This is a genomic window from Iodidimonas nitroreducens, assembly GCA_000710935.1.
Classification (GTDB): Bacteria; Pseudomonadota; Alphaproteobacteria; order Sphingomonadales; family Rhodothalassiaceae; genus Iodidimonas; species Iodidimonas nitroreducens.
Map to the genome: position 1 here is coordinate 1 of BAYV01000013.1, position 115,343 is coordinate 115,343.

The window sequence follows — 115,343 nt, forward strand, 5'->3', positions numbered from 1 at the left end:
GCAACGCTTTGGGAATCCCGTTTATGAGTTTACGGCCTAGCCCATGGAAAGCTTAGATTCTATGGTGAATTTCACGTATTAATTATTTTTTATGCGATATCTGATCATATTCGCGGGAAAATATATCTCTGATGTCCTTTTCCGACAGTCCCGCAGCCGCTCAAAGCGGTTTTAACTTTGGCGTGCCGGGATTGATCTGGAAGGCCGGGCCGTCGATCCTTTCATAATCATGGCTGAGCACGGTTGAAACATAATGCCATTGGGCCTTGGCCTCATTTTTGGTCAATTCCAATGAAATCCAGCCGCGATGGCCCGCATCGAAAGCGATCAGTTCGGGATTATGGTTCAAAAACCGGTCTTCCATGATCGCGACCGGGACCGGCAGATATTGCGCAAAGCCGGGCGATGATACAGCCGGGGTCGCCAGTTCCACCGCAATGGGATGGCCCGCCTCATCGGCCAGATCGAAAGCCCAGCTATTATGGCTATCGCCCGCCAGCACAATGGCATTGCTCTTGTTTTTGCGGATTTCGTCGAATAACCGCTCACGCGCGGCGGGATAGCCATCCCACGCATCCAGATTGAGCGGCAGGCCCATTTTGGCAAGACCGGTGAATTGCTGCGCCTGCTGCTCGCTGATTGCCGCCGGTTTTGTGAAATCGGCAACATCCATCAAATCGGGCGCAACGAGCTTACCCATCAATAGTTGCTGGCCCAGAATTTGCCATGGGGCCTTGGCGGCCTGCAATTGATCGGCCAGCCAATTTTCCTGCGTTTTCCCCAGCATCGATCTTTCGGGATTGCCCAAAACATGCTGGCGAAAGGCATCGGCATCGGGCAAAAAGGCGAAGCCTGCGGGCATGTTTTTGGGATCGATTTCTTTGATCGCGGCATAATCGGTGATGGGCTTGGGGTCTTCGCCGGTCATGTCAAAAGGCAGCGGGATCATTTTCACGGCCTGTTCGGGCAGGGCGCTCACCTGTTCCGGGTCCGAAATCATCACCGGATTTTCTGGATCGGTGAAATTGAAAGGGGCACTGCGATAGACCAGATCGCGGCCATAAGAAATCTGCTCATCCCGGCCAATGAGGCGGGTATCGAGCAGGATCAGATCGGCCAGGCCGCCAAAATCATAGGACCGATAGCTGATCAAGGGATCGCCATCGACCGGATCGCGCACCGGCATCCATTCACGCCAGGCCTTGATCGCGGCATCGCGGCGCACGAAAAAATCCCCCTCTCCCTGATCGGGATCATGATTTTCCGCCCCGCCTTTCCAGGTGTCATTGGCTATTTCATGATCATCCCAGATGGCGATCATCGGATGGGCGGCATGAACGGCCTGCAGATCGGGATCGGTTTTATAAAGGGCATGGCGTGTTCGATAATCATCGAGGCTGATCAATTCCCCCAACGGTTTCACATGGCGGCCAAGCTCCAAAGCCCGGGGATCGGCATAGGTGCCATCTTGATATTCATAGAAATAATCGCCCAGATGCAGCACGGCAGCGATGTCCTTTTGCGCCGCTACATCCTTATAAACATTGAAATAGCCTTGGGGATAATTGGCGCAGGAAACGATGGCAAAGCGCAGCTTTTCCACATCCTGGCGCGGCAGGGTGCGGGTATGGCCGATGGGGCTGGTGGTCTGCTTGCTGCGAAAGCGGAAACTATAGCGCCTGCCGGGTGTGAGGCCGGTGGCATCGACCTTCACACAATAATCCCGGTCCTGGTCGGTTTGTGTTTCGCCTGAAGACACGATGGTGGAAAAGCTGTCGTCCGTGGCGATGTCCCATGTCAGTTTGACCGGATCGCCGGTGCTGGCGGCGGGGGTGATCCGGGTCCATAAAATCACCCGATCCGTCAAAGGATCGCCACTGGCCACTCCATGCAAAAAGCGGGGCTGGGGGGCTTCGCCTGCGGCCGTACAGGCGATGGCTCCGGCAGCAGCGCCCATGCTGCCCAGCATATGGCGGCGTGTTATGGTGATATCGCCCATGGTGCATTCCCCTTCAAATCATCCTGTCAGGCCATGATCTTACAGCAGAAGATCTGTTTCAGAAGCCTGAAATCATCGCTTTGATCGTGAGGAATTTCTCATGGGTTTATGACAGCTATGCTATTCAGCCGCCGATCGATCCACTTTGAGCAGTGCCTTTAAATAGGCGCCGGTGTGGCTGGCTTCCACCTCGGCCACGGCCTCGGGCGTGCCTGCGGCCACCAGCTTGCCGCCGCCATCGCCGCCTTCAGGCCCCATATCGATCAGCCAATCAGCGGATTTGATGATCTCCAGATTATGTTCGATCACCACCACACTATTGCCCTGATCCACCAGCGCCTGCAACACTTCGAGCAATTTGCGGACATCTTCGAAATGGAGGCCGGTCGTGGGCTCATCCAGAATATACAGCGTTTTGCCGGTGGCGCGTTTCGATAGTTCCTTTGCCAGCTTCACTCGCTGTGCTTCGCCCCCTGAAAGGGTGGTGGCCGCTTGCCCCACCCGCACATAACCAAGGCCAACCCGTTCGAGCATCAGCATTTTGTCTCGAATGGCGGGCACGGCCTTGAAAAAATCTGCCGCCATTTCAACGGTCATATCCAGAATGTCGGCGATGGAGCGATCTTTGAAGCGGATTTCCAGCGTCTCGCGATTATAGCGTTTTCCCTTGCACTGATCGCAGGTGACATACATATCGGGCAGGAAATGCATTTCGATCTTCAAAACCCCATCGCCCTGACAGGCCTCGCACCGCCCACCCTTGACATTGAAGGAAAAGCGCCCCGCTTTGTAGCCCCGCATCTGGGCTTCCGGCAGCCCGGCAAACCATTCGCGGATGGGGGTGAAGGCGCCGGTATAGGTGGCGGGGTTCGATCGCGGCGTGCGGCCAATGGGGCTTTGATCGATATCGACGATTTTATCGAGATGCTGCAGGCCCTTGATGCTGTCATGGGCGCCGGGCTGGAGCCGGGCATGATTGAGATGCCTCGCCACGGCTTTATAAAGCGTTTCGATGGTGAGAGTTGATTTGCCTGAGCCGGAAACCCCGGTGATGCAACACAGGGTGCCAAGAGGCAGGCTCACATCCACGGATTTCAGATTATTCGCCCGCGCGCCTTTGATGATGAGTGATTTGCCATTGCCCTTGCGCCGTTTTTCGGGGATCGGAATGGCTTTACGGCCGGATAAATAGGCTCCGGTGAGGGACTGTTCGGCGGCCATGATATCTGCCGGGGTGCCGCTGGCGCACACTGTGCCCCCATGCTCACCCGCGCCCGGCCCCATATCGATCACATAATCGGCGCTGAGGATGGCATCTTCATCATGTTCCACCACGATCACCGTATTACCCATATCGCGCAGATTGCGCAGGGTTTGCAGCAGTCGATTATTATCGCGCTGATGCAGGCCGATAGAGGGTTCATCAAGGACATATAAAACCCCGGTCAGCCCCGAGCCGATTTGCGAGGCCAGCCGGATGCGCTGGCTTTCCCCCCCCGACAAGGTGCCCGATGCCCGCGCCAGGGTCAGATATTGCAGTCCCACATTTTTCAAAAAGCCCAGCCGTTCGATGATTTCTTTTAAAATCTTCTCGGCGATGGTGGCGTGTTTCGCGCTCAGGCTTTGGGGCAGGGCGGAAAACCAATCATAAGCGGCGGTGATGCCAAGGGATGTCACCTCGCTGATATGATGCCCGGCAATCTTCACCGCCAAAGCTTCGGGCTTCAGCCGGTGGCCCATACAGCTTTTGCACAAGACGCTCGATTGATAGCGGCTCAATTCCTCGCGCATCCAGGCGCTATCGGTTTCCCGCCAGCGCCGTTCGATATTTTTCAAAACCCCTTCAAAAGGCTTGTTGGTTTGAAAGCGCCGCCGGCCATCGGCAAATTCAATGGCGATGTTCTCGGTGCCCGAGCCATAAAGGATGAGGGATTTTTGGGCATCCGTCAGCTGATCCCAGCGGCTGCGCATGGTAAATCCGGCATGGCGGGCCAGGGCTTCCAGGGTTTGTTTATAATAGGGCGCGGTGGATTTTGCCCAGGGTGCCACGGCCCCATCGGCCAGTGTCAGCGCGGGATCGGGCACGATCAGTTCGGGATCAAAGCGCAATTCCAGACCCAGCCCATCGCAAACCGGGCAGGCGCCATGGGGGCTGTTGAAGCTGAACAGCCGTGGCTCGATTTCGGCAATCGTAAAGCCCGAAACGGGGCAGGCAAAGCGGGCGGAAAAGGTGATCCGCTCTGGCTCGCCTTCCGGTTCATCGCCATCGCGATAGGCATATTCGGCAAAAGCCAGACCATCGGCGAGGTCCAAGGCGGTTTCAAAGCTATCGGCCAAGCGGGTTTCAAGGCCATCGCGCACTACGATGCGATCCACCACCACATCGATATCATGCTTATATTTCTTATCAAGGACGGGGGCATCGGCGATATCATAAAAGTTGCCATCCACCTTCAGACGCTGGAACCCACGCTTTTGCAGATCTTTATATTCTTTTTTATATTCACCTTTGCGACCGCGCACGATAGGCGCCAAAAGATAAAGCCGGGTGCCTTCGGGCAGAGCCATCACCCGATCCACCATTTCCGAGATGGTTTGGGCGGCAATCGGCTCGCCGGTGGTGGGGGAATAGGGGATGCCTACCCGCGCCCATAAAAGCCGCATATAATCGTAGATTTCCGTAACGGTGCCGACGGTGGAACGCGGATTTTTCGATGTTGTTTTCTGCTCGATGGAAATGGCTGGTGATAAGCCCTCGATATGATCGACATCTGGCTTTTGCATCAATTCCAGAAATTGCCGGGCATAGGCCGAAAGGCTTTCCACATAGCGGCGCTGGCCTTCGGCATAAATGGTATCAAAGGCAAGGCTGGATTTGCCCGATCCCGATAGCCCGGTGATCACCGTGAGGCGATCACGCGGAATATCCACATCCACGGATTTCAGATTGTGCTCACGGGCACCGCGAACGGACAGCATTTTCAGCATAAAATCAATATCGCCTGAGGCATGAGTCAAATCAATCCACAGGCAGGTGGGGCAGGGGTGCGGTCAAGTCAAGCCCCTGGCCATCGCTGGCGGGTTTCGCCGTCTTTTGCTGCCAGCTTTCCCTGATCTGATCCGATGTTTGACGGCTGCCATCCGGGCTCCAACCCGGGGGGGCGAAAAGATAGCAAAGCCGCTGGTGCAGGCTTGATGCACCCTTGATGTCCTGAAAAATCCCCAGCCATTCATGAAAGGCCACCTTCAGGGGATTATAGGTGCCCAATTGCTTGATGATGCCATAGCGGCAGGGCTCATCATCATCTTCGCTTACAAAGCTGCCAAACAGGCGATCCCAGATGATCAGCGCTCCGGCAAAATTGGCATCCAGATAGCGTGGATTGGTGGCGTGATGCACACGATGATGGCTGGGGGTGTTGAAAATGGCTTCGAACCAGCGGGGCATCCGGTGAATGGCTTCGGTATGAATCCAGAATTGATAGATCAGATTGATTCCGGAGATGAAGGCGATCATCAAGGGATGAAAGCCCAGGAGGAAAAGCGGCAGGCTGAAAATGAAGGTGAGGGCGGGCACCCCTGTCCATGTCTGGCGGAGCGCCGTGCTCAGATTGTAATGCTGGCTGCTATGATGGATCACATGCGCCGCCCAGAACCAGCGGATGCGGTGGCTGGCCCGATGAAAAACATAATAGGCAAGATCATCAAGGATAAAGGCGGCGATGAAGGCCCACCAGGTAAAGCCGATCTCAAAAAGCCGGGCATGCTCCCAGATATAAAAGCCCACAGCGAGCGCCAGACCGCCAAAAATCAGCCCTGAAATCTGGCTGCCCAGGCCCATCACAAGGCTGGTGGCGGTGTCTTTCGGTTCATAGCGGGTGCGGCCGGTGATTTTGCCAAAGATCATTTCAGCGATGATCAGGATCACGAAAAACGGGATGGCATAGGTGACGGGATTTTCAAGCGTCATGAGCTTTGAACGCGCCGGGCGCGCCTCCCTGTGATTGATTTTGGGGGGTGGCGGCCAGATGGCGCAGGCGATTGAGCCAGACAGTCTGATCCGCATCTTCGGGCCATAGGATCAGGGCGCGCTTCAAGGTAAAATCCCGCAGCCCGATGGCCCAGTCCCCATCCCCTTGGCGGTCGATGCTTAAAAGCGCCGGTCCTTGCAGCCTGCGGGTGACAAAGCCATCCCCCATCGCCACTACCAGCCCCACAGCCGGGCCGCGCAAGGCCATCAGGGCGGTGCGTCCCTTTTGATCGACCACCGCATCCATGATCTCGTCATGCCAATAATCCTGCTGATAGCGGGCCATGGCCGCAGCGGTGGATTGCAGGCGCGCGGGCTGCCATCCCCCCATGAAACGATTGAGGGCAATCAGCAGGAGCACGCCAAGAAGGGCACCAAGGGCAATGAGCGGGTTTTCCATTAGCCTATCTTTATCGGGATCGGGACCCCAGTTTTTTACGATTTTCCATCAGATGCAAGCCGCAATACTGGCAGGGTCGCTGAAGGCGTTCAGCTCAGGCCGATCTCGCCATCGCAGACCATTTGGCGTGCGGCTTCGATATCCGGGGCGAAATAGCGATCAATCTGATAATGGGGCACTTTGGCCCGAATTTTTTGATGAACGGCGGCAAGGGTCGGGGCGGTGGCCAAGGGCAGATGGCAATCAACCCCCTGCGCTGCGGCCAAAAGCTCGATCCCGATGATGGTGGCACAATTTTTGGCGATCTCGATGGTGCGCCGCGCCCCATGGGTGGCCATGGAAACATGATCTTCCTGATTGGCCGATGTGGGGACCGAATCCACGCTGGCGGGATGAGCCATCATGCGATTTTCCGCCACCAGCGCCGCCGCGGTCACCTGCGCGATCATAAAGCCGGAATGAAGGCCGCTATCCGTTACCAGAAAAGCGGGCAGGCCGCTCATTTTCGGATCAACCAGCAAAGCCAGTCGCCGTTCGCTGATCGCACCGATTTCGCACAGGGCATTGGCCAAGGCATCAACGGCGAAAGCCACCGGCTCGGCATGAAAATTACCGCCGGAAATGCAGCTGTCTGCCTGTTCATCAGGATCGCAGAAGATCAAGGGATTATCGGTGACCGCATTGGCCTCGATCAGCAGGCCCCCGCGCACCTGATCGATCACATCAAGGCACGCCCCCATCACCTGCGGCTGGCAGCGCAGGGAATAGGGGTCCTGCACCTTGTCGCACCCCTGATGCGAGGCATGGATGGCACTGCCATCAAGAAGACGACGCAGGATTTCGGCAACACGGATCTGGCCCGGATGCCCACGCACGGCATGAATGCGCGGATCAAAAGGGGCAGTGCTGCCCTTCAGGGCATCCAGCGATAGCGCCCCGCCGATCAGTGCGGCATCAAAAATCCGCTCGGCACGAAACAGCGCATCAAGCCCCAAAGCGGTGGATATCTGGGTGCCATTCAAAAGAGCTATGCCTTCCTTGGGGCCAAGCTCGATTGGCGCAAGGCCAAGCTTGTGCAAGGCCTTTGCGGCGGGAAGGATTTTGCCCCCGATGCTGATCTCACCCACCCCCAGCATGGTGGCTGCCGCCAGATGCGCCAAAGGGGCGAGATCGCCCGAAGCCCCCACCGATCCCTGTGCCGGGATCACCGGCATGGCATCGGCCTTGATCAGGTCAATAAGCCGCTCGATCAGGGGGCGGCGCACGCCGGAATAGCCGCGTGCCAAGGCGGCCATTTTCATAACCATCGCCAGCCGAACGATGTGATGATCCAGTGCCGGGCCGGTTCCGCAGCAATGGGATAACACCAGATTGCGCTGCAAATCCCCCAGCTTTTCGGCGCTGATGCGGCTTTGGGCCAGCAATCCAAAGCCGGTATTCACCCCATAAACGGTTTTCCCCGATTGCAGGATGCGGTCAATGGCGGCGGCGGATTGGTCGATGGCATCCCAGCTTTGGGCATCCAGCACCGGCGCACAGGGCTGAGACCAGATGGCGTGCAGATCATCGTGCTGAAGCTGCCCCGGCATGATGGATAAGGGCGTGATGGATAAGGATGTGGGGGGGAGAGGAGGCATGGGTTCAATCCTTTAGGCCGGGATCAAGAAAAGGCAGATCAAGCTGATATTCGCGGGCGCAGGTGATCGCCGTTTCATAGCCGGCATCGGCATGGCGCATCACGCCGCTGGCTGGATCATTCCACAAAACACGTTGCAATCGCTTGTCGGCCTGCGGGGTTCCATCACACAGGATCACCATCCCCGCATGTTGGGAAAAGCCCATGCCCACGCCGCCGCCATGATGGAGCGAGACCCATGTGGCGCCCGAAGCAGTATTCAAAAGGGCATTGAGCAAGGGCCAATCAGAGACCGCATCCGAACCATCGCGCATGGCTTCGGTTTCGCGATTGGGGCTGGCCACCGAGCCGGAATCGAGATGATCGCGACCGATCACCACGGGGGCTTTCAATTCGCCATTGCGCACCATTTCATTGAAGGCAAGGCCCAAACGATGCCGCTGGCCAAGCCCCACCCAGCAGATGCGGGCGGGCAGCCCTTGGGGGGCGATGCGCGCGGCCGCCATATCCAGCCAGCGATGGAGATGGGGATCATCGGGGATCAGGTCCTTCACCTTTTGATCGGTGCGGGCGATATCGTCTGCATCGCCCGAAAGCGCTACCCAGCGAAAAGGCCCGATGCCCCGGCAGAAAAGCGGGCGGATATAAGCGGGTACGAAACCCGGAAAATCAAAGGCGCGATCAACGCCTTCCTCTAGCGCGATCTGGCGGATATTATTGCCATAATCAAATGTGGGGATGCCCTGATCATGAAAGGCGAGCAGCGATCTGACATGGCTGGCGATGCTTTTGCGGGCGGCTTTGGCCACGGCTTTGGGATCGGTTTCGCGCATTCTGATCCATTGATCGGCGCTCATGCCCTGCGGCAGATAGCCATTGGCGGGATCATGGGCCGATGTTTGATCGGTCACCGCATCGGGCCTGATCTTTCGGCGCAACAGCTCGGGCAGGATATCCGCCGCATTACCCAAAAGCCCGATTGAAACCGGGCGGGATGTGCTTTTGGCTTTGGCCAGCAGATCGAGGGCGTCATCAAGGCTATCGCTGTGGCAATCCAGATAGCCGGTTTGCAGGCGTTTTTCGATGCGATCGGCCTGACATTCAATGGCAAGGCAGCTAGCCCCCGCCATGGTGGAAGCCATTGGTTGGGCACCGCCCATGCCGCCCAATCCGGCGGTTAAAATCCAGCGCCCGGCCCAGCTTCCGTGATAATGCTGGCGGGCCAGTTCCATGAAGGTTTCATAGGTGCCCTGAACGATCCCCTGACTGCCGATATAAATCCACGATCCGGCGGTCATCTGGCCATACATCATCAGGCCCAATCGATCGAGATGATTGAAATGATCCCATGTTGCCCAATGGGGCACCAGATTGGAATTGGCGATCAGCACCCGGGGGGCATCGGCATGGGTTTTGAACACCCCCACCGGCTTTCCCGATTGCACCAGCAGGGTTTCATCATCCTCCAGCCGTTTCAGTACGGAAATGATCTGATCATAGGCATCCCAATTCCGGGCCGCCCGCCCGATGCCGCCATACACCACAAGCTGTTCGGGATGTTCCGCCACATCGGGATCAAGATTGTTCATCAACATGCGCAAGGGGGCTTCGGTCTGCCAGCTTTTGGCCGATAAGGTTGTGCCCCTTGGGGCGCGAATGATTTTGCTGTTCGACAGGCGCTGAAAGCTAGGCATGGGGCTGATCCTTTAGGGGCGTTCGGCCTATCCTGTCTGTACCTGTATAGATTTTCAAGAGTTTTATAAATTGGGGTAGGGTCACAAATGCTTTAGCGGCGCATCATGGAAAGGTTCAGGGGCCCATTACGGCTTGAAGCGGCCGGTGATATCATAGCGCGATCCGGCATGGATAAGATCGACACAGGAGGCCACCATGCCCCCTGTCCATGTGCGGCGGCGGATCAGCAGGCAGGGCTCATTGGGGGCAAGAGCCAAAAGCAGGCGCAGATCATCGCTGGCCGGGATCGCACTGATGCGATGCTCCACTTCCTGCAAAGGAGCAACATCGACCAGATAGCGATAAGAGGTCATTTTTTCGAGATCGAGGCTCAGATAATCAGGGGCGATCTGCGGCTGTACATAGCGATCTTCCAGTAAGATCGGCTGATCATTTTGCAGATGCAGGATTTCGGCATGAAACAAGGGGCTGCCCACGGCCATGCGAAAGCGTGCGGCAATTGTCTCGCTGGCGGGCTCTTTTATCTGGCGCAACACCCTGGCATGATGCTGATTGCCGCCTTCGGAGAGTTCATCGGCAATATCGCGGATGGTGAGCAGGGTGCCATGGGTCCGGCGTTCGGCAACAAAGGTGCCTAGGCCGGGAACGCGTGTGACAAATCCGGCTTCGCTCAATTCCTTCAAGGCCCGGTTCGCGGTCATCCGCGAAACCCCAAGGGATTGCACCAGTTCGCTTTCCGAAGGGGCGCGATCATTGGCTTTCAGGCGGCCATCCTCGATCATCGACAGCACATGCGCCTTGACCATTTTATAAAGCGGTTGCGCGGAGGGCAGGGCTTTTTTCGCAATCATCGGGCCATTCCTGATGGCAGGTGGCACAGGATGAACCGGTATCGATAGGCTGAAGATTTTGTCATGCCCCCCTCATTCTTTTTCTGATGGTTTTACCAAACCGATCCCGATGCCATTTGATTGGCTTTAAAAACCCATCAGATGGCTTCCCCCCGCAGCACCATAGCATGAAGGGGGCTTGCGCCAATCCAATAACTCAATTCCGCCGGGTGGCCGATGGTCCAGATCGCCAGATCAGCGCTGAAGCCTTCGCGCAGCATCCCGGTTTCATGCTGAAGGCCAAGGGCCCGGGCGGCCTGTCGGGTCATTCCGGCCAGGGCATCGGCGGGGCTAAGCTGAAACAGTGTTGTGGCCATGTTCAGGGTGATCAGGGGTGACAGCAGCGGCGAGGAACCGGGATTGCAATCCGATGCGATGGCCATCGGCACGCCATGGCGCTTCAACGCAGCAATGGGCGGCAGGCGGGTTTCGCGCAGGGTATAAAAGGCCCCGGGCAGCAAAACCGCCACCGTGCCAGCCTCGGCCAAAGCTTTGGCATCCTCATCCTTGAGATATTCCAGATGATCGGCTGAAAGCGCCCCATGGCGGGCAGCAAGGGCGGCACCGCCCTGATGGCTTAATTGTTCGGCATGCAGCCTGACCGCCAGACCATGGGCGCGGGCACGGCGAAAAAGCCGATCAATCTGCCCCGGGGAAAAGCCGATGCTTTCGCAAAAACCATCCACCGCATCGGCAAGCTGCTCGGCGGCGATCAGGGGGATCATCTCGTCACACAGCCAATCGATATAGCTGTCATGATCGCCATCATGATCCGGCGGCAGGGCATGGGCCCCCAGAAAGCTGCGGCTGACCCGTATCGGGCGGGCATTTTGGATGCGATCCATTACCCGCAGCATTTTCAGTTCGTTTTCGCGATCAAGCCCATAGCCGGATTTGATCTCGATAGTGCCCAAACCTTCGGCCTGCATCAGATCGAGCCTTTGAAGCGCTGATGCCAAAAGTGTTTCCTCAGTGGCCGAACGGGTGGCGCGCACGGTGGCGGCAATGCCACCCCCTTGTTTGGCAATTTCGGCATAGGGGATGCCCTTGAGCCTGAGATTAAATTCCGCAACCCGGTTGCCGCCAAAAATGAGATGGGTGTGGCAATCGATCAGCGCCGGGGTGATCCAGCGCCCATCACAGGCGATGATCTGGCGGGCCAGCTTTTCCGGACTTTGGGGAAGATTTTTGCGCGGCCCGAGCCAACGGATTCTGCTCCCCTCGATCGCAATGGCGGCATCGGGGATGATCGCAAAATCATCTGCCTCTTCGGCACCTGTTTCACGGATGCGCGCCGGGTCCATGCTGGCGAGATGACAGTGATGATAAAGTCTGTCCCACATCGGAAAGGGATGCACCTTCTCTGTTTCACGATAATAATCTATACAGCTTGGGTGAAACAGGCGGATGATGCAAGCATCGAAAGGGGATAAGGGGATGATGTCGGATCAATCGGAATGCCGGTCATGGCGGTCTGTGGCGTCTTTATTGGGGGATGATCCCCATGCCTCCATCGCCCTATTAGGGCTGCCTTTGGGGGAAAAATCCCTCACCCCCGGGCGCTGCGATCTGGCGCCATCGGTGGTGCGGAAAGCGCTTTTGCGGCTATCCACCTATGATCTGGAGCGTGATCTTTCCCTTGATCATCTGAAGATATTGGATGGCGGCGATCTGATGCTGAAGGCGATGAGCCCGGCTGAGGCCTATCAACCCATCGCCGACAGGCTGGCCGAACTGGCGCATAAGCGCGATCTGACGCTCGTGCTCGGCGGCAATAATGCCATCACCCGGCCAGCCCTTGCGGGATTGGCAAAAGCCCGGGGTTTGGGTCTTGATCGGGTGGGGCTGTTGACATTGGATGCCCATTTCGATCTGCGCGATACCGATTGCGGCCTCAATAATGGCAATCCGGTGCAGGGTTTGCTTGATGATGGGCTGCCCGGTAACCAGATCGCTCAGATCGGCCTGCAGCCTTTTGCCAATACCAAACGCATGGCCGATAAGGCGCGGCAGGCAGGCATTGCTGTGTATCCCATGGCCCGGGTGATGGAGCGGGGGTTGGCGGCCTCTATCGATGCGGCTTTGGCCGGATTGCAAGAGCGGGTGGACGTGATTTATGTGGATTTCGACATTGATGTGATCGCCCGCCATGAAGCCCCCGGTGCCCCCGGTGCCCGCCCGGGCGGGGTATCGGCCCATGATTTTTTCGCCGCCGCCTGCCAGATTGCCCGGCATCCCAAAGTGGCGATGGTGGATCTGTGCGAATTTGATCCTGCCCTTGATATGAGCGACATCACAGCCCTGGTGGCGGCCCGCTGGATGGCGGAAATTCTGATGGGCTATGGCTTGCGACACAGAATGGTTACGGATTGTTAAATTATTCGATGAGGGGGGTTGATTATATCAGCCAAATATAGTCATCATCCCGTTAGCAGAGAATAAAATCACTTTATTCGCAACTCTGCAAAAACCCAATGGGGCTGCCAAAAAGAGGGGTCATTCATGACATTTCCTGGATTCTTGAAACGGGCGCTGATCGCAGCGTCTTTTTGTTTTGGGGGGGCGGCGCTGGCTGTTGAGATGCCAGCCGTCGATATCCCTTATGAAAGTTTTACGCTTGAAAATGGCCTGCGGGTCGTTGTGCATGAAGATAGAAAAGCGCCGGTTGTGGCGGTTTCTGTCTGGTATCATGTGGGTTCAAAGAATGAACCGGTTGGAAAAACCGGCTTTGCCCATTTGTTCGAACATCTGATGTTCAATGGCTCTGAAAATTATGACGGCGAATTCTTCGAGCCATTGCAAGAAGTGGGGGTGACCGATATCAATGGCACCACATGGCTTGATCGCACCAATTATTTCGAAACGGTGCCAACGCCTGCGCTGGAGCGGGCTTTGTTTCTGGAATCGGATCGCATGGGCCATCTGCTCGGCGCGGTGACACAGGAAAAGCTCGATAATCAGCGCGGTGTGGTGCAAAATGAAAAGCGCCAAGGCGAAAATCAGCCCTATGGGCGGGCCTTTGAAGCTTTGCAAAAAGGCGTGTTTCCAGTTGGCCATCCCTATCATCATTCCACCATCGGATCGATGGCAGATCTCGATGCGGCCTCTTTGGATGATGTGAAGGAATGGTTCAAAACCTATTATGGCCCGAATAATTCCGTGCTGGTTTTGGCGGGCGATATTAATGTGGCTCAGGCCCGCGATCTGGTGACCCGGTATTTCGGCGATATTCCCGCCGGGCCGCCTTTGAGCCAGGCCAAGGCCGCAATTCCTGAACTCAACTCGAATGTCCGCGAAGTGATGGAAGATCGTGTGCCTCAGGCCCGTGTCTATCGGGTGTGGGCGGTGCCGGGGCGGACCACGCAATCTGCTGCCGTACTCGATGTGGCGGCGGAAATTCTGGGCGGCGGCAAAACCTCGCGCCTTTACCGCGATCTTGCCTATGATCGCCAGATTGCCACCAATATTCAGGTGGGTTTGTTTCCCTTTGAATTATCGAGCCTGTTTTTCATTCAGGCGGATGTGAAAGATGGCGAATCTGTTGCCGAAGTCAGCAGCCGCATCGATCAGGTGGTTGCCGATTTTCTGGCTAAAGGTCCGACCAAGGCTGAATTGGAGCGGGCCCAGATCGGCCTCATCGGTGAAGATGTGCGGGCCTTGGAAAAGGTTGGCGGTTTTGGCGGCAAGGCTGTGACTTTGGCTGAAGGCGCGCTTTATGCCGGCGATCCGGGCTTTTACAAAACCCGGCTGCAGCGCATTGCCGGGGCTTCGATCAATGATGTCAAAACGCAATCCGCCCAATGGCTGTCGCGTCATCATTATCAGCTTGAAGTCACCCCCTTTGGTGAATTTACGGCAGCAGCCGGTGGAATCGATCGCACGGGAGGATTGCCGGGTGTGGATGAAAGCCCCGAGCTTGATTTCCCCGCCATCGAAACCGCAACCCTTTCCAATGGGATCGAAGTGGTTCTGGCCAATCGCGCCACAGTTCCTATCGTCAATATATCGGTGATGTTTGATGCCGGGTTTGCGGCGGATCGGGGCCTGAAGCTGGGCAGTGCGTCTCTGACCCTTGAAATGCTTGATGAAGGCACGAAAAAGCGCTCGGCGCTCAAGATCGCGGAAGAACTGGAATCATTGGGTGCCCAATTAAATACCGGCTCCAATCTCGATGTTTCAACCGTGGCGCTCAATGCCCTCAAAACGGAATTGGCGGGTTCGGTGGATATTCTGGCCGATGTGGTGCGCAATCCGGCTTTTTCCGCGACCGAACTGGAACGCTTGCGTCAGCAAAGGCTGGCCCGGATCCGGCAGGAAGAAAGCCAGCCGGTGTCTATCGCTTTGCGGCAATTGCCTCCGATCCTTTATGGTGATGATCATGCCTATGGTATTCCCTTCACCGGGTCTGGCACGCTTCAATCGGTGGCATCGATCAGCCGTGATGATCTGATCGCCTATCACCAAAGCTGGTTGCGGCCCGATAATGCCAGGATTTTCGTTGTGGGGGATAGCACCATGGCGGACATCAAGCCCATTCTGGAAAAAGCCTTTGGCGATTGGAAAGCCACAGGGGCCAAGGCGCCTGAAAAAGCCATCGATCAGGTGGATTTGCCAAAAACCGGCAAGATCATCATCGTTGATCGCCCGGGTTCGCCGCAATCTCTGATCCTTGCGGGCCATCTGGCACCCGCAACCGGGGCTGAAAACAATATCGCCATCACCACGATGAACGATATTCTGGGCGGCCAATTCACAGCGCGGGTGAATATGAACCTGCGGGAAGAAAAAGGCTGGGCCTATGGCGCCTATACCTTCATGCAGGATGCCCGTGGGCAGCGGCCTTTCTTTGTTTATGCGCCAGTGCAAACCGATAAAACGGCGCTGTCCATGGCGGAACTGGTGGTGGAATTAAAAGCCATCACCGGCGATAAGCCTGCGACCGAGGATGAACTGGTGATGGCGGTGCGCAATAATGTGCGCAGCCTGCCCGGTCAGTTTGAAACCGCGCGGGATGTTTTGGGGGCGATGCTTGCCAATGCCCGTTTTGGTCGGGCGCTTGATTATGAGGAAAGCCTCAAGCAGCGCTATGAACAGCTTGATCTTGCGGCAATCGAGCAAGCCGCCAATCAGGTTCTGCACCCTGATCAACTGGTGTGGATGGTGATTGGGGATCGGGCTAAGATCGAGGATGAAATCCGTGCCCTTGATTTGGGTGAGGTGATCGTCCAAGGCGGCCAGAACTAAATAGCGCGATGCTGAAAAAATGGGCCCCCGGTCTCCTTATCAAGGGTGCCGGGGGTTTTTGTTATGGGATCAGAAAGAATAGCCGATGGGTTTTTATGCAACATATCTTTTGCCGCATCTGATCGAACGTGCCTGTGGCGCCCCGCAGATCAAGGCGCAAAGGCAAAGGCTGATCCCGCAGGCCTCAGGCCGGGTGGCCGAAATCGGTTTGGGAACCGGCCATAATCTGCCCTTTTATGATGCGCAAAAAGTGGATCATCTCATCGGGGTTGACCCTGCGGGGGCGATGCTGGGCCGGGCCAAAAAACGCGCAGCAGGGCTTGGTTTTCCCATTGAAATCATGGCCTTGGATGGCGAAAATCTGCCTTTTGATGCGGCCAGCCTTGATAGTATCGTGGTCACCTACAGCTTATGCACCATTCCCGATCCGGCCCGCGCCATCCGGGAAATGCGCCGGGTTTTAAAGCCTGATGGCAGGCTTTATTTTGCCGAACATGGCCGCGCGCCGGATGATGCGGTTTCGCGCTGGCAGCAACGGCTCGATCATTGGCTGTGGCCAAATATTGCGGGGGGCTGCCATCTCAGTCGGCGACCCGATCTGCTTTTGCGTACGGCAGGCTTTGAATTTGATTGGCTCGATCGCGGCTATTTGGCCGGTATCCCCCGCATTCTGGGCTATCATTTTTGCGGTGTTGCGCGGCCCTGAGGCCCCTCACCTTACCGCAGATCTATCCTTTTTGAAGATTATGACCGATCTTGACAGATTGGGTCTGGACGCTGTGCCCGCTGCTCGTGCAGGGTGGCGCCTTCCCGCGATGGCAGCGAACCTGACCATTTCATTTCAGATGATTGCAGATGAGGCGACGCCTGATGACGATCACTATTCGGACCGTTGAACCCGGCAAGGCGCTGAAAGATTTCATAGAATTTCCAGAAACATTGTATCGCGGCGATCCGGGCTGGGTGAGCCCTTTGCGGATGGAGGTCCGAAAACGTTTGTCGCCAGATAAGAACCCATTTTTCGCTCATGCCGATGTGGCCTTGTTCACCGCATGGTCTGATGGCCGCATGGTGGGGCGCTGTTCGGCGCAGATCGATCATGAACATTTGCGCGTGTATCAAGATGAAACGGGCTTTTTCGGTTTTTTCGATACGATCGATGATCCGGCTGTGGCCCAGGCACTTTTAAAGGCGGCGGGGGATTGGTGCGCGGCGCGTGGGATGCGGCAGATGCGGGGGCCTTTTAGCCTTGGTATCAATGAAGACATTGGCGTTATGAGCGAAGGTTTTGATGCCCATTCGGTGATGCTCACCCCCTATCATCGCCCCTATCAGGCGGGTTTGATCGAGGCTTGCGGCTTTTCTCAGGTAAAAGAGATCATCAATTGGCGCTATCTGTGCCATGATTTGGCCCCCCGGGCGCAAAAAGGCTATGATATCATCAAGGATCTGCCCGAAGTGCGGATCAGGCAGATCGATAAAAGCCGCCTTGATGACGAAATGGCCATCGTGCGCAGTGTGTTCAATGATGCCTGGAGCGATAATTGGGGCTATGTGCCCTGGACCGATGCGGAATTTGCCAAGGCCGTCGAAGAATTTCGGATGATTTTGGAGCCTCGGCTTGCCCTGATCACCGAGGTGGATGGCGTGCCCATGGGGATTGCCATTTGCCTGCCCAATTTGAATGAGGCCATCGCCGGTTTCGATGGGCGGCTGGGGCCGATCAATCTGTTGAAGCTGGTGTGGCGGATCAAAAGAAATCAATGCGTGACCGCGAAATTGCCCCTGATGGGCATCCGCAAGGAAATTCAGCGCAAGCGCCGCTATGGGGGGCTGGCGATTGCGATGTGCGTGCGCATTGCCATGGCTTTGGACGAATTGAAATTTGAAGAAGTGGAACTGGGCTGGACGCTTGAGAACAATCACCCCATCAATGCGGTGATCACCCGCATGGGGGCCACCCCCTATAAGCGCCACCGCATTTATCAAAAGGCGCTTTAGCCGCCAATTCCCTCTCTGCCCTTATTTGGCACGATCATTGCTTCTACTTGGCTGTCATGATGCAGTCGCAAAGGTCGTGAGCGATGATCGAGCAGAGAAAAACCATTAGAATTGATGCCTTTGGCCGGGATTTAGGGCCATCGGGCCTTGCTGGTGATCGGCAAGCCCGGTTCGGCAGAACTTGCCGTGCTCATATCCAAAATCTGGCTGCATCCCTTTTGGTGCGGAGGGTTGGCTGATGTCTTTGGGGGCCATTGTTTCGTCATCCTTGAGCGGCTTGTTTGCAAGCCAGGAAGCCCTGCGGGTAACCGGCACCAATATCGCCAATGTCAATACCCCCAATTATGCGCGGGAGCGGGTGACCGTTGCCGCCGATATTCAAAATGATCGCTCGGTTGGGGTAGAGGTCGAGGCTATCGAGCGGGTGGTCAATCGCTTTTTGGAAACCGCAAGTTTGGGGGCGCGATCTGATACCGGGCGGACGGAAGCCATCAATACAATTCATGATCGCCTGCAATCTTCTTTGGGGCGGCCGGATTCAGCGAATACGCTCACCGGGCGGATGAACGCGGTATTTGCGGCCTTGGGCGATCTGGCGCAGGCCCCTGCCGACACCGTGGTGCGCCAGCAATTCCTGTCAGAATTACAAGGTTATAGCGGCGAAATTTCGCGGATTTCAGATACGATCCAAAGCCTGCGCGAGGATGCCAGCATCGAGATTGAATCGCGGATGGGCGCCATCAATGATGCAATCCGTCAGGTGCATGAGCTTAATCAGCAGATTGCCCAACAAAAGTCATTCGGGGGGCAAACCGGCGGGCTGGAGAATGTCCGGCAATCCGCCCTGGATGTGATTGCGGAAAATATCGATATCCGAACCATTGAAAACAGTGATGGATCGGTGGATGTGAGCACCACCACCGGGGCCCAATTGATTAACAGGGCCAGCTTTTTCCAGCTTGATTATACCAATCCCGGCGGGGTGAGCGCGGCCAGCACCTTTCCGCCGATCACCTTGCAATTTTATGATCAGCGCCTGGGGGAATTGTCTGGCCCCACGCGACCAATCAATGGCGATATTCGCTCAGGCGCTTTGCGCGGGCTGATGGATATGCGTGATGGGCAGCTTGTGGATTTATCCGTCTCTTTGGGCGAATTGGGGGCGCGTGTTGCCGATGAGTTGAATGCCATCCACAATCAAAACAGCCCCATTCCCGGGCCCAACAGCCTGACCGGTAAAACCACGCCTTTCAATGGCACGGACCCCCATAATTTTACTGGCGAGACCACCTTTGCCATTGTGGATGCGCAAAACCGTGTCGTTGCGACCACGACCTATGATTTTGGTGCCAATCCCAATGCCAGCATCAATGATGTGCTGACTGCGGTGAATGGCCCTTTGCCTACTGGCCTTGGCGGGGCGGGCGGGGCGGGCACATTGAGCTTCACCAATGGGGTGATGAGCCTGACGGCCACGGCACCCGGCAATGGCGTTGTTATCACCGAAGATCCCGCAACAGCCAGCGACCGGGGCGGGCGATCCTTTTCGCATTTTTTTGGCATGAACGATCTGATCGAAGCACGCTCGTCGGGCCTGTTTGAAACCGGCGTGCAGACCACCGATGCCCATCCCTTCACGCCGGGGGAAACGGCTGAATTTGTGATCACCGATCGCTTTGGCAAGGAAATCCGCAGTTTTGAATTATCGATCCCGCCCGCGACCACGCCTCCCGCCGCAGCCGTCAGCTATGGGGATCTGGTTGCCCAATTAAATACCGGCCTCAATGGGGTGATGAGCTTCAGCCTCGATGGCAATGGCCGCCTTGTTACCCAGCCGGCACCGGGGCAAAGCGGGCTGGTGCTATCGGTGCGCAATGATGGAACCGATGCATCGGGCAATGGGATTTCGATTGCTGAAATGTTTGGCATTGGCAGCCGCTTTCGGGCCGAAGCCGCAACAGATATGCAGCTTGTGGGGGGGCTGGATGGCAATGCGGGCAATCTGGCCACCGCGCGTTTTGATCTTTCGGCGGCGGTGGGCGCAGTCGCGCTGGCGGTGGGGGATCAAAGCGGGGTTCTGGATTTTCAAAAGCTGGAAACATCCATTATCTCAACCGACAAGGCTGGCGAGATTTCAGCCCAGAAGCGCACCTTAACAAGCTTTAATGGCGCGGTGCTGGGCACCTTTGGCCTGATGGCGGATCGCGCCGCCACCGCTGCCGAAGATACCGCCAATCTGGAAACAGAGCTGGATCAGCGCCGACAGGCGGTTTCGGGCGTGAATATCGATGAAGAGCTATCAAATCTGATCATCTACCAGAATTCATATAATGCCGCTGCACGCATTTTGTCTTCGGTACAGGAACTTTATGACTCACTGCTCAATGCCGTTTAATGCGGTTCAGGGCGGATTAGGAGAGAGCAATGGAACGGATTTCGAGTTTCGGCCAATCCACGGTTTTGCTGCAAAATACGATGCGCAATCAGCAGCGTCAGTTCATTGCCCAGCAGCAGATTTCCAGCGGGAAAAAGGCCAATGATTTTCAAAGTCTGGGGCCGCAAATTCAGGAGGCGCTCAGCGCCCGGCAGGCCCGCGATGGGGTGAACAGCTTTCGCGATACCATCAGCAGCGTTAAGCTTTCGGTGGATGTTTTTGATATTCAGCTCACATCCATTGTGGATTCGGCACGCGGGCTGAAAGAGACTGTGCTCGATGCCATCAGCCAGGATGATGCCAGCGGCTTCATGCCCTTTCTCGAACAAAGCTTTGGGCTGATCACCGCAGCGCTCAATAGTCAGGTGAATGGGCAATATCTGTTTGCCGGGGCGCGCACGGATCAACCGCCGATCACGGTCGGCAGCCTTGCCGAACTGGAAGCGCTGGCCACCCCACAAGATGCCTTTGGCAATGATCAGATGAAAAAACAGGCCATCGTCGCCGAGGGTGTGCAGGTTGAATTCGGCATTCTGGCAGACGAAGTGGCCGATGAAATCATGGCCTCGATGAAGCGATTGGCCGAGTTCAATACGCTCAGCCCCCTTGATGGTACCCTGAAAGATGGCGATCCTGGGCCACCGCCCATCCCCGATCAGCGCGAATTTCTCATCGCGGAACTTGAGAAGATCGAAAGTGCCGTGCAGAAGGCGCAATCGGCCCAGACCAACAATGCCCTTGTGGGCAATCGCCTTGATAGCATCGATGAGCAACATGCCACGGCGCAGATTTTTCTGGAAGGACTGGTTTCGGATATCGAAGATGTCGATCTCGCCGAAGCCATCACCCGGCTTAATCAGGATCAAACCGCTCTCCAAGCCTCCTTTCAGGTGCTGGGCAGCCTGTCCCGGTTGAGCTTGTTGAATTTCTTGTAATTTTTCTAAAATTTAGTGTGTATCCATATTTAAATTGGTAATTAAGTCTTCCTTAATCCCCTGCGATCAGTCTAGATTGATTGATGTGGGCTGATATGAAGGGGGCTTTGAGTGGCAGGGCTTTGCTTGGGCTTTGACACGATGCTTGATTGATGGGTGATCGTATTCATGATCTCGTCACTTTGGCACGTGAAAAAACGGCCGAAGGGCGACGCAAATTATTTGAAAATATGACAGATCTGTTCCTCTCGGAAGAGGGACGGCTATCTGAGCATGAACGCGCCCTGATGTCAGATATTCTGGCAAAGCTGATCCGGACCGTTGAAAAAAGCCTGCGGCAGGAATTGGCGGAATTTTTTGCCCGCACCGATATCGATCTTCCTGATATTGTTCGCCTTTTATCCAATGATGAAATCGAGGTGGCGCGCCCGCTTTTGGAAAAAAGCCGGCTTTTGCGCGATGAAGATCTGGTCGAGATCATCAAGATGCGCACCGATGAGCATCGCCTGGCCATTGCCCTGCGGGATGAGCTGAGCGAAGACGTTGCCAATGCTTTGGTGGAATATGGCAATAGCGATGTGATCGAAACCCTGTTGCGCAATGCGGATGCCAGCCTATCGCAGCGGGCGATGGAATATCTTGTTGCCGAATCGCGGCGCAATGATCGCTTTCAGGAACCCTTGGTCAATCGCGATGATCTGCCCTCGGAACTGGCCTATCGCATGTATTGGTGGGTGGCGGCCTCACTGCGCAAGCGGATTTTGAGCGAATTTGACGTTGACCCCCTCGTGATCGATGAAGCCATGCGGCAGGCATCTCGCGGGCTGATGGCACAGCAGCAATCGCTGGAGGGCACCTATCTCAAAGCCCAAAGGCTGGTGCGCAGATTGTCGGAAACCGGGGATTTGACGATTGAATTTCTGATGGGTAGCCTGCGCCAGCGCCGGATTGCGGTTTTTGTGGCCGGGCTTGCGGAATTGGGCGGCATCGATTTCAGAACCGCCTGGCGGATTTTTAGCGATCGCGGCGGCGAAAGCCTTGCAGTGCTGGCCAAGGCGATTGGCATGGAGCGCAGCCAGTTTACCTCTGTCTATCTTTTGATCAGTCAGGCGCGCGATGGCGGGCGGGCCCGTGGGCCGGGGGTTTTGAAACGCATTTTAGAGCTGTTTGATCAGGTGAGTGCGGCCAATGCCCGGGGGGCATTGCAATATTGGCAAAGAGACAGCGCCTATCAGATGGCGCTGGAGGAATTGCAAAATGTCTGATGATGTTAGACAGCAGATGATCGATGATGATCATGAGGATCTGACCCATTGGGCCCAAAAAATGCGCAAGGAGCCCGCGCCGCCATCCCCACATCAGCCTCGGCTGAAGCCCCAATCAAAAATACGGGGCAAAGCCCGGACCGCTCGCCTCGTTAAAACCGATGATCCGGAAATGGCTTCAAAAGAGGATGACACGCCCGGAAAACGAGGGGAAAAAGCCCGCCCCACAGCGGCGGCAAACGATAGCTTGAAAGCTTTGCAGGGGCGTTTGATCGTTGATGAAAGCCAGCCCTTTTACCTTCTCAGCCCGGAAGGATTGGTTTTACTGGTCAATGAGGCTTATCAGAAATTGCTGTCGGCCTGTGATGGCCGGAAGCCAGGCCCGGGGATGATCAAAAGCGGTGCTTTTGTGCCATCGGATTATCTGGATTTGCTGGATCGGGTGCTTTCAGCCCGCGAAACCCTGATGACCGAAGATTGGCTGAGCCTTGATGGTAAAAGCCGCTGCTGGCGGGGGCGTCATTTCCCGCTTTGCGATGATGCGGGCCATGTGCAGGCGGTTGGCGGCGTTTATACGGATGTAACGGCGGATCTGGGCTTGCGGCGGGATGCGGTTTTATCGCGTCAGCGGTTCAATGATTTCGCCCGTGCCACTTCCGATTGGTTTTGGGAAACGGATCGCGATGGGCATCTGACCTTGCTGTCGGATCGCTTCGTGGCATCCATCGGCTATCCTTCTGCGGCATTTTATGGTCGCCCATTGGCGGCACTGGCATCATTGGATGATGAGGATGCATCAGCCTATGATCTGGTCGAAAATCTGGAGAAGGCCTTGGAAAGTCGGGCGCCTTTTCGCGGATTGGAATTGGAAGCGCAAGCCGCAGATGGCCGGAAATTACGCTTCAGCCTTTCTGCCGTGCCGATTTTCGATTCCCTTGATGGGGCCTTCATGGGCTATCGCGGTGCTGGGATGGATGTCACCGATCTTTATCATAAATCTGTTCAAAGCCTTGAGATGCAGCGCGATCTTGAAGCTACCCTTGAAGAATTGACCCGGAAAAATCTGGAGCTTGATATCGCATCGGCGCAGGCCGAAAGCGCCTTGCGGGCGAAAAATGAATTTCTGGCGGCCATGAGCCATGAATTGCGCACGCCCCTGAATGCCATCATTGGCTTTGCCGAAAGCATGGAAATGGCTGTTTTTGGGCCTTTGGATGCAAAATATCGCACCTATAGCAAGGATATCGTAGGCGCGGGTCGCCATTTGCTGAGCCTGATCAATGATGTGCTTGATGTGGCCGTGCTTGATAGCGATGGGGTGAGCCTTCATATCGAACCGCTGTCCCTGAAACAGCTTTTAGAGCAGGCTGCAAGCCTTGTGGCGATCAGGGCAAAGGATCGCAAGCTCGATTTGAGCGAACTTGCCCTTGAAAGCGATGCGATCATTGCCTGCGATGATCGGCGGACCACTCAGATCCTGCTCAATCTTTTGACCAATGCTTTGAAATTTACGCCCGAAGGGGGGCGGATCGGTGCTGATTTGGAATGCCGGGATGGCAAGGCGATGCTCATCATCTGGGATACCGGGATCGGTATTGCCCCTGCGATGCAGGATAAGGTTTTTGATAAATTCCAGCAGGTTGCCGAAACCATTTATAGCCGGAAAAGCGATGGTGCGGGGCTGGGCCTCCATATCAGCCGTGAACTGGCACGCCTGATGGGGGGTGATATCACCTTGCAATCCAAAGAAGGCAGCGGCTCACGATTTACGATTATCCTGCCCTTAGCCGATACTGAACAGCCCTGAAAAGGCAAGCTTTTAGGGGGCGAATTGCTCTAACAGCATGCGTTCGTCCAGATTATGTTCCGGGTCAAACAGCAATTTGATGCTGATCTTGGGATCATTTTCCACCTCAACCGCCTTGATATCGCGCACTTCGTGGAAATCGGCCGTGGCTGAAACCGGCCTTTTTCGGCTTTCCAGAACGGTAAACAGAATGCGGGCATCCGCTTCTAAAAGCGCGCCTCGCCAGCGTCGGGGGCGAAAGGCACTGATTGGTGTGAGCGCCAGAATATCGGAACCAATGGGCAGAATAGGGCCATGTGCCGATAAATTATAAGCGGTGCTGCCAGCCGGTGTTGCTACCAGAATGCCATCACACACCAGTTCTTCCATCCGGACCTTGCCATCGATGGTAATACGGATCTTGCCGGCCTGCCGGGTTTCCCGCAACAGCGCCACTTCATTGAAGGCCAGATATTCCCGCACATCCCCTTCCGGGCCGAAAGCCCGCATCCGCAGAGGATGCAGATTGACGCTATCGGCTTGGGACAAACGATCAGGCAGGTCTTCAAGGAAAAATTCATTCATCAAAAAGCCCACCGTGCCCCGGTTCATCCCAAAAATCGGGACATTATGGTGGATCATTTTATGCAGGGTTTGCAGCATGAAACCATCGCCCCCCAAAGCCACGATGACATCGGCGTCCTGGGGCCCACAATTGCCATAGCGTGCTTCCAAAGCCTGGGCAGAGCTTTGCGCTTCGGGGCTGCTGCTGGCAATAAAGGCAATGCGGGGGGAAATGACCATAAATCCTGTGTGCTCTTGCTATCGGGAAGGCATCTAATCAGAGCCGCATAGGGTCTGGCAAGCTTTCTGCTTTGGCAGGGATGATAGAGCGCAGCAATCATGGTTGATCCCGAGTACGCCCAAGCTCCATCTTCAGCCCCCGGTCACACTCATATGGCGGGAAAGGGCGGGGCCTTCGCCCTTGCGTTCGATCACGAAATCATGGCCTTTGGGTTTGCGGCTGATGGCTTCATCAAGGGCCAGATCAAGGGCGGCATCAAGGGCGCGGGGATCATTGGCATAGGTTTTATCGCGCAGTACGCGGCGCAGATCGGCTTTGTCGTCCTGGCCCAAACACAGATATAAAAGCCCGGTACAGGTCAGCCGCACGCGGTTGCAGCCTTCGCAGAAATTATGGGTGAGGGGGGTGATGAAGCCAAGCTTGCGCCCGGTTTCCTTGATGATCATGTAGCGGGCCGGGCCGCCGGTGCGATAGGCACTATCGGTCAGGGTCCAGCGGCTTTCCAGATCAGCGCGCACCGCGCTCAGGGGCAGATAACGATCGGTGCGGTCTTCTTCGATTTCCCCCAATGGCATGGTTTCAATCAGGGTGAGATCAAAACCATGGATGCCGCAAAAGCGGATCATCTCATCAAATTCCTGATCATTGATGCCGCGCAGGGCCACGGCATTGATCTTGATCTCTAATCCGGCTTTTTTGGCGGCCTTAAGCCCATCCAGAACCTGTTCGAGCCGCCCGCGCCGGGTGATGGCAGCAAATTTCGCCCGATCAAGGGTATCAAGGGACACATTCACCCGCCGCACCCCGGCGGCATAAAGCTGCGGCGCATAATGTGTAAGCTGGCTGCCATTGGTAGTCAGCGTCAGATCATCAAGGGCCCCGGCTTCCAGATGCCTGCCCAGGCGCTGAAACAGCCATAAGATATTCTTGCGCACCAGCGGCTCGCCGCCGGTGATGCGCAGTTTTCGCACACCCCGGGCAATGAAGGCGCTGCACAGGCGATCCAGTTCTTCCAGCGACAGCACCTCACGCTTGGGCAGAAAGGTCATGGTTTCCGCCATGCAATACACGCAGCGAAAATCGCATCGGTCAGTAACGGAAACCCGCAAATAATCCACATGCCGCCCGAAAGGATCGACCAACTGGCTCTGGCTTTGGTTGGGGCTTTTGCTGGGGCTTTGCGGGCGGATGGGATGAAGTGCAGACATGATCGGCCTTATCGCCATGGCAGGCTGGTTTGAGACATTGATCGAGGCGAACGCTATGGCTGACTATATAGCCATCATCGCCTTCTTTACCAGATCGGCGGCCAGATATGAAATCGCTATTTTGGCGGGGTTTATTTTTTGATGAAATGCGCCGATGTTATAAACAAGGCTGAAATGCATGAGAGGATATGAGATGTCGGATCGATTGCAAGCGGTGGATCAAGGCCCAAAATCGCCGGATGGCCTGCGGGATCAGGTGAGCAAGGAAGAATGGGCCGCGCGTGAGGATCTGGCGGCCGCTTATCGGCTGGTGGCTCATTTTGGGTGGGATGAATTGATTTTCACCCATCTGACAATGCGGGTGCCGGGGCCGGAGCATCATTTTCTGATCAATCCGCTTGGCCTGTTTTTCGATGAGGTGACGGCCTCATCACTGGTCAAGATCGATCTGGCGGGTAAGAAGGTGATCGATAGCCCCTATGCCATCAATCCCGCAGGCTTTGTCATTCATTCTGCGCTTCATGAAAGCCGCGATGATGCGCGCTGCGTTTTGCATGTACACACGGTGGCGGGCACGGCGGTGGCAAGCCAGCGAGACGGGCTTTTGCCGCTCACGCAGGATGCCCTCACCCAATGGGGCGATATCAGCTATCATGATTATGAAGGCTTGGCCCTGGAAGCCGGAGAAAAAGAGCGGTTGGTTGCGGATATGGGCACGCGCCATCTGATGATCCTGCGCAATCATGGTCTTTTGACTATCGGCGAAACCGTGGGGGCGGCTTTTCTGCGCCTGTTTTTCCTGCAGCGTGCCTGTGAAATGCAGATTGCCGCGCAATCGGGCGGGGTGCCCCTTCTCGTGCTTGATGAAGCCATGGGCCAGCGTGTTTTCCATCAGGCAGCGACCGGCTTTGACCAACCGGCGGCCCTAAGTTGGGCGGCTTTGCGGCGCAAAGCGGATCGCCTTGATCCCGGCTATCGAAATTGATGAAATACAGCTATCTATAAAGTTCAGACGGCGGAAAGGAAGCGATATGCGGCAGTTCGGGATCGGTCAATCCATGCGGCGGGTGGAAGACCAGCGCTTTATCAAAGGCGCGGGGCGCTATACCGATGATCTCAGCTTTGATGGCCAGCTTTATGCCGCCTTTTTGCGCGCGCCCTTGGCGCATGGCGATCTGGTGGCTTTGGATGTGGCGGCGGCGCGCAGTTTTCCCGGTGTGGAACTGGTGCTGACCCATGAGGATATGACCGCCGCCGGGATCGGACCGGTGCCCTGCCATGTCAAACTGCCGGGCATGGTGAAAAAAGATCGCCCGATTTTCGTTTCCGGGCGGGTGCGCTATGCTGGCGAGCCGGTGGCGATGGTGGTGGCCACAAGCTTTGCCGCCGCGCGCGAAGCTGTGGATCTGATCATTGCCGATTATGATGATCGCGATGCCGTGGCCGATTGTGAGCAGGCTTTGTTGGAAACCGCCCCGCAGCTTTATGAAGATGCGCCCGGCAATCGCAGCTTTACATGGGAAACCGGCGATCCGGCGCTTGTGGAGCAGGCTTTTGAGCAGGCCGCCCATATTTCAACCATAGAAATCACCAATAATCGTGTGGCCCCCAATTCCATGGAGCCTCGGGCGATCAATGCCCGCTTTGATGAGGCTTCTGGGTTTGAAGTGCACATAGGCACCCAAGGGGTGGCGGGCATTCTCAATGGATTTTGCAATCTTTTGGGGATTGATGCCGATCGGATCAGGGTGTGTACCCCCGATGTGGGCGGCGGCTTTGGCATGAAAGCCTTCATGTTTTCGGAATATCTGCCGGTGATGCAGGCGGCACGCCTGCTGCAAAAGCCGTTGAAATGGACCTGTGATCGCTCGGAAGCCTTTTTATCCGATACCCATGGCCGCGATCTTAAAAGCACCGCCGATATGGCTTTTGATCCAGAGGGCCGGATTTTGGGCTATCGCATCCGCACGATTGCCAATATGGGGGCATGTTTATCGAATTTTGGCCCGGCGATTGCCACCCTTGCCCCCTTGCAGGTGGCCCCCGGACCCTATCATATCCCGGCTTTTCATCAGCAGGTGACCGGGGTTTATACCAATAGCGCTCCGGTGGATGCCTATCGGGGTGCGGGTCGGCCGGAAGCGGCTTATCTGTTGGAACGTTTGATCCATCAGGGCGCGATGGATCTGGGCTTATCGCAGGATGAAATCCGCCGCCGCAATTTTGTTCGTGCCGATCAGATGCCCTATAAAAATGTGACCGGGGCGATTTACGATAGCGGCGATTTTACCGGCAATATGCATGATGCTATGGCGCGCGCTGATTGGGCGGGCTTTGCCACACGGCGTCAGCAGGCCACTGAGCACGGGCTTTTGCGGGGTCTGGGGATGGCCTATTATGTGGAATGCACCCTTGGCGACCCGATGGAAGAGATCGATATCAGCTTTGATCCCAAGGCGGGCCGGGTATCGGTGAGCGTGGGCACCCAATCCAATGGGCAGGGGCATGAAACCGCCTATGCGCAGGTTTTTGCCGATCGCCTGGGGATCGATCCCTATCAGGTGGATATTCTGCAAGGGGATAGCGCCATCAAAAACACCGGGGGCGGCACCGGGGGCTCGCGCTCCTTGCAGATGATCGGCAATGCCTGCATCGCCGCGGGTGATAGCGTGATCGAGCGGGGCAAGGAAGTGATGGCGCATCTTTATGAGGCAAGCCCCGATGATATCCGCTTTGAAGATGGATTTTTCGAGCTTTCAGGCACCAATCGCCGTTTGGGAGTTTTTGAACTGGCCGATGAAGCCGCCAAAGCCGATCTGCCCCAAGCTTTGGCGCGGGGGCTCGATCTGTCGGCAAGCTATACCAAATCCGCATCCACATTTCCCAATGGCTGCCATATCGCCGAGGTGGAAATCGATCCCCAAACCGGTGTTGTGGCGGTCAAGCGCTATACGGTGGTGGATGATTTCGGAACCGTTATAAACCCCATGCTGGTTGCCGGGCAGGTCCATGGCGGGGTGGTGCAGGGGATCGGGCAGGCTTTGGGTGAAGATGTGATCTATGATGAAAATGCCCAGCTTTTGAGCGGTAGTTTCATGGATTATCCCATGCCCAAAGCGGGCGATATGCCGGTGATCGATTTCAGCTATAATGAAATTCCATGCCAAACCAATCCTTTGGGCCTGAAGGGCTGTGGCGAGGCGGGAACCATCGGGGCCTGCCCCTCGGTGATGATTGCCATCCTTGATGCGCTGGCTCCAAAAGGGGTTAAGGCATTGGATATGCCGGCCACGCCTTTTGCCATTTGGTCAGCAATCAACAAGGCCGAGGCCAAAGCCGCCTGATATTCTGGATCATCAGGGCTCTTATCGTCAGCCCGGGCTACGATTTGTGCCACCTCGACCCGCGATTTCCATCACCCCGGCCCGCCTTTTATTCGTCATCCCGGGCCACAAATATCGTCATCCCGGGCCCCTTTTTCGTCATCCCGGGCTTGACCCGGGGTCCACCCTTTCCCATTCTCAGCCCTTGAGAGATGGATATGGCTCCCCGGATTAAGTCTGGAACAGGTAAGCCCGTGGCGACCAAAATTCGCCGACTGGCACCGGGTCCAATTAGCGTCGCTGAACAGCTTTCGTCTCAAGCCGAGCGAGCGTCGGTTAAGTCAGTTTTTTAGAAATTCAAGAGCTTAGAACAGGTTATCTGCCTGTTCATCCAGTGCTTTCTACGAATCTTTTCCGGCTGGCGTGCTCATCTGGAAACCTGATGTAGGCGCAGCAGCAGGAGCAAAGCGTAATGGCTAGATGATCTCTGCGGAGTCTGATAAACATCGACATATAGTAGGGATGCGCATCACGAATTGCGAGCTTGGAGGGGGTCGGGGAAATGGTGGACTGGTCGCAATTGCTTCTCGCGGGACGCTTTAGGGATTTGCTTAATCACCCGACGCCGACGCCTAATGACAAGCCGAAGGGGCCAGACTTTGCCGAAGGGCAGTTCCGTCTGCCTCAGGAACGCGATCACGACCGCATCTTGTTCTCCACTCCCTTTCGCCGGATGGGCGATAAGACTCAAGTGTTTCCGCTTGAAAGCATCGAGAGCATCAGAACCCGATTAACCCATTCTTATGAAGTCGCGAACCTTGCAAGGTCGTTGGGAGTTGAAATTGCGGTTTCGCTAAAAGATAAACTGCCTGATGATGCAATCAGGTCCATCCCAGCAACGCTTGCTGCCGTTGGTCTCGCGCATGATATTGGCAATCCACCCTTTGGGCATCAGGGGGAAAATGCCATTCGCGCATGGTTCAAAAGGAATTCGAACGTTCTTTTTGTACCAATGGATTCCGATAGTCCGGAAATTACGAAAGATGTTTCTCGGCTGGCAGAGCAGCATAAGAATGACTTCCTTCTATTTGAAGGCAACGCTCAAACGCTTCGTGTGCTCACGAAACTGCAGGTCATTGGTGACGACCTTGGCCTTAATTTGACGCTAGGCACGCTGGCCGCCCTTATGAAATACGTCGCGTCGTCTGACAAGATCAACAAGGGCGTACAGGCGCGCAAAAAAGTTGGATTTTTCGCCTCTGAACAGAAATTAGTTGGTCGAATCCGGAGTAAAGTTGGCTTGGAGGGCGACGCTCGTCACCCGCTCGCACTGGTGATGGAGGCATGTGATGACATCGCGTACTCCGTGCTTGACGCGGAGGACGCGATCAAGAAGGGACTGGCGTCCCTCAATGACCTTTTGACCTCCCTCAGCTACCTCAAGGATGAAGAAGGCAACCCTGACCTGGTTGTAAGCCATCTTTGCAAACTATCGCGTTGGGAGTATGATCAGATCCGCAAGCAGAAGCTGCACCCCAGCGAGTTGCAGGACGTGGCGACGCAAAAGTTCCGAGTGAATGCAATTCACCTAATGGTTTCCGCTGTCGCGGACGCGTTCAAAAAGAACTATGATAATATCGTCAATGGAGATTTTGACGGAGAACTGATCAAAGTCTCTCAAGCCGCGGCTTTGTGCAATGCCCTGAAAGAGTTCGACCGACAGAATGCGTTTAGCCACAAGACAGTTCTCGAGATTGAACTGAATGGATATAATACGCTCAACCGCCTGATGGATTTTCTGTGGATCGGAATAAGTGACCGCAAAGACTACGAGAACCTCGACAGCAAGCGGAACTCGCCATTCTCCGCCTATGTATATAGCCGGATTTCTATAAATTATCGCCGAATTTTTGAGGGCAAGATCGAGCAATATCACCCTAAAGCTAATCTGCCGATCCGGTACAAGGAAATGCAACTTTTGACCGACATGGTGTCGGGAATGACGGATCAGTTTTGTATTGATCTGCATGATGACTTCTTGAAACACTATCGTGAAATGCACCCGGTCAATGGAACACCTTCTTGAAAAAAGAGTTCGATACTTTCTGAATTCGCCGTATCGTGGGCGCGAGGATGTGCGACGCACGCTTAAGGAGCTTCGCATTCACGGTCATCTTGTGCTCATCGGTGGCATGTTGCGCGATGTTGCTATGTTCGGGAATGCCGGGTTCAAATCCGATCTCGATTTCGTCATCGATCCATATAATTTAGCGACGTTCGAAAAACATATGCATGCGATGGGTGCGCGTGTGAATCGTTTTGGTGGTTATGCGCTTCCATCTAAGAGATGGCAAATAGATGTATGGCCCCTGCAGCGCACCTGGGCCCATCTACAAGAGCATGTTCGGGTCCTTACGGTAGGAGATTTGCGAAAGGTCACGTTCTTTAGTTGTGACGCTATCATCTATAATCTTACGCATAAAAAATTGTGTGCAAGGCCCGGTTACTTTGATGATCTGGGCCGAAAGATTTTGGAGATCAATCTTCGACCCAATCCAAACCCCAAGGGAAATGCAGTTCGAGCATTTCGGTATGCGTTGATCAAAGGCTTCCAATGGGGACCAAACCTTTCGCGTTTCGTGGCTGAGATAATTGACGAAATCGGATGGGATGCACTCCGAGATAAAGAGCTCCGATCATTCAAGACCGGGTACCTTGAAACTATTGAAATAGACGCGTTGAAGCGAGAGTTGAATCATCATTTGTCAGAGGGCGATGGCCTGTTCGACCCATCGGCCTTCCAACGGAATGTTCAGTTACAACTCCCGTACGCACAATAATATAACTGTTGCGGATTACTTCTTATGACCTGCCACAGAACTTTCATCCAGTTCGGACCAGTGCTTTTTGGGGTTGATAGCGGTCGTTATTGGGTTGGGCAAGAGCGGCGGGCTGACGAATAAAGTGGGGGAAGGCGTAGTGGCGGCTTCGTGACCTTGGATGGCCTTAGACAAGGATGCCGGGGCGGTCATCGTCCTGATCATTTTGGGCCTTGTTCATCACATAAAGCAACTTTTGCACCGCGAGTTTAGAAAGCGCATCGCGGCTCATTTTAGGATCACCAACGATGCTGGCTTCCGTGCCGCTTTCAGGATCAACGGCGGTGACCTTCAAGGCTTTGCCCGATGAGATAAATTCAATCAGATAGGACTCAGATTTTCCCATCGGGGTTTTCCAAAAAAATCAGGCAGCGCGTCGCAGCTTCAAACGCTCCCAGATGATGCCAAGGGCCGAGACCAGATCATCCATCATGGCTTCACTATGCATCGGGCCCGGGGTGAGCCGCAAGCGTTCCGTGCCCCGGGGGACCGTGGGATAGTTGATCGGCTGCACATAAATGGCAAATTCATCCAGCAGATAATCGGTGACATGCTTGGTCATCACCGGATCGCCCACCATCAAAGGCACGATATGGCTTTCCGATGGCATCACCGGCAAACCCGCATCAGCCAGCTTTTGCTTTAACAGAGCGGCCTGCTTTTGATGCTTTTGACGCTCGATCCCGCTGTTTTTCAGGTGCCTGACACTCGCCAAAGCGCCCGCCGCCAAAACCGGGGCAAGGGCCGTGGTGAAAATGAAGCCTGAAGCATAAGACCGCACCACATCCACCAAAGCCTGGCTGGCTGCGATATAGCCACCCATGACGCCAAAAGCCTTGCCCAGCGTGCCTTCGATCACATCCAGCCGATGCATCACCCCATCGCGATCGGCAATTCCGCCGCCACGGGGGCCATAAAGCCCGACGGCATGAACCTCGTCCAGATAGGTCATGGCCCCATATTTTTGGGCCAGATCGCAAATGGCCCCAATGGGCGCAATATCGCCATCCATGGAATAAACGGATTCAAAGGCCACCAGCTTGGGCCGGGCCGGATCGGCGGCAGCGAGCAAATCTTCAAGATGTTCCAGATCATTATGGCGAAAGATGTGTTTTTCCGCACCGGATTGGCGAACACCCTGGATCATCGAGGCATGGTTGAATTGATCGGAAAAAACGATGCAGCCGGGCAAAAGCCGGGCAAGGGTGGACAGCGTGGCTTCATTGGAAATATAGCCCGATGTAAAGAGCAGGGCGGCTTCTTTTCCATGCAGATCGGCCAGTTCCTGTTCCAGCATCACATGATAATGATTGGTGCCCGCGATATTGCGGGTGCCACCGGCACCGGCACCACAATGATCCAGAGCTTCGTGCATTGCCCTGAGCACCGTTTCATGCTGGCCCATGCCCAGATAATCATTGGAACACCACACCGTAACCGGACGGGCATTATCGCCCAGCGGGCGGCCATCATCGCCAGCGCCAAAGCGATCAGCGCGGGGGAATTCGCCGCGCCGGCGGACGATATCGGCAAAAACACGATAGCGGCCTTCTGCCTTCACGGCAGAAATCGCATCCGAGAATATCCGCTCATAATCCATTGTCTTGCCCGCTTTATCGGCTGCTTTATTGGCGGCATGTTTGGGGCTGGCCAGCTTTTATGCAGGGGCCAGACTATGGCCCTAGCATGCAGCTTATCCGTCAACACAAACATGATCAGCCATCATATAATCATAAAGCAATGATGGGAAACAAGGGCGCAAAGCACCCTCGGATCAATTGTCGCAGCCAGGCCTTTTGTGGTGGGCTTAAATGGCAAAGCGCAGGCGATCGCTCCAGAAGCGCTCCAGATTGCGCAGATTGCGGCGCAGTGCGATCATTTCATCGGAATTGATCAGCCCATCCTGCAGCAGTTCATCAAGCTGTTCCAGATACATGGAATCGATCAGCTTGCGGATTTTATAGCCGCGATCGGTAAGTGAAATGCGCACGGCCCGGCGATCATGCTCGGCGCGCTGATGATCGATATAGCCCATCTCAACCAGTTTTTTGAGATTATAAGACACATTGGAGCCCTGATAATAGCCCCGGCTTTTCAATTCACCGGCGGTCATTTCATGCTCGCCGATATTATAAACCAAAAGCGCCTGTACCGGATTGAGATCGGAACAGCCTTCGCGATCAAGATGATCTTTCAGCACATCGAGCAGCCGCCTATGCAAGCGCTCGACCAATGCCAAACAATCGAGGAAAAGGGCCTTTGTCTGGGCTTCGGGTGTTTCGTCGCCGATCAATCCCGCCGTGCCCGGCTGCATGGTCATGCCGTCTGTCTCCTGAGAATCCAAAGTTTCCAGCAAAATTTAGGAGTAAAACTACAAAAAAGACTTAATCCTTATGATGGTTTTGCTGGAAATTTAGCGATATTTTTATTCTATTTCTCTTTTTCAATCATGGGAAAGATGGCTGAAAAGTCACGTCCGCCTTGCCCATCTGCCGAGAGTTTAGAATAAATATCGAAGGCATGAATACCCAGTTTCGCATCAGTTGCAGTCGCTTCGATGGCTTCTTTAGCAAGTTTTAAATCTTTGAGCATCATATCCACGGCAAAGCCCGGCTGATAATCGCGATTGGCGGGCGAAGAGGGAACAGGGCCGGGAACCGGGCAATAGCTGCTCAAAGACCAGCACTGACCCGATGATGTATTGGCGATATCGAAAAATTTCTGATCCGGCAGCCCCAGCCTGCGGGCAAGGGAAAAGGCTTCGGAAACGCCGATCATGGAAATAGCCAGCAGCATATTATTGCATAATTTGGCCGCCTGCCCATTGCCGGGGTCGCCCGCATGAATGATTTTGGCCCCCATGATCGATAAATAGGGCTGGGCGGCATCAAAAGCCGTTTCATTACCCCCCACCATGAAGGTAAGGGTGCCCGCCTGCGCCCCGGCCACACCGCCTGAAACCGGGGCATCGATCATTTTAAGCCCGGCTTTGGTGGCGTTTTCAGAGACCGCGCGCGCGGTTTCAACATCAATGGTCGAGCTATCGATCAGCAGCGTATCGGGGGCGGCATGGGCGATCAGCCCATTCTCGCCCAGATAAACTTCGCGGACATGCTTACCCGCTGGCAGCATGCTGATGATCACCGGGCAGGTGGCGATCATGGCGAGATCGGCCGCCGCCTTGCCGCCCGCATCCACGAGGGCTTTGGTCTGGCTGGGGCTAAGATCGAGCCCCAGAACCTCGTGCCCCGCTTTTACCAGATTGAGCGCCATCGGCAGGCCCATATTCCCAAGCCCGATGAATCCGATTTGTGTCATTGTTCACTCCCCATAAGCAGTTAGGCCATAAGCAGTTAGGCCATAAGCGGTCAGGTTTTTATTGATCAGGATAAGATCAGTTCGCGCGGCCCCAGATCGGCAAAATGAGCCTCGATGCCCTTTGGATCGATGTCTGCAAGACGGGCGGGCGACCAGTGCGGCTTGTGATCCTTTTCGATAAGAAGGGCGCGTACGCCTTCAAAAAAATCGTCGTCCATGGATAGAATGCGATTGACGATGCGATATTCCATGCGCAGGCAATCATCGAGGTTGAGATCCTTGCCCTGATGAAAGGCCTTGAAGCTCAGTTCCAGCGAGGTGGGCGATTTTTTGAGCAGATCAGCATAGATTTCCTGCGCCCATTGGGATTGATCCTGCTCCAAAGAATCGATGATCTCGCCCACGCTGGAGAGGCTGAAATGGCGGGCAATCTGGGCATGGCGGCCGGAAAGGGGGGCGGGGTCCTGTGGGGTGATCGCCAGATCATCAAGGGTCACACCGGTTTCCGCGAGGCCCAAAGGCCCTTTGGATTCCACCAGCCGGGCCTTCAGATCGATCAGCCGTTCATGGGGGATGATATGGGTTACTAGCCCCAGATGCAGGCAATCGTCCGCTTTCAGGCGATGCCCGCCAAGGGCCAGATAAAGCCCGGTGAAATCGGGCAGGCGCGGCAGAAAAAAGGAGCCGCCCACATCGGGGATCAGCCCCAGCCCGGTTTCAGGCATGGCAAAAAGCGTGCGATCCGTTGCCACACGATAAGCGCCATGCACTGAAATGCCCACGCCGCCACCCATGGTGATGCCATCGAGAAAAGAGATGATCGGTTTTTTGAAATGGCCGATAGCACTGTTCATCTGATATTCGTCATGGAAAAAGCGCCAGCTTTCGCTATCCGCATCCGCCTCAGACAAGCCCTTGCGTTCGGCCTGAGCGGCCCGGGCCACCTGCACCACATCGCCGCCCGCGCAAAAGGCCTTTTCGCCTTCGCCCTCGATGATCACCGCATCGACGGCGGGATCATTGGCCCAAAGATCAAGCTGATGCCTGATCATCACGCACATATCGCGGGTAAGGGCATTGAGGGCGCGGGGGCGATTGAGCAGGATGAAGCCAATTCGACCGGCTTTTGAAAAGACGACATCGAGGCTTTCTGGAGGGGTTGAATTCACGCTATGTCCTCATGATTACAAAGATAAAAGAAGTGGCTGGCGATCAGCCGAGCAATTTGCGGGCAATGATCACCCGCATGATTTCATTGGTGCCTTCCAAAATCTGATGGACCCGCAGATCGCGCAAGATCCGTTCAATGGGATAATCCATCAGATAGCCATAGCCCCCATGCAATTGCAGGGCATCATTGGCGATGCGGGTGCCGGTATCGGTGGCCAGCCGCTTTGCCATGGCCGCATATTGGGTGGCATCATGGGCTTTATCCGTCACCTTTTGGGCCGCAGCATAAAGCAAAAGGCGTGCGGCTTCCAGATCGGTGGCCATATCCGCAAGCTTGAAGCCGGTGGCCTGAAATTCGGCAATGGGCCGACCGAACTGATGGCGTTCCTTTACATAATCAAGGCTTTTATCGAGGGCGAATTGCGCCCCGCCCAATGAACAAGCGCCGATATTGAGGCGGCCACCATCCAGCCCTTGCATGGCGATTTTAAAGCCATCCCCCTCAGCCCCGATGCGATTGGAAACAGGCACCGCGCAATCATCGAAATTGACCGTGGCTGTTGGTTGGGAATGCCAGCCGAGCTTCCGTTCCTGCGCCCCAAAGCTCAAACCCTTTGTGCCCTTTTCCACGATAAGGCACGAAATGCCGCCGGGCCCCTGATCGCCGGTGCGCACCATCACCACATAGACATCCGAACCCGCATCGCCCGCCCCGGAGATAAAGGCTTTCGCGCCATTGAGGATATAGTGATCGCCCTGGCGCACGGCTCGGGTTTTGAGCGCCGCCGCATCCGAACCGGACGAGGCTTCGGTGAGGCAATAGCTGGCGAACTTTTTCATGCTTGAAAGATCGTCCGTCCAACGCGCCCGCTGATCTTCGGTGCCAAAATGGGCGATCATCCAGTTGGCCATATTATGGATCGAGAGATAAGCCGCCGTTGAGGGACAGCCATATGCGAGCTGCTCGATGATGAGGGCAGCTTCCACCCGGCCCAAGCCTACGCCGCCATGGGCTTCATCAATATAAATTGCGGCAAAACCAAGCTCTGCTGCCTGACGCAGAGCATCGGTGGGGAAAATTTTCTCTTCATCCCAGCGGGCTGCGAAGGGCAGCAGAGTGTTCAGGGCAAATTGCCGGGCGGTTTCTTTGATCAGCTCTTGTTCTTCGCTCAGCCTGAAATCCACGATACACCTCTGATCCGGCAAAAAGCCATATGATCAGTGGACCATAGCCAACCGAACGCCAAGGTCAATCCCGGCCGATGCTTAAAGCACGGCATGGAATGATCAGGGGGTATTTAGGGTAATGATGCGCAATTTTACGCCCAGTTTTTAGACTTTTTTGCGACCGCCGCCCCGGCCGCCCAGCCCCAGGCCGATATCCTTGGCGAATTGCGAACGCCTTTTGGCATAGTTGGGGGCTACCATGGGATATTCCGGCGGCAAATTCCATTTCGCCCGATAATCTTCGGGGGTCATGTCATATTTTGACCTGAGATACCGCTTGAGCATCTTGAGCTGTTTTCCATCTTCCAGACAAATGATATAATCATCAGTCACGGATTTTTTGATGGGCACAGCCGGCTTCAAACTATCCGCGGTCATATGGCCGCTGTCCTGACCCAAATTGATCAGGCTTTGATGGACGGTTTTAATGACATCGGGAATTTGCGAAGCGGGCAATGTATTATGGGCTACATAGGCTGTGACGATATCCGCAACCATCTGCATTGCGGCGTCTGGCGACAAACCATTAATTCTTTTGTCGTCAATTCTTTTGTCGTCAATTCTTTTGTCGTCCATGGATTGTTTCCGCATTTTGTACAATAACATCCGATTACATGGCAGCAAATTATACAATAATCAAGATTAATTCGATATTTACATAAATATTAATCAATTAATAGAATTTAACCATGATAAAATGGAAAAAATCTTACTGTCTGTTTGTATTTGATCAGTTTATATATTTAAAATCATCAGCTTTGATGGCTTGATCTTTTTTGCCGGTGCGTTTGTTCACAAACTGCCATGATCGCCCGATGCATTTTGTCGGGCTGCCGTCTTGGCGGCTGTGATCTGCCTGTGCTATGAGGCACTGTGCCTCAGGTCAGTGCCCATGAAGCACGTCCGCGCGGCTTCAAATTAAATCTGTCTTTCAGGATAATGCTCATGGCCGAGACGATCATTGCTCTTGCCGCCGATCATGCCGGTTTCGATCTCAAGGAATATTTGCGCACGCATCTGCGAGACAAGGGCTTTAAGATTGAGGACCTGGGAACCTTTAATGGGGCATCGGTGGATTATCCCGATTTTGGCTATGCATTGGCGCAGGCCATTATTGATGGTCGGGCAATCAAGGGCGTGGCGGTGTGCGGCTCGGGGATCGGCATTTCGATTGCCGCCAATCGCCATCCCGGGGTGCGTGCGGCCTTGTGTCACGAGCCCTTGTCAGCCAGGCTCGCCCGGCAGCATAATGATGCCAATATCCTGGCACTGGGCGCCCGTTTGATCGGACCTGCGATGGCCAGCGAAATTCTTGACGTCTTTCTGAAAACGGACTTTGAAGGCGGGCGGCATCAGCTTCGGGTCGATAAGCTGGGCGCGCCTCCCGATGGATCGGCAGAGTGATCGTTGATGCCCGTGACTGTATCAAAGGTCCCAAGCGCTTTTTCACCGGCTGAATGATCAGCCTGGTCTCCATCTTCATCCTGATCTTCGGCCAATAAGGAATTGCTTATCATGTCATCCGCCCCGAAAGAGACTGCAAGCCGCCCTGCGGACCGCCGCACAGATGCTCTGGCGCAAAATGGCTTTTTTACCACCCCTCTGGCGCAGGCCGATCCCGCAATTGCCGGGGCCATCGCAAAGGAATTGGAGCGCCAGCAAAGCCAGATCGAGTTGATCGCATCTGAAAACATCACAAGCCTTGCGGTTTTAGAAGCGCAAGGCTCGGTGCTGACCAATAAATATGCCGAAGGCTATCCCGGAAAGCGTTATTATCAGGGCTGCGAATTTGTCGATATCGCGGAATCTTTGGCGATTGAGCGGGCCTGCCAGCTTTTCAATTGCAGTTTTGCCAATGTGCAGCCCCATTCCGGCGCTCAGGCCAATAGTGCGGTGATGCTGGCTTTGGTCAAGCCGGGTGAAACGATTTTGGGCATGTCCCTCGATGCAGGTGGCCATCTTACCCATGGAGCAAAGCCCAGCCTTTCGGGAAAATGGTTTCATGCCGTGCAATATGGAGTGCGGCGCGCCGATGGGCTGATCGATTATGATGAGGTGGAAAGCCTTGCCAAAGAACACAAGCCAAAGCTGATCATTGCGGGCGGATCGGCCTATTCCCGGCAGATCGATTTTGCCCGCTTCCGCGCCATTGCCGATAAAGTGGGGGCTTATCTTATGGTGGATATGGCGCATTTTGCCGGTTTGGTGGCCGGTGGGGTGCATCCCAGCCCCTTGCCCCATGCTCATGTGGTGACCACCACCACCCACAAAACCCTGAGGGGCCCGCGTGGCGGCATGATCCTGTCGCAGGATGCCGAATTGGGGAAAAAGATCAATTCGGCGGTTTTCCCAGGTTTGCAGGGCGGACCTTTGATGCATGTGATCGCGGCCAAGGCGGTGGCTTTTGGCGAGGCTTTGCAGCCCGGTTTCAAGCGCTATGCGCAGGCGGTGATCGATAATGCCCGTGCTTTGGGGGCAAAGCTGCAAGGAGCCGGTTTTGATCTGGTGGCCGGCGGCACGGATACGCATCTGGTGCTGGTGGATTTGCGGCCCAAGGGATTGACCGGCAAAGCCGCCGATGAATCCCTGGAGCGCTGCGGGATTACCTGTAACAAGAATGGCGTGCCATTCGATCCTGAAAAGCCGTTCATCACCTCGGGCATTCGTTTGGGCTCACCGGCCTGCACCACGAGGGGATTTTCCACCGCAGAATTTGAATTGGTGGGAGATTGGATTTCAGAAGTGCTCGATGGCCTGGCCAGGAAGGCTGATGACAATCAGGCTTTGGAATCGGATATTCGCCGAAGAGTGCGCGATTTATGTGATCGTTTTCCCATTTATCCGGGGCTTTAGGTCCGCAGGTCGAAAGGCTCTGGGCCAAGCCTGACCCGAAAGCAGTTCCAAAAAGGTTCAAGGGATACCGGTCTTGAAACGAGAGGGGTGAGATGCGCTGTCCGTTTTGTGGGAATGAGGATACGCAGGTCAAGGATTCGCGCCCGACCGATGATCGCTCGGCGATCCGGCGGCGACGCTTTTGCGCGGGATGCGGGGCGCGGTTCACCACCTTTGAACGGGTGCAATTGCGTGAATTGGTGGTTTTGAAGCGCAATGGCCGAAGGGTGCCTTTCGAGCGGGATAAATTACAAAGATCCATCGATATTGCCATGCGCAAGCGTCCGGTAGAGCCGGAGCGGGTGGAACGCATGGTCAATGGTTTGGTGCGCCGCCTTGAATCCCAGGGTGATAATGAGGTGAAGGCCGATCATATCGGGCAATTGGTGATGGATGCGCTCTCGAGCCTCGATCAAGTGGCTTATGTGCGCTATGCCTCGGTTTATCGCAATTTCCGCGAGGCTCAGGATTTCGAGAATTTTCTCTCCACCATGCAAGGGGATGAGGGATTGGTGCGGGATGAGGATCGGGATGAATGACCGTCCGCACGCATTTCATGGATATGGCCTTGCGGCTGGGGCGGCGGGGTTTGGGCCGGGTTGCCCCCAATCCGGCGGTGGGCTGTGTGCTGGTCAAAGAAGATCGGATCATCGGCCGGGGGTGGACTCAGCCCGGCGGCCGCCCTCATGCCGAAACTCAGGCCCTGCAATCGGCAGTTGAGAATATGGCGGGGGCCACGGCTTATGTCAGCCTTGAGCCCTGCGCTCATCAAGGGGCAACGCCATCTTGCGCCACGGCCCTGATCGATGCCGGGATTGCGCGCGTGGTGGTGGCCATGGAAGATCCCGATCCGCGCACGGCAGGGCAGGGGGTGGCGCGGATGCGCGCGGCAGGGCTGCAGGTGGATTTGGGGATTCTGGCCGAACAGGCACAGCGCGATCATCAGGGCTTTGTGCTCAGGCTGACCCGGGACCGGCCTTTGGTCAGTGGCAAGATCGCGCATTCCGCCGATGGCCGCATTGCCAGCGCCACAGGCCATAGCCAATGGATCACCGGCTCTTTGGCCCGCGCCCATGGCCATGCCCTGCGCGCGCATCATGATGCGATCCTGATTGGCGGCGGCACATGGCGCGCCGATCATCCCCGGCTGGATTGTCGGCTGCCGGGCTTAGCTGATCGCAGCCCGCAAAAGGTGCTGTTGTCGCATGGGGTTCCTGAAGATCAGCCCGATGGCTGGTGGACATCGGCCGGGCTTCTGCCTGATCATCAGCCCCCTTATGATCTGGATGATCTGCTCGCCGCTTTGGCCCGGCGCGGCATCACCCGCCTTTTGGTGGAAGGCGGGGCGGCCACCATCGCCGCATTTATGCGGGTGGGGCTGATGGATCGCCTTTATCTTTACACCGCGCCCAAGCTGATTGGCGAGGATGGCCGGGCATCGGTCGGGGCTTTGGGGGTGCGGGATGTGATGGCCGATGCCCCCTATTTGAAGGTGATTGAAACGCGCACCCTTGGCGAAGACGCTCTGGCAGTTTATGAACGCGGCTGAAGAGGCAGAGCGGGCTTTGAAGGAGCGACCATGTTTACGGGGATCATCACCGATATCGGGCATGTGCAAACCCTGATGCGCGGCGGAAAGCCGATCGATGCCGCAAGCCCCGGACAGGGGGAAAGCGATACGCGGATCATTCTGGAGACCAGCTATGATCCGAAAAGCATTGATCTGGGGGCCTCCATCGCCTGTGCGGGGGTGTGCCTGACGGTGGTAGATAAAGGCGCGGCGAGCAAGGATCAGGCGGGCGGCTGGTTTGCCGTGGATGTGAGCGATGAAACCCTGCGCTGCACGAATTTAGGGGATTGGCGGCCCGGCACCCCCGTTAATCTGGAACGATCCCTGCGCGTGGGTGATGAAATGGGCGGACATATCGTCTCGGGCCATGTGGATGGTGTGGGGGTGATTCTTGAAATTATCGAGCGGGCAGGCTCGCGGGAATTTGTCATCGGCCTTCCCGATGATCTGGCCCCTTATGTGGCCCGCAAGGGATCGCTGGCGATCAATGGTACCTCGCTGACGGTGAATGCCGTGGGTGATCTGCCCGATGCCACGGCCTCGGTCAATCTCATCCCTCATAGTCTTGAGGAAACCACCTTTGGCAGGGCGGTGCAGGGGGATCGGGTTAATCTTGAAATCGATCTGCTTGCCCGTTATCTGGCGCGATTGATGGAACAGCGCACATAAAAACCCGTTAGAACAGCCTTCACAGAAAGAAAGGCCCGACATGACTGAAGCTTTTTTGTCGCGCATCGAGGATGTGATCGAAGATGCGCGCAATGGCCGCATGTTCATCCTTGTCGATGATGAAGACCGCGAAAATGAAGGGGATCTGGTGATCCCCGCCCAGATGGCAACGCCCGAAGCGATCAATTTCATGGCGAAATTCGGTCGGGGGCTGATCTGTCTCACCCTTACCCGAAAGCGGGCAGATATTTTGGGCCTGTCTTTGATGAGCCAGGAAAATGCCAGCCGCCATCAAACCGCCTTCACCGTTTCCATCGAAGCCCGTGAAGGGGTGACCACGGGCATTTCCGCCGCCGACCGGGCACGGACCATTCAGGTGGCCATCGATCATGGAAAAAGCCGCGATGATCTGGCAACGCCGGGCCATGTTTTTCCTTTGGTGGCGCGCGATGGCGGGGTTCTGGTGCGGGCAGGCCATACCGAAGCATCGGTGGATATTTCCCGCCTTGCGGGCCTGAATTCTTCCGCGGTGATCTGCGAAATCATGAACGAAGACGGCACCATGGCCCGCTTGCCTGATCTTATTCCCTTTGCCCGGAAACATGGTTTGAAGGTGGCGACCATTCGCGATCTGATCGCCTATCGGCTGAAGAATGATAGCCTGGTGAAAGCGGTTGATGAAACCATCATGAACAGCCTTTATGGCGGTGAATGGACCTTGTTTGCTTATGTGAATACCGCTGAATATGCCGAGCATATGGTGCTGGTGAAGGGCGATCTGCGGGGCGATGATCCGGTTCTGGTGCGGATGCATGCGATCAGCCTGTTTGATGATATTCTGGCAGAAAATAATGGCCGCGCCGGGCAATTGAATCAATCAATGCGGGTGATCGGAGAGGCCGGACGGGGGGCGGTAGTGATCATCCGCGATACCCGCCCTGATCGGCTGACGCAGGAATTGAAAATGCGCCATATCCCCGCGCGAAAACAGGATAAAGAAAGCACGGCGGCCCTGCGTGATTATGGGATCGGTGCCCAGATTCTGCTTGATCTGGGTGTCAGGAATTTGATTTTGCTGTCAAATACAAAACATAATATCGTTGGGCTTGAGGGCTATGGCCTTAATATCGTAGAACAACGCACCATTCCCACCGACGATTGATCATAACATGACCCCATCCCAGACGATTTTGATTGTAGAGGCCCGCTTCTACGAAGATCTAGCCGATGAACTTTATGCCGGAGCCGAGGCGTTTCTGACTGCCAGCGGCTTTAAGGTGGACCGCTTGAGCGTGCCCGGAGCCTTTGAAATTCCGGCGGCTATTGCCATGGCGGCCAAAGCCGGGCGGGCGGGCCATTGCGAGGAATTTGCTGGCTATGTTGCCTTGGGCGTGGTTATTCGCGGTGAAACCAGCCATTATGATTATGTTTGCGGCGAAAGCGCGCGGGGCCTGCAGGATCTGGCGGTGCGGGATCAACTGGCCATCGGCTATGGCATCCTGACCACCGAAAATGGCGAGCAGGCCTGGGCGCGGGCAGATCGCAAGCGGGGGAACAAGGGCCGGGCGGCAGCAAAAGCCTGTGTGGATATGATCGGCATCAAACAGCGTTTTGGAGTATAACCATGCCGCAAAAGCAGGCACCCTCGCCCGCGCGTACGCGTAAAAACAAAAAACCTACCGGCGGTGCCCGGGCGGCGGCCCGTTTGGGGGCTGTGCAGGCCCTTTATCAGCTTGAACAAAACAGCGATGCCGATCCCCGCCATGTGGTGACCGAATTTCGCGCCTTTCGTTTGGGGCGTGAAATCGAAGGGGATCAATATGCCCCGGCGGATCAGGATTTATTTGCCGATATCGTTTTAGGCACCATCGAACGGGTGCATGAGATCGATGAAAAACTAAAGCAGGTTCTGGCCGCCAATTGGCCCCTTGATCGGCTGGAATCGGTTTTGCGCGCCATTTTACGGGCGGCAAGCTATGAATTGATGGCCCGGCCCGATGTGCCCACGGCGGTGGTGATCAATGAATATATGGATGTGGCCCATGCCTTTTTCGATGGGGCGGAGCCGGCTTTTGCCAATGGCGTGATTGATCGACTGGCGCGCGAAATCCGCACGTCTTAGGCGGATGGGGGGAGCAGTTTTTGGATGAATTTGGCCTCATAAAATCCTGTTTTGCCGCTTTGGCTGGTGCGGGTGCCCCGGCTTATGGCCTGGGGGATGATGCGGCTGTGCTCGCGCCGCCCGCGGGCTGCGATCTGGTTTTTACCAAGGATATGATGGTTTCGGGCAGGCATTTTTTTGCCGATGATCCCGCCGATCTGGTGGCGCGCAAGCTTTTGCGGGTGAACCTGTCTGATCTGGCGGCAATGGGGGCGCGGCCTTTGGGATATTTGCTGGGCTTTGCCTTTCCCGATCATCTGGATGAGGCTTTGGCGCGGGATTTTTGCCGGGGCCTCGCGCAGGATCAGGCGGAATTCGGGCTTCGGCTCTATGGCGGCGATACCGTTTCCGGGGCTGGATCGCTGATCTTATCGCTCACGGCCATCGGGGCTGTTGGGCAGGGTCGGGCCCTGCGGCGCAAGGGCGCACAGCCGGGCGATGATGTGTATGTGAGCGGTGCGATCGGCGAAGCGGCTTTGGGGTTAAAAGCCCTTTTGGGCACATTGCCCCCCGCTGTGGCCCGCATCCCGGATTTTGCCGCAATAAAGGATGCCCTGATCAATCGCTATCATTTGCCCCGGCCACGGGTGGCATTGGGCATGGCTTTGGCGGGTCATGCTTCTGCCGCAATTGACATATCGGATGGGCTGTTGGCCGATCTGGGTCATATTTGTGAACAAAGCGATTGCGCGATGGAGATCGAGGCCGGGCAGGTGCCTTTATCGGATGGCGGGCGGATGGCGGTTCATCATGCGCCCGAATTGTGGATGGATATTCTCACCGGCGGTGACGATTATGAACTGGCCTTTACCGCCGCCACCGATGAGGCTGATCAGCTTGCGGCGCTGGCTCATGAAGCCGGGGTTGCCATCAGCCGGATCGGCCGGGTGAAGCCGGGGGCAGGGCTCGCGGTGATCGCCCATGATGGCACGCCTTTGCCCCGCGATGCCTGGGGGGCGGGTGGCTTTCAGCATCAGTGATGTGGCGGACGCGATCAGAAGAAACCGGGAATGAGGAACAGGCTTTATGGTTGATGACGATCCCATTGAATTGCCGGCATCCGGCAAGCGTCGCGGCGTGCTGATGATCATCATTGGTGTGGTCGTGGGTTTGCTGATCGGCGGCGGTGCGGTTTATCTGCTGGTTTCCGGCTCCGCTAAGGCGCCGACAGATGCCGAGCAGACCGAAGCCGAGGCCGCGCCCGAGGAGGCTGCGCCCGATCTGCCCAAAATTGATCTGCTGGTGGTGCCGGTGCGCCGCTTTGCGGTGCCTTTGATTGATCATGATGGTGATGTTCTGGGCTATATGTGGGTGGATCTGGCTTTCGAGGTGGATGGCCCCGATCATCAATCCTATGTCGCTGCCCGAATTCCAGAATTGCGCGATGCCTTTCTGCGCGATCTCAATGCCCGGCAAACCACACAAAAAGACAAACCCGGTGCCCTTGATTTTGAGCTTTTGCGCGAACGCCTTGATGCGGTGAGCAAGCAGGTTATGGGCCCGGATCGGGTTTTAAGGGTGCGGATCACCAATGCCCAAAGGGTTCCCTGATCCTATCGGCCCGTCCGGGCCTAAAAAGCCCGGCGGGGCTCCGATTATTCCACAGATGCGTTTGGTGGCTTGCGTGATCCATAAGCGACCCTTAAGCTTTTGAAACTGAAAAGACCGCGCAGAAGAATAAAAAGCGGTCATGGGCTGATTTGTGCGCCAACATGCGCCCTGATCTGCCCGTCGGATTCAAAAGAAGGGGATATCGTTTATGCAAGTTTTGTATGTTTCGATCGCTGCGGGTGTTTTGGCCATTCTTTATGGCATATGGGCAACGCGATCAGTTTTGTCGGCCAGTCCTGGCAATGAACGCATGCAGGAAATCGCCGGATATATTCAGGAAGCGGCGGGGGCTTATCTCAATCGCCAATATCGGGCCATTGCCATTGTCGGGGTGGTGGTCGCGGCTTTGCTGTTCTTTTTTCTCGAACCCTGGGCGGCCTTCGGCTTTGTTTTAGGGGCGGTTTTGTCAGGCGCGGCAGGCTATATTGGCATGCTGATTTCTGTGCGGGCCAATGTGCGCACGGCGGAAGGTGCGCGCGAAAGCCTGCAAAGGGGCCTGTCGATTGCCTTTCGGGCGGGCGCGGTCACCGGGATGCTGGTGGCGGGCCTCGCCCTGCTGGCGGTGGCGGGCTATTATACCTTTCTTACTGTGGGTCTGGGCTTTGAAGCCACCGGGCGCACGGTGATCGATTCCCTTGTTTCTTTGGGCTTTGGGGCATCGCTGATTTCGATCTTCGCCCGTTTGGGAGGCGGTATCTTTACCAAGGGCGCGGATGTGGGCGCTGATCTGGTGGGCAAGGTTGAAGCCGGTATTCCCGAAGATGATCCCCGCAATCCGGCGGTGATCGCCGATAATGTGGGCGATAATGTGGGCGATTGCGCCGGGATGGCGGCGGATCTGTTTGAAACCTATGTGGTGACTGTGGGTGCCACCATGGTCTTATCGGCTTTGTTTTTGAAAACAGGGGCCGCCGATCTGATGGCTTTGCCCCTGATCATCGGCGGGGTGTGCATCGTCACCTCGATCATCGGAACCTTTTTCGTGCGGTTGGGATCAAAGCAATCGATCATGGGGGCCCTTTATAAAGGCTTTCTGGTCACCAGTGTTTTGTCTCTCATTGCGATTTATTTCGCCATGGATTGGGCTTTGGGGGCGGAAGGCCTTGATACGGCGTTCACCACCGCAGATGCGGGCCGCTTTACCGGCATGGATCTTTATTTATGCGGTGTGGTGGGGCTGGCTGTGACCGGGCTTTTGATCTATGTCACGGAATATTATACCAGCACCGAATATCGCCCCGTGCGGTCGATTGCCAAGGCATCGGAAACCGGCCATGGCACCAATGTCATCCAGGGGCTGGCCATTTCCCTTGAAGCCACAGCCATTCCCGTGCTGATCATTTCCGCCGGGATCATCGTGGCGTATAGCCTGGCCGGTGTTTTGGGCTTAGGCTTTGCGGCCACGGCGATGCTCGCTTTGGCGGGCATGGTGGTGGCGCTTGATGCCTATGGCCCGGTCACCGATAATGCTGGCGGCATCGCTGAAATGGCCAATCTGGATGAAGATGTGCGGTCGCGCACCGATGCTTTGGATGCGGTGGGCAATACCACGAAGGCGGTGACCAAGGGCTATGCCATCGGCTCGGCGGGCTTGGCGGCTTTGGTGCTGTTCTCGGCTTATACCGCTGATATCGGAATCTATTTTTCTGAAGTGGTCGTCGATTTCAGCCTGTCCAATCCTTATGTTGTGGTGGGCCTGTTTCTGGGGGCCATGCTGCCTTATCTTTTTGGGGCCATGGGGATGACGGCGGTGGGCCGTGCCGGTGGTGCGGTGGTTGAGGAAGTACGTCGTCAGTTTCGTGAAAAGCCGGGGATTATGGATGGGACGGAAAAACCCGATTATGCCCGTTCGGTCGATCTTTTGACCAAGGCGGCGATCCGGGAAATGATCATTCCATCCTTATTGCCGGTGTTGGCGCCGTTGGTGGTCTATTTCGTGATCAATGCCATTGCCGGGCAGGGGCAGGCCTTTTCGGCTGTTGGCGCCCTGCTTTTGGGGGTGATCGTTTCAGGGCTGTTTGTTGCTATTTCCATGACTGCCGGTGGCGGGGCTTGGGATAATGCCAAGAAATATATCGAGGATGGCCATCATGGCGGCAAGGGATCAGAAGCCCACAAAGCCGCGGTGACCGGCGATACGGTGGGCGATCCCTATAAGGATACGGCGGGCCCGGCGGTGAACCCGATGATCAAGATCACCAATATCGTGGCGCTTTTGCTGCTGGCCTTTCTGGCCCACTGAGCGCGGCTGATCAGAAAAAAACGGCATGCCCTTTGCGGGGCGTGCCGTTAATTAATTGCTTAGAGATCGAGAGGGATATCAGGTTTCAGCGGCCGCCGGGGCCACGACCGCCGCCGGGGCCACCCGCACCGCCGGGGCCCGCCGGGCCAACCCGCCCGATGCCACGCAAAAGCTGCTCGAAAAAGCCCAGGGTTTTGCCGCGGATGGGCGTGATGTTATCAACCGGATCGATTTCCTGCGCATCGGCAAGGCCATAGCGCTTGACGTTTTGAACCGCCCCGCCATCATCGAACTGCACTTCCACAACGGTTTGTGTGAGCGGGCGTTCTTCGATGAAGCCACGGCTAACTGTATCGCGGGAGACATAAAACCATGTTTCATTGCCAAAGGCGCTGACGATTGATGGGGTACCCAGCATATCGGCAACAGAATTTCTGTTGTCAACGCCGGGGGAAATGGCCTTCATCAGGTCTTCATCAACCACATAACCGCGGGTTTGGGTGGATGTGGTGCAGGCCGGGAGCAGCAGCGCTATGGCCATGCACCCCAATAAAGCGCCCTTCGACGATTTTGATTTCAGAGAACCCATTCTAGCAATCATTTGGAAACAAAGCCTGTGCTTGATTTTTTGCCGATAAGCGGCGAATGATCACTGATACAGTCATCTCTTATTCACCGCGTCAAGTCAACAAGCGTGCCCATGTCCTCATTGATCCATTTTCTGAAAAATCTTTTTGCCGCCTCACCCGGCCGCGAAACCGCGATTGCCCTTTATAGCGGGGCCGTGGGACAGGCCCGACAGCCTGCTTTTTTTACCCACTATAAAATCCCCGATACATTGGATGGGCGTTTCGATCTCGTTGTTTTGCATCTGTATTTAGTTTTGCACAGGCTGAGCGCGATCAAACCCCCCTGCAATGACGTGCAGATGATTTTGCAAGAGGCTTTTTTTGCCGATCTCGATCGCTCGATGCGTGAAATAGGGGTGGGGGATCTGGCTGTTGGCAAGCATGTCAAAGAGATGGCATCGGCCTATTTCGGGCGCTTGCAGGCTTATGATCATGCCCTTGATTCGGGGGATGAGGCAGCGCTTATGGATGTTTTGGCGCGCAATATTTATCGTGGGCAGCTCCCTTCAGGGGATTGCGTGGAGCGTTTGGCCTCTTATGTGAGGCGTCAGGCTGCGCATCTGGAAGCCATCAGCGACGAGGATATCTGTGCTGGCCGCGTGCATTTTCTAAGCCCTGAAATTTCCGAAACCACCAAAAGCCGACATGAGGATGACCCCCGGGCATGACCGTCTTTCACCATATCATCAGCCGCGACAGCCTCGATAAAGAGCCGCTTTTTCTCGATCTGAAGGCAGATGAGGCCATTCGTGAGGCCTTGTCTCAAAGATTTGAACTGCCTGCGATCAATGCCCTTGAGGGTGATGTGGAAATCAATGCTATTGAGGGGGGAATGAAGCTGAGCGGCCAGTTACGGGCCGATCTGGTGCAGCAATGTGTGCTCACTTTACAACCCATTGTCGTTCGGCTGGATGAGCCTTTCGCCATTTATTATCTTGCTGATGACTTGCCCGAAGAGGATGGAGAGGCGATTGTGGATGCAGAGCATGAGGATGTGGTTGCTTTGATCGATGGCAAGGTGGATGTGGGCGAAGCTCTGGCGCAAACCCTGTCCTTGGCGCTTGATCCTTTTCCGCGTGCCGAAGATGCCGTTTTACCACAGGGGGTGATCAGCGAAGACGAACTGAAGATAAGCCATCGTCGCGATAATCCATTCTCGATTCTTGAAAAACTTCGCGACAAGACTTGAAGCAATATCATTTGCCGGTATTTTGCACGGCGCATCAGGGTGTGGCAGAAGTGTAGCTTGCCGGTGTTATGATGTGTTGAATGGTAAATAGATCCTGGGGCAGGCATAGTTGAAAAAACATCTGACAATTGCGCTCGACGCCATGGGTGGTGATCAAGCTCCGGCGGTGGTTGTTCATGGCGCGCATCTCGCCCGCGAACGCTATCCCGATGTCCATTTCGTCTTTTTCGGGCGCAGCGATGATGTGCAGCCCTTGCTCGATGCCGCACCTTTGCTAAAAAAGGTCAGCCGCTTTGTGCATACCGATGATGTGGTGCAGGCCGAAGACAAGCCCGGCAAAGCCCTGCGTCGCAGCCGCCAATCCTCGATGGCGCTGGCCATCGAATCCGTGAAGGCGGGGGAGTGCGATGTGGCGGTATCAGCCGGCAATACCGGGGCTTTGATGGCGCTTGCCAAATTCATCCTGCGCACCTTGCCATCCATTGATCGCCCTGCTTTGGCCTCACTTCTTCCCACTTATAAGGGCGAATGTGTGATGCTGGATCTGGGCGCGAATGTGGAATGTGATGCCTCTAATCTTGTTGAATTTTCAGTGATGGGCGCGGCTTTTGCCCGCACGGTCTTGGGATTGCAGCGGCCGCGCGTGGGGCTGCTCAATATCGGGGTCGAGGAACTGAAGGGCAATGAAGAGGTAAAAGAAGCTGCAGAAATCCTGCGGACGTCTGATCTGCCGATGGAATTTTGCGGCTTTATCGAGGGCAATATGATCGGAGCCGGCGAAACCGATGTGGTGGTCACCGATGGCTTTACCGGCAATGTTGCCCTGAAAGCGGTGGAAGGCACGGCGCAGTTGATTGGCCGCCTGGTGGGCGATGCCTTTCGCTCTTCATGGCGTGCCCGGCTGGGTTATTTGCTGGCCCGGCGCGGTATGAATGGTTTGCGCGATCATCTCGATCCGAATCATCATAATGGTGCCGTTATGTTGGGCCTGAATGGGCTTGTGGTGAAAAGCCATGGCGGGGCAACGGTTGAAGGCTATGCCACGGCCATCGGCGTGGCGATCGATATGGCGCATCATAATCTGATCCATCTGATCACCAAGGATCTGGGCGGGGTGGCCATGGACCGTCAGGAGAGTGAGCCCCTGACATTGGAAACAGATAAACAGGCAGAGAGCAAATCAGCGTGAGCACGATCCGATCCATTATCAAAGGCTGCGGCAGCTATCTACCCGAACGGATCATGACCAATGCCGATATGGCCCGGTTCGTTGAGACGAGCGACGATTGGATTTCCGAACGCACGGGGATCCGGCAACGCCATATCGCCGCCGATGATGAAAAAACATCCGATCTTGCCATAAAGGCGGCCGAAAGGGCGCTGGATATGGCCGGGATTGCCGCATCTGATCTGGATATGATCGTGCTGGCCACCGCCACGCCGGACCAAACCTTTCCCGCCACGGCCACAAGTGTTCAACATGCTTTGGGGATGCACAAGGGCTTTGCATTTGATTTGCAGGCGGTGTGTTCGGGCTTTGTTTATGCGCTTAATACCGCCGATAATTTCATCAAGGCGGGGCAGGTGAAGCGGGCTTTGGTGATCGGTGCCGAAACCTTTACCCGGATTCTTGACTATGAGGATCGCACAACTTGCGTGCTTTTTGGCGATGGTGCCGGGGCCGTGGTGCTGGAAGCGGGCGAGGGGGCGGGCCAGCCTCAGGATCGCGGCATTCTGGCCAGCAGGCTTCATTCGGATGGCCGCTATGGCGATATGCTTTATGTGGATGGCGGGCCTTCATCCACCGGCACCACCGGTCATGTACGCATGAAGGGGCGCGAGGTTTTTCGCCATGCTGTGGTTAATCTGGCGGCGGTAATGGAAGAAATTCTGGCGGATGTGGGGCTGACTTCCCAAGACGTAGATTGGGTGGTGCCGCATCAGGCCAATCGTCGCATTCTTGAAGGCACAGCGAAAAAGCTCGCCCTTAGCCCAGATAAGGTGATCATGACTGTGGATCGCCATGCCAATACCTCTGCCGCCTCGATCCCCCTTGCCCTTGATGAAGCGGTGCGCGATGGGCGCATCAAATCCGGCGATCTCTTGATGCTGGAAGCCATGGGCGGCGGCTTTACATGGGGTGGGTGTCTGGTCCGCTGGTAGATTAGCGGTTTCGCCTGATGGCTGTGATCCGCTCATCAGCTTTGAGACTAAGACATTGCCAGCTATTCGCTAAGACATTGATTGACATGAAATCTTTTGCGATCTAGACTGCTTCATCATCTGACAGGGGAATGGCCATGTCGAAGCACACCGTGACGCGCGCTGAATTATCGGAAGCTGTTTATCAGGAAGTGGGCTTGTCGCGGAATGAGTCTGCGGATCTTGTGGAGCAGGTGCTCGATACCATCAGCGATGCTTTGGTCGCGGGAGAGAATGTGAAGGTCTCGTCTTTTGGCAGTTTCATCCTGCGTGACAAGGGCGGGCGCATTGGTCGCAATCCCAAAACGGGCGAGGAAGTTCCCATTGAACCCCGGCGCGTGCTGGTTTTTCGCCCAAGTCAGGTGATGAAAGATCGGATCAATGGCGCGCTCAAGGGAAAAGGCGGGGCTTGATCGGTCTTTGGCCATCATCTTGTCGTTTATTGGCGCTATGCACTTCTTGCTCTGTTTCTCCAAGGCCTTAAAGCGGATCGCCTTTTTCGGTCGATTGCTCATACAGCTTAGCGGAACTCGGAAGTGGCGGAATTTGATGCCGATTGAAACGATGGGCGGATAGATGGTGTCTGGATATTCAGATATGGCAGCGGATGGCCCCATGCGGCCCCATGATGACGAAAATGATGCCCGAATGATGCCCCGGTCCGGGTCTTTGGACACAGGAGAGAGCGGATCGGAAAAATCTGATCGCGCCTTTCGGACCATTGGCGAGGTATCCGAGCTTCTTGATCTGCCACAGCATGTCTTGCGCTTTTGGGAAACCCGTTTCACCTCCATCCGCCCTATGAAGCGAGGGGGCAATCGTCGCTATTATCGGCCGCAGGATATTGCTCTTTTGCGGACAGTGAAGCATTTGCTCCATGAAGATGGGATGACCATCAAGGGCGTGCAAAAGCGCTTTCGGGAGCAGGGCGTGAAGGCCACCATTGATGATGTGCTGGCTATGGCGGAGCCGGATGACCTTGGTCGCAGCTCTTTGGAGCGGCCGATGGCGGCGGCGGCGGCGGGAGATCGTCCGATGGCAGGACATGCGACGCCTGATGGATCAAAGCCCGATCAAAATAAACCAGATGCCGATGGGGCTGGCTTGCATCATATTGAAGATACGTCTGATGATCAGCCCATCAATCCGTCTTTAGCGGAGCCGGGCCGGGCGGAAAAGGCCCCGATGCGCGCAACATTGGCTCACATTCTGGATGAACTGCGCACCCTGCGCCAAATGCTGGATTGAGGCACGGATCATCCCAAGGCGGCAAAGATTGTGAAACAACCAATTTTTTGCCATGTCTTGATCTGGATCAGGGGCAAAGGCCCATATTTCACACAATAATAGCCATAATCATCGACATCATGATTTTTCAGGAATCTGAAGGGAGACGATCATGGCTTTAGACGTTTATCAGCGTTTGAAAATCTGGGATCGCCCGGTTCGGCTCTTTCATTGGATCAATCTGCTTTGTTTTCTGGGCCTGCTTGGGGTGGGTCTGGTGATTTTTTATGGGGGCGATCTGGGGATCAGCAATGATGGCAAGATCGCGCTGAAACAGATCCATGTTTTGATCGGCTATGTGTTTGCAGCCAATCTGCTGGTTCGAATCATCTGGGGTTTTGTGGGAAGTCCCCATGCCCGCTGGCGACATCTGTTTGCATTCGGGCCGCGCTATCGCGAACGATTGGCGCGCTATTTAAGGAAGGATGGGGATACCGATCCCCTGCACAATGCCGGGCATAATCCTTTGGGGCAGCTATCGGTTTTCGTGCTGTATCTGCTTTTGCTTTCCCAGGCTGTTACGGGCCTTTTTCTGGCGGGCAGCGATCTGTTCTGGCCGCCCGTGGGTCACTTGATCGCTGAATGGATTGCGGCACCGGGGGTGGCCCCTGCAGATCTGGTGCCTTATGCCAAGCCCCTTTATGACCCTGAACACTATGCCGAGATGCGATCCTTGCGGGCACCCTTCATCAGCCTTCATGTCTATGGATTTTATGCCCTGATAGGGATGGCTGTTTTGCATAGTGCGGCGGTTGTTCGGGCTGAAATCCGGCAGGGGGGATCATTGGTTTCCGCCATGATCACGGGCTATAAAATGCTTCCCCAAAAAAATAAGAAAAACCAATGATGCCCGATCAGGTGCAAGGCGCTTTGCAGTTGATTTGGCAGTATGCGTTTTCTTGGTTGCATCAAGGGTCGGTTCCCGCCTATAACGGCGCCCGTTGCAATGCGGAGCGTAGCGCAGTCTGGTAGCGCACTACACTGGGGGTGTAGGGGTCGTGGGTTCAAATCCCGCCGCTCCGACCATTGCAAAGACAAACGGGTTTGCCCGCTTCATTCGGGCCGTTAGCTCAGTGGTAGAGCAGCTGACTCTTAATCAGCGGGTCCGGGGTTCAAGTCCCCGACGGCCCTCCAATAAAAACAAGCACTTGGCCAGATATGGTCAGGTGCTTTTTTCTTGCGCCCAACAATCCTGCGGGGCCACACTCAGGCGAGGGGCTGCGAAGGTCGCTAAATGTGCGCAAAGAGAGGTTCTATGAGATTGATCATCGGTATGGGCGGGGCCAGCGGCATCATCCACGGCATTCGGCTTTTGGAAATTTTGCAGCCGATGGCCGATGTTGAAACGCATCTGGTGATGAGCAAAACCGCCCGCATCACTTTGGCTGTGGAAACCGAATACAGCCTTGATAGGGTGGAAGCCATGGCCGATCATGTCCATAAAATCGGCAATGTGGCGGCCAGCATTGCCAGTGGCTCCTTTCAAACCGATGGGATGATTCTGGCTGCCTGCTCCATGAAGAATTTGTCGGCGGTTGTGCATTCCATGGCCGATGATCTGCTGACCCGGGCGGCGGATGTGTGCCTGAAAGAACAGCGCAGGCTGGTTTTGATGCCGCGCGAAACCCCGCTTCATGCCGGACATTGCGCTTTGCTGCTTGATGCCGCGCGCTTGGGGGCGATCATTGCCCCGCCCATGCCCGCTTTTTATATCAAGCCGCAAACGATCGATGATCTGGTGGATCACAGTGTGGGCCGGGTGCTCGATCTGTTTGGCATTGATAGCCAAGGGGTGAAACGCTGGACGGGGCCCCATGGCTGAAGACTATACTGACGAAACGGTGGATCAGGACGCATCGGCATTCTGGGCGTTTTCCCTGGCCCTTTATGGCCGGGATGATGTGGCCGAAGCCTGCCTTTATCTGCAGGATCATCTGGGGGCCAATGTCAATCTTATCTTGTATCTTTGTTTTCGCTGGCGGGCGCATCAATTGGTTTTAAGCCCGGATGATCTGGCGATCCTGCGCGCGGCCATGGATCATTATGATGCGGCGATCCTGCGCCCCTTGCGGGCGGTTCGGCGCGGGCTGAAGCCGATGATCGGTGATGATCCGGATCTGGCCGCAGCCTATGAAGCGCTGAAAGCCGCCGAACTCTCCAGCGAAAAAGCGCAGCAAAGGCGGCTGGTCGCCAGCGGGCGATCCTTGGGCGCGCGGCCATGCGATGGGCAGGCACAATCGCCTTTGGCCAAGGCCCTTGAAGACGATCTGATGCCTTTGTTAAAGGATGCGCCTAAGGATTTTGCCCCCAAAAAGGCGCTGGCGATGGCGGCACGGATCGCCGATGCTGCCTGCCGGATGCCGCTCACCCACGTTTTTCTTTCCACTAAACACGCATAAAACCGGATGATAAAGGAGACAGCCATGCCCAAAATTTATGTGACCGATTGGTCAGGTGACACCCATGAAATAGAAGGAAGGCCGGGCGCAACCCTGATGGAGACGATCCGCAAAGCCGGCATCGATGATCTGGCCGCCATTTGTGGTGGTTGCTGTTCTTGTGCGACCTGTCATGTCTATGTGGATGAGGCTTGGCTGGGAAAATTGCCGGATCGCGAAGACGATGAATATGAACTGCTATCCGATAGCGTGCATTATCAGGAGCAGTCGCGGCTATCATGCCAGATCCCGCTCTCGGATGCATTGGATGGCTTGAAGGTGACCGTCGCCCCGGAAGAATGATCCCCATCGAGCACAAAATTGAAAGGCAATGAATGAATACCCAACGCGATTATGATCTGGTGCTTTATGGTGCCAGCGGATTTACCGGTAAGCTGGTGGCCGAATATATTGCCAAAAACTATGGCGAAACAGATGTGCGCTGGGCTTTTGCCGGCCGCAATGCACAAAAGCTATCGGATGTGCGCGATGAACTGGGCTTGCCCGCTGATTTTCCGCTGATCCTTGCCGATGCCGATGATCCCCAATCCCTGCACGATATGGTGGCGAAAACCCGGCTGGTGATCACCACGGTGGGGCCCTATCAGCTTTATGGCGAAGGGCTGTTGGCAGCCTGTGCCAAGGCGGGCACCGATTATGTGGATCTGTGCGGTGAACCGGCCTGGATGCGCCAGATGATTGATGCTTATGAACAAACCGCCCAACAATCGGGAGCACGGATTGTTTTTTCCTGCGGCTTCGATTCCATTCCTTTCGATTTGGGCGTGTTGTTTTTGCAATCGGAAGCGCGTCGGCAAACCGGGGCGCCTTTGCGGCAGGTTCATGGCCGGGTGCGAAGCATGAAGGGGGGTTTTTCCGGCGGCACGGCAGCCAGCCTGAAGGCCACATTGGCAGCGGCAGCAGAGAATCCCGATATTCTGGCATTGCTGCGCGATCCCTTTGCTTTGGTGCCGGATTTCGATGGCCCCAAACAGCCTTCGGGCATGAAGCCGCTTTTTGATGAACAGTGCCAATCCTGGGCCGCTCCTTTCATCATGGCGCCGATCAATACTCGCAATGTGCATCGCAGCCACGCGCTTTTGGGGCATCCCTGGGGCCGCGATTTCACTTATGATGAGATGATCCTCACCGGCCCCGGCGATAAGGGCGAGGCGGTGGCAAAGGCCGTGGCCGAAGATAAATCGATGATGAAGGAAGATGGTCTGAAGCCCGGCGAGGGGCCAAGCCGTGAAGAGCGGGAAAATGGCTCTTATGATGTTTTGTTCATAGCGCCCACGGATGATGGCCAATCGGTGCGGGTTTCGGTGAGCGGGGATCGCGATCCCGGCTATGGCTCCACATCGAAAATGATCACCGAAGCCGCCCTTTGTCTTTTGCACGATTGCCCTGATGTAAAGGGCGGCATCTGGACCCCCGCAGCCGCCATGGGCACGGCATTGATCAAGCGCCTTGAAGCGCGGGCGGGCCTGCGCTTTCGGGTGGAGCAGGGCTGATCGCGCTTTTAATCAATCGATAAGCCAATAAAAACAGGGAAGCCGCGCGGGCTCCCCTGTTTTTTTGTTTAAAAGACGCGGATGGCCTTAGGGATCGGCTTAAAACGTCCCATTAAAGCCGATGAAGAAGGATCGACCCACAAAGCTGACTGGCCGGACCAGATTGCTCAGGAAGGGCTTGCGGTCGGCGATATTGTTGATGCCCCCATAAATCTGGAAGCGATCCGTGATGTCATAGCTGGCCGAAAGATCATGGACAAAGGCATTGCCGGATTCGAAAGGATCGGCAAAGAGCGGATCGCTTTCAATGCTCAGATTTTCCACATTGGGGAGCAACTGGCTGCTTTGGAAACGGGTTTGCCAGGACAGGCTGTATTGATCGACCTGCCAGGTGGCTGTGGTATTGACAATCCATTTGGGGAAGGTGTTTTCCCCCAGTTGATTATCGAATTGATCAGAAAATTCCTGAAAATCGAAATCCCGGCGCCGCAGATTGCGGGTGCCATTGGTGCGGATATCGATGCTGCCCCAATTGCCCGATAGGCCCAGATCGGCCAGATCAAAGCCGTAGCTGACTTCAAAATCGATCCCACGGGCCTCCAACGCCGCCACATTCTGCTGACCGGATTCAAAGAAAGTGATATTGCGATTGACCGGATCGCGGGTGACGAGAGCGCAGAATTCATTATCAAGGCTGGGGGCATCCACGCAATTCTCGATGATCCGCTCAGCGCTGACCACGATGATGGCATCGGAAATTTCCACATCATAAAAATCGACCGTAGCCGATAAGCCGGGAATCCAGCGCGGGGTGATCACGGCCCCTATGGTCAGAGTATCGGCTTCTTCTTCGGCCAGATCAGGATTGCCGCCCGCCCGTCCGGTGACGAAGGCGGAATTGAAATTAGTGGAATTGAAATTATCGCCCACCAATGCCTGGCAGTTCTGGGCCCGAAATTCGGTTCCCGCATTGACCCGGTTGGCATTGCAGGGATCGAAATCGGCATCGATGAAAATGGGTTGGGGGGGTGAAAACAGCTCGTTGATATTGGGGGCGCGCACCGAACGGCCAAAGGTGCCGCGAAAGCGGATATCATCCACCGGCGCATAAGAGCCGCCCACATTCCACGAAACGGTTGATCCCACTGTGCTGTAATCGGCATAGCGCACCGCACCATCGATGCTCAGATCCTTGATGAAAGGCACATCGCTGATGATCGGGATATTGACTTCGCCAAAAACTTCCCAAACATCGAAACGGCCATCCACCGGCTCGGAACTCGTGGTGACGGAATTAAAGCTCAGGCCGGCAGTTTCAAAGGCATTGGGTTCAAATTCGCTTTTTTCTTCGCGATATTCCGCACCCGCTGCAAAGCCGATGGCCCCACCCGGTAACTCGATGAAGCCAGCGGTGTCACCCGAAATAAAGCCGGAAATCACCTGCTGTGTCAGCTCGGAATTTTCCACCGAACGCTGGAAGATGAAATCTTCTGCCGCCTCGCTCGTGGTATTGGCGCCAAAAATATTGATCGGCGCGCATTGCCCGCTCCCCGGATTAAAGCTTAAAAAACCTTCCCGCGCGGCAGGGAAAGGGGAAATGGGCGGGATCGCCGTAGGGTCGAGATCAGACCGACACACCACCTCGCCACTATCGGGATCGATTACGGAATCAACGGCGGCAAAGAACCGATCCTCAATGCGGGTTTTCAGATTGGTGAAATTGCGTTCGGTTCGGCCAAAATTATACGAAACTTCATAGCTCCAGCCATTGTCGAACTCGCCATCGATGCCGGTAACCACCCGGAAGCTGTATTGATCGGCCTGGGTTTGGGCGGGCACATCGAGATTATCGCGGGAAACCGTCAGCACCGGGGTGATCCCCTGACCGATCAGGCTATCGATCTGGCTGCGCAGAGCGGTTGGGATAAAGCCATTATCGAGGGAAATGGGGATATCGTCATTGAAGCCATTGACCTGATCCACCGATTTCGTGGCGTTATAGGAAAATTTCGATTCAATGAAGAAATTGAGCTGATCAAGGACTTTATAGTTCACATTGCCATTGACATTGACCCGATCGAGCTTGGGCTGCAGCCAGCCGATATTGGGCAGGCCGGGCACCGCATCGCCGCCGATACCATTGAACAGATCAAGGAAAATATCGGCGGGATTGAAAGCGCGCAAAGTGCCGGTTTCATCCACGATCTGGGCAATGGGAAAGCCGCCAACAGTGGCACCGGGATCAAGCAGATTGATGAAGCCGGGATCGTTGAAATTATTCTGATCCTGCAGCCAGATGATGCCAAAAGGGCTGGAAACCGGCAGCCGCGCATTTTGCGCAAAGCTATTCACGGCATCGGGATTGACGCCTAGCCTTGCGGCCAGTTCAGGGGAATTGGGCACGAAAGCGGCAAAGCCGAGACCGGCGATATTGGGTCGATCTTCAACCTTGATATTGCCGGTCTGGGTATATTCCACGCTGACCACGGCATTGCCGCGACCATCGGCAAAATTGGTGCCGCCGGTTGCAGACAAAAATAAATCTTCGGAATCGCCCCGTTCGCTGATGCCGAATTGCGAGCGCACATCAAGCCCTTCAAAATCATCGCGCAGGATGAAATTAACCGCCCCGGAAACGGCATCCGCACCATAAATGGCCGATGCGCCGCCGGTCAGCGTTTCCACCCGCTCGATGAGGGCGACGGGTATGCTGGTCACATCCACCGCTGCTGTGCCCGCAACGCCCGAGACATGACGACGACCATTGATCAGAACCAGAGTCCGCTCGCTCCCAAGCCCCCGAAGATCGAGAAGACCAACCCCCGCAGGCGCGCCATTCTGATCAGATTGATTGGCAGGCAAAGAGCTATTGAGCGCCGGAATTTCGCGCAACAGAGAAGAAATATCAGTTTCCCCCGATCTTTTGATATCGGTGGCATCGATCGTGGTGACCGGGCTGGGGCTGCTGAGATTGCTGCGGGCAATGCGCGAGCCGGTGACGACGATTTCTTCAACAGCCTCATCAGGGGCTTCGGTTTGGGCCTGGGCTTCGGTTTGGGCTTGGGCGCTGGCCGGCAGGACAAGGCTGGCAGACAGAGCAAGACCCGCAGCACCGGCCAGAAGTGCCTGCCGGCGTTGGATGACAGATGGCATGATCGTTTCCTCCGTGAATTGGGGGTTATGACCCCTTTAATTGGTTATGAGGTTTCAAACGATTGTATTTTTACAAAACCACTGCTTTTGGAAAGATAATTAACCGCGAAGCTCTGTATTTGACATATTAAATATGTGCACTGCGGCAAAAATGTTTCACTTTATTGCGAATCAGCCTAAAATTTAGGCATTAGATGCAAGTTGTGGCGGGAATTTGGGCAACGCCCCACGAAGGCCAAAGCTTGCTTATGATTTAGCCTTGCTTATGATCAGAACGGTCATACATAGCCTATATGTGTATAAGCCATGAGGCTTTTTCATCTTGCAGGAGGATTGTTATGTTGTCGTCGTTAAAAGCACATCTCGCCCCCATGGCCGTGGTTGCCCTGATGGCCGGGGGCTTTGGATCATCTGTGGCGATGGCCGATGATCACAAGGAAAAACCCAAGGCTTATATCGTCAATCTGGAGGATGGGGCCGTTGTTGAAAGCCCGGTTAAAGTGGTTTTTGGGCTCAAGAATTATGGCGTGGCTCCGGCAGGGGTGGATAAAGAGGGCACGGGTCATCATCATCTGCTGATCAATGCGAGCTTATCTGATGAGGATATGACCTATCCCATCCCCGCCGACGATCAGCATCGCCATTTTGGCGGAGGGCAAACGCAGACGACTCTGGATCTGGAACCGGGTGACTATCGTTTGCAGCTTGTTTTGGGGGATGCCAATCATGTGCCTATTGATCCGCCCATCGTCTCGAAACCCATCACCATCACGGTGAAATAAGCCGCTAAAGGCGTTTCTAGCGATTGAAACGACAAACGGCCCTTTCATATTTGTGCAAAGTCCTTAAATTGCGCGCAGATGTGAAAGGACGAACCCTCATGACTCTGACCGAAGATATTGGCAATCGCCGCACCTTTGCCATCATCTCTCATCCCGATGCCGGGAAAACCACGCTCACCGAAAAGCTTCTGCTTTTTGGGGGGGCCATTCAGCTTGCCGGTGAAGTGCGTGCCCGTGGCGAGCGACGCCGGGCGCGATCCGATTGGATGAAGGTGGAGCAGGAGCGTGGCATTTCCGTTGCTTCATCGGTGATGACCTATGATTGGGAAGGCTGCACCTTTAATCTGCTGGATACCCCGGGCCATGAGGATTTTTCCGAAGATACCTATCGGGTGCTGACAGCGGTTGATAGCGCGGTGATGGTTCTGGATGCGGCGAAGGGGATTGAAACCCAAACCCGCAAATTGTTCGAAGTGTGCCGCCTGCGCGATATGCCGATTGCCACTTTTGTGAACAAGATGGACCGGGAAGCCCGCGATCCTTTTGATTTGCTTGATGAGGTGGAACAAACGCTGGCGCTTGATGTGTCGCCGGCATCCTGGCCGATCGGTATGGGGCGCGATTTCAAGGGCTGCTATGATCTGATTAATAATCGCCTGATTTTGATGCAGGCCGCCGACAAGAATATCCGCTCTGAGGGGATTTCTCTTTCTGGGCTTGATGATCCGCGCCTGGCCGATTATCTGCCGGAAGATAGCCTTCAAACCCTGCGCGAGCAGGTGGAAATGGTGCGCGGCCTTTGCAAGCCCTTTGATCTCCAATCTTATCTGGAAGGGCATTTGACTCCGGTTTTTTTCGGCAGTGCCCTAAACAGCTTTGGCGTGCGCGATCTTTTGTCAGGCCTGCGGGATTTTGCGCCTCCTCCCCGTTCGCATAAGGCCATTGAACGCCGGATCGAGCCCAACGAGGACAAATTTTCCGGTTTCGTTTTCAAGATTCAAGCCAATATGGACCCCAAGCATCGGGACCGCATGGCTTTCGTGCGGCTGGTCTCAGGCCGTTTCAAGCGGGGGATGAAGCTGCGCCATGTGCGCTCGGGCAAAACCATATCGGTGCATAATGCGCAGCTTTTTCTGGCGCAGGATCGCGAGCTGGCGGAAACCGCAGTGGCCGGTGATATCATCGGCATTCCCAATCATGGGGGCTATAAAATCGGGGATAGCCTGACCGAAGGCGAAGACATCCGCTTCACCGGCATCCCAAGCTTTGCCCCTGAATTGATGCAGCGGGTGCGCCCCATCGATCCCATGCGCGCCAAGCATCTGGCCCGTGCTTTGGAGCAATTGGCTGAAGAAGGCGCGGCTTCGGTGTTCAAACCCTATCTGGGGGCCGATTGGATCGTGGGGGTGGTGGGCAGCCTGCAATTTGATGTGCTGGCCGCACGGATCGATACGGAATATAATATTCCCGTGCGTTTCGAGCCGACCGAGCTTTATACGGCCCGCTGGGTGGTTGGGGATGATCCCAAATTGCTGAAGCAGTTCATGGAAGCCAATCGCGCCTCTTTGGCCGAGGATCATAGCGGCCATCCGGTTTATCTGGCGCGCAATAGCTGGCACCTGAACAAGGGGCAGGATGATTGGCCCGATCTGCGCTTTCTTAAAACCAAGCAGGAGGTAGCATGATAAAGCGGAGAACAGGGGCATTATGGGCCCTGATCATCGGATCGGTTTTTTTGACATCGGCCTGTATGGGGGCGGATGATCAAGACGCCCCGGATGCGGCCGCCATCGATCAGGCGCTTTCAGATCATTATGAGCTGATCGCCATGGCCTTTGCCTCAAACAGGGATGAGGCCGAGAGGGCCGCCAACTCCATTGCTGATGGTGAACCTGAAGCTTCTCCTGATGCTGGCCCTGAAGCGGGTTCTGATCAATCCGCTGAGGAAAGCCGCAAGTGCACATCGATGGAGATTATCATCAATCGCATGGATGGCCGGGAAAGCCGGGAGCGTTTCACCATGCCCTGCCATCTTTTGGATCGGGCACAAAACAGCCTGAGCCAGGGCATGAAAGCCCTTGAAAAAGCACTTGAGGATGCGGGCCTTGCGGTTTCCAATTCTGTGTTTTCGGGGAAGCCCATGGCCTATCAGCGGGTGGAAAAGATTGCCTGTATCAAGGCGGTTGAAAAGCCCGGCTTCGTGTGTGATCTGCGGGTTTGGTTTGATGATGAAGGGCAAACGGTTTCGCGCTATCAAACGGCCCGTTTCGTTAAAGATCGCGATGGCTGGATCGCGCTGGAGGTCAGCGGTTCCCCTTTGAGCGGGGATGATGCGCCATCGGATTTTTGAGGGGGTCTTTTTCTGGGGTGTCTTTAGGTGGGGGGTCTATGGGAAAAAGTACGGAGCCTAAGAACGTGAAGCTTATGAACACGGCGCTTTTGCGGCTGCGCTATGTTTTGGAAGGGTTGGATGGTGCCGATCAGGCCATGCTGGTTGATCTTTTGGAGCGAAAGGCCGATCTGATCTTGCGGGATGAAGAGAAAACCGACCAAAGCCCGGCTTCATGCCCCCGCCTGTATGGCCATGATGGCTGATTTTTTTAACCTGTTCAGTGAGCTTATGGTCAAAAGCTGAAGCTTAAAATGATGCTCAGCCCTTCATCATTATCGGATGTGCCCGCCAGATTGATCCGCAATTGGGTGGTCAGTTCGATCTTTTGCGCCGGGGCTTGGCGCGCCGATCCGCCAAAGGGCAGGGCTATCGTCAGCCCCGGTCCGCCTTCCAAAAGGGAGGTGCGCCCCGATCTGTCATCCTGCCACAGGCCAGATAAAAGCAGATGCGGCGTCAGGATGAAGCCGTTTTTTTGCCAGGATCGGCCGATGCGCCCTTCACCATTCATCTGCCAATCGGTTTTTTCAAACCCAATCCCTGCGATATCGCCAAAAACCGACCAGAAAAGCCAGGATGACCCCTGATGCGCCACGGGCCGTTCATAGCCCGCGCCCCATGAGCCAGAGACCCGAACCAACCAATCATCCCGGGCAAAATCCCCGACCGACACCAGCCGTTCTGCGCCCACTATGATGGCCTGAGAGGCAAAGGGCTTCAGTTTCAGGCCAAAGCCCGCCTGTTCGCTTTTGGCCTGTGGTAAGGGATCGGCCCCATCAACCGACCATAAAAGCCGCGCAAATCCGGCCATCCAGCGATCCGGTGATCCCAGCCACAGGGGCAGGCGGCCATTGGCTTCGATGATCCCCTGACTTTGGCTCAGAACCCGATCCCCCAGCAACAGGCTTTCATCATCGGGGCCATCCGTGCGCCATAACAGGCTCGCCGATCCCCAGATGATGCGATCTAGGGCGCGCATTTCGCGCCGTGTTTGCTCTAAAATCAGGGGATCGTGATCAAGGCCGAGGGCTGTGATGAAATGGGTGCGCGCGCAGGCCATATCCCCGTCATGTCGGCATAAATAGGCCAATTGCCGATGATAAACCGGATGATCAGGGGCTTTTTCCACCAATTGCGCAAAAACATCCCGGGCGGCAGGCTGATCGCCAGCAGCCAAAAAGGCATAGCCTGCGGATGCCAAACTTTCGGCTTTGGGGCGGATGGAAAAAGCCAGAAGAAAGGACTGCGCCGCTTGGGCATGGCGGGCGAGGGCGGATTGAATATGGCCCAGATCCAGCGCCCATTGATGGCGGCGCGCCTCATCTGCTGTTTGTTCAATCGCCAAAGCCAGGAAATGGGCAGCCATGGCCTGATCCCCTGCATTCAGCGCCTGATAGGCTTCCGTTGCCGCCTGATGGGCGGAAAGGGGCGGGTTCTGCGGCTTCACCCTGACCTCGATCTGGGCCGCTGTCGGCAAAGACTGCATCCAGCAAAAGGCTATGAGCAGGGCGCGCATGAAGATCATCGCCTGCCCTCATGATCCGTTTGTTCCTCTAGATCACCGGCCAGATCAGCGGCCAGATCAGCGGGATCATCGGGAAACAGATGGCTGGTTTTTTCCCATTGCAGGGGCGTGCCATGAAAAAGATGCACCAGATAAAGCCGCAAAGCCCGCCAGGCGGCCGCACAATTCACCAGATTGCCGATGAAAACCCGGGGGATGGAGAATAATCCCTGCTGCCAGCCATAAAGCCTGCCGGTATAAAAAGCGCGATGTCCGGCGCGATTGATCAGCAGCCCGGCATTCAAAAAAAGCAGCATCATCAAGGGGGAGCGGGGATCGATGATCGGCGGCATATCGGTCAGATGGGCGTGCCTCGCCCCTTCATAAAGCGCCAAAGCCAGCACAAGGACATAAGCCGCCACCCCCATAAAGGCGGTGAGAATGGCTTTGCGATCCCGCATCAGCATATAGCGCATGGCCAATGATCCGGGCCAGCCCTGACTTTTCCAGGATTGCAAAACGATACCGATCAGCCAGCGGGATTTCTGGCTGACCGCCGCCTTGAAAGCCGTGGGAAAATATTCCCGCGTGGCGATCACCGCGCGCTGATCTTCGGATTCGGGCAGCCGCACGAAAATGCTGTTATAGCCCAGCTTTAAAAGCATCAGGGCCAGTTCATAATCCTCAGTCAGGCTGTGTTGGGGGAACGGCCCCGGCGCCTTTGATATTTGGGCGATATGGCTTAAGGCCTTGCGCGAAAAGGCGCAGCCAACGCCCGCACAGGGAATGCCCCCTGCCATCCATTCCCGCAGGACCAGATCTTTTTGATGGGATTCTGCAAATTCATCCAGATAATGCCCACCCACAAGGCTGCGAAGGGGCGGCGGCAGCGGGATCACCGGCAATTGGATAAGATCGGCCCGATCGGCCAGATAATTGAAAAGCTGTAATTCATCGGGATGCACCACATCTTCGGCATCATGCAAAATGATCTGCTGGAAATCGTCATAGGCCGGATCGGCAATCAGCGCCCGCCATAGATGGTTCAGGCAATCGCCTTTGCTGGTGGGGCCATCATGATCCAGACACAGGATTTTCAGCCAGCTCTGTTCACGATCCACCGCCCGTGCCTTAATGGCGGTCTCACGGTCATTGGGATAAACGCCTAAGAACACAACATAATGATCATAGCGCAGGCTGCGCCGAAGCCGTTTCAGCATCGGCGCTATCACATCGCTTTCATTCCATGCGGGCAGAAAAATAGCGATTGGCTTTTGTTTTTGCACAGGAAGGCTTTGCGAATTGGCGCGGGCAGATTTCCGGTAAATGGTCAGGGAGCGCGACAGGCTACGATAATGGGTTGCCAGGTCGATGAACAGATCATCAAGGCCAGACAGCAGGATCAGCGCAGCAATGATCCAGACAAGGAGGTTTAGCCCCGCATGGAGCGCATCAGCAGCATCCATAAAGGCGCCCCCCGCCTGTTTTGATGAAGGGCCCTATCTAGGGGAACATAAATTGAAATATCAACTATAAAGAAATAAAAGATGCAGCATATTCAAGAATAAACAACATAAGAACGAGAATAGCGCAGGATATGGCGTATAATGTTCTTGAGATTGTAATATCCCTGATGCCGGGTTCAGCAAGCTGGCCACCGAAAAAATCGCCCTTGCGCTGATGGCTGCCGATACAGACGGGCCCCCCGAGCCGCACGCCTAAGCTGCCGCTGAAGACTGCGATGGCCGGGCTGAAAACGGGCCAGGCATAGCGGTGATTGCGGCACAGGATGCGCAAGGCCTGGATCGTGCGCCCGGGCCAGAGAACAAGGCTGCCCAAAAGCAGAAAGGGGGCCGAAAGCACAGTGGCGGGCAGCAGAAAGGCGGCGGAAAAGGCGCGGGGATAGGTGCCAAAGCTGCGCGCATGATCGGATTGTTCATCGATCATGATGCTGGCGGTATCCAAAAGCTTATAGGCGATGAGTGCCGGAAACCCGCCCAGTACAAACCACAGGATCGGGGCAATATGGCCCTGCACAAAACCCATGGCCCCGCTTTCGATGGCGGCGGCGGAAAGGGCGCTTTCGTTCATGCGGCTGGTATCGCGGCCGGTGAGTAGGGTGAGCATGGCGCGCCCTTCTTCAAGGCCTAAAGCGAGGCTGTTGGCCATCAGGCGCAAGCGTTCGAGCATGGGCCGTAAATTGATCAGGGATGCCAGAAACATCGCTTTGATGATCCAGGCATAAGGAAATTGCGCGAGCGCAATGCTCAAGAGAAAGCCGCATAAAAGCCCGAAAATCAGCAGGAAAACAGCCACCGACAAAGAATCGGCGCGGCGCATCCTGTCATCATGGCTTGGTTGATTATAGCGGCTTTCCATCTTTGCGATCAGCCCGCTGGCCCATGTCATGGGGAAAGAAAAAACCCGGCTGATGCGGCTGGAACTGCAAAAGATCAGATTGAACACAAGGGCCAGCACGATCACCATGGCGCCAGACAGGCTGGCAAAGGGGAGATCGCCCCCGGTCATGATCGGTCTCGGGCCACAGGGCCGGGGCGGCGGCGCGGCAGCATGGCCAGTATCTGCTGTTTTTGCGCAGGCTTCAGCCGCGCCCAATGTTCAATTTCCTGATCCGTGCGCCAGCAGCCGATGCACAGCCCCAAATCAGGCTCCAGCCTGCAGCGGTCGATACAGGGGGATTTGATGGCCATAGCGATCATCCGTTTGTTTGGTCTTGCTGGCGAAGGCTTATGATCAGGCTTGTGCATTCAGATTGGCAGTGAGCATGGATTTCACAAGAGGACGAAATCATAACAGTTTATGACGATATATCTCCCCTGAGGCAAGCGGCAGGTTGCCATCTGTTTTCTGGCGTGCACAATCACGATTGCGGCTGTGCTTTTTTAAAAGGGCGCTGTGTTTTTTATAGACCAGACAGGTGATGTTATGGATTTTTCCTTGAACGATGAACAGAAAATGCTTCAAGCGGGGGCGGCGCGATTCATCAAGGAACAATATTCCTTTGAAAAACGCCGGGCGCTGGCCGCCTCGCCGGAAGGATTTTCTCGTGATCATTGGGCGAAATTCGCTGAATTGGGCTGGCTGGCCTTGCCCTTTGCCGAGGCCGCAACCGATGCCTCCACCGGGGGTGATGAGGTGGGCGGTTTAGGGGGCACAGCCATCGACACCATGCTTTTGATGGAGCAATTTGGCCAGGGGATGGTGCTTCTACCTTATCTTTCAACCATTCTTATGGCGGGTCGGGCGATCGAGGCCATGGGTTCGGCACAGCAACGGGCGCGGTTTCTGCCCCCCATCATGGCCGGTGATCTTTTTGCCAGCCTTGCTTTTGTGGAACCACAGGCCCGCTATGATCTGGCCGATGTTTCGACTGCCGCCAGCATCAGCGGCAAGGGATGGCGCCTTTCGGGGGCAAAAAGCATCGTGCTCAATGGCGATGTGGCGGATCTTCTGGTCGTTCCGGCGCGCACCGCCGGTGGGCGCACCGATGAACGCGGGCTTTCCTGTTTTCTGGTGGATAGCAAGGCCCCCGGGGTGCAGATTCGCACCGTGCCCAGCACCGATGGCGGGCGCGTGAGCGATATTGTGTTTGATGATGTGAAGCTTGATCCCGAAGCCCTGCTGGGCCCCGAAGATGGCGCGTTGCCTTTTTTATCCGCCCTTTTGGATCGCGCGGCCGCCGCCCTTTGTGCCGAGGCGATGGGGATCATCGATGCGGCGGTGGAAGCCACCCGTGCTTATTTGTTGCAGCGCAGCCAGTTTGGCCGTCCGCTCGCCAGCTTTCAGGCTTTGCAGCATCGCTTATCTGAAATGGTGATTGCGCAGGAACAAACCCGCTCTTTGGTTTATGTTGCCAGCATGCGGATTGGCGAGGATAACCCCGTTGAACGGGCCCGGGCGGTTTCTGCTGCCAAGGCGGAAATCAGCCGCAATGGCAGCATGATCCTTGCCAATGCCGTGCAATTGCATGGCGGCATGGGGGTTTCAGAAGAATTGAATGTGGGGACCTATTTCAAACGCCTGCACATGATCAATGCCCTGTTTGGTGATCGCGATTATCATGTGCGGCGCTATGCGGCTTTGGCGGCCTGATCTTCAGGTGCGCAGAATATGCAGACTGAACAGGGATTGATCATCGGTCAGCACCTGTTGCGGGGCCCAGCCTGCTGAGCGGGCCAGATCGGCAAATTCTCCGATGCTGTATTTGCAGCTTATTTCCGTGTGGATGCGCTCACCCGCCTTGAAATCGATCCGGGTGCCTGCCACCGTCACGCTTTGATCGCAAAGGCTTTCGATATGCATTTCCACCTGATTTCGATCGGGATTGTAAAAAGCCACATGGCGAAAGGCATCAAGATCGAAATTGGCCCCACATTCGGTGTTTAATCGCCGGAGCACATTGAGATTGAATTGGGCGGTGACCCCCTTCGCATCATTATAGGCAGCATCAAGAATGGCCGGATCTTTTTTCAGATCCACACCGATCAGCAGCATCCCATCTGGGCCCAGCAGATGATGCATGATTTTCAAAAAGTCCACGGCGTCGGCACGGCTGAAATTGCCAATCGTTGACCCTGGGAAAAAGCCCAGCTTTCTATGGGGCGAGGTGTTGAGGGGGGCGGGCAGGGCATCAAGCCTTGTATAATCGGCACAGATGGCGGTGATATCCAGATCGGGATTTGCAGATGCTAATTCGGACGCCAGTTCCTGGGCCGCCAAAAGCAGATGATCCCCTGAAATATCGATGGCAACAAAACCGGCGGGATTATCGAGCCCATCGAGCAAAAGCCGCACTTTTTCAAGGGCACCCGCACCAAATTCGATGACCAGAGCATCAGGGCCCACGGCCGCGCCGATGTCTTTGCCATGGTCGCGCAAAAGGCGGCATTCCGTGCGGGTGGGATAATATTCGGGCTGTTTGCAGATCTCTTCAAACAGGCGCGAACCATGGGCATCATAGAAAAATTTTGCCGGGATCGTTTTTTTGGCAGCCTTCAGGCCCGCAAGGGCAGCCTGTTCAAAAGACTCAGCTTCGGGCGCCAGATCAATGAAATGAACCGGGCTTTTGGTCGCTTGCGTCGTCTTTTTTTGCATCAGATATCCTTGGCCAGTCTTAATCCGGTGAATTGCCATTGGGCATGGGCGGGAAAGAAATTGCGATAGCTGGGCCGCCAATGTTTGGCGGGTGTCAGGCACGAAGCCCCCTTTAGCACATACTGATTGCACATGAATTTACCATTATATTCGCCAATCGCGCCGGGGGAAGGCTGAAAGCCCGGATAGGGGCCATAAGAGGAAGATGTCCAGGACCAAACCTCGCCCGCAAGCTGAAGCAAGGATGGGTTATCATCGGCATCCATGCGGCGATTTTGCGGCAGTTGCGCAGGCGCCGGGTGCAACCGGTGGCTGGCGATGATCGCGGCTTTGCGTTTCGCCTCATCATCATCTTGCATCGCTAAAAGCGTGGCACATTCAAGCTCATCCTCGCGCGGGAGGCGGGCCCCGGCCCATGTGGCAAACGCATCGGCTTCATAGAGATTGAGATGACAAACCGGCTCCGCCCAATTGATTGGTTGGCGGCCGTAAAGGGTGAAAATGCTCCAGTCGCCGTCTTTGCTTTGGGTCCAGTAAAGGGGGGCGCTGGCATGATGCCGGTTTACCCAGTCCCAGCCTTCAGACAACCATAGGGTGGGGGTGCGATAGCCACCATCTTCGATGAACTGCAGATAGTCGGCAGTGGTGACAAGGCGATTGTGCAAGGCATGATCATGGAGCCAGATCTGGTGCTGCGGTCCTTCATTATCAAAGGCAAAACCAGTGCCATCATGGCCGATTTTTTTGAGACCACCGGTCATTTTTACCCAGCGCGCCTCGGGGGCTTGGGTGATCATTTTGGGAAAAGACGGGGCATAGGTGGGGGCTGTGGGATTGCACGACAGGGCATGTTTGATATCGGTGAGCAGCAATTCCTGATGCTGCTGTTCATGATGGCAGCCCAATGTGATCAAAGCGGCGATGCGCGGCCATTGGGGATGCGCGCTCATTTGATCGAGAAAATCCGCCATGCGGTTATCGGTTGCCCGGCGATAATCCATCACTGTTTGCAAAGAGGGGCGGCTCAAAAGGCCGCGTTGCGGGCGCGGGTGGCGCGGCCCTTCGGCCTCATAATAAGAATTGAACAGATAGTGGAAATCCTCGTCAAACACCGGATGATCGGGATCATAGGCTTTGAGAATAAAGGTTTCATAAAGCCAGGTGCTGTGGGCCAGATGCCATTTTGCCGGGCTGGCATCGGGCATGGATTGGATTTGGGCATCTTCCGCCGAAAGGGGCGCCACAAGATTTTCGGTGGTCTTTCGCACATCAAAAAAATGCGCCTTCAGCGCTTGGGCATCCATCAGATCAGCGGATAATAAATTTTGTTGATGAGGTGTTTGCACGGGGAACTCACCTGATAAAATGGCAGGAAAGCGAGAGATTGGATAGGCCCGCAAATTCCTATGGGTGAAGGGCTGCGCTACAAGATATAGGGTCTTCATTCTTTATGACAATGTGGATTTTTACACAAATGTTTAGCTAATGCCTGTAAAATATATGGGAAAAATCATTGATATGAGGGGGATGACGCGTCTTTCTTTGTTGGGCGGGTGGCTGATGGCGGTGGCCTGTAGCCCTGTGGTGCAGCCCTTTCAGCCGCCATCGGCGCCCATGGCGGGCAATATTCAGGATGAGATTTATCAGACCCCGGATGGCCGCGCTCTGCCGCTCAGAATCTGGCCTGATCCTGATCGGACGGCACCGCCAAGCTGCGCTGTGGTGCTGGCCTTGCATGGGTTCAATGATTATCGCGCCGCTTTTGATTGGTCGGCACCTTTGCTGGCTGATTGGGGCGTGCGGGTTTATGCCTATGATCAGCGGGGCTTTGGTGAAAATCCGCGGGCCGGAATTTGGGCGGGGGCGGATGCCTTGCGTGCCGATGCCCAAGCCCTGATCGGTCTTTTGAAAGCCCGCCATCCTGATCTTCCGGTGATTTTACTGGGGGAAAGCATGGGCGCGGCGGTGTCGGTTCTGGCTTTGGCTCAGGATGACAAGAGCCCAAAGGCCGATGGCGCGGTGCTGGTATCTCCCGCCGCGTGGGGCTGGTCTGAGATGCCGTTTTTCTATCGGATGAGCCTATGGTTAGCTGCCCATATCGCCCCCGGATGGGAACTGACCGGGCAGGGGCTAAAGCGTGTGGCATCGGATAATCGCGAGGCATTGATCAAAATGGGGCGCGATCCTCATGTGATCAAGGCGACGCGGGTGGATGCGATTTATGGGCTTGTTTCCCTGATGGAACAGGCGATGCAAGCGGCGCGTAGGCTGGATGTGCCGACCCTTGTGCTGATTGGCGAGAAAGACGAAATCCTGCCTATCGAGGCCATTGAGGCCATCGCCCACACGATTCCGGAAGAGCAGCGCATCATCCGGCGCTATGCAGATGGTTATCATCTGCTTTTGCGTGATCTTCAGCGGGATGATGTGGTTTCAGATATTGTTGCGTTCATCAATGATTTGGACGGATATGATCGGCGCTGTCAGAAAACGGTTCAGAAAATTCCCCCAGAAAATGCCTTAGAATAGTCCAACCCAAAAGACTGCCGATCACGGCTCCCAAGCTTGCGGCGATCATGCAGATGAACAGGTCTGTATCAAAGATCGTGGTCATGAAAAAGGCAAAGGCGGCACCCGCTGCGGCGCTTAAAAGTCCGCAGGTCAGGATTGTGATCTGCGCCATGAAATTTATCCCCTGTTCTTTATTTGCCTTATAGCGTTTTAAGATCGTCCCTGCCTGATTGGACAATCACTTTAAAGCTTACCATTTTACAGCGATTCGGCACCATTATCCACAAATATTTTTGTATTATATGATGTGCCCATTCTTAGTTTGGCATAGGATATGCATAATTAATGATTGTGGCATACGCATGACGTCCGCATCTTTGTTTGAATTTTCTGTATGTCTGGATTGTGATTTATGGAAAAACCAACGAAAAGACAGGCGCTTTCTATATTGAGCCATCGCGCGGCTTTTCTGATCTGGCTCGCGGGCAGCCTGATCGGCTGGTTGGCTGTGATGCTCATCCTTGTTTTTATTCTGTAATATCGGTCATGGGGCATTCGGAATGCACCCATTATTTGATCAATGACAAAAATGGCTCCAAGCCTCTTGCCTATCGGGCTGGTTTGTTTTCGCTGGCGAATTTTTCGATAGGCTCTGGCAATAAACGGGAGCAGGTTGTCCGTAAATTTTACAAAAGAACGCGGCAACGACAAAAATGTGTTATATTTTCTGACATTTCATGGTCATTTTTTTAAGTGTGATTTAAAAAACGGTGGTTCATGAAGGGTTTATAATATTTACTTTAATGGCATGAGATTTGCATTTTTCAGTAAACGACTATCCATGAAATGGCAAAATGATGCATCAGATGCGCGCAATGATCGCTAAAGTATCGGCAAAAGGATTGCGGGGCTTGTCCCTCCATCTTGTGGCTGCCGTGATTATGGTGCTCGGCTTGGTCCCGGTCAAAAGCCAGGCTACTGAGATCGTAGCGGGTGGGCTTGGCGATGGTAGCTGTGGAAATGCCACCGTCACGGCGCATGAAGCCAGCGGGGCTGTTGTTAATTTCAAAAGCTGTGTTGGGCGCTTGGCGGGGAATGATGCCACAGGTGATGGCGATCCTCTTTTGTCATTGCTCAATGATGAGGATATTTTCGGCGCTACCGACTGGATCTTTTTCGGAAAAAGCGATGGCAATAATCCTGCATTCCTCGCCAGCACTGATCAAACCAGCGGTATCTGGTCGCTTTGGGATGATACCGCAGCGATTGCCGGTCCATTCGTCATCAGTTTCAAGCATGGTAATGGCTTTAGTGCCTTTTTCTTTGACGATCTGATCTCGGTGCGTGGGGGTGATTTTGCTTTGTCTTCGGCTCTTTCGGGGGGTGGCCGAAATAACCGGGTCAATGCTTTGTCCCATGCGTCCGTGTTTTTGTCGCCAACCACCTCCACCACCGTCGCAGTCCCTTTGCCTGCGACCCTTGTTTTTCTGGGTTTTGGCCTGATCCTGCTGGGCTTGCTGGGCGGTCGTCGCAGCCGGTTGTGCCAGCTGATCAAAAAGGGTGCGGCATGATTTTGAGCTAAACAATCGGGAGGGGGAACTCCTGAGAAGAAGGGCGCGCCGCTTCAACCCCGGCTGCGCCCTTCGCCTTTTAGCGGTGATTTCAGGGGTGCTCGCTTTACCGCAAGCCATGCTCATTGAGCAATTGATATAAAGTGGGCCGGCTCACATCAAGGAGACGCGCGGCCTCGGATATATTGCCATCGGTTTGGGCCATGGCTTTTTGGATCGAGTCCAGCTCGGCCCTCTGGCGGGCCATTTTGATGGTCAGGATCTGTTCATCGGGGCTTTCGGCAAGATCAAGATCAGCCGCTGAAATCCGGCCATTGGCGGTGGCAAGAGCCCGTTTGATCCGGCTTTGTAATTCGCGCACATTGCCGGGCCAGTGATAATGCGAGATCGCAGCCAATCCATCTCCGGCAAAACCGGGGTTTTTCAGCCCCTGTTCATGGCTCCATGTGTCGAGAAAATGATGGGCGATGAGCAGGGCATCTTCCGGCCGGTCCCGCAAAGGGGGGACCTGCACCACAGCTTCGCCAACCCGGTAATAAAGATCTTCGCGGAAATGCCCTTCGGCAATGGCTTTTTCCAGATCGCAATTGGTGGCACACACCATGCGAAAATTGATGGCAATCTGCTTTCGGCCGCCCACCCGTTCGATGGTTTTTTCTTGCAAGACCCGCAAAAGCTTGGCCTGCAAGGACAAAGGCAGATCGCCGATTTCATCAAGCATCAAAGTCCCTTCATGGGCCTGTTCGATCTTGCCGATGGTTGTTTTATGGGCCCCGGTGAAGGCCCCGCGTTCATAGCCAAAGAGTTCGGATTCCAACAGATTTTCAGGAATGGCTGCGCAATTGATGGCGATGAACGGGCCCTTGCTGCGTCGGCTCAGGCTATGCACCCCACGGGATAGCAATTCCTTGCCCGTGCCGCTGTCACCGATGATCAAAACCGAGACATCGGTTTTCGCCAGACGCATGATTTGATCACCAATCGATTTCATTTTGGGGCTGGCGGTGATCAGGTCAGGGATCGCATTGGCCTGACTTTCAAGCTGCAGGCGGCGATTATCCTGCTCCAGATCATAAAGCTTCAAGGCCCGACGCACGATCAACCGCAATTCATCCACATCCAGCGGCTTTTCATAAAAATCATAAGCCCCAAGCGAGACCGATTTCAAAGCATAGGACCGTTCCTTCTGCCCGGTCATGATGATCACTTTGGTATCGGGGCTGGCGGCCAGAATATCGCGCAAGGCCGATAAACCTTCGCTGGGGCCATCGGTATCGGGGGGCAGCCCAAGATCGAGCAAAACCACAGCAGGGGCTTCTTTTCGCACGGCTTTGATGGCGCTTGGGCGATCGGCGCATAAGGTGCATTCCAGATCATCAAAGGCCCATTTCAATTGCCCCCTGATGCCCGGATCATCATCAACGATCAGCAATGTTCGTGTTGGTTCATTCATAAATCGAGACCATATCCCATCATAACCGGGTTTGCTAAAAATTTACAAAAGGGCAGGAAAGCTGAGCCGCATGGTGGTGCCGGAGCCGGGGCTGCTGATCACATCCAGATCGCCCCCTTGTTCGCGGGCAAATTCTCGGCATTGAAAGGCACCAACGCCAAAGCCGCTGCGTTTGGTGGATCGGAAGGGCACAAAAAGGGTATCGCGAATGAATTCGGGGCTCATCCCGGCCCCATGATCGGTGATGTCGATGATGATCTTGTCGCCAATCAGATCGAGGGAGACCTCGACCTCGTCTTCGCTTGTCTCGTTTTCGATAGGGTCGTCTTTGCAGGCCCCGGCTTCAAAGGCATTGGATAATAAATGGCCGATGGTGGCGCAAAACCGCTCTTTCGGTACATGGATCATCAAACTATGTGCGGCAGCATCGGCTTTCAGCACAGCCTTGCCACTGTTATTTTCGGCACGCTTGGCCAATTCATGCTGCAAGACCGGATAAACTGCAATTTCTTCGGGTTCTTCGGCCGATCCCTTGCCCGCTTCCACTTGGGTGAGACGGATGATCAGCTTTTGCATCCGCTCTACACTATGCTGGATGGTTTCATGCATATCACGCTGAAATTCCGGATTGGCGGAATGCTTGTCAAAATTTTTCAGCATCAGGGAAAGCTGGCTGATGATATTTTTAAGATCATGGGCAACAAAAGCATATTGCCGATTGAAGCGGGCAAATTGCCGATTTTCCTCCAGGATGGCTGCCGCTTTTGATTCCGCCAGAAAGCTTGCGCATTGCTGTGCCACCAAAAGCAGAAGATCTTCATCTTCCACATCGATTTTATTGGCCACCCGCGGATGAGTGAGGATGAGAAAACCATTCAGATTTTGCAGATGGGGCAGGGGAATGACAATCCATGCCGCCCGATCTACATGAAAGGGGCTTTGCGCCAAACGCTGGTCATAAAGGCAATGAAGGGCGCCCTGATCATCTTGAAACAGATCAATGGATACAGGATGAGGGATATGCGTTGCGGGCCGGAAATTCCATGTTGCCTGCAAGCGCGGCCGATCCTGCTCCAAAACCCATAAAGCGCCACCGGGGCTTTCCAGAATTTCAGCACAGGCCTTGATGATCCGATATTCCAAAGAGCTGTTATTGCGCCCATCGGTGGCCAAAGTTCCCATCAGGCGACGCCATTCATGGGCATAATCATATTTTCGGCTGTAAAAATGCCGGGCAACAAAAAGTTTGATACGCGCCCGGGCGCTGCCCGATGATAAAAAGAACAACAGCATCATCAGGGCAAAGAAAAGCAGACCGATCTGCAAGGGGAGGGCGGCATCTTCGGATAATTCGGGCAAAATAAGAGCCGCAGCCGCCACCAGAAGCAGATAAAAACCTACACCGATCAGGGTGAGAGAATAAAGAACTGCTTGCCGTGATACGAAAAAGGGATCGCGCCAGAATTTATAGCGCGCCGCACTGATGAATAAAAAGGGCACGATGGCAAGGTTCAGCAGTCCCCGAATACTATGATAGGCCGTGTTCATATCGCCCATGGCAAAAATCTGGGCATGCACCACCAGATCATAGGCAAAGGCTATCCCTAGGGGAATACAGATGAATTTCAGATGCCAGCGTTCATAATCATTGGTGGCCTGAAAAACCCCCACAAGGGCAGCAAGCCCCAAAATCATACTGGAAAGATCAAGGATATAAATGATCTGACCCAAAAGCGCGGGGGCAATGCCAAAGCCCAGCAGGCTGATGATTTTGGAGAGAATCAAAAACGGGACTAAAATCCCGACGATCCTTTGAAGCCCCCCCGAAGTCTGGCTTGCAGTCTGGCCTGAAGTTTGGCCCGGGGATTGGGGCAAAAGGCTGACCAGAAAAAGGGCCCAGCCCAAAAAATGCGCAGTGTAAAGCAGCCAGGCCAGATGGGTTGAAAAGGGGAATGTGCCATAAATCTGGCTCATGGCCCATAAACCATGGATGAAGGCAGCCATGGCAAACAGGCGGCTTTGACTTTGACGCCATCCTTTTCTCAGCAAAAGCAGGGCGAGCGCGATAAAGCCCACAGCCGTTAGTGCGAATGTCCAGAAATGGATCATCCTGCGCGGTCCTCCTGCCCCTTGTTCCCTTTTTACACAGTTCTACAGCTTTGTTCTGAACGCAAGTCTTTCACAACATTTAAAATAAAGTGTTTGGTGCTTGGACAAGTCTTTGCTGTGAGATGGATCAGTCTATGCTAATGTTTGACGAAGCACGGATCACAGGGTCACAGGATCGCGTGGGATGAAAAAGGGGCCGCAGTTTTCAAAGCCTGCGGATCCTATCCGAATCGGGGAATAAAGAGTCGAAGATGACAGTCTCAAATTTATTGAAACACTGGGTTTTATTGATCAGCCTGGCCGCGATTTCGGCCTGCACACCCGCCGACCCACAGCAGCGGGCCGAAAAATATTACGAATCAGGATTGGAAAAATTTCAATCCGAAAAATACAATGCCGCTGTCATCGAATTGAAAAATGCCTTGCAGGAAAAGGCGGATTTTATCCCCGCCCGGCTTTTGCTGGGCCGACTTTATCTGCAAAATTATCAGATCACCGCCGCTAGGAAAGAATATGAACGTGCAAAGGAAGCGGGGGCTGCGCCATCCGAATATCTGGTTCCTTTGATGCGCGTTTATAATCTGGGCAGGGAATTTCCCAAAGCTTTGGGCCTTGTGGAGGCGGCTGCCCCCGATCTGGCGCGCGATCCCGATGTGATGGCCTATCATGCCGATGCGCTTTTGGGTCAGGGGCGTGTGGGGGATGCACAGGATCTTTTGCAATCCGCACCGGCTCAAACGGCGGGGATTTTGGCGCGTCTCGGGCAGATCGCCCTAAGCCAGAATGAAACCGAAAAGGCGGCATCCTTATCACAACAGGCGTTGGAAGCCGGGCCCAAACAGTATGAAGCCAATCTGCTGGCCGGGCGTATGGCGATCATGGCGGAAAACAGGGATCAGGCCGAAGGCTATTTGCGCACGGCGCTTAAAGCCGATCCCGCATCGCCTTTGGCCACCATAAGCCTTGCCAGCCTTTTGATCGAACAAGGCGGGCTGGATGAGGCCTTGGGCTTGCTCGATGATTTGCGCCAGCGCGGGTTGAGCTCGGAGCAAAGCATTTATCTGCGTTCCTTGATTGCCCTGCAGCAGCAGAAATTTGAAATTGCCAAAACCGAATCCGAGCGTGTTCTGGCAAGTAATCCGCGCAGCCGCTCTGCCCTTTTGGTGGCCGGGATTGCCAATAGCGCCCTGGGGAATGATCAGATTGCGATCAATAATCTGCAACGCTTTGCCAAGGAAAGCATCGGCGATGATAATGTTCCCGAAGTGGCCAGCCGGGCTCTTGCCTGGTCGAATTTAAGGCTGGGCAATCCCTCGGATGCCTTGGCCGCCATTGCCCCCCTGGCCAGCACCGGGGGCGCGGGTGAAGACAATCTTGCCGCTTTGCGCCTGGCAACGGCCGCCGCCGTGCAATCGGGCAAGATGGATCAGGCGATCGGCTATCTTGAAAATGCCCTGGGGCGGACGCCCGATAATCTGGCCTTAGCCACAGCCTTGGCTTCGCTCAAGCTTGGGATTGGCGATAAAGCCGGGGCAGAAGCGGCTTTAAAGCCTTTTTCCAACGGTGATCAACTGGATAGCGTGAATGATCGCATGCGTCTTGGGGTGACCTATGCGCGGGCTGGCAATCTTGATGAAGCCATGACTATTGCCAACGCCCTTATTACCGATCATCCCGAGCGTGCAGCGGGCTATTTTCTGAAAGGGCTGGTGCACGGCACTCGGGGGGAATCGGCTGAAGGCATTGATCTTATTGAAAAAGCCAATGCTCTTGAACCCTATAATCAGCCGGTGATCGTGGCCTTGATCAGGCTTTATCGTGAACAGGGTCGGCAGGATAAGGCCATCGGCTTGATTGAAACGGCGCTTAAAAAGGCACCGGAGTCAGCCGAGCTGAAATTAGGTCTGGCCCAGCTTTTGGCTGAATCAGGGCAAAATGAAAAGGTAGAGGCGCTGCTGCGCGATGTGGTGGCGCAATATCCCGAACAGCAGGCCTATAAGCTCGCTTTGGGTCGCTATCTTTTGGCCAATGGGCAGGAAAAAGAAGCGCTTGATCTGGCCAAAGGGATTTTGAAGGCCAATCCCGATCAAACAGAAGCAATGGAGCTGGCGGGTCTTGCCGAGCAGATCATGGGTGATTCCGCTGCGGCCTTGCAGCGGTTTGATCGGCTGGTGGCGCTTAATCCTGAAAATGCACGCAATCATGTTTTGCTGGCGCGCAGCCTTGTTGCTTCGGGTCGTATCGATGATGCCATCGCTTCTTTACGTGAAAGCATCAGATTGAATGATGAATATAACAATGCGCGGGCCATATTAGCGCGGCTTTTGGCAGAAAAAGGGCAGACGAAAGAGGCGGATGATCTTCTTGTGGAATTGGAAAGTCGTTTGGGGGCAACCCCTGATTTTCTGGAATTGAAGGCCGAGATTTTCTTGCGGCTTGGGGAACAGGCCAAAGCAGCGGCGGCTATGGAGCGGGCTCATGCGCAGGCACCCACCGAAAAGCGGGCGCTTTCATTGTCGCAGATTCTTTGGTCGATCGGTGAAAAGGAAAAAGCGCTCGCAGCCCTCGAAGGCATGGAAACATTAGAATCAAACCTGCAGCGCGCCCAATTATTGAGCCAGATGGGCGAAAAAGAACGGGCGGCCCAGCTTTATGATGCGGTGTTGGATAAAAACCCTGAAAATCCGGTTTTGCTGAATAATTATGCTTGGCTTTTGTGGGAAATGGGGCGCACTGATCAGGCTTTCCAGCTTGCCAGCAAGGCGCGGAGGCTCGCCCCAAAATCCGCATCCATTCAAGATACCTATGGAGTGATCAGCTTATCACGCGGAAATTTGGGGCAGGCCTTGGCGGCCCATCGCGAAGCTTATAGCCTTGCCCCTGATAATCCCGACATTCAGATGAATTTGGCCAAAGCTCTGTTGGAAAATGGGAATAAAGAAGAAGTGCAGACATTGCTGGCGGATTTAGGACGTAAAATCGATCCGGCTCGGCGCGACGAAGTGGCAGAGCTTCTTAAAAAAGCCCGGCAATAAACCTGCATCCTTCTTTCATCACCTTGGTGCCCTTTATCAATCCGGACGCGTTGCAGCCCGAAGGGGTGCGCCGCAGCAGAGCCGGGGTTCATCTGGTTGAGGGCTGAGGATGGGAAAGAGTGGACCCCGGGTCTCCGCCCGGGGTGACGAAGTTAAAGAGGCTCGGGGTGGCGAAGAAGAAGGCTACGAGGTGACGAAGAAGGAGGCTACGATAACCGCCCTTAGCGAAAGGCGGGTTCGTCGAAGCTTCGGAGCTTGCGCGAGTGGAGGGTGCCCGATGCCGCTTCATCGCGCAGCAATTCCATCGCCCGGATACCGATCTGCAAATGCTGGCTGACGCTTTTTTCATAAAATACATCGGCCATGCCCGGCAGCTTGATTTCACCGTGCAAAGGGCGATCCGAAACACATAAAAGCGTGCCATAAGGCACCCGGAAGCGATAGCCATTGGCGGCAATGGTAGCGGATTCCATATCGATGGCAATCGCCCGCGATTGATTGAAACGCAGCGCCAGTTCATCGATCCGCAATTCCCAGTTCCGATCATCGGTGGTGACAACGGTTCCGGTGCGCAGCCGGGCTTTCAGGGATTTGCCCTTCAGGCCGGTGGTTTCCGATACCGCATTGGCCAAAGCCACCTGCACCTCGGCAATGGTGGGCAGGGGAATGGCGGTGGGCAGGGCCCCATCCAGCACATGATCATCGCGCAGATAAGCATGGGCCAGCACATAATCCCCCAGCCTTTGGCTGCCGCGCAGACCGCCGCAATGGCCCACCATCAGCCAGGCATGGCTGCGCAGAACCGCCAGATGATCGGTTACCGTTTTGGCATTGGATGGCCCCACACCAATATTGACCATACTGATCCCGCCACGCCCTTCGCGTACCAGATGATAGGCGGGCATCTGCGGGGGTTTGGCAATCAGATCTTTTGATGGTTTTTTTCCGCGCTGGGTGATCCGCCCCCCCGGTTCCACCAGCATATCATAGCGCCCGGCTTCCACTTCGTTTTTGCCAAATTCAATGAATTCATCAACATAGCGCTGATAATTGGTAAAAAGAACGAAATGCTGGAAATGCTCGGGATCGGAGGCCGTGTAGTGGCGGATGCGATGCAGGGAATAATCAATCCGCTCGGCTGAAAAAAGCGATAAAGGGGCCACTTTTTCCACGCCCTTGATGCGTTCGCCATCCACGATATCATCATTGGTGGCAACAAGATTGGGCAGGCTGAAACTATTCTTGATCTCGTTCCGGCGTTCGGGCGTGAGGCCGGATGCCGCCCGTTCAAGGGCAAAGGTGAGCGGGATCTGCGTATGGCTTTTGCCCACCATGAAAATCGCCTCATGATGATTGATCAAAAGCTCCATCTGATCGAACAGATAATCCCGAAACAGATAAGGGCAGGTGATGTCGGTCCCATGAAAGCCATGGGTATTGACCTTGCCGAAAGCCAGATTACTGGTGCGCGATAATTTGCTGGGATCAACCTTTGCCGCCAGATAGGGATAATGCGCGGGCCGGGCCGGGCCCTCCAGGCGATTATCCAGAAAGGCATCGAAATCTTCCTTGATGGTGGCAATGGCATCTTCATAATGGCTGATCATGCGATCAATGGCTTGTTGCGCCGTTTCGCAGATCACCAGATCCGTGGCGGGGAAATCTTGCAACAATTGTGTGTCGATCTGATTTTTTTTCATGATTTATCCTGAATTCCGTTCGGCATTATAGCGATAACAAAAAACTGGCCATGGCGGCGCTCATCAGATTTGAAAGCGTACCAGCCAAAATGGCCTTCAATCCCAGCCGGGCGATTTCTGATTTCCGATCCGGCAGCATGGCGCCCAAGCCCCCGAAAATGATCGCCAGCGCCGGAAAATTGGCAAAGCCGCACAAGGCGAAGGTGATCACGGCAACACTATGGGCGCTTAGCGTATCCTGAATTTGCGCCAATTGCACATAAGCGATGAATTCGTTGAGGATGGTTTTCTGGCCCAGAAGATTTCCAGCCGCGGCCGCCTCATGCCAGGGGATCCCCATCAGATACATCAAAGGGGATAAAACAACACCCAGCACCAGTTCAAGGCTTAAATCTTCAAAACCCAAAAGCGATCCGATGCCACCGAAAAGATCATTCAGCAAAGCCAGCAAGGCCACAAAGGCCAAAAGCAGCGCCCCCACGCTGACGGCGATTTTAAGCCCGGACATGGCCCCATCGGCGGCGGCCTCGATCACATTGGCGGGTTTGTTCTTCGGATCAAAGCCGGTGGCATCAAGGGCTTTGATGGGTTCTTCCCGTTCATCAGGGGATTCCGGCATCAGCAATTTGGCCTGCAACAAGCCCCCCGGCGCTGCCATGAACGCCGCCGCCAGCAGATATTCCAGATTGATCCCAAGGCTGGCATAGCCCACCAATATGGCCCCCGATACCGAAGACAGGCCCACCGCCATCACCGAAAAAAGCTGGGAATGGCTAAGGCTGGCAAGATATGGCCGCACCACCAGCGGGGCTTCCACCATGCCGACGAAAATATTGGCCGCCGCAGACAGGCTTTCCACAGGGCGCGCGCCGATGATTTTTTGCAGACCGCCGCCAATCAGCAAAACGATCCATTGCATGATCTTGAGATAATATAAAACCGCAATGAGCGATGAAACGAACACGATCACCGGCAAAACCCGGAAGGCAAAAATAAAGCCTGAACTATCATTGCCTAAGGGGCCGAAAAGAAAGCTGATCCCTTCATCGGCATAGGTAACGATCGAGCCCACACCCAAGGCCACAGCGCCCAGAACATCCTTTCCCATCGGGATATAAAGGGCGAAAATGGCGATCAGCGCCTGCAAGGCAAAGGCGCTGCCCACCACCCGAAACCGAATATGCCGCCAATTGCTCGAAGCCAAAACCCCAATGGCAAGTAAAAGCAGCATACCGGCAAGAGCGATCATTAAGGGATCCTTTATCTGGGGTCTAGGGTCAAGGACCTATGAAGCACGCCTATCATGCCTGCGTTCATGCCCCATTCTGGCCTTAATCACCATAAGGAAGCCAGACGTTTTTCACCTGTGTCGCCTCGCGCAGGAACTGACGCCCCTCGCCAAATTTTGGGGATGACCAATCCCGGGCTTTGCCATAATTCACCCAGCAGCGCTTCAGATTATCGGCCGATAACCGCTCCACCTGCTCGCTGCCTTTGGCCGTGCCAAAATACCAAAGCCCATCGACCTGATCATGGCGTGCCAACACATCGGCGAGGCCATCGCGATGCCCGGTGACGATATTGACCGCGCCATCCGGCACATCGGATGTTTCAAGGATCTGATAGAAATCGGTGGCGATGAGGGGAAAGCGCTGGGAGGGGACGATGACCGTACGATTGCCCATCGCCAGATGCGGTGCCAGCAATGAAATGAAGCTGAGGAGCGGGCTACGATCAGGGCAGAGCACCGCCGTTACCCCCAAAGGCTCGTTGATGGCAAGGGCGATATTGCGCAGGGGCGGATTATGAACCAGCCCATCAAATTTATCGGCCCAGGCCCCATAGCTGAACAGCCGGGAAATACTGGCCAGAACCTCGGCCTTGGCGGCTTTGGCGCTGGCCCCCGTGAGGCGGCTCAGGCGGTGGGCAAATTCTTCTTCGCGGATGGCCAGATTTTCAGCGATATAATAAAGGATCTGGGCCCGGTTATGGCCGGTGCTTTTGCTCCAGCCTTCAGCCTTGAAGGCGGCTTCCACGGCATCGCGGATGTCTTTCCGATTGCCATCACCCACAAGCCCGATCAGCTTGCCGCCCTGATCCATCACCGGCAGGCTATTGCCGCCATCGGGGCGCTTTTGTTTGCCCCCGATATAGATTTTCGCGGTGCGGTCGATCAGATCATGGGGTTTGCTCTGGGCTTTCGGAGCGGCTTTGGCCTCGATGATATCGCGGCCCGATGGCTGCCATTCATCACGCAGCTTCATATATTCATAAAGCCCTTCGCGGCCGCCCTCACGGCCAAAGCCGCTTTCGCGATAGCCGCCAAAGCCGCAGGCTGCATCGAACTGGTTGGTGCAGTTGATCCACAGCACACCGGCCTTCACCAGCCCGGAAATTTCAAGGGCACGATTGATATTTTCCGACCACACGCTGGCCGATAGCCCATAGCGGGTATTATTGGCCAGATCGGCAGCTTCGGCCAGGGTGCGAAAGCTTGTGACCGTGAGAACGGGACCGAAGATTTCTTCGCGCGCGGCGATATTGGCGGGGGCCACATCGGTTAGAATGCTGGGCAGATAATAGCATCCCTTTTCGGGCGTGGGGATATCGGGCTGCCACAGCACCGCCCCTTCGCGCACCGATTGGCCGACCAGTTCATCGATCCTTTGATGCTGGATGGGATCGACGATGGCCCCCATATCGATGGCTTTATCAAGGGGCGAGCCAAGGCGGAAATTGCTCAGCCGGTGCTTGATCTTTTCGATCAGGCTGTCGGCCACCCCTTCCTCGACGATCAACCGCGAACCGGCACAGCACACCTGACCCTGATTGAACCAGATGGCATCCACCAGCCCTTCCACGGCGCTATCAAGATCGGCATCATCAAAAACGATGAAGGGCGATTTGCCGCCCAGTTCCAAAGTCAGCTTTTTGCCGCTTCCAGCCGTTGAGCGGCGGATCAGGCGGCCCACATCGGTGGAGCCGGTGAAGGCGATTTTTGCCACATCTTCATGGCGCACCAGCAATTCGCCGGTTTCGCCCGCGCCGGTGACGATATTCACCACCCCATTGGGCAATCCGGCCTCGCGGCATAATTCGGCAAAATAAAGGGCGGTGAGGCTAGTATATTCCGCCGGTTTCATCACCACACAATTGCCCATGGCTATTGCCGGGGCAATCTTCCAGGCCATCATCAACAAAGGGAAATTCCACGGAATGATCTGCCCCACCACGCCCAAAGGCTCATAATCGGGCAGATCCTGTTCCATGAGTTGGGCCCAGCCCGCATGATGATAAAAATGCCGGGCCACGAGGGGGATATCGATATCGCGGCTTTCGCGGATCGGCTTGCCATTATCCATGCTTTCCAGAACCGCTAAAAACCGGCTGTTTTTCTGGATCAAACGGGCGAGGGCATAAAGATGGCGGGCGCGTTCATGGCCGCTCAGGCCCGACCATTTGGGATAGGCTTTTTTGGCGGCAGCCACGGCCTTGTCGATATCGGCGGGCCCGGCAATGGCGATCGAGGCGAGCAGATCGCCGGTAGCCGGATTGCGGCTTTCCAACGAATTGCGGGTGCCTTCGGGGGCCTGCCACTGGCCATCGATGAACAGATCAAAGCCGCCCTCGTGCCGGGCCAGCCAATCTGTGACATAATCGGATTGTTCGGGCGCGGGGCCATAGGACATGCTATCGAAAATCTCGGCTATTTTGGTTGACATGAGGAGCCCTTATCCCATCGGGTGGCGATGTGCAGCCGAATAACGGCCGGTGACGAAATGTTCGAGCTGGCGCTCGATATCGGTGAGGAGGCGCGAGGCGCCAAATCTGAACAGGGTTGGCTCCAGCCAGTCGCGACCCAGTTCTTCCTTGACCAGAACCAGATATTGCACGGCATCTTTCGCCGTGGAAATCCCGCCCGCCGGTTTATAGCCGATCTTATAGCCCGTGCGTTCGTAATAATCGCGGATGGCGCGCATCATGATCAGGCTGGTGGGCTGGGTGGCATTGATTTTTTCCATGCCGGTCGATGTTTTGATGAAATCGGCACCGGCCATCATCGCCACCATCGATGCCTTGGCGATCTTGGTGGCCGAACCCAGTTCGCCGGTGGCCAGAATGGCTTTCAGATGGGCATCCCCACAGGCCTCGCGAAAGGCTTTCACTTCTTCATATAAAGCCTGCCAGTTGCTGGTGAGCACATGACGACGGGAAATCACGATGTCGATTTCCGATGCTCCGGCGGCCACGGATTCATGAATTTCCGCCAGGCGCAAATGAAAGGGCGATAAACCCGCCGGAAAGCCGGTGGAAACCGCCGCCACGGGAATATGGCTGCCCTTCAGTGCCTCGACCGCGGTGGAGACCATTTCATGATACACACACACAGCGCCCACGGTGATCGGCCGATCGGCCATGCCCAAAGCGGCCATCAGATCGGGGCGCACGGGTTGGCGCGCCTTGGCACACAGGCGGCGCACCCGGCCCGGTGTATCATCACCCGACAAGGTGGTGAGATCGATGCAACTGATGGCTTTCAAAAGCCAGGCGGCCTGCCATTTCTTTTTCACCGAACGGCGGGCTTTCAGCGTATCGATCCGGCGTTCCACTGCCGATAGATTGACCCTGATATGCTCGATCATGCCTGCATCGAAGGGAATAGCCGTATTGCGCATCATGGATGCATTATGACCCGCCCCATGGGGCAGATTTTGATCAAAGGGGGTTAATGCCGTGACCTTTTGTTCACTCACCAGATCGAACCTTTCGCATTCATTCTTCAACTATAAACAGCTTTCAAAAAAAGCGCTCACCGGCATCAAGGGGCGGCAATCCCAGATGATGGGCAAGGCTTTGGCCGATATCGGCAAAGCTTTGGCGTATGCCTATATCCTTAGCCCCCAGATCCGGCCCAAAAGCCAGAACGGGAATATATTCCCTTGTATGATCCGAACCCTCGGCGGTGGGATCGCAGCCATGATCGGCGGATAGCACCATCACATCCCCCGGTTTCAAGGCAGCGCGCAATGCGGGCAATTGCCGATCAAAGGCTTCCAAAGCTGCAGCATAGCCCGGCACATTGCGGCGATGGCCATAGAGCATATCGAAATCCACAAAATTGGCAAAAACAATGGACCCATCGGAGGCGGTTTCGATTTGCTCGATAAGGCGTTCAAAAACCGCCTGATTGCCATGCGCCTTGATGGAGCGGCTGATCCCCGATCCTGCAAAAATATCGCTGATCTTGCCAATCGAGATGACCTCGCGGCCATGATCCTTGCTGATATCGAGCAAGGTGGGCGCATGGGGCGGGGTTGCCAGATCGCGGCGATTGCCCGTTCGCTCGAAAGTGTCGGGGTGTTCACCCAGAAAGGGGCGGGCGATCACCCGGCCGATATGATAATCATCCACCAGTTCCCGGGCGATGGCGCACAGCTCATAAAGACGATCCAGACCAAAATGGGTTTCATGGGCGGCAATCTGGAACACACTATCCGCCGATGTGTAAACAATGGGCTTGCCGGTTTTGATATGCTCTTCACCCAGTTCGGCGATGATGCTGGTGCCCGATGCATGGCAATTCCCTAGAACACCGGGGATGTTGGCCCGGCTGATCAGATCATTGATTAATTGATCAGGAAAGCAGGGGGTTTCTTTGGGGAAATAGCCCCAATCGAACAGAACGGGCAAACCCATCATTTCCCAATGGCCGCTGGGGGTATCCTTGCCTTTGCTGCGCTCTGCCGCTGCGCCGTGAAGCCCGGTGGTGGTGCTTGGCAAAATCATATGGGCGGGCAGGGTGCCGCCAGCCGTGCGCGCTGCATGGCCCAGGCCCAAAGCCAATAAATTGGGAATGTTGAGCGGGCCTTGGCGCAGGCCGGGCTGATCGGCGGCGCCATCGGCACAGGCCTGGGCGATATGGCAAAAGGTATTGGACCCCTGATCGCCGAAAACGGCGGCATCGGGGGCTTCACCGATACCAAAGGAGTCGAGAACGGCAATGATCGCACGCACGGGCTTTCCCCAGATTTGTCACTCTTTTAATCGTCATTCGATTTTAGCCATTTGCAAGATCATGAGCAGCTATGATCAGGGATAAAAATGGCCATGGCCTTTTACAAAGCCACTGTTCAATGACTGTGGCAAAAATTGACCGAAAAGTCAAAAAACAAATTGCGATAACAAGGCGCATATAGCCCCATCATAGCAACAGATGTGGATGAAAAAGACAAGGCTTGTTCCAAACGCCAGAATTTTGTTAACAATATAAACAGATATTGCTATCAAAAAAAATGGCTATGATCGGACCATCATCATAAAAAACCAGCGGGGACGGATCGACCATGAATGGGGACCCAAAGGCAACAAAATCATTGGGGCGTGCTGCGCGCAAGTCGGTGCCTCAAAACCCCGTTAATATGGCAGGCACAAAGCCCAATATCAAGGAAGCCGAAGATCCATCAGAGCGGGTGTATCGCGATATCGCCAAAGCGGTATTGGAACAGCGCCTGCAGCCGGGAACCAAGCTGGGGGAACAATTGCTGTGCGAGATATTTAATGTAAACAGGCCGGTCATCCGTCGGGCCCTGATGCGGCTTTCCTATGAAACTCTGGTCGAAATCCGGCCCCATCGCGGGGCGTTTGTGGCCAGCCCCACGCCCCTTGATGCCCGGCAGATTTTCGAAGCGCGAAGGGCTTTGGAAGATTGGGTGGTGCGCATCTGTGCAGAACGGATCGATCCAAATGCCCTCCAATCCCTGACACAGCATGTGGCCATCGAGCAGGAGGCGCGTTTATCCGATGATCGTGTGCGCTGGATCAGGCTTTCGGGGCAGTTTCATCTTGAATTGGCCGCCGCTACGGGCAATAGCCGCATCCAGCGTTATCTTGAAGATCTGATCGCACAAACATCGCTGATCATCAGCCTTTATGGCGGAGCCGAGCGGGTGGCTTGTGAGGATAATGATCATAGCGAGATCGTTGCGGCCATCGCCCGCGCCGATGCCGATCATGCCATCAGCCTGATGCGTGCCCATCTGGCCGCCTGCGAGGCCGGATTATCCTTTGAAGAAAAAGGCCATGCCACCGATCTGCGGGCGATCTTTCCTGTTTCGGGCAAGCGGTGATAAGCTTTTTATAAGTTCAACATTTTGCAAACAGAGACTGTTCATGACCTCATTCGATATCGATGCCAGTGCCAAAGCCATCAAGGCGCATTATTCTAAAGCATTTCCCAAAACCGCCCTGATCTTAGGCAGCGGGCTGGGAAAATTTGGTGAAAATATGGAATTGGAAGCAGTGATCGATTATGCCGATATTCCAGATTTTCCGGTTTCAACCGTTGCCGGCCATAGCGGCAGGCTTTTGATCGGCACGGTGGGCACAACCCCGCTCGTTTGCATGCAGGGCCGGATGCATCTTTATGAGGGCTATCCGGCGCAACGCTTGGCCATTCCTGTTCGCACTCTGAAAACCTTAGGCGTGGAACGGATCATCATCACCAATGCCGCAGGCAGCACGCGCCCTGAAATGGGGCCGGGGTCTTTGATGATGATCGCCGATCATATCAATTTTTCCGCGCAAAATCCCTTGATCGGGGCGAATGATGATCGCTTTGGGGATCGCTTTTTCGATATGTCGGATGCTTGGAACAGCGAATTGCGCGCAGCCCTTGCCGCGGTAGCCAAGGCAGAGGGGATCGATCTTCACAGCGGGGTTTATCTGCAGGTAGCCGGGCCCAATTTTGAAACCCCTGCGGAAGTACGGATGTTTGCGGCCTTTGGGGCGGATGCGATTGGTATGTCAACGGTGCCGGAATGTTTGGTGGCCCATCATGCGGGGATGAAGGTGGTGGGGATTTCGGTGATCACCAATCTGGCCGCCGGGATTGCCAGCCATGCCTTAAGCCATGAGGAAACGATTTCCGAAGCCAATAAAGCCTATGAAGACATGAAGCGGCTTTTGACCCGCTTTCTGGCTGATCTCTCCTGATCTCAGCGGATAGGGCGGTTCAGCGGCGGATGCGGCTTTTCAGGGCGGCGGCCATCAAAGAGGGCGGTGTTTGGGGGGAGAAATGCGTCAGATATGCCCCCTCGCGGCCCATCAGCATGATATTGGTCGTATGATCAATGAGATAGCTGCTATAGGCTTCATCGGTGGTTTTGGAAAAACGCACGGCATAGGCGGTGGCCATCCGCTTGATATCCGGCACCGTGCCGGTGATGCCGGTGAAGGCGGGGTGAAAGCTTTCAAGATATTGGCCCAGCTTTTCCGGGGTATCGCGCTCGGGATCAAGGGTGACAAAGATAGGCGCGATTTGCGCCGCCAATTCAGGGTCATCCTGTTCCAGCGCATAAAGGCTATTGGAAACCGCCAATAATGACATCGGACACACATCGGGGCAAAAGCTGTAGCCAAATACGATCAGCATATAGCGGCCGCGAAAATCCTGCGCCGTGACGGGGGCACCATCCACCCCGATGAGGGAAAAAGCCCCCCCCACCGGCGCATCAAGATCGACCTCGCCTTCAGGATTGGTCGGGTCTTTTGTTTTCAAGGCATCGCCTTGGGCCTTTTGATCTGTTGCGCTTGGATTGGCGGAAAATAGATCTGGCATGGTTTTATAAACAATAAAAACAGCCAGAAATGAAATCCCTGCCACCACCAAAGGCAGCAGGGTTTGTTTCCGAAACAGGCTCACGGTACAATCCAATCCGATACAGGTTCGACGCCTTTGCGATTTGTTGCATCGAACTTGACGATATAGGCCCCTTTTGATCCAAAGCGCTGGCCAGAACCCAAGGATAGGCGCGGATGGGGACCGGGATCAAAACCCACGCCGATATCATGTTCGATTAATTCGATGAGATAGCTGCCATAATAATCGCTGAGCAAATGGCCCATGGCAAAAGAGATGGTTTTCACCGCATAATAAGCCTGTAATTGCATGGTCCAATCAGGGATCGGCAATTTTCGGGCCCGCAGCCAGGCGCGAATCCGATAGGCATCGGCATGATAGGCATCGGGTTTATCATAGGGATAGATGGCTCGCACATGGCCCCATTGGCCTTCGGGAAGTTGGGCTTGCATCGCCGCGATCGAGGCCGAGGGCACATAGATCATGAGATCGCCGGGGAGCGATGTTTCAGCCAAAGCTTTAGCCGCAGCTTCAGGCGCAGTGCCGGGCCACAGGATAAGGGTTGAGGAGGGATTTTTGCCCGCCACAGCCGCCTTGATGGCCTTTCTCCATGCCTTTTCTAGGGATTTTTCTGGGGCTTTTCCCGATTTCACCTTCTGGCTTTTGATTTTCTGCTCGGGAGCCCGCTTTTCCATGGCGCTGGCAAACCGCTCAGCCGGTTTCCGGCCTTCGGCATCCTGATGATAAATCTGCCGGATCGTGCCTTTTTCTGGGGCGTTCTCCAGATTCTGGCCTAAATGGTCTGCAAGCGCATCGGCTTCCAGCAGCAAGGCACGTGAGAAATAAATTGTGAAGCTATCCGGCCCGGTATTTTCCGATGGTAATTGGGTGATGGGCAGGATGCAGGGCATTCTTTTGGCATCACAAAATGCGGCGATGGGGGCGTAATCCCCTTCAACCAAAGCACTGGCAACCAGAAATGCAGGCTGTTTTTGATAATAGCGCTCCAGTTGTTCGGGCCAGCTTTTCGGATCACCGGTCAGCCGCCAGACAGCAATATCCCAATCGCGATAGGAATCCTGGAATTCGGATCGATAATAGGGTGAATAGCCGGGGCGGGCTTTATCGGTATGATAGGATTTTGATTTCCAGTCGGCATAGGCGGTGATCACGCCGGTAAAGGCTTCAGCGCGTTCCGGGTCCACCGGGCCGGCGACGATGGTGGCCAAATGCAATTTCTCAGGCTCTACGCCCTTGTCATAGCTGGGGTAGGTTTCTTTCAAAAAAGCATAAAGATTGGCGACATCGGTATCGCTTAATTCATAGCGCGGCATGGCGGGGTTCAAAGCCCGGCCCACGGGATCAACCCCTTCGCGAATGGCGGCCCCCAGATGATCAAGCTCATAAGCCGGGCGCAAGCGGCCACGGCGCGCATCATGAACAAAAAGCGGGCCTTGGGGTTCCTTGTAATATTCTTTGAAGCGTTCATTGCGCAAAGCACGATCGGCTTTGCGTTCGGTAAACAGATAGCTAGCATTGATCGGGGGCACATAAACGCCGCCCTCGCTCGATCCCATCCCGCTGGGGCGATGACAACTGACACAGGTCATTTGCGCACCACTGATCTGGATATCTCCGCCTGTGATGCCGGAAATCACGGAGCCATCAGCACTGATCCCGTCATAATAAAGGCGCTTGCCAAGGGCGGGGTCGCCTTTCGGTGCGGAGGCGGGGCCTTGGGCATGGACGCCCGAAGCGGTGACGCCACTGAAAACAAGGGCAAGAACAAAAAAATGAAAGCGGATTTTGGGAAAGCGGAGCCGAGATAAACGAATTGGGAGACCAAACATCAACACTACTCTGACTAAGGGGATCACTGATGGGCGGCAGCTTTGTGCTGCAAAACGCTTTCAAATTCGTTCATCAGGGCAGCCTTGCTCAAAAGCCCATCCAGCCGCACCCAATCTTTCCCCGGTTCGGCCCGCAGATAGGTATAGGGCCGGTGATACATTTTATTGCCGCTTTCATAAAGGGCATCAAACGCCTTGATCGCCAAACGCACCTCGGCCAAAGAGCCGGTGAGGAAAATCCAGTTTTCCGGCGCATTATAGCGCTTTGCATAGCTCAAAAGCCGCTCTGGCGTATCATATTCGGGATCGATCGAGATGGAAATGAGGCGTGTTTCGGGATCGAGGTCCGTCATCGGGGCGATGGATTGCGCAAAACTGGCCGATAAAACCGGGCACACCGTGGCGCAGCTGGTGAAGATGAACTGCAAAGCCACCGGGCCGGGCTGGGCCAGTATCTGGGCCAGATCATGGGCTTTACCATGCTGATCCACAAGCTGTACGGATGAAACATCATAAGCGCCGATGCTCGCCTTATAATTCCGACCGGGCTTTGTGGGGCCGTTATACATGTGGAATTTCTGTTCACCATGGCCCATCACATGCTCATTCTGGCCATGCTGGCTATGATCCATCGTGCTATGATCAGCTTGGGCGCGCGCCGGAACAGACATAGCAGTAAAACCAAGGGCCATGCAGCCAAGCGCCATGATCTTCGAAAGTGTTTTTGCCGGGGTCTGTTCCATCGTTTAATCCCTTCAATGCAGAATGACATCCGTATAAAACGCAAAAGCTGCCGGGCCTGAGCCCGGCAGTGTGGTTACCAATTAAAACCCTTTAACGTCAGCAGCATAACCGCCTCAGTGAACCGACCAGATGGCAACGCCATGATGGAAAGGATCGAACTGATAATAGCGCAGACGCTGTGCAGGATCGTAGCGGAATTCGACTTCCACTTCATGCTTGCCCAAGCCATCTTCGGTGACCTGATTGGCAAACTGGGTGAAATCGGTTTGCAGTTCCTGCTGGATGATCACGCCTTTTTGTCCGGCTGTCATGGCCTGTGCTTCGGCAACATTGGAAGCAAGACCACCCAAACCGGCCATCGTGGCGGCGTCACCCAGAATACCAGCCTGTGTGAAGCCCCCTTCAGGACGCACAGCCGGGGGAACAACCGCAGGATTGACCGTATTGGGCATCCAGTTGGTGCGCCCAAAGGTGAACCATGGGCCCTGGCCATTCAAAGGCAGGGTGTTATGGAAGGTATTTTCCCAACCCCGAAGACCTCCGAAATCGACGCTGAAATACCCATGCGGGAAATAATCACCATTATAAAGGGTGACATTGAGTGTCGTCCCGCGGGTTGTCCATTCGTCGAAGCGACCTTGTGAGCCGGTGGTGCCGTCATGCCCGGTCAACATCCCATAGATGGTGTTGTTGACATAGAACAAGGTGCTGTCGGCGGTGAGATCAGGCGTGACCCCACGTGGCAGTTTATTGCGGTTTTTCCAATCAAAGAACGCTTCTTCGATTTCCTTCACAAGCAGAGCCGCCGTGCTGGTTTCCGTGCGGCCATTGAAGTTGTATTCCCGCAGGGCTTTCAAGGCCAGCCACATGCGCTTGGCAGGTGCCAGATCGCCAATCATCCCGATGGCAGCCAGCTTGGCGGCTTCGCTGGACGAAGGCGCTTCGCCAAAGACATCGATTTCCCATTGCGGAATGGATTTTCCACCCGGTGCCTTCAGGGCATTTTCAATGGCCTGAATGCGGGATGGATGGACGCGCCATCCCCAATGATAGGTCAGATTCCAAAAGCGCCCGGGGGCCATCTTGAAATCAAACTCATAGCGTTCGCCTTCATTCATCGGAAAGAAGGAGCCATCCAGTGCCACTGAGGGCACACCTACGCCACCGCGCAGATTGGGATCATCGAAATACATCACGAAGGGGGCCCAATCTTCATGACCTCTTTTCACGACATCGACGACATAATTGATGGTCCATTCTTCATCGAGCACATTGCTGGGATCGATGGAGAAAGTATCCGAAAGGATGAAATGCCGCCCCCAAACCTGATGAACCGTGACCGAATTGGTTTCGGGATCAACAGATTTGATCTGTTCCGGGCCTTTGTAATTGAGCAAAGGCATGCCGCTATAGACGCGATTGATCGGGTTTCCTTCCAGAATATCGAGCGCAAACTGGATATCTTCCTGATCAACACGGGTGGCGACACGCTCGCCAATCTGGCCCGCTGCATCATCGCCGCGCGGAACTTCACTATCACCGCGACGCGGATCAGTGGGAACGCGCAAACCACCATGGAAGCGGGTTTGGGTTGTGGCCCATAATTCGCGCCAATTAGTGGCTTCCTTCAGGCGTTTGATCACCCGCGCCAGATCTTCTTCCGGACCACGATCATCAGCCAGAACGCTGACAACGGGATCGGGATGAAGATTATAAGGGTTTTCCGGCGTTGAGTTCAGCGTATTGGGAATTTCATTCCCTGCTGAATCGAGCGCATTGCCAAAGATCGTCGGCAACAGGTTCGATGGATTGGTGCTATCCGCTCCCAGTGTTTCTGAAGGCGGGAAAGGATGACCCGCGCCCGAAAGCGCTTCGGCCGATCCGGTTTTATAGATCGTTTTTGTGCCGTCATTGACCACTTCCATTGTGCGATCAGCCGGCAGGGGCTGGAAAGGCGCCCCATCCTGAGCGAATGCCGCGCCGGTTCCCGCCAGCATAACTGCCGGCAAAAGAACCTTGGCCATCCGCCTGTCGAGTTTCGTTCTCATTACGTCACTCCATTGATTCCGTTTGAGCCTCAAAAGCGCTGCTTCAAAGCGTTGCGCGGTGATTCCACGCATAGGCGCTCTTTCCCGGAAGGGAAGGACCGGCCAATTGTGGAGCAGCAGGCTTTTTGCTGGGCAGCATCCATGAGATGCGGTGAACGGCATCCTGCGTGGTGATCTTGGCGGGGAAAGTGCCCCAGATCCGTGCATTGCCGGTAGCATTGCCATAGAAAACCAGACGGCCCATGCCGACGCTGGCACCACGATTGAAGTGGTACATGCGTTGCGCAAGCATCGCTGGTTCTTCTCCGGCAGCGCGCATGAACATCCAGCCATCCGGGGCATTGAATTCCCGGGCATGTTCGGCCAAACGCTCGACCGTATCATTGATGGGGTCCACGGTGATCGAGGTGATGAAAACATCACGCCCGACCTTGTCGCCCAATCCTTCCACGATCTTGGCAATATGCGCCGTTTGGCTGTGCATCTTGTCATCATCGATCGAGAAGAAATTGACCATGAAAATCTTGTTTTGCATGCGATCTTCATAGAACCGCACCGGTTCGCCGGTATGAGACACCGCACGCACATCAGGGAAGCCACAGCGGACATTGAGATCAAGCTGGTGCACCGAGGTGGGTGTCAGGCTCTCGTTCGGGCCGCATTGTGCGGCGCCGCTTAACAACTGTCGTCTTGTTGTAGACATCGAATTGTCATCCTTTTCGAAAAGTTTCGGTGAGGGGATCAGTCGCCCTGACCCGGCTCCACAAGATCCCAACGCACCATCATGGCGTGATCCTCATGCACCACATTGTGGCAATGCATGATGTAAGGACCGAGGAAATCGCGCCAGCGACCGAAGAATTTCACTTCATCGCCCGGTCCGAGTTCCACCACGTCTTTCTTGGTGTCGAGGAAGCTGAAGGGCTCCACCGGCTTGCCATTGACTTCAAAAATCTGGAATTCTTCCATATGCGTATGCACAGGATGCGCCCAGCTATCGCCGGTATTGCGCCAGGTCCAGATTTCCGCACTGCCTTGCTCGATCTTGGCATCAGCACGGTTTGGATCCATCAACTCGCCATTGACGGTGAAGAGGCCACTGTCATAGTCGAAGGTCCAGATGCGTTCGCGACGCACTTCGCTGAAATCGATGGCTGGCTGACGACGCATGAAATCGGGGATCCGCGATGGATCTTCGACATCACCCGCCTGCACGCGGAACTGCATGATCATATCGCCTTCATCGAGCTGACGGCCGCTTTGACCGGCGCCATCTTCGCGCATGCCCAAACGGTTGACGATGTAGACATTGTCACCGGCATTGAAATTCGAGAAATCGATGATCACGTCCGAGCGATTGGCCACCCAAAGCTTGAGGGTTTCCGATTCGATCGGTGTTTCACGCAGATTGCCGTCGTTCGACAGGATGATCCAGTTGGTTGCCCTTTGGGCATTGGGATCGGCACTGTCTGTGGCCAGATGCAGTTCATAGAGTCGGCTTGGGCCGCCATTCAGAATACGGAAGCGATATTTGCGGCGTTTCACATCCAGATAAGGCTGGATGGTGCGGTTCACCGTCATGGTATCGCCCAGCATCCCAAAGGTTGTGTGCTGGAAGCTTGGCAGATATTCGCCTTCGATATTCTGAATATCGGGGGAGAAGAAATCCCAGACCACCTGACCATTTTCATCGAACTGAACGTCATGGATGATGAGGGGGATGTCGTATTCCCCGCTGGGCAGCCGGAAGGCATCGGGATTGGGATCATTTTCGTTGTCGGAATCTTTCTCGTCGAACAGGAGATAGAAACCGGCATGACCCGCATACACATTGGTGGCCGTGAAATCGAGGCGATGATCATGATACCACAAGGTGGTCATGCGCTCATCGTCATTCTTACCGGATTGATCGCCCGCCGGGAAGTTTGCGTAATGATGATCCCAGAATTCGCCGGGATTGAAATAATCCTGGGGGATACCATCCGATTCCGACGCCGTATGGCCGTTATGCAGATGGATTGAAAAGCTGGGAACCGCGAAATTCACGTTACCCGTGCCGATTTCCGGATGTTCATTGATGCGACGAACGAAAACAGGCTCGCCATATTTGGCCTTATAGGTCGGCCCCGGTGCGATATTGGTAAAGTTCGGACCGGTGAAGGTATAATGCCACGATCCCTGATTATAGGGGGGCTGTGGATGATACACCCAGCGCGATTCCTGCAAACGTTCATAATAGAACTTTTGCGGCGCAAATTTATCGAACAACTGATGCCGTTCGGGATCAGGCGCCATGCCGCCCAATATGGGATCAAGCAGATCAGATTGTGGCACGGATTGCGCAACAGGCATCCGAAACAGGGGGGCCGTAAAAGGGGTGACTTTAGGGCTTGGTCGGGACACCCATGATGGCCTGAATGTTTGAGGGAAAATAAGCCCGGTTTGTGGGAAATTACCGGGTGTGCGCTCGATAACATGCTGTTTCGGCGCACTCATTGCATACTTCGACGCGAGGCCCGCACCAGCGGCAGCGGCACCCAGCTTCAAAGCATCTCGCCTTTTGAACATAAGGATTTCTCCAGGTTGACGTGTCGATCCGCGATTCCCTGAAGACGGATGCCATCAGGGTTGTGAGAAAGCTTTGCATGCATGGCGCGAAATTCACGCGAAGCATGATCTGATCAAGCGATTTGAATGCGGTGGGGAAACAGCTTTAAAGATGTGTTTGGCCGTGTATAACGAGATTTTATCGTCATTATCTACGAAACACTTTTAAAGCGATCATTATCTATGAACTACCCGCATTAAGACTCATATTCACTCAACCAAAAAGGGCCGCACTCACTGTTGTCATTTTTCGCCTTATTGTGAATTAATGCAAGCCCATATTTCGCCACATTCTTAAAAATAGACAAATCAATGCTGTTGTATGTATTTTATACATAAGAAACAATAATTTATATTCACATTGCATTTATGTTATTGCGTTGAAACATTTAGAAATACACCATATAGATGTTCTGAAGGTTGTGGGATGTCTGCGCTTTTCGGTAGAATCAACTGCATTTCACGAATTTGTGTCTGACGATCTATAGTTAAAAAAATTAACAAGTTTTTTAACACTCATGATGATAGGATGTGTTTAGAATAAATCCTTAAAGTATTGTTAACACTCTGGCCGGAATGTGCGATAGATGAAGACCATGGAAACGCCTTTGGCTGATCGCGATGAACGCTTGGCGGCCTTGCTGATGGATGCTGGCCGGATCGAGCATTCAACGATCGAGCGTGCGCGCCTCATTGCTCAGACTACGGGGGATTCTCTCCCTCTTGTCTTGCTGAAACTCGGCATGATGGCGGAGCGGGATCTGGCGATGGCTTTGGCCCGCTGCCATGGGCTGAAGCTTGTGGAACAAGATGCTTTCCCCGCACAGGCGATCCCGGGCTTATCGCTGAGCACCCGCTTCTTGCGCGAAGAGCGTGTTTTGCCCCTTGCCCTCACTGATGATCGCCTTGATCTGGCGATGGCTGATCCCGGGGATGATTTTGTTCGGCAGTCATTAGCGATGATTGCCGATGTGCCGGTGGTGTTGCATGTGGGGCTGCCTACAGAAATCGAGCAGGCGATTGATCGACTCTATGGCTCGGTGCAGGCGACCGAAGATCAAATGGATCGCACTCATAATGCTGCTGAAGACGAGGGGTTTGAAACCGATATCGAACGCTTGCGCGATCTGGCCAGCGAAGCGCCGGTGGTGCGGTTGGTCAGCCGGATGATCGAGGATGCGATCGATTTGCGCGCCTCGGATATTCATCTGGAGCCTTATGAGCAGCGTTTGCGCCTTCGCTATCGGGTCGATGGCGTTTTGCAAGACGGTGAAGCGCCACCCTTACGCCTGAAATCGGCCATCGTTTCGCGTCTGAAGATCATGGCCAAGCTCAATATCGCCGAGCGTCGCCTGCCGCAGGATGGGCGGATCAAGCTGGCGGTTCGCGGCTCTGCCATTGATCTGCGTGTCTCCACCTTGCCGTCTCTTTTTGGTGAAGGCGTGGTTTTGCGGGTGCTCAATCAGGATCAGTTGAGCCTTGAGTTCGGGGCCTTGGGCATTGGCGGCAAAACCCTTGAGCGGTTGCTGGAAGGCCTGCAGCGCCCCAATGGTATTTTTCTGGTCACCGGGCCCACGGGTTCGGGAAAAACCACCACCCTTTATGCGGCGCTTTCCCGCTTGAATGAAGCAGGCACCAAGATCGTGACCGTGGAAGATCCGGTTGAATATCAGCTTGATGGGGTCAATCAGATACAGGTGAAGCCCGCTATTGGTTTGACCTTTGCCAATGCCTTACGCGCCATTTTGCGCCAGGATCCCGATATCATCCTGATCGGTGAAATTCGCGATCTGGAAACAGCGCGGATTGCTGCCCAGGCGGCGCTGACCGGGCATCTGGTGTTGTCCACTTTGCACACCAATAGCGCTGCGGCTTCGGTTACCCGCTTGATGGATATGGGGCTTGAAAGCTATCTGGTCACCGCCACGCTGAATGGCGTTGTGGCCCAAAGATTGGTGCGCCGCCTGTGTGATGCGTGCAAAACGCCTTATGCCATCAGCCCGGAGCTTTATGATAAGCTGGGCTTGAAGAAACTGGGGGCGCTTTTATCTGCCACCCTTTATCAGCCCATGGGTTGTGATCACTGCCATCAAAGCGGCTATCGCGGCCGCACCAGCCTTGTGGAAATTCTGGTGATCGATGATCATCTGCGCCGGATTATCCTGAAAGATGGGGATGCATCAGAAGTGCAGCGGGCGGCGCTGGAAGCCGGGATGGTGACCCTTTATGAGGATGGTATGAAGAAAGCCCTGGCCGGAGAAACGTCGGTCGAAGAAGTGCTCCGCACGGCGCGGGATGGGTGATTTTATGGCTGTTTTCAGCTATCGCGCCGTGGATCAATCGGGTCGGCTTGTGGAAGGCACCTTTCATGGGGCGGATCAGGCGGCCCTGATCGCGCATTTGCGGGGGCAGGGCTTGCAGCCGGTGCAGATGACCGATCTCAGCCGAAAAGATGCCGGGATTTTTTCGGGTGGTCTTTTCTCTCGCGCCGGGCGCCTGGGCTTTTCGCTGGATCAGGCAAAGGCTAAAAAGCTGACATCTGGCGGTTTGGCGATGATGAGCCGTGAATTGGCCACCCTTCTCGATGCCGGATTGCCATTGGAGCAGGGTCTGCAGATGCTGGCACAGCAGGATGGCGGGCGCACAGTGGCAGCAAAGGTTGCGGGTGGCTTGCTGGAAAAGGTTCGGTCCGGCGCGTCTTTTGCCGATGCCTTGCAAGATCAAAGTGAGAATTTCCCCGGCCATTTCATCGGACTTGTGCGCGCGGGCGAGGCGGGCGGCACCCTTGATCGGGTTCTGCTCAAGCTGGCCGATAGTTTGGAGCGGAGCCATGCCCTGGCGCAGGATATCCGCTCGGCCCTCAATTATCCGATCCTGATTCTGGTGGCTTCGGGAGGGGCGGTTCTGGTCCTGCTTTTGGGGGTGATCCCGGAATTCGAGCCGCTGTTCAGCAGCGCGGGCAATGCCTTGCCGATGTCGGCGCGGATCGTGATGGGGGCTTCGCGGCTTTTGCAGAAATTCTGGTGGGCTTTGCCGCTGGCGATTATCATTTTTTACATTATTATGCGGTTTATTTCGGCGGATGCATCCTTGCGGGCGCGGATTCAGGGGCTATGGCTGGATTTGCCCTTGATCGGCCCTTTGATGCGGAAAATCGAGGCGGCGCGTTTTTGTGGCACTTTGGGAACCTTGATCGAGAATGGTGTGGATGTGGTGCCGGCCTTGCAGATGAGTGGAAAAACCTTATCCAATGCCCGTTTGGTGCGGGCTGTGGAGCAGGTGGTACCGCGCTTGCGCCGGGGTGAGGGTTTGGCCGAACCGCTGGTTGAAGCCGGGGTGCTGCCCCCCCTTGCGGCGCGCCTCATTCGGGTGGGGGAGCAAAGCGGTCGCCTTGATGTTATGCTTTTGACCACGGCGCGCATCTATGAAGGGGAAATCGGCCGCGAAACCCGCAAACTCGTTTCGCTGCTGGTGCCGATGGTGACTTTGTTTCTGGGTATTCTTGTGGCGGGGATCATCGGGTCCATCCTATCGGCGATTCTCACCTCTTATGATTTGCCTTTTTAGGAGATGGGCATGAAACCCCTGTTCATCACCCAAGGCGCGCAGCGGTCTTCCTGTCGGCAGGCGGTTGAGAGCGGCTTCACCCTGATGGAAATGCTGGTGGTGATGGCGGTGATGGGGATTGTGGCGGCTTTGGCCATGCCGCGTTTTCATCATGCCCTGCCGGGCCTGGATTACACCCATGCCGTGCATAATCTGGCCTCCGCCCTGCGGCAAACCCGTGCAGCGGCTATTTCTTCGGGGCAAATGCGCAGTCTGGAACTGGATATCGATGATGCCGTCTATCGCTATCCGGGCGTTCCCAAAGCCGACATTCCGGCCGGGATCGATATCGATCTTGTGGCCGGGCGCGAAGGGTTGTCCCGTGTCGATCAACGGGCACGCTTTGATTTTTATCCCGATGGGTCGTCGGCGGGGGGGCGGATTGCTTTGGCTCAAGGGGATCGGCTGTCAATCCTTGCGATCGATTGGTTGACCGGACGCATCGAGATCAAGGATGACGCCGATGGTTTTTAAAGGCACGACCTATTCAAAAAAGAGTGTTCCTTTAATTTCGCACTTGCTAAAGATGCATTTCGGATTTGGGGCATGATCAGGGTTCTCGTCCATGCGTTTTGATATCAATCAGCTTGGCCGCACGGCGAAACAGCTCTTCTCATGGTGGATGAGGGAACTGGCAGGCCTGTTGCCGGTGGCTTGGCTGGCACGCGCCGGTCAATGGCGGCGGACCCTTGTGTTCGAGATCGGTCAGGATCAGGTTACGGCTCGCCTTTATAAGGGCAATGGCCCTTGTGCCCTATCGGGTCAAGACCGTGGGCCAACGGACCATAAAGACGAAGGCAGCGTGATTTTCGAGGCTCCTTATGATCGCGACCGACCTGCCGCTTTGGCTGATGCCCTTAATCACCCGAGCCTTCAGGCTTTGCCCGAAGTGGATCAGGTGCATGTGCTGATCCCCAAGGATCGGGTTTTGAGCCGCGCCATCCATCTGCCCTTGGCGGCCCGCGATAGCCTGGCGCAGGCTGTTTTATTCGATCTGGATCGCCAAACGCCTTTCCAGCCGGAGCAGGTTTATATCGGGTTGAAAAATCCGCTGATCGATCAAGCCGCCGGGCGCATTAATCTGAGCATCGATCTCATGCGCCGGGAAGATTTAAATCCTCTTCTTGATGCTTTGAAGCAGGCCGGGGTCAAGCCGGATGCTTTGCGGGCCTCGGTTTTGGGGGCGGATCTTTTGCCGGATCATCATCGCCTTGAAAAGCCCGGTTTTTCGCGTCTTAAAACGGTATCGATCCTGCTGCTGGCGGGTCTTTTGCTGCTGGCTTATTGGCTACCCCAAAATCGGCTGGACGAGGCCCGCGCGAATTTATCCCAAGAGCTTTTGGAAACCCGTAAGAAAGCTTTGGCGGTCGATGATCTGATGCGTGATCTTGAGGCTTTGCAAAATCGCCAGACCCTTCTTTTTGAGCGCAGAGCGGCAGAGCCGATGGCCCTGACCTTAATGAACAGCTTGAGCAAAGCCCTGCCCATGGATGTTTTTCTGATCGAATTTTCATATGAAAATGGGGTGGTCTCTCTCACCGGATTTGCGGATCGGGCCTCCACTGTTTTATCGGCGGTGGAAGATATCGATCTTTTTCATCAGGCGCGTTTTGTGGCCCCGGTCACCCAGGATCAGCGCATTGGCCGCGAGCGGTTCAGCCTGGCTGCGGATATTTTCATGCCCAAGGCAGGAACGCCGCAAAATGCGGCCATCAAAAACGACAGCGCAGCGCGTGTGAGGGGCGGGCGATGATCAAAACTCCTTCCTTATTTGTGCGCAGGATTTCGGCTGTTGGGCTGGTTTTTCTGGCCATTGCGGTTTCCTATGAACTGGTGATCGCCCCCATCGTGTTTGATTATCGGGCCGGTGTGGCCCAGCTTGAAAAAGATGCCGCCCTTCTCCGGCGCTATCAAAAAGTGGCGCTGTCTGTTGATGAGGTGGAAGCGCTGAGCCGCGAGGTGCGAAAAGGTCAGGCCCTAAGCGGGGTCTTTTTATCCGAAAGTACGGATTCGCTGGCCGCCGCCCGCTTGCAAACTCTGCTTGGGCAAATAGTGACCGCAGCGGGTGGCGATGTGCGATCCCTGCAGGGCCTGCCGGTCGTGGTGCGGGATGGCTTGTCGCGCATTCCCATGCGGCTGCAATTCATGTCGGATATTCGCGGATTATCCGATCTTTTGTATCGCATCGAAAGCAGCCAGCCGATGATTTTTGTGGATCAATTGCAGATCAGAACGCGGCTGGAGCGCACATCGGTCAGGGGCGATGATCTTGAGGTGGGGCAGAATTTCCTGATTGAACTGGTGGTCTCGTCCTATCGCCTGCGGGGTGAAGAATGACCCGGCGTTTGTGGCCTCAATTGGTGCCTTTGGGTCTGGTGGCCCTGATGCTGATCATTTTGGCAGCTTTGGCCCTGCGCACGCCGCCTGATTTCACCCAAAACATGCCGGTTGATGAGGATGCATCGGCTTTCATGGGGGCAGATAACAAAACTGCCGAACCGGTGCCACCTGCAGCCCCGGGCCAAAGCACTTTTGCCGCGATCATAGAACGCAATCTGTTTGCCATCGATCGCAAGCCGCCTTTGGTGCGGACCGTGGCAAGCTCGGGCCCGGCGGCGGCAAGTACCGAGCTTGCGCTTGTCGGTGTCATCATGGGGGATGCGGGCGGATCGGCCATCGTTGAAGATAAAAAATCAAAGGATATGTCGATCATCGGGCAGGGCGAAAGCTATAGGGGATGGGAATTGCTGGCGGTCAGCCAATGGGGGGCAAGCTTTATCCGCAATGGCGAGCGTCTCTCCTTGAGCCTGCAATTTGCCCCGGGTGCGGAGGGGGTGGGGTCTGATCCCTATCAATTGGGGATGCCCGCGCATCTGGTAAAGCCCCGCTCGGTGATTACCCCGCGCCGGGGGGATGCGAATGGCAATCCCGTTCCGGCTTCGCGTCAAAACAAAGATCCCGATCGCCTTGATCGCCGCGGTTCAGGCGGATGAGCCCACAACAAAAATGAGACATAACATCGTGTGTACAGCAAGCATTGAACGATCCTATCGCAGCCCCGCACGGGCCTTTCATCGGCTTGTGCCTTTTTGTCTGCTGATTTTGTTGGCGGCCTGCGGACAGGATCTGGTGCGGGGTTCGCATAGCAATGATCGGGCCTCTCCGCCGCCGGGTTTGTTTGAGGAAAGCGAGCAGCAGCGCAGCACGCGGGAGGCCTATGAAACCACCCGGATTGATAGCAGCGATCCTCAAAGAGACCCGAATTCATTGCCCCCAACCGAGGCCGAAATCTATCGCGGCAGTGGCCAATTTACCAATGATGCTCAAAACGACAGAGGGCAGCCCGCCAAAGACGCGGGCTTTGCCGAGGTGCGGGAGCGCGAAGGCACCTATAGCCTCAATTTTGCCAATGCCGACATTCGCAAGGTTGTGGATGCCGTTCTGGGGGAAGCCTTGTCTTTGCCCTATATGATTGATAGTGCCGTTTCAGGCACGATCACCGCCCGCAGCGCCCGCGCCTTGCCCGCTGAACAGGTGATCCCGGCTTTGGAAGATATTCTGGCCATCAATCGCGTGGCGCTGGTGGAACGTTCGGGGGTTTATCATGTGGTGCCCATCGAGGCGACCACCGGCAATGCCCCCCTTCTGAGCGGACGCGAAAGCGTGCGCGATGGTTTTGGTATTCATATCATTCCTTTGCAATATGTCTCTGCCGATGAAATGCAGGTGAGTCTTGAGCCCTTTTTGGCTCCGGGGCGAGGCTTGCAGGCCGATAATGCCCGCAATCTGTTGTTGTTTCGCGGGCCTTCGGTTGAAGCCAATGATATTGTCGCCCTGGTTGAAACCTTTGATGTGAACTGGCTTCAGGGCATGTCTTTTGCCATCCTGCCTTTGCAACATGCCGATGTGGGGGATGTGATCAGCGAGATGGAGGCGATCTTTGCCAAGGGTAGCGAAGAACAGCCCGGACCAACCGATGGGGTGATCCGTCTCTTGCCGATTGAACGGATGAATGCCGTTCTGGCGATCAGCCGTCAGGCGCAATATCTGGTCAGCGCCAAGCAATGGGCGGAACGCCTTGATCGTGGTGGCGGCACGGATGGCCAGCGGATGCTTTATGTGTATCATTTGAAAAACGCTCGGGCATCTGAAATTGGCGAGGTTCTGGGCGAATTATTCGATGTCCGCACCGTGGGCGAGGGGGCGGGCCAAAGCGGCGGCGGCCTGGCTCCGGGTCGGCAGTCTGGCGGCCTTTCGGGTACCAGCGGTTCGGGCAATACGGCCTCATCAGATGATGGGTCGGGGGCTGCTGGCTCTGGCCGGGGTGGGGTGTCTGGCAATAATGGTGGGGCTTTATCGGCAGCAGCCCGGACATCCACGGGCGGTGGGGGTCGCGCATCCGGCGCGGGTGGCAATAGCGGTTCAGCCTTTTCTTCGGAAAATGGCGATGGCCCACGCCTGATCGCTGATGATCGCAATGATGCCATGCTGATTTTGGCAACGGCGCAGGAATTTCGCATGATCGAATCCACGATCAAGCGTTTGGATGTCTCTCCCTTGCAGGTTTTGATCGAGGCAACGATTGCCGAGGTTACCCTGAACGATGCTTTGAATTTTGGCGTACGCTGGTTTTTCGATGCCGGGAATGAAAATACCCAGAATGTGAGTTTTTCAGATGTATCAAACGGCGCGGTGGCCCCTACATTTCCCGGATTTTCCTATTTCTTTGAAAGCAATAGCGCCCGAGCGGCGCTCAATGCCTTAAGCGAAATCACCGATGTGACCGTGGTATCATCGCCGCAATTGATGGTTCTGGATAATAAAACGGCCCGGTTGCAGGTGGGGGATCAGGTGCCCGTGCCGGTGCAGCAATCGGTTTCGACCCAGGATCCCGATGCCCCTATCGTCAATTCCATTCAGTTTCAGGATACGGGTGTCATTCTTGAGGTCACCCCCCATGTGAATGCCAGCGGGCTGGTGGTTCTGGATGTTTTGCAAGAGGTATCGGATGTGGTGCCCACAACATCTTCGGGGATCGATGCCCCCACCATTCAGCAACGCACGATCAGTTCATCGGTGGCGGTGCAAACCGGGGAAACCATTGCATTGGGTGGCCTGATCCGGGATCGTTCCACCAGCAATGATACCGGTGTGCCGATCCTGATGAATATTCCGTTTTTTGGTAATTTGTTCAAAAGTAAAACCTTGGGCAATGAACGCACGGAATTGCTGGTGATGCTGACCCCGCGGGTGGTGCGCGATCAGGCCGAAGCTCGTGAGGTGACCCAGGAACTGCGCAGGCGGATGAAGGGGCTGGAACGGCTGAAAGAGAATTTTGGCCTGCCCAAAAGCGAGCCTGACGACATGAAAAGCGAGCAAGCCGGGCCCAACTGAATGCAGCTTTTTGCGGCCAGAAGCAGAATGCACACATCCTCTAAGGGCTTCACCCTGATCGAGGTGTTGGTAGCCTTTACCATAGCCTCGATCATGCTTGTGGCTTTGCTTCAGGGCATGGGGCGGGGATTGCGCAGCATTGATCGGGCCGATGATCGGCAAATATTGGTGAATGCCGCGCAAAACCAGATGGCCCGCCTGGGCCGCCAGATTGAACTGCGCCCGGGCATAGAAAGCGGGGAGGGCGATGGCTATCGCTGGCGGGTGTCGATATCTGATCCGCCCCCTGATCTGGCATCGGATCAGATTGCCGGTGGGCAGCTTCGCCTGCTGATGATCGAGATTAGCGTGAGCGATGGATCGGGGGCTGAATTTCATCTGCAAACCATGCGTTTGGTTGAAAGCGAGGTGCCATGATGCGCCAGGCTCGATCAACACAGGCGGGCTTTACCCTTGTGGAACTGATTGTTGCCCTCACCCTTGTGGGCCTGTTATCGGCGGGCCTTTTTACGGCCCTGCGCTTTACCAGCAAGGCGTGGTTTGCCGGGGAAGCCCGGATCAGCCAAAGCATCGATGCCGATGCTGTGCGCTCGTTCATCCGCCATAGCCTGAGCCGGGCGCAGGCGATCAGCATTTCCCATAATGGCAAAGATCAGGCGCCATCCTTTGTCGGTGATCGCACCAGTCTCAGCTTTGCCAGCACCATGCCGATGGGGGTGGGGATTGGTGGGCTTTATCTGTTTCAATTGGAAAGCGGGCCCGCTGGTGCTTCTTTCACCATCGATTGGGCGCTGATCAGACCGGATCGGCTCATTGCCATCGAGGATGGCCGGGAAAGACCGCGCCTTCTTTTTACGGATAACCCCTATGTGGAATTTCGCTATTTCGGGCTGAGCGATGATGATCTCAATGCCGGGCTTTCCCCGCGCTGGTATGATCGCTGGCAGGGCAGTTTTCGCCTGCCGCAATTGGTTGAAATGCGTTTTCTCGATGCGGGGGGGGCTGCGGTGGCCCCCGATCTGATCATCGCCCCGATGATGGCGCCAAGCCGAGACCGGGGCCCGGGCATAGGATCAAATTAAAAACCGCTTGTGCTCTCGCTTTCAAGGATCATGCCCTGCTGCCATGATCTTATGCGATAGCGTTCGGTGCCTCCGGAAAGCTGGACCACGGCGCGTCTTTGAAACAGGCCATTGCCGGGGGTGCGCGCGGTGCTGGTGATATGAAAAATGCTGCGCGCCGGGCCGGTAAGATAAGGATTGGGGGCTGATGCAGCACGATCCGCCAGGCTGATGATCGTGCCCGAGGCATAGGCAGCCCGTTCGCCCTCGCTTAACCCCGGAATAGCCGCCAGAACATCGGGTGGGGCCGATGTGGGATCAACGGCGCGCCCCCCCGATTGCACCGTGGCGACCTGTGACAGGCGCAGAACCAGATCATGGGTCATGCCCGGGATTTGCAATAATTCTTCAAATTGAATCATTGGCGCATCGCGGGACTCATATGCAAGGCCCGCAGCCCGATAATCGGCATCTTCGGCACCGAAAGGGCGTGGCCGATCATCGCTATCACGGAAATCGGCAATGCGTGCAGCCAGAATATCCGCTCGATCCGGGCTTTCACCCATGCTGATGAGCAGGCTGCGCATCAAAATTTCATCGGCGGCATTGAGATCGACCAGCCCCCCTGCATCCTGCACCGCGATGCTGATTTCGGCATCATCGATCTGCACGCGGCGGGGCGTGCCATTCACCGCAATGGCCGATTGCGGGCCTTCGGCTTCATAATTGATGGTGAGCAATTGCCCGATGGCCCAGAAAACGGCCCCATCGGCCAAAGCTTCGGCCTCGGCCTGATCGCTGCGGGCAATCAGCGTGCGGGTTTCGCTGCGGGTGGTGCTAAGAAACCCGGCAATGATCAAAGAGATCAATGTTAAAACCCACAAGACGAGAATGAGGGCAAAGCCACCATGACGAGCGCCTTGATCGGCGGAGGAAAAGCCTGATGCCGACGAAAGATCGGCGGATGGATCGATGATCAACTGCTGCTCCAGTTATTGACATCCGCATTTTCACCCTCGCCCCCCGGCGCATCATCGGCTCCCAGCGAATAGATATCCACATCCATGCCCATCTGGCTGGGGAAGCGATAATGATAGGGGCGGCCCCAGGGATCGATCAGGCCTTCGGGCTTATCGATATAGGGGCCATTCCAGCCCCGTGCCCCGGTTGGTTCTTTGATCAGGGCCTGCAATCCTTCTGCTGTGGTGGGATAGCGCCCGGTTTCCAGTCGGTAAAGATCGAGCGCGCCTGAAAGATTATTGATCTGGATATTGGCCCCATCGGTTTTCGCCCCCGACAGATATTTCAAAACGCGGGGAACGGCAAAAGAGGCCAGCAACCCAAGAATCGCCAGCACTACCAGCAATTCCATCAAGGTGAAGCCGGATTGTTTTTTTCTGGTCTGTCGTGTCGTCGCGCTCATGAAATCATCCTCATTGGCAGAGTTTCTTGTGCAAACTATAAGGGAAAAACACAAGAACAGGTAAATCTTTGGTGTCAATCATAATGATAAGTTTGGATTTTTGAAACAGGCGCGATCTTGCCCCACAGCCCATCTGGGGATAAAGCTGGGGGCGTTGATCAGGGCTGGCAGGCCGCGCCCATCAAGATGAATATATAAAGGAATGATGACATGACAAAGTCCGCGGGCGTGCAAATCTCGAAAGAAGAAGCGGCGGCGCGCGATGCGGTGCGAACCCTGATCCGCTGGTCGGGGGAAGACCCTGATCGCGAAGGGCTGCGCGATACGCCCGAACGGGTGGTCCGTGCCTTTCTGGAATATTTCCGGGGTTATGAAGAAGATCCGGTGATTTATCTGTCGCGGACTTTTGAAGAAGTCTCGGGCTATGATGAAGTGGTTTTGCTGCGCAACATTCCTTTCGTTTCGCATTGCGAACATCATCTGGCGCCCATCATCGGTAAGGCGCATGTGGCCTATCTGCCTCATGATAAGGTGGTGGGGATTTCCAAATTGGCACGGGTGGTTCATGCCTATGCCCGGCGGATGCAGGTGCAGGAACGCCTGACCGCCCAGATTGGCGATTGTATCACAAAAGTGCTTGAACCCGAGGGCGTGGCTGTGGTTATCGAGGCCACCCATGGCTGCATGACCTGCCGGGGCGTGGAAACTCCCGAGGTGATCATGACCACAAGCCGGATGACCGGCGTTTTTCGTGAAGATGATAAGGCCCGGCGCGAGGTTTTATCCCTGATGGGTTTTTGATCGGGCCTTTCATCCTGCCAAATGGTGAGCGCGGGATTGCGCGCGGGAGGTCTTGCCTTCGGGCGATGAACGCAGCACTGTGCTTTGGGGACTGTTTTGGCAGATTAGAAAAGGCCACAGCCGGTCGATCTTTGGGTCAGCCCGGCCTTGATGGCTTTCAGGATATGGGAATTGCATATGGTTTCGATGGTCGCGTTTTTTAAAGCCCTTGTCGGTTTTGTTTTTTTGATGGGGATGATGATGCCCGCATTTTCGTATGCCGAAGATCTGACCATCGCCCGGATGGTTGGCAGCCCCGCGCTTGATGGGCCAAAGGTGAATGGCCTGAAGCTTGCGCCCGATGGCAGCCGGGTCACCTTTTTAAAGGGCAAGGAGCGGGATTTCCGCATTCAGGACCTGTGGGAATATCATATCGAAACGGGTGAAACCCGGCTTTTAGTGGATAGCGATGATATTTTGGGGGGTGTGGCCGAAGACCTGAGCGAGGTGGAAAAAGCCCGCCGGGAACGCCAGCGCATTTCCGCCAGCGGCATTGTTCAGTATCAATTTTCCAAAGATGGACAAAGCCTTCTCTTTCCCTTGGGCGGGGATCTTCATGTCTATGATATCAAGGCAGGCAAAGCGAAAAGGCTGACGGAAACCGAGGGCTTTGAAACGGATGCCAAATTCTCGCCCAAAGGCGCCTATGTGTCGTTCATCCGCGATCAGAATCTGTTTGTCGTGAATGTCAAAAACGGCGTTGAAAAGCAGCTCACTCATGAGGGCAGCGGCCCTGTTCTGATGGGTATGGCGGAATTTGTGGCACAGGAAGAAATGGATCGCGATACCGGCTATTGGTGGGCCCCCGATGAAAGCCATATCGCCTTCACCCGGGTTGATGAAAGCCCGGTGCAGGTCGTTGATCGTTATGAACTTTCGGAAAATGGCGGGGTCACGACCATTGCCCAGCGCTATCCTTTTGCCGGAACCGCCAATGTGCTCATCGAACTGGGCGTGGTCAGCCTCGAAAGCGGAGAAATCGACTGGATCAATCTGGGCGAGGAAAAGGATATTTATCTGGCGCGGGTGAATTGGCTGCCCGATAGCCGCCATCTGGCCTTTCAAAGGGAAAGCCGCGATCAAAAGCGCCTCGATCTGGTTTTTTCCCATATCAGTTCGGGCAAGCAATGGGTGGCCATCACCGAAAGGGCGGAAAGCTGGATCAATCTGCATCATGATCTGAAATTTCTCGAAAACAGTGATCGGTTCATCTGGTCATCGGAAAAAAGCGGGTTTCGGCATCTGTATCTCCATGATCTGGAAGGCCGCGAAATCGGCGCGCTGACCGCCGGGGACTGGGTGGCGGCCAAGCTGGAGCGCGTGGATGGAGAGGCAGGCGCCGTTTATTTTTCGGGCTTCAAGGATGGCCCCACCGAGCGGCATCTTTATCAGGCAACGCTTGAGCCCGATCCCCAATCCATCACCCGTCTCACCAAGGAAGAAGGCTGGCATGATATCAGCCTCTCGGATGATGCGTCTGTGTTTGTGGATAGCTATTCAGCACCGCGCACGCCGCCGCGGGTGGCCCTTAAAACCATCAAGGGTGATCTGGTCACCTGGATCGAGAAGAATGAATTGGATGCCGATCATCCTTATGCGCCCTTTCTTGATCATCATGCCACAAGCAGCTTTGGCACCATCAAGGCTGAAGATGGTACGGATCTTTATTATGAACTGATGAAACCGGCGGATTTCGACGAAGCGAAAACCTATCCCGCGATCATCAATGTTTATGGCGGACCGGGGGTGCAAAGGGTGCGGAAAAGCTGGTCCATCGATTTCGATCAGATCCTCACCCGCAATGGCTATATCGTTTTAAAGCTGGATAATCGCGGTTCCGCCAATAGGGGCAAGGCTTTTGAGGATGTGCTGTACCGCAAGATGGGCCATAGCGAAGTGATCGATCAGGTGGCGGGGGCGAAATATCTGGCGGCACAGGATTATATCGATGGCGCACGCATCGGCGTTTATGGCTGGTCTTATGGCGGCTATATGACGATCCATCTGCTGGCGCAGGCCCCCGATGTTTTCAAGGCCGGGATGTCTGTGGCACCGGTTTCTGATTGGCGCCTATATGATACCCATTATACCGAACGCTATCTTGGCCAGCCTGATGCAAAGGATGAGGCATCAAAAGCTGGGCGCGATGTTTATGCCGAGGCATCGGTTTTTGGCCATCTTGGCGATATGAAGCCCAACAGCCTGCGGCTGGTGCATGGGATGGCCGATGATAATGTGTTTTTCGATCATGCGGTGAAGCTGATGTCGGTTCTGCAAAATGAGGGCATCGGCTTTGAATTGATGACCTATCCCGGTAAAAAGCATCGCATCAGCGGTGAGGCGACCCGGGCGCATCTATGGTCTGGGGCACTGGATTTCTTTGATCGAAAGCTGAAGCCTTGATCATGATGGCTGCGGAATGCCCATCGCCCTCAGCGCTTCAGGCTGCGAAAGCACATCCGGAACCGGGCCATGGGCGATCATCTGCCCGTCTTCGATCACCATGATCTGGTCGGCAAGGCGTTCGGCCTCGTGCATATCATGGGTGACGAGGATGATCGGCATGATCTGATCGGGAGCATGGTGGCTCTGCCGCAGTTGATGGCGCAAGGCGATGATTTCGCCATAAAGGCCTTCGCGGGTGCGGCGATCGAGGGCGGCAAAAGGTTCATCGAGCAAAAGCGCCTTGGGGCGTCGGGCCAGCGCTCGAGCCAGAGCCACACGCTGTTGCTGGCCGTTGGAAAGGGCTGCGGGCTTGCGCTTTTCCAGCCCTTTTAAATTCACCAAAGCGAGCAGCCTTTCCGCCTCGGCCATTTTTTCGCCCGAGCCCAGATCATCGATGGCGCAGGCCACATTCTGGATCGCCGACATATGCGGAAAAAGGGCATAGGATTGAAACACCATTCCCACCCGCCTTTGGCGCGGGGGCAGATTGATAGCACGATCCGTATCGAGCCACAGGTCGTCAGAAACCGATAGGCGCGCCATGGCCGGGGTGTAAAGTCCGGCGATCGTGCGCAGGATGGTGGTTTTCCCCGCCCCTGAATGGCCCACTAAAGCCAGCATTGCCCCTGGTTCGAGTTGCAAATCAATGGCGAGGGGGATGGGGCTTTCGGCCTTGATGCTCAGCTTCAAAGTCATCGCGACATCCTCCACCCCAA

At 55.3% G+C, this 115,343-nt stretch carries 98 protein-coding genes and 2 tRNA genes (1 of these 100 running past the window's edge); 58 read left to right on the plus strand and 42 right to left on the minus strand.

The window, feature by feature from the left end:
* Nucleotides 1-160: 160 nt before the first annotated feature.
* From AQ1_RS06020 to hutI, 8 genes are all read right to left on the minus strand, one after another.
* Complete coding sequence (locus AQ1_RS06020; RefSeq protein WP_042085351.1) at nt 161-1,999, minus strand: alkaline phosphatase D family protein; 1,839 nt, start codon at nt 1,997-1,999, stop codon at nt 161-163.
* A gap of 120 nt (nt 2,000-2,119) precedes the next feature.
* On the minus strand, nt 2,120-4,987 hold the full coding sequence (gene uvrA / locus AQ1_RS06025; RefSeq protein WP_042085355.1) for an excinuclease ABC subunit UvrA: 2,868 nt from the start codon (nt 4,985-4,987) through the stop codon (nt 2,120-2,122).
* A gap of 31 nt (nt 4,988-5,018) precedes the next feature.
* Nucleotides 5,019-5,969 (minus strand): sterol desaturase family protein, encoded by a 951-nt coding sequence (locus AQ1_RS06030; protein WP_042085358.1) that lies wholly within the window; start codon nt 5,967-5,969, stop codon nt 5,019-5,021.
* Nucleotides 5,959-6,429, minus strand: coding sequence for a hypothetical protein (locus tag AQ1_RS06035; RefSeq protein WP_042085360.1), 471 nt, complete (start codon nt 6,427-6,429; stop codon nt 5,959-5,961). The genes AQ1_RS06030 and AQ1_RS06035 overlap by 11 nt, the downstream gene beginning before the upstream one ends.
* Before the next feature lie 89 nt (nt 6,430-6,518).
* A complete protein-coding gene (gene hutH / locus AQ1_RS06040) occupies nt 6,519-8,066 on the minus strand; it encodes a histidine ammonia-lyase (protein ID WP_042085362.1) in 1,548 nt (515 codons plus the stop codon).
* A 4-nt stretch (nt 8,067-8,070) separates the two neighbouring features.
* Nucleotides 8,071-9,759, minus strand: a complete 1,689-nt coding sequence (gene hutU / locus AQ1_RS06045) for a urocanate hydratase (RefSeq protein ID WP_042085365.1) — start codon at nt 9,757-9,759, stop codon at nt 8,071-8,073.
* Between the two features lie 126 nt (nt 9,760-9,885).
* A complete protein-coding gene (hutC, locus tag AQ1_RS06050) occupies nt 9,886-10,611 on the minus strand; it encodes a histidine utilization repressor (protein ID WP_042085368.1) in 726 nt (241 codons plus the stop codon).
* Between the two features lie 137 nt (nt 10,612-10,748).
* Nucleotides 10,749-11,993, minus strand: coding sequence for an imidazolonepropionase (hutI, locus tag AQ1_RS06055; RefSeq protein ID WP_081837119.1), 1,245 nt, complete (start codon nt 11,991-11,993; stop codon nt 10,749-10,751).
* A gap of 94 nt (nt 11,994-12,087) precedes the next feature.
* On the opposite strand from hutI, the gene AQ1_RS06060 reads away from it, so the two are divergent.
* The 8 genes from AQ1_RS06060 (at nt 12,088) to AQ1_RS14445 (ending at nt 24,336) form a co-directional block, all read left to right on the plus strand.
* The gene (locus AQ1_RS06060; RefSeq protein WP_313982232.1) at nt 12,088-13,026 is read left to right on the plus strand and encodes an agmatinase family protein; all 939 of its coding nucleotides are present in this window, start codon (nt 12,088-12,090) and stop codon (nt 13,024-13,026) included.
* A 126-nt stretch (nt 13,027-13,152) separates the two neighbouring features.
* On the plus strand, nt 13,153-15,894 hold the full coding sequence (locus AQ1_RS06065; protein WP_052371041.1) for a M16 family metallopeptidase: 2,742 nt from the start codon (nt 13,153-13,155) through the stop codon (nt 15,892-15,894).
* A gap of 85 nt (nt 15,895-15,979) precedes the next feature.
* Nucleotides 15,980-16,600, plus strand: a complete 621-nt coding sequence (locus tag AQ1_RS06070) for a class I SAM-dependent methyltransferase (protein WP_042085374.1) — start codon at nt 15,980-15,982, stop codon at nt 16,598-16,600.
* A 164-nt stretch (nt 16,601-16,764) separates the two neighbouring features.
* On the plus strand, nt 16,765-17,895 hold the full coding sequence (locus AQ1_RS06075; protein WP_042085377.1) for a hypothetical protein: 1,131 nt from the start codon (nt 16,765-16,767) through the stop codon (nt 17,893-17,895).
* 238 nt (nt 17,896-18,133) lie between these two features.
* Complete coding sequence (flgK, locus tag AQ1_RS06080) at nt 18,134-20,290, plus strand: flagellar hook-associated protein FlgK (RefSeq protein WP_042085381.1); 2,157 nt, start codon at nt 18,134-18,136, stop codon at nt 20,288-20,290.
* 29 nt (nt 20,291-20,319) lie between these two features.
* A complete protein-coding gene (locus tag AQ1_RS06085) occupies nt 20,320-21,264 on the plus strand; it encodes a flagellin (protein WP_042085383.1) in 945 nt (314 codons plus the stop codon).
* 152 nt (nt 21,265-21,416) lie between these two features.
* Nucleotides 21,417-22,529, plus strand: a complete 1,113-nt coding sequence (locus AQ1_RS06090) for a DUF2336 domain-containing protein (RefSeq protein WP_042085386.1) — start codon at nt 21,417-21,419, stop codon at nt 22,527-22,529.
* Nucleotides 22,522-24,336, plus strand: a complete 1,815-nt coding sequence (locus AQ1_RS14445; RefSeq protein ID WP_161760455.1) for a PAS domain-containing sensor histidine kinase — start codon at nt 22,522-22,524, stop codon at nt 24,334-24,336. The genes AQ1_RS06090 and AQ1_RS14445 overlap by 8 nt, the downstream gene beginning before the upstream one ends.
* Before the next feature lie 12 nt (nt 24,337-24,348).
* Here the strand turns inward: AQ1_RS14445 and AQ1_RS06100 are convergent, their stop codons facing one another.
* Together AQ1_RS06100 and moaA are read right to left on the minus strand one after the other, a co-directional pair.
* Nucleotides 24,349-25,119 (minus strand): NAD kinase, encoded by a 771-nt coding sequence (locus tag AQ1_RS06100; protein WP_042085389.1) that lies wholly within the window; start codon nt 25,117-25,119, stop codon nt 24,349-24,351.
* 132 nt (nt 25,120-25,251) lie between these two features.
* Entirely contained in the window at nt 25,252-26,328 is a 1,077-nt protein-coding gene (gene moaA, locus AQ1_RS06105) for a GTP 3',8-cyclase MoaA (protein ID WP_042085392.1), read from the minus strand.
* A gap of 193 nt (nt 26,329-26,521) precedes the next feature.
* On the opposite strand from moaA, the gene AQ1_RS06110 reads away from it, so the two are divergent.
* The 4 genes from AQ1_RS06110 to AQ1_RS06125 all read left to right on the plus strand — a co-directional run bounded on the left by AQ1_RS06110 (nt 26,522) and on the right by AQ1_RS06125 (nt 32,491).
* Nucleotides 26,522-27,313 (plus strand): class II aldolase/adducin family protein, encoded by a 792-nt coding sequence (locus AQ1_RS06110; protein WP_042085395.1) that lies wholly within the window; start codon nt 26,522-26,524, stop codon nt 27,311-27,313.
* A gap of 46 nt (nt 27,314-27,359) precedes the next feature.
* Nucleotides 27,360-29,672 carry a xanthine dehydrogenase family protein molybdopterin-binding subunit gene (locus tag AQ1_RS06115; protein ID WP_042085398.1) on the plus strand — a complete coding sequence of 771 codons (2,313 nt, stop codon included), beginning with the start codon at nt 27,360-27,362 and terminating at the stop codon, nt 29,670-29,672.
* Between the two features lie 541 nt (nt 29,673-30,213).
* Nucleotides 30,214-31,737 carry a dGTP triphosphohydrolase gene (gene dgt, locus AQ1_RS06120; protein ID WP_052371043.1) on the plus strand — a complete coding sequence of 508 codons (1,524 nt, stop codon included), beginning with the start codon at nt 30,214-30,216 and terminating at the stop codon, nt 31,735-31,737.
* Complete coding sequence (locus tag AQ1_RS06125; RefSeq protein ID WP_042085399.1) at nt 31,721-32,491, plus strand: hypothetical protein; 771 nt, start codon at nt 31,721-31,723, stop codon at nt 32,489-32,491. Before dgt ends, AQ1_RS06125 begins: the two co-directional genes overlap by 17 nt.
* 166 nt (nt 32,492-32,657) lie before the next feature.
* Here AQ1_RS06125 and AQ1_RS06130 read toward each other — a convergent pair whose 3' ends face one another.
* The 7 genes from AQ1_RS06130 to AQ1_RS06160 form a co-directional block, all read right to left on the minus strand.
* Nucleotides 32,658-32,876 (minus strand): DUF6898 family protein, encoded by a 219-nt coding sequence (locus tag AQ1_RS06130; RefSeq protein ID WP_042085400.1) that lies wholly within the window; start codon nt 32,874-32,876, stop codon nt 32,658-32,660.
* Nucleotides 32,877-32,894: 18 nt separating this feature from the next.
* Nucleotides 32,895-34,130 carry a 5-aminolevulinate synthase gene (gene hemA, locus AQ1_RS06135; protein ID WP_042085401.1) on the minus strand — a complete coding sequence of 412 codons (1,236 nt, stop codon included), beginning with the start codon at nt 34,128-34,130 and terminating at the stop codon, nt 32,895-32,897.
* A 207-nt stretch (nt 34,131-34,337) separates the two neighbouring features.
* Nucleotides 34,338-34,850 carry a MarR family winged helix-turn-helix transcriptional regulator gene (locus tag AQ1_RS06140; protein ID WP_042085402.1) on the minus strand — a complete coding sequence of 171 codons (513 nt, stop codon included), beginning with the start codon at nt 34,848-34,850 and terminating at the stop codon, nt 34,338-34,340.
* Nucleotides 34,851-34,960: 110 nt separating this feature from the next.
* Nucleotides 34,961-35,848 (minus strand): 3-hydroxyisobutyrate dehydrogenase, encoded by an 888-nt coding sequence (gene mmsB / locus AQ1_RS06145; RefSeq protein WP_042085403.1) that lies wholly within the window; start codon nt 35,846-35,848, stop codon nt 34,961-34,963.
* Nucleotides 35,849-35,913: 65 nt separating this feature from the next.
* Nucleotides 35,914-37,017 carry an enoyl-CoA hydratase/isomerase family protein gene (locus tag AQ1_RS06150; protein WP_042085404.1) on the minus strand — a complete coding sequence of 368 codons (1,104 nt, stop codon included), beginning with the start codon at nt 37,015-37,017 and terminating at the stop codon, nt 35,914-35,916.
* A 43-nt stretch (nt 37,018-37,060) separates the two neighbouring features.
* Entirely contained in the window at nt 37,061-38,206 is a 1,146-nt protein-coding gene (locus AQ1_RS06155) for an acyl-CoA dehydrogenase family protein (RefSeq protein WP_152550397.1), read from the minus strand.
* Between the two features lie 144 nt (nt 38,207-38,350).
* Entirely contained in the window at nt 38,351-38,791 is a 441-nt protein-coding gene (locus AQ1_RS06160; RefSeq protein ID WP_462687113.1) for a Ros/MucR family transcriptional regulator, read from the minus strand.
* 399 nt (nt 38,792-39,190) lie between these two features.
* On the opposite strand from AQ1_RS06160, the gene rpiB reads away from it, so the two are divergent.
* The 11 genes from rpiB (at nt 39,191) to AQ1_RS06215 (ending at nt 49,390) form a co-directional block, all read left to right on the plus strand.
* Nucleotides 39,191-39,649, plus strand: coding sequence for a ribose 5-phosphate isomerase B (gene rpiB, locus AQ1_RS06165; protein WP_042085552.1), 459 nt, complete (start codon nt 39,191-39,193; stop codon nt 39,647-39,649).
* 111 nt (nt 39,650-39,760) lie between these two features.
* The gene (glyA, locus tag AQ1_RS06170; protein WP_042085412.1) at nt 39,761-41,098 is read left to right on the plus strand and encodes a serine hydroxymethyltransferase; all 1,338 of its coding nucleotides are present in this window, start codon (nt 39,761-39,763) and stop codon (nt 41,096-41,098) included.
* Between the two features lie 92 nt (nt 41,099-41,190).
* Entirely contained in the window at nt 41,191-41,676 is a 486-nt protein-coding gene (nrdR, locus tag AQ1_RS06175) for a transcriptional regulator NrdR (RefSeq protein ID WP_042085414.1), read from the plus strand.
* Entirely contained in the window at nt 41,673-42,686 is a 1,014-nt protein-coding gene (ribD, locus tag AQ1_RS06180; RefSeq protein ID WP_313982442.1) for a bifunctional diaminohydroxyphosphoribosylaminopyrimidine deaminase/5-amino-6-(5-phosphoribosylamino)uracil reductase RibD, read from the plus strand. Before nrdR ends, ribD begins: the two co-directional genes overlap by 4 nt.
* A 30-nt stretch (nt 42,687-42,716) precedes the next feature.
* On the plus strand, nt 42,717-43,376 hold the full coding sequence (locus tag AQ1_RS06185) for a riboflavin synthase (protein WP_042085415.1): 660 nt from the start codon (nt 42,717-42,719) through the stop codon (nt 43,374-43,376).
* A gap of 40 nt (nt 43,377-43,416) precedes the next feature.
* Nucleotides 43,417-44,538: a 3,4-dihydroxy-2-butanone-4-phosphate synthase gene (gene ribB / locus AQ1_RS06190; protein ID WP_042085416.1), complete on the plus strand. Its 1,122-nt coding sequence runs from the start codon at nt 43,417-43,419 to the stop codon at nt 44,536-44,538.
* Between the two features lie 7 nt (nt 44,539-44,545).
* Nucleotides 44,546-44,998 carry a 6,7-dimethyl-8-ribityllumazine synthase gene (gene ribH / locus AQ1_RS06195; RefSeq protein WP_042085417.1) on the plus strand — a complete coding sequence of 151 codons (453 nt, stop codon included), beginning with the start codon at nt 44,546-44,548 and terminating at the stop codon, nt 44,996-44,998.
* A 2-nt stretch (nt 44,999-45,000) separates the two neighbouring features.
* On the plus strand, nt 45,001-45,498 hold the full coding sequence (nusB, locus tag AQ1_RS06200; RefSeq protein ID WP_081837121.1) for a transcription antitermination factor NusB: 498 nt from the start codon (nt 45,001-45,003) through the stop codon (nt 45,496-45,498).
* A gap of 20 nt (nt 45,499-45,518) precedes the next feature.
* On the plus strand, nt 45,519-46,517 hold the full coding sequence (gene thiL, locus AQ1_RS06205; RefSeq protein WP_052371044.1) for a thiamine-phosphate kinase: 999 nt from the start codon (nt 45,519-45,521) through the stop codon (nt 46,515-46,517).
* 46 nt (nt 46,518-46,563) lie between these two features.
* Nucleotides 46,564-47,088 (plus strand): flagellar basal body-associated FliL family protein, encoded by a 525-nt coding sequence (locus tag AQ1_RS14450; protein WP_052371045.1) that lies wholly within the window; start codon nt 46,564-46,566, stop codon nt 47,086-47,088.
* A 208-nt stretch (nt 47,089-47,296) separates the two neighbouring features.
* Complete coding sequence (locus tag AQ1_RS06215) at nt 47,297-49,390, plus strand: sodium-translocating pyrophosphatase (protein WP_042085419.1); 2,094 nt, start codon at nt 47,297-47,299, stop codon at nt 49,388-49,390.
* Between the two features lie 85 nt (nt 49,391-49,475).
* Here the strand turns inward: AQ1_RS06215 and AQ1_RS06220 are convergent, their stop codons facing one another.
* A complete protein-coding gene (locus AQ1_RS06220; RefSeq protein ID WP_052371046.1) occupies nt 49,476-49,979 on the minus strand; it encodes an outer membrane protein assembly factor BamE domain-containing protein in 504 nt (167 codons plus the stop codon).
* Nucleotides 49,980-50,090: 111 nt separating this feature from the next.
* Here AQ1_RS06220 and AQ1_RS06225 point away from each other — a divergent pair, with 111 nt between their 5' ends.
* From AQ1_RS06225 to AQ1_RS06290, 13 genes are all read left to right on the plus strand, one after another.
* Nucleotides 50,091-50,687 (plus strand): ubiquinol-cytochrome C chaperone family protein, encoded by a 597-nt coding sequence (locus AQ1_RS06225; RefSeq protein ID WP_042085423.1) that lies wholly within the window; start codon nt 50,091-50,093, stop codon nt 50,685-50,687.
* Complete coding sequence (locus AQ1_RS06230) at nt 50,684-51,208, plus strand: YceD family protein (protein WP_052371047.1); 525 nt, start codon at nt 50,684-50,686, stop codon at nt 51,206-51,208. The genes AQ1_RS06225 and AQ1_RS06230 overlap by 4 nt, the downstream gene beginning before the upstream one ends.
* A gap of 109 nt (nt 51,209-51,317) precedes the next feature.
* A complete protein-coding gene (gene plsX / locus AQ1_RS06235; protein WP_042085426.1) occupies nt 51,318-52,397 on the plus strand; it encodes a phosphate acyltransferase PlsX in 1,080 nt (359 codons plus the stop codon).
* Nucleotides 52,394-53,371: a beta-ketoacyl-ACP synthase III gene (locus AQ1_RS06240; RefSeq protein WP_081837122.1), complete on the plus strand. Its 978-nt coding sequence runs from the start codon at nt 52,394-52,396 to the stop codon at nt 53,369-53,371. The genes plsX and AQ1_RS06240 overlap by 4 nt, the downstream gene beginning before the upstream one ends.
* A 137-nt stretch (nt 53,372-53,508) precedes the next feature.
* Complete coding sequence (locus AQ1_RS06245; RefSeq protein ID WP_042085569.1) at nt 53,509-53,823, plus strand: integration host factor subunit alpha; 315 nt, start codon at nt 53,509-53,511, stop codon at nt 53,821-53,823.
* A gap of 184 nt (nt 53,824-54,007) precedes the next feature.
* Nucleotides 54,008-54,658 carry a MerR family transcriptional regulator gene (locus AQ1_RS14850; RefSeq protein ID WP_313981375.1) on the plus strand — a complete coding sequence of 217 codons (651 nt, stop codon included), beginning with the start codon at nt 54,008-54,010 and terminating at the stop codon, nt 54,656-54,658.
* A gap of 151 nt (nt 54,659-54,809) precedes the next feature.
* The gene (locus AQ1_RS06260; RefSeq protein ID WP_042085430.1) at nt 54,810-55,544 is read left to right on the plus strand and encodes a cytochrome b/b6 domain-containing protein; all 735 of its coding nucleotides are present in this window, start codon (nt 54,810-54,812) and stop codon (nt 55,542-55,544) included.
* A gap of 102 nt (nt 55,545-55,646) precedes the next feature.
* Nucleotides 55,647-55,723, plus strand: a tRNA-Pro gene (locus AQ1_RS06265).
* A 33-nt stretch (nt 55,724-55,756) separates the two neighbouring features.
* Nucleotides 55,757-55,831, plus strand: a tRNA-Lys gene (locus tag AQ1_RS06270).
* A 121-nt stretch (nt 55,832-55,952) separates the two neighbouring features.
* Nucleotides 55,953-56,519, plus strand: coding sequence for a UbiX family flavin prenyltransferase (locus AQ1_RS06275; protein WP_042085432.1), 567 nt, complete (start codon nt 55,953-55,955; stop codon nt 56,517-56,519).
* The gene (locus tag AQ1_RS14455) at nt 56,512-57,096 is read left to right on the plus strand and encodes a TIGR02444 family protein (RefSeq protein WP_052371048.1); all 585 of its coding nucleotides are present in this window, start codon (nt 56,512-56,514) and stop codon (nt 57,094-57,096) included. The genes AQ1_RS06275 and AQ1_RS14455 overlap by 8 nt, the downstream gene beginning before the upstream one ends.
* Before the next feature lie 24 nt (nt 57,097-57,120).
* Complete coding sequence (locus AQ1_RS06285; protein ID WP_042085435.1) at nt 57,121-57,438, plus strand: 2Fe-2S iron-sulfur cluster-binding protein; 318 nt, start codon at nt 57,121-57,123, stop codon at nt 57,436-57,438.
* Nucleotides 57,439-57,470: 32 nt separating this feature from the next.
* Entirely contained in the window at nt 57,471-58,649 is a 1,179-nt protein-coding gene (locus tag AQ1_RS06290; protein WP_042085437.1) for a saccharopine dehydrogenase family protein, read from the plus strand.
* Between the two features lie 99 nt (nt 58,650-58,748).
* Here the strand turns inward: AQ1_RS06290 and AQ1_RS06295 are convergent, their stop codons facing one another.
* Nucleotides 58,749-61,802, minus strand: a complete 3,054-nt coding sequence (locus tag AQ1_RS06295) for a TonB-dependent receptor plug domain-containing protein (protein WP_042085439.1) — start codon at nt 61,800-61,802, stop codon at nt 58,749-58,751.
* Nucleotides 61,803-62,140: 338 nt separating this feature from the next.
* Here AQ1_RS06295 and AQ1_RS06300 point away from each other — a divergent pair, with 338 nt between their 5' ends.
* The 4 genes from AQ1_RS06300 (at nt 62,141) to AQ1_RS15100 (ending at nt 65,179) form a co-directional block, all read left to right on the plus strand.
* Entirely contained in the window at nt 62,141-62,584 is a 444-nt protein-coding gene (locus AQ1_RS06300; protein WP_462687112.1) for a DUF4399 domain-containing protein, read from the plus strand.
* A gap of 98 nt (nt 62,585-62,682) precedes the next feature.
* Entirely contained in the window at nt 62,683-64,269 is a 1,587-nt protein-coding gene (locus AQ1_RS06305) for a peptide chain release factor 3 (protein ID WP_042085441.1), read from the plus strand.
* A complete protein-coding gene (locus tag AQ1_RS06310) occupies nt 64,266-64,934 on the plus strand; it encodes a hypothetical protein (protein WP_042085442.1) in 669 nt (222 codons plus the stop codon). The genes AQ1_RS06305 and AQ1_RS06310 overlap by 4 nt, the downstream gene beginning before the upstream one ends.
* A gap of 65 nt (nt 64,935-64,999) precedes the next feature.
* Nucleotides 65,000-65,179 (plus strand): hypothetical protein, encoded by a 180-nt coding sequence (locus AQ1_RS15100; RefSeq protein ID WP_150007181.1) that lies wholly within the window; start codon nt 65,000-65,002, stop codon nt 65,177-65,179.
* Between the two features lie 29 nt (nt 65,180-65,208).
* On the opposite strand, the gene AQ1_RS06315 is transcribed toward AQ1_RS15100, so the two are convergent.
* The 4 genes from AQ1_RS06315 to AQ1_RS06330 form a co-directional block, all read right to left on the minus strand.
* The gene (locus AQ1_RS06315) at nt 65,209-66,498 is read right to left on the minus strand and encodes an NfrA family protein (protein WP_042085443.1); all 1,290 of its coding nucleotides are present in this window, start codon (nt 66,496-66,498) and stop codon (nt 65,209-65,211) included.
* Nucleotides 66,495-67,943 (minus strand): glycosyl transferase family protein, encoded by a 1,449-nt coding sequence (locus tag AQ1_RS06320; protein ID WP_052371050.1) that lies wholly within the window; start codon nt 67,941-67,943, stop codon nt 66,495-66,497. Before AQ1_RS06320 ends, AQ1_RS06315 begins: the two co-directional genes overlap by 4 nt.
* Nucleotides 67,944-68,007: 64 nt before the next feature.
* Nucleotides 68,008-69,006 (minus strand): cobalamin biosynthesis protein CobD/CbiB, encoded by a 999-nt coding sequence (locus AQ1_RS06325; protein ID WP_042085445.1) that lies wholly within the window; start codon nt 69,004-69,006, stop codon nt 68,008-68,010.
* Complete coding sequence (locus AQ1_RS06330) at nt 69,003-69,188, minus strand: DUF1289 domain-containing protein (RefSeq protein WP_042085583.1); 186 nt, start codon at nt 69,186-69,188, stop codon at nt 69,003-69,005. The genes AQ1_RS06325 and AQ1_RS06330 overlap by 4 nt, the downstream gene beginning before the upstream one ends.
* Before the next feature lie 247 nt (nt 69,189-69,435).
* Here AQ1_RS06330 and AQ1_RS06335 point away from each other — a divergent pair, with 247 nt between their 5' ends.
* Nucleotides 69,436-70,590, plus strand: coding sequence for an acyl-CoA dehydrogenase family protein (locus AQ1_RS06335; protein WP_313981392.1), 1,155 nt, complete (start codon nt 69,436-69,438; stop codon nt 70,588-70,590).
* A 3-nt stretch (nt 70,591-70,593) separates the two neighbouring features.
* On the opposite strand, the gene egtD is transcribed toward AQ1_RS06335, so the two are convergent.
* Together egtD and egtB are read right to left on the minus strand one after the other, a co-directional pair.
* Complete coding sequence (gene egtD, locus AQ1_RS06340) at nt 70,594-71,592, minus strand: L-histidine N(alpha)-methyltransferase (protein ID WP_042085447.1); 999 nt, start codon at nt 71,590-71,592, stop codon at nt 70,594-70,596.
* Nucleotides 71,592-72,938, minus strand: coding sequence for an ergothioneine biosynthesis protein EgtB (gene egtB, locus AQ1_RS06345; protein ID WP_313981396.1), 1,347 nt, complete (start codon nt 72,936-72,938; stop codon nt 71,592-71,594). The genes egtD and egtB overlap by 1 nt, the downstream gene beginning before the upstream one ends.
* 181 nt (nt 72,939-73,119) lie before the next feature.
* Here egtB and AQ1_RS06350 point away from each other — a divergent pair, with 181 nt between their 5' ends.
* The 3 genes from AQ1_RS06350 (at nt 73,120) to AQ1_RS06360 (ending at nt 75,674) form a co-directional block, all read left to right on the plus strand.
* Nucleotides 73,120-74,121: an alpha/beta fold hydrolase gene (locus tag AQ1_RS06350; RefSeq protein ID WP_052371051.1), complete on the plus strand. Its 1,002-nt coding sequence runs from the start codon at nt 73,120-73,122 to the stop codon at nt 74,119-74,121.
* Nucleotides 74,122-74,515: 394 nt separating this feature from the next.
* Nucleotides 74,516-74,641, plus strand: a complete 126-nt coding sequence (locus tag AQ1_RS15435; protein ID WP_313981400.1) for a hypothetical protein — start codon at nt 74,516-74,518, stop codon at nt 74,639-74,641.
* Nucleotides 74,642-74,969: 328 nt separating this feature from the next.
* Nucleotides 74,970-75,674: a hypothetical protein gene (locus AQ1_RS06360; protein ID WP_150007184.1), complete on the plus strand. Its 705-nt coding sequence runs from the start codon at nt 74,970-74,972 to the stop codon at nt 75,672-75,674.
* A gap of 106 nt (nt 75,675-75,780) precedes the next feature.
* Here AQ1_RS06360 and prsR read toward each other — a convergent pair whose 3' ends face one another.
* Both prsR and prsK read right to left on the minus strand, forming a co-directional pair.
* Nucleotides 75,781-77,127 carry a PEP-CTERM-box response regulator transcription factor gene (gene prsR, locus AQ1_RS06365; protein WP_042085455.1) on the minus strand — a complete coding sequence of 449 codons (1,347 nt, stop codon included), beginning with the start codon at nt 77,125-77,127 and terminating at the stop codon, nt 75,781-75,783.
* Between the two features lie 42 nt (nt 77,128-77,169).
* The gene (gene prsK, locus AQ1_RS06370) at nt 77,170-79,236 is read right to left on the minus strand and encodes an XrtA/PEP-CTERM system histidine kinase PrsK (RefSeq protein WP_081837124.1); all 2,067 of its coding nucleotides are present in this window, start codon (nt 79,234-79,236) and stop codon (nt 77,170-77,172) included.
* 251 nt (nt 79,237-79,487) lie between these two features.
* Between prsK and prsT the strand changes: the two genes are divergently transcribed.
* Nucleotides 79,488-82,271, plus strand: coding sequence for an XrtA/PEP-CTERM system TPR-repeat protein PrsT (gene prsT, locus AQ1_RS06375; RefSeq protein ID WP_042085459.1), 2,784 nt, complete (start codon nt 79,488-79,490; stop codon nt 82,269-82,271).
* A gap of 221 nt (nt 82,272-82,492) precedes the next feature.
* On the opposite strand, the gene AQ1_RS06380 is transcribed toward prsT, so the two are convergent.
* The 5 genes from AQ1_RS06380 to AQ1_RS06400 form a co-directional block, all read right to left on the minus strand.
* Nucleotides 82,493-83,971 carry an AMP nucleosidase gene (locus AQ1_RS06380; protein WP_042085460.1) on the minus strand — a complete coding sequence of 493 codons (1,479 nt, stop codon included), beginning with the start codon at nt 83,969-83,971 and terminating at the stop codon, nt 82,493-82,495.
* Between the two features lie 25 nt (nt 83,972-83,996).
* Nucleotides 83,997-85,220 carry a NupC/NupG family nucleoside CNT transporter gene (locus AQ1_RS06385; RefSeq protein ID WP_042085461.1) on the minus strand — a complete coding sequence of 408 codons (1,224 nt, stop codon included), beginning with the start codon at nt 85,218-85,220 and terminating at the stop codon, nt 83,997-83,999.
* Nucleotides 85,221-85,302: 82 nt separating this feature from the next.
* Nucleotides 85,303-87,693: an aldehyde dehydrogenase family protein gene (locus tag AQ1_RS06390; RefSeq protein WP_042085462.1), complete on the minus strand. Its 2,391-nt coding sequence runs from the start codon at nt 87,691-87,693 to the stop codon at nt 85,303-85,305.
* Nucleotides 87,694-87,702: 9 nt separating this feature from the next.
* On the minus strand, nt 87,703-88,650 hold the full coding sequence (deoC, locus tag AQ1_RS06395; protein ID WP_042085593.1) for a deoxyribose-phosphate aldolase: 948 nt from the start codon (nt 88,648-88,650) through the stop codon (nt 87,703-87,705).
* Nucleotides 88,651-88,768: 118 nt separating this feature from the next.
* Complete coding sequence (locus AQ1_RS06400; protein WP_081837125.1) at nt 88,769-89,986, minus strand: phosphopentomutase; 1,218 nt, start codon at nt 89,984-89,986, stop codon at nt 88,769-88,771.
* 329 nt (nt 89,987-90,315) lie between these two features.
* Between AQ1_RS06400 and AQ1_RS06405 the strand changes: the two genes are divergently transcribed.
* Together AQ1_RS06405 and AQ1_RS06410 are read left to right on the plus strand one after the other, a co-directional pair.
* A complete protein-coding gene (locus AQ1_RS06405) occupies nt 90,316-91,098 on the plus strand; it encodes a GntR family transcriptional regulator (RefSeq protein WP_081837126.1) in 783 nt (260 codons plus the stop codon).
* Between the two features lie 43 nt (nt 91,099-91,141).
* Nucleotides 91,142-91,963: a purine-nucleoside phosphorylase gene (locus AQ1_RS06410; RefSeq protein ID WP_042085466.1), complete on the plus strand. Its 822-nt coding sequence runs from the start codon at nt 91,142-91,144 to the stop codon at nt 91,961-91,963.
* 19 nt (nt 91,964-91,982) lie between these two features.
* Here AQ1_RS06410 and AQ1_RS06415 read toward each other — a convergent pair whose 3' ends face one another.
* From AQ1_RS06415 to AQ1_RS06440, 6 genes are all read right to left on the minus strand, one after another.
* Nucleotides 91,983-92,672, minus strand: a complete 690-nt coding sequence (locus AQ1_RS06415) for an SCO family protein (protein ID WP_052371053.1) — start codon at nt 92,670-92,672, stop codon at nt 91,983-91,985.
* Nucleotides 92,669-94,459 carry a c-type cytochrome gene (locus AQ1_RS06420; protein ID WP_042085468.1) on the minus strand — a complete coding sequence of 597 codons (1,791 nt, stop codon included), beginning with the start codon at nt 94,457-94,459 and terminating at the stop codon, nt 92,669-92,671. Before AQ1_RS06420 ends, AQ1_RS06415 begins: the two co-directional genes overlap by 4 nt.
* 23 nt (nt 94,460-94,482) lie before the next feature.
* Nucleotides 94,483-95,202, minus strand: coding sequence for an SCO family protein (locus AQ1_RS06425; protein WP_052371054.1), 720 nt, complete (start codon nt 95,200-95,202; stop codon nt 94,483-94,485).
* 114 nt (nt 95,203-95,316) lie between these two features.
* On the minus strand, nt 95,317-97,251 hold the full coding sequence (locus AQ1_RS06430) for a hypothetical protein (protein WP_152550394.1): 1,935 nt from the start codon (nt 97,249-97,251) through the stop codon (nt 95,317-95,319).
* Nucleotides 97,252-97,294: 43 nt separating this feature from the next.
* The gene (locus AQ1_RS06435; RefSeq protein WP_152550395.1) at nt 97,295-97,954 is read right to left on the minus strand and encodes an SCO family protein; all 660 of its coding nucleotides are present in this window, start codon (nt 97,952-97,954) and stop codon (nt 97,295-97,297) included.
* 38 nt (nt 97,955-97,992) lie between these two features.
* The gene (locus AQ1_RS06440; protein ID WP_313981439.1) at nt 97,993-99,654 is read right to left on the minus strand and encodes a multicopper oxidase family protein; all 1,662 of its coding nucleotides are present in this window, start codon (nt 99,652-99,654) and stop codon (nt 97,993-97,995) included.
* Between the two features lie 791 nt (nt 99,655-100,445).
* Between AQ1_RS06440 and AQ1_RS06445 the strand changes: the two genes are divergently transcribed.
* The 9 genes from AQ1_RS06445 (at nt 100,446) to AQ1_RS06485 (ending at nt 109,940) form a co-directional block, all read left to right on the plus strand.
* Complete coding sequence (locus AQ1_RS06445) at nt 100,446-102,161, plus strand: GspE/PulE family protein (protein ID WP_081837127.1); 1,716 nt, start codon at nt 100,446-100,448, stop codon at nt 102,159-102,161.
* 4 nt (nt 102,162-102,165) lie between these two features.
* Nucleotides 102,166-103,425 (plus strand): type II secretion system F family protein, encoded by a 1,260-nt coding sequence (locus AQ1_RS06450; RefSeq protein WP_042085601.1) that lies wholly within the window; start codon nt 102,166-102,168, stop codon nt 103,423-103,425.
* A 9-nt stretch (nt 103,426-103,434) separates the two neighbouring features.
* Nucleotides 103,435-103,938, plus strand: coding sequence for a prepilin-type N-terminal cleavage/methylation domain-containing protein (locus tag AQ1_RS06455; protein WP_161760458.1), 504 nt, complete (start codon nt 103,435-103,437; stop codon nt 103,936-103,938).
* A 91-nt stretch (nt 103,939-104,029) separates the two neighbouring features.
* Nucleotides 104,030-105,217, plus strand: coding sequence for a PilN domain-containing protein (locus AQ1_RS06460; protein ID WP_042085478.1), 1,188 nt, complete (start codon nt 104,030-104,032; stop codon nt 105,215-105,217).
* A complete protein-coding gene (gene gspM / locus AQ1_RS06465; protein WP_042085479.1) occupies nt 105,214-105,801 on the plus strand; it encodes a type II secretion system protein GspM in 588 nt (195 codons plus the stop codon). Before AQ1_RS06460 ends, gspM begins: the two co-directional genes overlap by 4 nt.
* On the plus strand, nt 105,798-106,457 hold the full coding sequence (locus tag AQ1_RS06470) for a hypothetical protein (protein ID WP_042085480.1): 660 nt from the start codon (nt 105,798-105,800) through the stop codon (nt 106,455-106,457). The genes gspM and AQ1_RS06470 overlap by 4 nt, the downstream gene beginning before the upstream one ends.
* A gap of 28 nt (nt 106,458-106,485) precedes the next feature.
* The gene (gene gspD, locus AQ1_RS06475; RefSeq protein ID WP_161760460.1) at nt 106,486-108,858 is read left to right on the plus strand and encodes a type II secretion system secretin GspD; all 2,373 of its coding nucleotides are present in this window, start codon (nt 106,486-106,488) and stop codon (nt 108,856-108,858) included.
* Nucleotides 108,859-108,885: 27 nt separating this feature from the next.
* Nucleotides 108,886-109,275 (plus strand): prepilin-type N-terminal cleavage/methylation domain-containing protein, encoded by a 390-nt coding sequence (locus AQ1_RS14460; RefSeq protein ID WP_161760462.1) that lies wholly within the window; start codon nt 108,886-108,888, stop codon nt 109,273-109,275.
* A complete protein-coding gene (locus tag AQ1_RS06485) occupies nt 109,272-109,940 on the plus strand; it encodes a prepilin-type N-terminal cleavage/methylation domain-containing protein (protein WP_042085483.1) in 669 nt (222 codons plus the stop codon). Before AQ1_RS14460 ends, AQ1_RS06485 begins: the two co-directional genes overlap by 4 nt.
* Here AQ1_RS06485 and AQ1_RS06490 read toward each other — a convergent pair.
* Nucleotides 109,937-110,899, minus strand: a complete 963-nt coding sequence (locus tag AQ1_RS06490) for a type II secretion system minor pseudopilin (protein ID WP_042085485.1) — start codon at nt 110,897-110,899, stop codon at nt 109,937-109,939. The genes AQ1_RS06485 and AQ1_RS06490 overlap by 4 nt on opposite strands.
* Complete coding sequence (gene gspG / locus AQ1_RS06495; protein ID WP_042085488.1) at nt 110,896-111,342, minus strand: type II secretion system major pseudopilin GspG; 447 nt, start codon at nt 111,340-111,342, stop codon at nt 110,896-110,898. The genes AQ1_RS06490 and gspG overlap by 4 nt, the downstream gene beginning before the upstream one ends.
* 210 nt (nt 111,343-111,552) lie before the next feature.
* On the opposite strand from gspG, the gene folE reads away from it, so the two are divergent.
* A complete protein-coding gene (gene folE, locus AQ1_RS06500; RefSeq protein ID WP_042085490.1) occupies nt 111,553-112,143 on the plus strand; it encodes a GTP cyclohydrolase I FolE in 591 nt (196 codons plus the stop codon).
* Between the two features lie 240 nt (nt 112,144-112,383).
* Nucleotides 112,384-114,585 carry a S9 family peptidase gene (locus tag AQ1_RS06510; RefSeq protein ID WP_313981470.1) on the plus strand — a complete coding sequence of 734 codons (2,202 nt, stop codon included), beginning with the start codon at nt 112,384-112,386 and terminating at the stop codon, nt 114,583-114,585.
* Here AQ1_RS06510 and AQ1_RS06515 read toward each other — a convergent pair whose 3' ends face one another.
* Both AQ1_RS06515 and modB read right to left on the minus strand, forming a co-directional pair.
* A complete protein-coding gene (locus AQ1_RS06515; protein ID WP_042085495.1) occupies nt 114,586-115,323 on the minus strand; it encodes a sulfate/molybdate ABC transporter ATP-binding protein in 738 nt (245 codons plus the stop codon).
* Nucleotides 115,320-115,343, minus strand: the 3' end of a protein-coding gene (gene modB / locus AQ1_RS06520) for a molybdate ABC transporter permease subunit (RefSeq protein ID WP_042085496.1). The gene runs 648 nt beyond the window's last position; 24 of the gene's 672 nt are visible here — the last part of the coding sequence; the start codon falls outside the window, past its right edge — the gene reads right to left on this strand; its stop codon occupies nt 115,320-115,322. The genes AQ1_RS06515 and modB overlap by 4 nt, the downstream gene beginning before the upstream one ends.

What these genes read in the sequence shown, in the direction of transcription:
- folE (WP_042085490.1), top strand. Translation starts at nt 111,553, where the DNA reads ATGACAAAGTCCGCGGGCGTGCAAATCTCGAAAGAAGAAGCGGCGGCG.
- moaA (WP_042085392.1), bottom strand. Translation starts at nt 26,328, where the DNA reads ATGTCTGCACTTCATCCCATCCGCCCGCAAAGCCCCAGCAAAAGCCCC.
- prsR (WP_042085455.1), bottom strand. Translation starts at nt 77,127, where the DNA reads ATGAATGAACCAACACGAACATTGCTGATCGTTGATGATGATCCGGGC.
- rpiB (WP_042085552.1), top strand. Translation starts at nt 39,191, where the DNA reads ATGGCCGAGACGATCATTGCTCTTGCCGCCGATCATGCCGGTTTCGAT.
- AQ1_RS06085 (WP_042085383.1), top strand. Translation starts at nt 20,320, where the DNA reads ATGGAACGGATTTCGAGTTTCGGCCAATCCACGGTTTTGCTGCAAAAT.
- uvrA (WP_042085355.1), bottom strand. Translation starts at nt 4,987, where the DNA reads ATGCTGAAAATGCTGTCCGTTCGCGGTGCCCGTGAGCACAATCTGAAA.
- AQ1_RS06360 (WP_150007184.1), top strand. Translation starts at nt 74,970, where the DNA reads ATGCGCGCAATGATCGCTAAAGTATCGGCAAAAGGATTGCGGGGCTTG.
- ribD (WP_313982442.1), top strand. Translation starts at nt 41,673, where the DNA reads ATGACCGTCCGCACGCATTTCATGGATATGGCCTTGCGGCTGGGGCGG.
- AQ1_RS06305 (WP_042085441.1), top strand. Translation starts at nt 62,683, where the DNA reads ATGACTCTGACCGAAGATATTGGCAATCGCCGCACCTTTGCCATCATC.
- AQ1_RS06245 (WP_042085569.1), top strand. Translation starts at nt 53,509, where the DNA reads ATGTCGAAGCACACCGTGACGCGCGCTGAATTATCGGAAGCTGTTTAT.
- AQ1_RS14450 (WP_052371045.1), top strand. Translation starts at nt 46,564, where the DNA reads ATGGTTGATGACGATCCCATTGAATTGCCGGCATCCGGCAAGCGTCGC.
- hemA (WP_042085401.1), bottom strand. Translation starts at nt 34,130, where the DNA reads ATGGATTATGAGCGGATATTCTCGGATGCGATTTCTGCCGTGAAGGCA.
- AQ1_RS06385 (WP_042085461.1), bottom strand. Translation starts at nt 85,220, where the DNA reads ATGATCGCTCTTGCCGGTATGCTGCTTTTACTTGCCATTGGGGTTTTG.
- AQ1_RS06320 (WP_052371050.1), bottom strand. Translation starts at nt 67,943, where the DNA reads ATGGATGCTGCTGATGCGCTCCATGCGGGGCTAAACCTCCTTGTCTGG.
- deoC (WP_042085593.1), bottom strand. Translation starts at nt 88,650, where the DNA reads ATGATGCGCAATACGGCTATTCCCTTCGATGCAGGCATGATCGAGCAT.
- AQ1_RS06380 (WP_042085460.1), bottom strand. Translation starts at nt 83,971, where the DNA reads ATGAAAAAAAATCAGATCGACACACAATTGTTGCAAGATTTCCCCGCC.
- AQ1_RS06125 (WP_042085399.1), top strand. Translation starts at nt 31,721, where the DNA reads ATGGAACACCTTCTTGAAAAAAGAGTTCGATACTTTCTGAATTCGCCG.
- AQ1_RS06285 (WP_042085435.1), top strand. Translation starts at nt 57,121, where the DNA reads ATGCCCAAAATTTATGTGACCGATTGGTCAGGTGACACCCATGAAATA.
- hutU (WP_042085365.1), bottom strand. Translation starts at nt 9,759, where the DNA reads ATGCCTAGCTTTCAGCGCCTGTCGAACAGCAAAATCATTCGCGCCCCA.
- AQ1_RS06070 (WP_042085374.1), top strand. Translation starts at nt 15,980, where the DNA reads ATGGGTTTTTATGCAACATATCTTTTGCCGCATCTGATCGAACGTGCC.
- ribH (WP_042085417.1), top strand. Translation starts at nt 44,546, where the DNA reads ATGACCCCATCCCAGACGATTTTGATTGTAGAGGCCCGCTTCTACGAA.
- AQ1_RS06075 (WP_042085377.1), top strand. Translation starts at nt 16,765, where the DNA reads ATGACGATCACTATTCGGACCGTTGAACCCGGCAAGGCGCTGAAAGAT.
- AQ1_RS06140 (WP_042085402.1), bottom strand. Translation starts at nt 34,850, where the DNA reads ATGACCATGCAGCCGGGCACGGCGGGATTGATCGGCGACGAAACACCC.
- hutC (WP_042085368.1), bottom strand. Translation starts at nt 10,611, where the DNA reads ATGATTGCGAAAAAAGCCCTGCCCTCCGCGCAACCGCTTTATAAAATG.
- AQ1_RS06035 (WP_042085360.1), bottom strand. Translation starts at nt 6,429, where the DNA reads ATGGAAAACCCGCTCATTGCCCTTGGTGCCCTTCTTGGCGTGCTCCTG.
- AQ1_RS06130 (WP_042085400.1), bottom strand. Translation starts at nt 32,876, where the DNA reads ATGGGAAAATCTGAGTCCTATCTGATTGAATTTATCTCATCGGGCAAA.
- AQ1_RS06435 (WP_152550395.1), bottom strand. Translation starts at nt 97,954, where the DNA reads ATGTCTACAACAAGACGACAGTTGTTAAGCGGCGCCGCACAATGCGGC.
- AQ1_RS14445 (WP_161760455.1), top strand. Translation starts at nt 22,522, where the DNA reads ATGTCTGATGATGTTAGACAGCAGATGATCGATGATGATCATGAGGAT.
- AQ1_RS06510 (WP_313981470.1), top strand. Translation starts at nt 112,384, where the DNA reads ATGCCCGCATTTTCGTATGCCGAAGATCTGACCATCGCCCGGATGGTT.
- glyA (WP_042085412.1), top strand. Translation starts at nt 39,761, where the DNA reads ATGTCATCCGCCCCGAAAGAGACTGCAAGCCGCCCTGCGGACCGCCGC.
- nusB (WP_081837121.1), top strand. Translation starts at nt 45,001, where the DNA reads ATGCCGCAAAAGCAGGCACCCTCGCCCGCGCGTACGCGTAAAAACAAA.
- prsT (WP_042085459.1), top strand. Translation starts at nt 79,488, where the DNA reads ATGACAGTCTCAAATTTATTGAAACACTGGGTTTTATTGATCAGCCTG.
- AQ1_RS06450 (WP_042085601.1), top strand. Translation starts at nt 102,166, where the DNA reads ATGGCTGTTTTCAGCTATCGCGCCGTGGATCAATCGGGTCGGCTTGTG.
- AQ1_RS06290 (WP_042085437.1), top strand. Translation starts at nt 57,471, where the DNA reads ATGAATACCCAACGCGATTATGATCTGGTGCTTTATGGTGCCAGCGGA.
- mmsB (WP_042085403.1), bottom strand. Translation starts at nt 35,848, where the DNA reads ATGACACAAATCGGATTCATCGGGCTTGGGAATATGGGCCTGCCGATG.
- AQ1_RS06405 (WP_081837126.1), top strand. Translation starts at nt 90,316, where the DNA reads ATGAATGGGGACCCAAAGGCAACAAAATCATTGGGGCGTGCTGCGCGC.
- AQ1_RS06295 (WP_042085439.1), bottom strand. Translation starts at nt 61,802, where the DNA reads ATGCCATCTGTCATCCAACGCCGGCAGGCACTTCTGGCCGGTGCTGCG.
- AQ1_RS06315 (WP_042085443.1), bottom strand. Translation starts at nt 66,498, where the DNA reads ATGATCTTCATGCGCGCCCTGCTCATAGCCTTTTGCTGGATGCAGTCT.
- AQ1_RS06185 (WP_042085415.1), top strand. Translation starts at nt 42,717, where the DNA reads ATGTTTACGGGGATCATCACCGATATCGGGCATGTGCAAACCCTGATG.
- AQ1_RS06350 (WP_052371051.1), top strand. Translation starts at nt 73,120, where the DNA reads ATGACGCGTCTTTCTTTGTTGGGCGGGTGGCTGATGGCGGTGGCCTGT.
- AQ1_RS06430 (WP_152550394.1), bottom strand. Translation starts at nt 97,251, where the DNA reads ATGAGAACGAAACTCGACAGGCGGATGGCCAAGGTTCTTTTGCCGGCA.
- gspG (WP_042085488.1), bottom strand. Translation starts at nt 111,342, where the DNA reads ATGAGCGCGACGACACGACAGACCAGAAAAAAACAATCCGGCTTCACC.
- AQ1_RS06115 (WP_042085398.1), top strand. Translation starts at nt 27,360, where the DNA reads ATGCGGCAGTTCGGGATCGGTCAATCCATGCGGCGGGTGGAAGACCAG.
- AQ1_RS06515 (WP_042085495.1), bottom strand. Translation starts at nt 115,323, where the DNA reads ATGACTTTGAAGCTGAGCATCAAGGCCGAAAGCCCCATCCCCCTCGCC.
- AQ1_RS06470 (WP_042085480.1), top strand. Translation starts at nt 105,798, where the DNA reads ATGACCCGGCGTTTGTGGCCTCAATTGGTGCCTTTGGGTCTGGTGGCC.
- AQ1_RS06030 (WP_042085358.1), bottom strand. Translation starts at nt 5,969, where the DNA reads ATGACGCTTGAAAATCCCGTCACCTATGCCATCCCGTTTTTCGTGATC.
- hutH (WP_042085362.1), bottom strand. Translation starts at nt 8,066, where the DNA reads ATGCCTCCTCTCCCCCCCACATCCTTATCCATCACGCCCTTATCCATC.
- AQ1_RS06410 (WP_042085466.1), top strand. Translation starts at nt 91,142, where the DNA reads ATGACCTCATTCGATATCGATGCCAGTGCCAAAGCCATCAAGGCGCAT.
- AQ1_RS06420 (WP_042085468.1), bottom strand. Translation starts at nt 94,459, where the DNA reads ATGTTTGGTCTCCCAATTCGTTTATCTCGGCTCCGCTTTCCCAAAATC.
- AQ1_RS06325 (WP_042085445.1), bottom strand. Translation starts at nt 69,006, where the DNA reads ATGACCGGGGGCGATCTCCCCTTTGCCAGCCTGTCTGGCGCCATGGTG.
- egtD (WP_042085447.1), bottom strand. Translation starts at nt 71,592, where the DNA reads ATGCAAAAAAAGACGACGCAAGCGACCAAAAGCCCGGTTCATTTCATT.
- prsK (WP_081837124.1), bottom strand. Translation starts at nt 79,236, where the DNA reads ATGATCCATTTCTGGACATTCGCACTAACGGCTGTGGGCTTTATCGCG.
- AQ1_RS06485 (WP_042085483.1), top strand. Translation starts at nt 109,272, where the DNA reads ATGATGCGCCAGGCTCGATCAACACAGGCGGGCTTTACCCTTGTGGAA.
- AQ1_RS06445 (WP_081837127.1), top strand. Translation starts at nt 100,446, where the DNA reads ATGAAGACCATGGAAACGCCTTTGGCTGATCGCGATGAACGCTTGGCG.
- AQ1_RS06310 (WP_042085442.1), top strand. Translation starts at nt 64,266, where the DNA reads ATGATAAAGCGGAGAACAGGGGCATTATGGGCCCTGATCATCGGATCG.
- AQ1_RS06455 (WP_161760458.1), top strand. Translation starts at nt 103,435, where the DNA reads ATGAAACCCCTGTTCATCACCCAAGGCGCGCAGCGGTCTTCCTGTCGG.
- AQ1_RS06220 (WP_052371046.1), bottom strand. Translation starts at nt 49,979, where the DNA reads ATGGGTTCTCTGAAATCAAAATCGTCGAAGGGCGCTTTATTGGGGTGC.
- AQ1_RS06300 (WP_462687112.1), top strand. Translation starts at nt 62,141, where the DNA reads ATGTTGTCGTCGTTAAAAGCACATCTCGCCCCCATGGCCGTGGTTGCC.
- AQ1_RS06425 (WP_052371054.1), bottom strand. Translation starts at nt 95,202, where the DNA reads ATGGAACAGACCCCGGCAAAAACACTTTCGAAGATCATGGCGCTTGGC.
- AQ1_RS06460 (WP_042085478.1), top strand. Translation starts at nt 104,030, where the DNA reads ATGCGTTTTGATATCAATCAGCTTGGCCGCACGGCGAAACAGCTCTTC.
- flgK (WP_042085381.1), top strand. Translation starts at nt 18,134, where the DNA reads ATGTCTTTGGGGGCCATTGTTTCGTCATCCTTGAGCGGCTTGTTTGCA.
- dgt (WP_052371043.1), top strand. Translation starts at nt 30,214, where the DNA reads ATGGTGGACTGGTCGCAATTGCTTCTCGCGGGACGCTTTAGGGATTTG.
- gspM (WP_042085479.1), top strand. Translation starts at nt 105,214, where the DNA reads ATGATCAAAACTCCTTCCTTATTTGTGCGCAGGATTTCGGCTGTTGGG.
- nrdR (WP_042085414.1), top strand. Translation starts at nt 41,191, where the DNA reads ATGCGCTGTCCGTTTTGTGGGAATGAGGATACGCAGGTCAAGGATTCG.
- AQ1_RS06225 (WP_042085423.1), top strand. Translation starts at nt 50,091, where the DNA reads ATGTCCTCATTGATCCATTTTCTGAAAAATCTTTTTGCCGCCTCACCC.
- AQ1_RS06100 (WP_042085389.1), bottom strand. Translation starts at nt 25,119, where the DNA reads ATGGTCATTTCCCCCCGCATTGCCTTTATTGCCAGCAGCAGCCCCGAA.
- AQ1_RS06065 (WP_052371041.1), top strand. Translation starts at nt 13,153, where the DNA reads ATGACATTTCCTGGATTCTTGAAACGGGCGCTGATCGCAGCGTCTTTT.
- AQ1_RS14460 (WP_161760462.1), top strand. Translation starts at nt 108,886, where the DNA reads ATGCACACATCCTCTAAGGGCTTCACCCTGATCGAGGTGTTGGTAGCC.
- AQ1_RS06020 (WP_042085351.1), bottom strand. Translation starts at nt 1,999, where the DNA reads ATGGGCGATATCACCATAACACGCCGCCATATGCTGGGCAGCATGGGC.
- AQ1_RS06090 (WP_042085386.1), top strand. Translation starts at nt 21,417, where the DNA reads ATGGGTGATCGTATTCATGATCTCGTCACTTTGGCACGTGAAAAAACG.
- AQ1_RS14455 (WP_052371048.1), top strand. Translation starts at nt 56,512, where the DNA reads ATGGCTGAAGACTATACTGACGAAACGGTGGATCAGGACGCATCGGCA.
- AQ1_RS06390 (WP_042085462.1), bottom strand. Translation starts at nt 87,693, where the DNA reads ATGTCAACCAAAATAGCCGAGATTTTCGATAGCATGTCCTATGGCCCC.
- AQ1_RS15435 (WP_313981400.1), top strand. Translation starts at nt 74,516, where the DNA reads ATGGAAAAACCAACGAAAAGACAGGCGCTTTCTATATTGAGCCATCGC.
- AQ1_RS06275 (WP_042085432.1), top strand. Translation starts at nt 55,953, where the DNA reads ATGAGATTGATCATCGGTATGGGCGGGGCCAGCGGCATCATCCACGGC.
- AQ1_RS06060 (WP_313982232.1), top strand. Translation starts at nt 12,088, where the DNA reads ATGATGTCGGATCAATCGGAATGCCGGTCATGGCGGTCTGTGGCGTCT.
- AQ1_RS06110 (WP_042085395.1), top strand. Translation starts at nt 26,522, where the DNA reads ATGTCGGATCGATTGCAAGCGGTGGATCAAGGCCCAAAATCGCCGGAT.
- hutI (WP_081837119.1), bottom strand. Translation starts at nt 11,993, where the DNA reads ATGTGGGACAGACTTTATCATCACTGTCATCTCGCCAGCATGGACCCG.
- AQ1_RS06260 (WP_042085430.1), top strand. Translation starts at nt 54,810, where the DNA reads ATGGCTTTAGACGTTTATCAGCGTTTGAAAATCTGGGATCGCCCGGTT.
- AQ1_RS14850 (WP_313981375.1), top strand. Translation starts at nt 54,008, where the DNA reads ATGGCAGCGGATGGCCCCATGCGGCCCCATGATGACGAAAATGATGCC.
- AQ1_RS06215 (WP_042085419.1), top strand. Translation starts at nt 47,297, where the DNA reads ATGCAAGTTTTGTATGTTTCGATCGCTGCGGGTGTTTTGGCCATTCTT.
- AQ1_RS06330 (WP_042085583.1), bottom strand. Translation starts at nt 69,188, where the DNA reads ATGGCCATCAAATCCCCCTGTATCGACCGCTGCAGGCTGGAGCCTGAT.
- ribB (WP_042085416.1), top strand. Translation starts at nt 43,417, where the DNA reads ATGACTGAAGCTTTTTTGTCGCGCATCGAGGATGTGATCGAAGATGCG.
- AQ1_RS06230 (WP_052371047.1), top strand. Translation starts at nt 50,684, where the DNA reads ATGACCGTCTTTCACCATATCATCAGCCGCGACAGCCTCGATAAAGAG.